We start from the raw sequence: 113,730 nt of genomic DNA, 5'->3' as shown, positions 1-113,730 counted from the left end.
GAAATGGCCGCCGCCGAAGAAGACCAGGGTGCCGTCGACGACGTCGCCGCTGAAGTCGAACGCCTGCGCGCCGCCCTGGAAAAACTCGAATTCCGGCGGATGTTCAGCGGCGAGATGGACGCGAACAACGCCTACCTGGATATCCAGGCCGGTTCCGGCGGCACCGAAGCCCAGGACTGGGCCAACATCCTGCTGCGCATGTACCTGCGCTGGGCCGACAAGCGCGGTTTCGACGCCACCATCATGGAACTGTCGGCCGGCGAAGTCGCCGGGATCAAGGGCGCCACCGTGCATATCAAGGGCGAGTACGCCTTCGGCTGGCTGCGCACCGAGATCGGCGTGCACCGCCTGGTGCGCAAGAGCCCGTTCGACTCGGGCAACCGTCGGCACACCTCGTTCTCGGCGGTATTCGTCTCGCCGGAAATCGACGACAACATCGAGATCGAAATCAACCCGGCAGACCTGCGGATCGACACCTATCGTTCCTCCGGTGCCGGTGGTCAGCACGTCAACACCACCGACTCGGCGGTACGGATCACCCACGTACCGACCAACACCGTGGTCAGCTGCCAGAACGAACGCTCCCAGCACGCGAACAAAGACACCGCGATGAAAATGTTGCGGGCGCGCTTGTACGAACAGGAAGTGCAGAAGCGCAACGCCGCTTCCCAGGCCCTGGAAGACACCAAGTCGGATATCGGCTGGGGTCACCAGATCCGCTCCTACGTACTCGACGCCTCGCGGATCAAGGATCTGCGCACCAACATCGAACGCAGCGACTGCGACAAGGTGCTGGACGGCGATATCGACGAATACCTGGAAGCCAGCCTCAAGCAAGGGCTGTAAGACACTACTCTGGGAGCCGGCTTGCTGGCGATCCCCGGCCGAAGGCCGGGGGCAACGAACCTGTGATGGAAAATCTAAAGACATGAGCGACCAACAACTCGACCCGCAAGCCCTGCAACAGGAAGAAAACACCCTGATCGCCCTGCGCAAGGAAAAGCTGGCTGCCGAGCGCGCCAAGGGGCAGGCCTTCCCCAACGACTTCCGTCGCGACGCCTACTGCGAAGACTTGCAGAAACAGTACGCGGACAAGACCAAGGAAGAGCTGGCTGAGGCAGCGATCCCGGTCAAGGTTGCCGGTCGCATCATGCTCAACCGTGGCTCGTTCATGGTGATCCAGGACATGTCCGGGCGTATCCAGGTCTACGTCAACCGCAAGACCCTCTCGGAAGAGACCCTGGCCGCGGTGAAAACCTGGGACCTCGGTGACATCATCGCCGCCGAAGGCACCCTGGCCCGTTCCGGCAAGGGCGACCTGTACGTCGAGATGACCCAGGTGCGCCTGCTGACCAAGTCGCTGCGCCCGCTGCCGGACAAGCACCACGGCCTGACCGACACCGAAACCCGCTATCGCCAGCGCTACGTCGACCTGATCGTCAACGAAGAAGTGCGCCAGACCTTCCGCGTGCGTTCGCAGGTCATCGCGCATATCCGCAACTTCATGATGCAGCGCGATTTCATGGAAGTGGAAACGCCGATGCTGCAGACCATCCCCGGTGGCGCCGCGGCCAAGCCGTTCGAAACCCACCACAACGCGCTGGACATGGGCATGTACCTGCGCATCGCGCCGGAGCTGTACCTCAAACGCCTGGTGGTCGGTGGCTTCGAGCGGGTATTCGAGATCAACCGCAACTTCCGTAACGAAGGCGTGTCGACCCGGCACAACCCCGAGTTCACCATGTTGGAGTTCTACCAGGCGTACGCCGACTACGAAGACAACATGGACCTGACCGAAGAGCTGTTCCGTGAGCTGGCCCAGGCCGTGCTCGGCAGCACCGACGTACCTTACGGCGACAAGGTCTTCCACTTCGGCGAGCCGTTCGTGCGCCTGTCGGTGTTCGACTCGATCCTCAAGTACAACCCGGAGCTGACCGCCGCCGACCTGCAGGATGTCGACAAGGCCCGCGCCATCGCCAAGAAGGCCGGCGCCAAGGTGCTCGGCTTCGAAGGTCTGGGCAAGCTGCAGGTGATGATTTTCGAAGAGTTGGTCGAGCACAAGCTGGAACAGCCGCACTTCATTACCGAGTACCCGTTCGAAGTCTCGCCGTTGGCCCGCCGCAATGACGAGAACCCGAACGTCACCGACCGTTTCGAGCTGTTTATCGGCGGCCGTGAAATCGCCAACGCCTATTCCGAGTTGAACGACGCGGAAGACCAGGCCGAGCGCTTCCAGGCCCAGGTGGCCGAGAAGGACGCCGGTGACGACGAGGCCATGCACTACGATGCCGACTTCGTCCGCGCCCTGGAGTACGGCATGCCGCCAACGGCAGGCGAAGGTATCGGTATCGACCGCCTGGTGATGTTGCTCACCAACGCACCGTCGATTCGCGATGTGATCCTGTTCCCGCACATGCGGCCGCAAGCGTAAACCCGTTGTTGAAAAAGCCGCCCTTGCAAGGCGGCTTTTTTATTGTCTGTTGGTACTGATGTTTCAAATTATTACAAGAGAGGAAGACCAGTAGTGGAGCGTGCAATGGCGCAAAAGGGAGCAGCTGGCGTCGCTACGGCGGTGGCTGAAAGCGTTCAGTATCAAGGGCGCAAGGCCAGTCGACAGGGAAGCGAGCAGCGCCGACAGGCGATTCTTGACGCCGCCATGCGCATTGTCGTGCGCGACGGCGTGCGCGGGGTGCGGCACCGCGCGGTGGCCGCGGAGGCTGATGTGCCGTTGTCGGCCACCACCTATTACTTCAAGGATATCGATGACCTGCTCACCGATACCTTTGCCCAGTATGTCGAGCGCAGCGCGGCCTTCATGGCCAAGCTCTGGGGAAACACCGAGGGCATATTGCGGGAAATGGTCGCCTACGGTGACGGCAGTGCAGCCTCACGGGCGCAAGTGGCCGACGATATCGCCCACATGATTGTCGACTACATCCAGCGGCAACTGCTCAACCGTCGCGAGTACCTGATGGCTGAGCAGGCGTTTCGTCAGGAAGCGCTGCTCAATCCTCGCCTGGCGGTATTGGTGCGCTCGCACCAGCAGATTCTCCTGCAGGGTGCCTACCAGTTTGTCCAGGTACTGGGAACCAAACAGCCACAGCAGGATGCCAAAGTGTTGACGGCGATTATCGGACGGATGGAATATCAGGGCCTGCTCAACGACGCCGAGGTCCAGTCCGAACAGGACATGCTGGGGATCCTCTCGCGTTACATGCACCTGGTGCTGGCCTCGGTCTAGGCTCTGTGCATGGCTATTCACCGGCCTCACTTTCAGGAGTCACCCTTGGACGATTACCAGCAGACGATACGCAGCCTTTCCGATCGCATTGTGCTGGCGCAGACACCGATTCGCGTGCTCGACGCGGTGAAGTGGGACGAGAACATCCGCAAGGGTTTTCTCAAGGCCAAGGGCAAGGAAATGCCGGCGGTGGATCGCGACTATTACACCGCGCGGCCGCTGTCGTTCGATTCCAGTGCGGTGAAGCTGGAGTTCCAGAATATCGAGCGCGATATCACCCGGCGGCTCGGTCAGTTCAACCCGGTCGGGCAGATCATGCGCCGTATGTGCCGCGAGTACCGGCAGGTGGTGCGGATGCTCGAAGCCCGCGGCACCGCGGATTTCGGGCTGATTTCCCAGGAGTTGTACGGTGCCGCGTCGGACGCTTTCCACGCCGGTGATCCGACCCTGGCCGACCTGGGCTTGATGCTGTCGGATTACCTGAACAATATCGACGTGCGTGGCGACCTCAAGGACGAACCCAAGACCCTCACCGCCAAGGACGCGGTCGACCTGTTGCAAAGCCGCTTGAACAAGGTGTTCGGCGAGGCCGAGGGGACCATCCGGGTGTTCGAGTCCGATGGTATCGTTGCCGACGCGGCGGCCGGCGCCGACTACATCAAGATCCGCGCCGATGCGATGTTCAACTCGCGGGATGTGCGGGCGCTGGAGGTGCACGAAGGCCTGGTGCATGTCGGCACCACCCTCAACGGCTTGAACCAGCCGATCTGCACCTTCCTGTCCAAGGGGCCGCCCTCGTCCACCGTGACCCAGGAAGGCCTGGCGATCCTGATGGAAGTGATTGCCTTCGCCTCCTACCCGACTCGCTTGCGCAAGCTGACCAACCGGACCCGCGCCATCGACATGGTGGAGCAGGGCGCGGATTTCCTCCAGGTGTTCGAGTTCTTCCGCGAGCAGGGGTTCGAGATGGCGGAAAGCTACGGCAATGCCAGTCGGATCTTCCGGGGCTCGACCCCCACGGGGCTGCCATTTACCAAAGACTTGTCCTACCTCAAAGGCTTTATCATGGTTTACAACTATATTCAGTTGGCCGTGCGCAAGGGCAAGCTCGAACAGGTGCCGTTGCTGTTTTGCGGCAAGACCACGCTGGAGGATATGCGTACGTTGCGCCAGTTGGTGGATGAGGGCCTGGTGGTGCCGCCCAAGTACCTGCCGGAGCAGTTCCGCGACATGAATGCGCTGTCGGCCTGGATGTGTTTCAGCAACTTCCTGAACCATTTGAGCCTGGATCGGATCGAAGCGGATTACTCTAATATCCTCTGACCACTGCCCGGACCTTGCAGGAGCAAGCTTGCTCGCTCCTGCAAGGGGGGGCTGCGCACTTATCTAGCGAGGCTTCGAACGGATGAGAATCCTCGGCATGCTGTGCCTGCTGCTGACCCTGGGCGGTTGCAGTTCCCTGCTGTTCTATCCCGATCCCGGCCTGCCGTTCACCCCGGACAAGGCGCACCTCGAATACCGCGATGTCACCCTGACCAGCGCCGATGGCTTGCGCTTGCGTGCCTGGTGGCTGCCGGTCAAGGCCGGCGTGGCGGTCAAGGGCACGGTGCTGCACCTGCATGGCAACGGCGGCAACCTGTCCGGGCATCTGGGCGGTAGCTGGTGGTTGCCGGAGCAGGGTTACCAGGTGCTGATGCTCGACTATCGCGGTTACGGCGTATCCGAAGGCGAGCCGAGCCTGCCGGCGGTTTACCAGGATATCGATGCGGCGTTCGACTGGCTGCAAAAGGCCCCGGAAGTCCAGGGCAAACCCCTGGTGGTCCTGGGGCAGAGCCTGGGCGGGGCGCTGGTGGTGCATTACCTGGTGGAACGCCATCCCGAGTACCAGTCACGGCTCAAGGCCCTGGTGCTCGATGGCGTGCCGGCCAGCTACCGTTTGGTGGGGCGTGATGCCCTGGCGTCGTCCTGGCTGACCTGGCCCCTGCAAATCCCGCTGTCCTGGCTGCTCCCGGACGGCGACAGCGCGATCAAGGCCATGCCGCGCCTGAACGGTGTGCCGAAACTGATTTTCCACAGCCTCGACGACCCAATCGTGCCACTGGCCAATGGCATCCTGCTGTATCAGGCGGCACCGCCGCCGCGGGTGTTGCAACTGACCCGCGGCGGTCATGTGCAGACCTTCGGCGATCCGACCTGGCGCCGGGTAATGCTGCGTTATCTCGACGACCCGCAGCACTTCAACGGCCTGCGCCGCCTGGGCGAGATCCCGAATTACCCGTCTGTCCCGAATTCGAATGTTGAACCAGAGAGCCCGCAATGACTGAAGAACGTAATGCCATTCCCCTGATCATCACCGGTATCGCCAGCATCATCGGTACGGTGGCCTGCCTCTGGTACTACGGCTACCTGCATTTCGCCAAGCCGGAGGATGCGCTGCTGCTGAGCGAATTCACCATGCTCAAGACCGTGCCCGGGGAAGACTACAAAGTCTCGCTGGAGCCGGCGGCGCAAACCGCGCAGTGCGTCGATGGTGTGCTCGTGCTGTTCGACACCGAGCAGAAGGGCCTGACCGGTGTGCTGGTGAACAGCAAGAGGCAGGCAGTGCGCTGCATGGGACAGGAGACGCCGACGCTTGTGCAGTAACCTTTTTCCGGTGGCCGCACGTGAAAAAACCGCCTGATCCAATCAGGCGGTTTTTTTTCGCCGATCAGTTATTGCGGCTGATGGACGAGCGCGGTGCCACGGGCTGGTTGTCGTTGGAAATGGTTACTTCCACGCGACGGTTCATGGCGCGGCCGGAAACGCTGCCGTTATCCGCCACCGGGTACTCCTGGCCATAGCCCTGGGTCACGATACGCGACGGGTCCACGCCCATCTTGATCAGTGCCACCTGCACCGAGGTGGCGCGGCGTTCGGACAGGCTCTGGTTGTAACCCGAGGCGCCGGTGCTGTCGGTGTAACCCTCGATGATCACCTTGCGATCGGGGTTTTCCTGGAGGAACTGCGCCAGTTTGTTGATGTTGAGCAGGCCGGAGGATTTCAGCTCGGCCTTGTTGGTGGCGAACAGCACGTCACCGAAGGTCACCAGGGTACCGCGCTCGGTCTGCTTGGCGTTCAGGCTTTCCTGCAACTGCTTGATCTGCTGGTCGCGGGCATCCAGGCGCGCCTGGGCGCGCTGGGCGGCAGCATTTTTCAGGTTGGCTTCGGCGGTGCGCAGGGCGATGGTCTGCTTCGCCACTTCAACCCGCTGGTTGGTCAAGTAAGCCAGCTGGTCGACGGTCTCGACCTTTTCACGGTTCTGGTAGGCCTTGTCGGCCTTGTCCAGGTAGTCGCTGGCATCCTTGGTTTCCAGGGCCGCGACCTTGCTCGCCTGCGGGTTGGCTTGCAGCCCGGAGAAGTTGGTCCGGGCCTGCTCCAGATTGCTGTTGGGCTGCGACGAGCAGGCGGCCAGGCCGACGCCGAGGGCCAGGAGGGCTGGGATCATCACTTGTTTGCGTATCATGGTTGTCATCCTTTATGAGGTTCAAGCTTCAGGGAGTGCAGGGGCTGAGCCTGCCGGTGCTTACTGCACCGGTTGCGCGGAGCGTTGGCTCTCCTGGCGCAATTCCTGAACACCTTTCTGTGAGTCCTTCACGGCCAGCTCGGCCTTGGTCGCCTGGGCCTTGCGTTCGGCGACGCGGGCATCCCATTCGGCCTGCTCGGCCAGGCGGCGGGCTTCGTCATACTTCTTGTCGTGCATGGCCAGCTCGGCTTGTTTGAGCTTGTCCTGGGCCGACTTCATTTCCACGGCGGCGTATTCGGTACCGCCGGCACTGACGGCGCTGTTGACCGCCGATTGGGTGACGGCGTACTGCTCACTCGGCGGGTTACCGGCGCAACCGGCCAGGAGCAGGCTGCCGCCGAACACCAGCGCGGCCAGTTTCAACCCGTGCAGGGCGGTAAACGAGGATTGGACAGTGTGGGTCTTCATGATCTTCAACTCCATTGGATAGCTCCTGAATAACGACATCGTCCATCACGGTTCCGGGAGATGGTGGCGCCGTGTCCAGCGGGTGGGCCGGTGCATGTTCACTGCATCTGCTCCGGTGATGGCTACTGGCTGTGACTCGCGGCTTTTTTGAATAGTTCAGGAAAAGATGGCCCTTCGCCGGAAAAAATACTGACCGAGCGGTCAGTGCAAAAAGTCTGAACTTTCACGGTGTGCAGGGGTATCGGAGGGCGGTGGTAGTGGCGGGCGAACGGTCTTTTGGACACGCAACGAAACCTGTGGGAGCCGGCTTGCCGGCTCCTACATTGACCGCGCCGACTGACGTCGTAGGGGCAGTGTCGGCAGGGCGTCGTGTCAGGATCTAGTGTTTCGGTTTGTCCTGGGATGCCAGGTCATGCAGATGTCGTCGCGACAGCGAGAGGAAGCGCGGCGTCGGCCCGACATCCTCATAAAGCGGATCACCTTCCTCGTCGGTGGCCACTACCTGTGAGCCCCGGACGTAGGGGAAACTGGCTTCCAGTTCCTCCAGCGCCGCGCCGATCAGCTCGCCGAGCAGCTCTTCCGGGGAGCGTTTGGGGTACATGTCGATCACCGCCGCCAGTCGCGCCGCAGCTTCCACATCCAGATGAATGGCATAGCCGGTGTCGGTCAACCGACCCTTGGCGTTTTCTTCCCAGTGCTGGGCAAGCTCGCGGATTTTCATATCGACCTCAATTCGCACCCGTTGATGGCGGGCATTGATGAGTGACCGGTCTGCACCGGCGATAAGGCCCTCGTGGGACCTATCTATCAGACTAGCTCCTGGTCACGAGGTTCAGCGCGGATTTTTGCCGGGCAGCAATTATTCGCTCGACTTGTAAGCATTCGTCGCCGTGGTGCACTCTTGGGCCTGTGAGCCATCTCAGCGTCCCCTGGAGAGTCTGTCGATGTCCGATATTGATGTGCGTTTGCGTGAAGACGTCCACCTGCTGGGTGAACTGCTGGGCAATACCATCCGTGACCAGCACGGTGACGAGTTCCTCGACAAGATCGAGCGTATCCGCAAGGGCGCCAAGGCCGACCGCAGCGGTTCGGCGAATGCCGAGCTCAGTGCCAGCCTGGACAGCCTGGGCGACGACGAGCTGCTGCCGGTGGCCCGGGCCTTCAACCAGTTCCTCAACCTGGCCAACATCGCCGAGCAGTATCAGTTGATTCACCGTCGCGATGCGTCGCAGCCGGCACCCTTCGAGGCGCGGGTGCTGCCGGAGTTGCTGGCCCGGCTGCTCGCCGAAGGCCACGGCGCCGAATCCCTGGCGCGGCAATTGGGCCGCCTGGAGATCGAACTGGTACTTACCGCGCACCCCACTGAAGTGACGCGGCGTACGCTGATCCAGAAATACGATGCCATTGCCGCGCAATTGGCCCAGCAGGACCATCGGGACCTCACTGGCGCCGAGCGTGAGCAGATCCGCCAGCGCTTGCAGCGCCTGATCGCCGAAGCCTGGCACACCGAGGAAATCCGCCGCACCCGGCCGACCCCGGTGGACGAGGCGAAGTGGGGCTTCGCGGTGATCGAACATTCCCTCTGGCAGGCCATTCCCAATTACCTGCGCCGCGCCGACCAGGCGCTGTTCGCCGCCACTGGCCTGCACCTGCCCCTGGAGGCCGCGCCGATCCGTTTCGCGTCCTGGATGGGCGGCGACCGCGATGGCAACCCGAATGTCACGGCCACGGTCACCCGTGAAGTCCTGTTGCTGGCCCGTTGGATGGCGGCGGACCTCTATCTGCGTGATGTCGATTACCTGGCCGCCGAGTTGTCGATGCAGCAGGCCAGCGGGGCCCTGCGCGCCCGTGCCGGCGAGAGCGCCGAACCTTACCGTGCCGTGCTCAAGCAATTGCGTGAGCGGCTGCGGGCCACCCGCAACTGGGCCCAGGCCTCCCTCGCCACGACGCAAGCGGCGTCGGACGAGGTGCTGCAGAACAACCGCGAACTGCTCGAGCCGCTGCAACTGTGCTACCAGTCCCTGCACGAGTGCGGCATGGGGGTGATTGCCGATGGCCCGTTGCTCGATTGCCTGCGCCGGGCGGTGACCTTCGGCCTGTTCCTGGTGCGCCTGGATGTGCGCCAGGACTCCTCCCGCCACGCCGCCGCCATGACCGAGATCACCGACTACCTGGGGCTGGGACGTTACGAAGACTGGAAGGAGGAAGACCGCCTGACCTTCCTGATGCGCGAGCTGGCCAATCGTCGCCCGCTGCTGCCAGCCTGGTTCAAGCCTTCCGCGGACACCGCCGAAGTGCTGGCGACCTGCCGCGAAATCGCCGCAGCGCCGGCGGCGTCCCTGGGCTCCTATGTGATCTCCATGGCTGGTGCCGCCTCCGATGTGCTGGCGGTGCAGTTGCTCCTCAAGGAGTCCGGCGTGCTGCGGCCGATGCGCGTGGTGCCGTTGTTCGAAACCCTGGCCGACCTGGATAACGCCGGGCCGGTGATGCAGCGGCTGTTGCTGCTGCCCGGTTATCGCGCACGCCTGCAAGGCCCCCAGGAAGTGATGATCGGTTACTCCGATTCGGCCAAGGACGCCGGTACCACGGCGGCAGCCTGGGCGCAGTATCGGGCCCAGGAGCGGCTGGTGGAGATCTGCCGTGAGCAGCAGGTCGAACTGTTGCTGTTCCATGGTCGCGGCGGCACCGTTGGTCGCGGTGGCGGTCCGGCCCACGCAGCCATTCTGTCGCAACCGCCGGGCTCGGTGGCGGGACGTTTCCGCACTACCGAGCAGGGTGAAATGATTCGCTTCAAGTTCGGCCTGCCAGACATCGCCGAGCAAAACCTCAACCTCTACCTGGCCGCCGTGCTCGAAGCCACCTTGCTGCCGCCACCGCCACCACAGCCGGCCTGGCGCACGCTGATGGACGAATTGGCCGCGGACGGCGTCAGCGCCTACCGCGCCGAGGTGCGGGATAATCCGCAGTTCGTCGAGTACTTCCGGCAGTCCACCCCGGAACAGGAACTCGGGCGCCTGCCGCTGGGCAGTCGTCCGGCCAAGCGCCGGGCCGGCGGTATCGAAAGCCTGCGGGCGATCCCGTGGATTTTCGGCTGGACCCAGACGCGCCTGATGCTGCCGGCCTGGCTCGGCTGGGAAGCCGCGTTGAGCAAGGCCCTGGCACGGGGCGAGGGCGCGCTGTTGGCGCAGATGCGCGAGCAATGGCCGTTCTTCCGTACCCGTATCGACATGCTGGAAATGGTCCTGGCCAAGGCCGACGGCGATATCGCCCGTTCCTATGACGAACGCCTGGTGGATGCCGAATTGCTGCCGTTGGGTGTGCACTTACGCGACCTATTGTCGCAGGCCTGCGCGGTAGTACTGGGTTTGACCGGGCAGTCACAACTGCTCGCCCACAGTCCCGAGACCCTGGAATTCATTCGCCTGCGCAACACCTACCTGGATCCGTTGCATCGCTTGCAGGCCGAGTTGCTGGCCCGTTCGCGGCGCCAGGAAACAGCCCAGGACAGCCCTCTGGAACAGGCTTTGCTGGTGTCTGTGGCGGGGATTGCCGCCGGGCTGCGCAATACTGGCTAAGGTATGCAGGAAGGTTCTCTGTGTGCGACAGGACAAAAGCGACCGCCCAGTCAGGGGCGGTCGTTTTTGTCTGGCGACACTTTATTGTCGGGGGGCGACCTGGCGTAGCAGGTTTCACCGCTTGTGCAGGCATGGGTTGCTGCTACTTTCGGCGGCTTGTGTGGGTACGGTCGGCTGTGTATCTTGATCAGCCTTTGGCCGTTTTGCGGCCATGATCCTATTTTTGAGATTGGCCCCACGAGGCGAATCCGAGCGTTTCTAAATAAAAAATTGAGGAGCACATCGATGCGCGTCATTCTGCTGGGAGCTCCCGGGGCCGGTAAAGGTACTCAGGCTAAGTTCATCACCGAAAAATTCGGTATCCCGCAAATTTCCACTGGCGACATGCTGCGCGCCGCGGTCAAGGCCGGCACTGAGCTGGGCCTCAAGGCCAAGGGCATCATGGACGCCGGCGGCCTGGTCTCCGATGACCTGATCATCGCGCTGGTCAAGGACCGTATCGCCCAGGCCGACTGCGCCAAGGGTTTCCTCTTCGACGGCTTCCCGCGCACCATTCCCCAGGCCGAAGCCCTGGTGGAAGCCGGCGTCGAGCTGGACTACGTGGTCGAGATCGCCGTCGATGACGAAGAGATCGTCCAGCGCATTGCCGGCCGTCGTGTGCACGAGGCTTCCGGGCGCGTCTACCACACCGTCTACAACCCGCCGAAAGTCGAAGGCAAGGACGACCTGACCGGTGAAGACCTGGTCCAGCGCAAGGACGACACCGAAGAAACCGTGCGTCATCGCCTGTCGGTCTACCATTCCCAGACCAAGCCGCTGGTGGATTTCTACCAGAAGCTCTCGGCCGCCCAGGGCAAGCCGAAGTACAGCCATATCGCCGGTGTCGGCTCGGTGGAGTCGATCACCGGCAAGGTGCTTGAAGCCCTTAGCTGATCGCTGTAGTCGTTGCCTCTTCAACAGCCCGCTTGCGGGCTGTTGTTGTTTATACTGTCGCACTTTTTTCCTTTCGACCTGACGGATACATCGATGAGCACCTTGCTGGCCCTGGACACCGCGACTGAAGCCTGCTCCGTCGCCCTGCTGCATGACGGCAAGGTGACGAGCCACTACGAGGTGATTCCGCGCCTGCACGCGCAAAAGCTCTTGCCGATGATCCAGCAGTTGCTGGCGGACGCCGGTATCAGCCTGTCGGCCGTGGATGCGATTGCCTTCGGCCGTGGTCCCGGGGCCTTTACCGGGGTGCGGATTGCCATCGGTGTGGTCCAGGGGCTGGCGTTCGCCCTGGAGCGGCCGGTGTTGCCGGTGTCGAACCTGGCGGTCCTGGCGCAACGGGCCTTTCGCGAGCACGGCGTGCGCCAGGTGGCCGCGGCCATCGATGCGCGGATGGACGAGGTGTATTGGGGCTGCTACCGCGAGGAAGCGGGGGAAATGCGCCTGGCCGGCGTCGAGGCGGTGCTGGCACCGCAAGTGGCGGCTTTGCCGGACGATGCCAGTGGCGAGTGGTTCGGCGCTGGCACCGGCTGGGGTTACGGCGAGCGGATCAACGTTGCGCTGAGCGGCCAGGATGCCAGCCTGCTGCCCCACGCCGAAGATCTGTTGAGCCTGGCGCGCTTCGCCTGGGCGCGCGGCGAGGCCATCCCGGCCGACGACGCCCAGCCCGTCTACTTGCGCGATAAAGTGGCAACGCCCAAGGCTCGTTGAGTCTGCAAGGCCGAACACGGCTCCTTGTAGCCTGGCTTGCCAGCGATGGCGCAAATGCAGGGTCACTGGCCTTATCGCCGGCAAGCCGGCTCCCACAAGGTTGCGCGGCAACCCATAAAATCCAGGCTAAACTGAGCGTTAAGCCGATCATTCGACGAATCGCCCGGATTGGTCAAAAATGTGCCGTTCGTCATGTTTTGCCCACCCGGGCCTTGGGCTGTGAAAACCTTTTCCAGGTTCTGTGGTCCAGTTATCACTCGGGCAATAGCTAAGTGCGGTGCGTGCTGCTAAATTGCCATCATCGACACCGAGCATACTCCAATGCGTATAGACGGCGTTTCCTCACAGTCCTACCCCATCAAGCGCAAACCGCGCAAAGGCAGCGTCGTGCTCGACGACGACGCCGATGTGTCGAGTGGCGATAGCGAGGACCTCTCCGAGGTGGCCGCGCGTGCCGAAGCGGCCGGTAGCCGCCTGGCCAATCTGCCGGCCCGGCCGCAGGACATGATCTTCCATCGCGCCATGAGCAAAAGTGTCGCCAATGCATTGGCCAGCTACCTGACCACCGCCGGTTTCGTCGAGTGGGACATGGAAGTGTTGGGGCTCGACCTGCATATCTGATTTAATCGGGTCAATGACTGACCCTGTCCTGCTGCCTTATTACCTCGGTTGCCCTTCCTGGAGCGAAAACGCCTGGCGCGAGTATCTGTACCCGCCCACCGCGCGTGCCGGCGACTTTCTCGACCTGTACGCCCGGGTATTCAACGCCGTTGAGGGCAACACCACCTTCTATGCGCGACCCGCGCCAGCCACGGTGCAACGCTGGGCGCAGACCTTGCCTGAGCATTTTCGCTTTACCGCCAAGTTTCCCCGGGATATCAGCCATGGCGGCGACCTGCGGGATCAAGCGCAGGCTGCCGAAGACTTCCTGCAACTGCTCAAGCCGCTGGGCCCGCGGGTGGCGCCGTTGTGGCTGCAATTGCCGGCCAGTTTTGCGCCGCAGCGCCTGGCCGAGCTGGCCGGGTTTATCGACGCACTGCAACGCCCGTTGGCGATTGAAGTCCGTCATCGCGACTTTTTCGCCAAGGGCGACGCCGAGCGGATGCTCAATCGCCTGCTGCTGGACCGGGGTGTCGAACGGATCTGCCTCGATCCGCGAGCGCTGTTCAGTTGCACCTCCAGCGATCCCTCGGTGCTCCACGCCCAGTCGAAAAAGCCCAAGGTGCCACCCCGGCCGGCGGCGTTCACACTGTTCCCGCAGGTGCGTTTTATCGGGCACCCGGAACTGGAGGCGAATGAGCCGTTCCTGACCCCCTGGATCGAAAAGGTCGCCGGCTGGATCGAGGAGGGGCGCACGCCCTATGTGTTTCTGCATACCGCCGACAACCGCCTCGCAGCGGCGCTGGCGCAACGTTTTCACGCCCGGCTGAGGGCGCGTCTGCCTGGCTTGCCGGCGCTGCCTGAGCTATACAGAGGGCCGGCCACGGAGCAACTCGGGTTACTCTGACGGCGCCATTTTCTCTTTGCCAGGAGTCGCCCCATGGATGCGCAAACCCTTCGAGCCCAGACATTCAAGGCCCTGCACCAGCGTGCCGAGGCCTTTGTGATTCCCAACCCCTGGGATGCCGGTTCGGCGAAAATGCTCGCCGCGCTGGGCTTCGAGGCGTTGGCGACCACCAGCGCGGGCTTGGCGTTTTCCCTTGGCCGCCCGGATGCGGAGGGGGCCAACTCGCTGGGCGATACACTGGAAAACGCTCGCGCTATTGTCCTGGCGACTTCGCTGCCGGTGGCGGCGGATCTGGAAAATGGCTTTGGCCATAGCCCCGCCGGTTGCGCCGAGGCAATTTTGCGGGCGGCTGAGGCTGGACTGGTCGGCGGCTCGATCGAAGATGCCAGCGGCCATGCCGACGACCCCATCTATGCATTCAATCACGCGGTCGAGCGGGTTGAGGCGGCGGTGGCGGCGGCCCGCAGCCTGGCGTTCCCGTTCATGCTCACGGCGCGGGCGGAGAACCTGTTGCACGGGCGCCAGGACCTGGCCGATACCATTCGGCGTTTGCAGGCGTTCGCCGAGGCCGGCGCCGACGTGCTGTATGCGCCGGGCCTGCGTAGCCCCGAGGAGATCCTGGCGGTGGTCAGGGCCGTGGCTCCGAAGCCGGTGAATGTGTTGATGTCGGGTGGGATCAATCTGTCGGTGAGCGAGTTGAGCGAACTGGGGGTCAAGCGCATCAGTGTCGGTTCGGCATTAGCCCGGGCGGCGTACGGCGCCTTCTATCGGGCGGCCGAGGAAATTCGCGGGCAGGGCACCTTTACCGCGTTGGATCAGGCGATGCCCTTTGCGCGGATCAACCAGATGTTCAAGGTCTAGGGTGCTTTGCGCTCGAGCACGAAACCAACTGCGGCCTCGTACTTGCAGGGGCAGGGCTTGCCCGTGAAGCTTTTTGGCGTCCTTGAAGACGCCTTCGCGGGCAAGCCCAGCTCCTGCAGAGTCTCGCTGTGTTTTTCAGCCCAGGTTCAGGCTCAGGCCGCCAGGCGCAGGTTCTGCGCCACCAGCGGGCGGGCCCAGTGCAGGTCGTAATCCATGGCTTTCTGCTGCTTGGCCAGGGTTTCTTCGTCGAATGGTACGTGCGGTTCCAGCAGATCCAGTTCGAACTCGGCGATCGGCAGGTGCAGCGGACGCGGTTGTGGTGCCGGCCCCGGGGCGGGCAGCGGCTGACCGGCGGTCAGAACGATAGGGCGTACCCAGCCGCTTTCGAAGTCCTGCTGCTTCTGCTGGGCGACAACTTCTTCCGGCGGATAGGGGACGGGGCGTTTCAGCAGGTCCAGGTCGAACTCGGCAATCGGCAGGAACAGCGGCTCGGGGGGGCGGACCGGCTTTTCCTGGACGTCACACTGGCGCTGGTCGACGATCTGCGCCAGCAACTCGGCGCCGGCGGTAGGCTCCACCGGGCCATCGACCGGCAGCTGCGCCGGGACATTCTGTGCATCCGATGCGTCCCCGACCTGTTCGGCCAGCGCCCGGGCAAAGAAATCTTGCCACAAGTGACTGACACCGCTCAGTGCCTGGGAATTGCGCAGGCCATAATCACCGACGGGTGATAGATAACCTATGGATGTATTGCGAATGTCTGACATGGCTCTCGAGTGACGCTCAGGTCTGGCAAAATGCTGGATAATGTTTTTATCGGCAGCTTTTGCCGATCATTAAATTTTTGAGCGTGTTTTTCATGAGTGAGCAGCAAGCGCCGGTGCGTATCAGAGTCGAGGCCCTGGCCGAAGGGCTGCAATCCCGGGCCGAAGAGTGGGCCGAACGCCTCGGTCTGCCGTTGCAGGAGCCCACGGCGGAGTTTGCTTTGCAGGTCTCGGAGCAGGGCTTGCAGTTGCAGCAACTGGGGCCGGAGGCGCCCGGGCCGGTTCGCGTGGACTTTGTCGAAGGCGGCGCGGCACATCGGCGCCTGTACGGTGGTGGCAGCGGGCAGATGATCGCCAAGGCCGTGGGCATCCAGCCAGGCGTACGGCCGCGGGTGCTGGATGCCACGGCGGGCCTGGGCAAGGATGCATTCGTGTTGGCCAGCCTGGGCTGCGAGATGAGCCTGATCGAGCGCCAGCCGCTGATTGGCGCCTTGCTCGAAGACGGCCTGGCCCGTGGGCTGGAGGATTTCGAGGTGGCACCGATTGTTTCACGCATGCGCCTGCTCAAGGGCAACTCGATCGAGGTGATGCGCAATTGGCAGGGGGAGGCGCCGCAGGTGATCTATCTGGACCCGATGTTTCCCCATCGCGAGAAAACCGCCCTGGTGAAGAAGGAAATGCGCCTGTTCCGTCCGTTGGTGGGTGATGACCCGGACGCGCCGGCGTTGCTCGCGGCGGCGTTGGCCCTGGCGACCCATCGGGTGGTGGTCAAGCGCCCGCGCAAGGCCCCGTGCATTGACGGGCCGAAGCCGAGCCATGGCCTGGACGGCAAGTCGAGCCGCTACGATATCTACCCGAAGAAAGCCCTGAAGCCTTGATGCGAGCGGGCTCTCAAGGCCGGTAGGCGCGCATGAACAAGCCCACCACCTCGCGCACATGGGCCTCACCCTCGGCTTCGCTCAGCGGCTCGCCGCAGCCGTAGAGCAGGCGGAAGTTCCCCGCGCCCTTGAGCAGGCAGAAGAAGTGCTCGGCGGCGTTGTGCGGTTTGTCGATCGCCAGGGCGCCGCTCTGGTGGATCCGGCTCAGCAGCCGCTCCATCTCCGTGAGCATGCGCTGCGGCCCGGCCTCGAAGAAGATCTGCGAGAGTTTCGGGTCCTGGCTACCCAGGGCCATGATCAGCCGATGCAGGTTCACCGACTCGTCGCTGTTGATCAGATGATGAAAGCCGCGGGCGATGTTCAGCAGCACGCTTTCCACCGGCACGCCTTCGGGCAGGGCGAAGAACAGCTCGGGTAGCTGCTCCTCGCATTTGGCCACCACGGCAGCGGAGAACAGTGTCTCCTTGTCGTTGAAATGGCTATACACCGTCAGCTTCGAAACACCTGCTGCTGCAGCGACTGCGTCCATGCTGGTGCTGGCGTATCCATTACTCAGGAACAGATCTTTCGCCGCGTTCAGAATGGCCTGGCGTTTTGCCAGATCCTTGGGGCGGCCGGGGCCGCTGGGCACTGAAAGATTGTCGGACATTTTCTTACTTAATACTGGACTGGTCGGTTTGGTATTAATACCATACTGGCGAGTATAAATATTCTGAGCACCACTAGCGAAAGGTCCCACACCATGTTCCGCTACGTCTTGCCCCTTGCTTTGCCCGCCAGTCTAGCCCTTTTCCTCCTCGGTTGTGGTCATGAAGATCCGGCCCAGGTCAGCGTGCGCCCTGCCATGGTGGTTCAGCCACAGCCTTCGGCCCAGGCCATGGACAGCTATCCTGGCGAAGTGCGGGCGCGTTTCGAGCCCGACCTGGCCTTTCGCATCGCGGGCAAGGTAAGCCGTCGACTGGTGGAAGAGGGGGAACGGGTCAAGGCCAACCAGCCCCTGGCGGAGCTCGACCCACAGGATGTGCGCCTGCAACTGGAAGCGACCCGCGCCCAGGTCGCGGCCGCCGAGGCCAACCTGAACCTGGTGCGCTCCGAGCGGGATCGCTACAAGACCTTGCTGGACCGGCAGATGGTCAGCCGCTCGCAGTATGACAATGCGGAAAACCTCTACCGTTCCGGTGAGGCGCGGCTCAAGCAGATCAAGGCTGAGTTTGACGTGTCCAGCAACCAGGCCGGTTATGCCGTGTTGCGCGCGCCCCAGGATGGTGTGGTTGCCAAGCGCCTGGTGGAAGTCGGCCAGGTGGTTGCCGCCGGCCAGACAGTCTTCACCCTGGCCGCCGATGGCGAGCGCGAAGTGCTGATCAGTTTCCCGGAACAGGCCTTCGGGCGCTTCAAAATCGGCCAGGATGTCTCGGTGGAGCTTTGGTCGCAACCGGATCAACGCTTCAACGGGCGGATCCGCGAATTGTCGCCGGCCGCCGATCCCAAGTCGCGGACCTTCGCCGCGCGGATCGCCTTCAGCGCCGGCAAGGTCCCGGCCGAGCTGGGCCAGAGCGCCCGGGTGTATATCCAGGCCGTCGGCGTGGTGCCGTTGTCGGTGCCGCTGTCGGCGTTGACCGCGGAAAACGGTGCGACCTATGTCTGGCGGGTCCAGGCCGACAATACCCTCAAGCTGACCCCGGTGCGGGTCGGCGCCTTTGGCGAAAAGACCGTGCCGGTGTTCGAAGGCCTGTCGGCCAGCGATTGGGTGGTGGCGGCCGGTGTGCATGTGCTGCATGACGGCGAGCTGATTCGTCCGGTGGATCGTTCCAACCGCGTGGTCAATCTGGCGGCCAACAAGGAGTAGTCCCCGATGGGTTTCAATCTTTCCGAATGGGCGTTGCGTAATCGCCAGATTGTCCTGTTCCTGATGATCCTGCTGGCAGTGGTCGGCGCCTTGTCCTACACCAAGCTGGGGCAGAGCGAAGACCCGCCGTTCACCTTCAAGGCCATGGTCATCAAGACCAACTGGCCGGGGGCCACGGCCCAGGAAGTTTCCCGGCAGGTCACCGAACGCATCGAAAAGAAGCTGATGGAGACCGGCGAGTATGAACGGATCGTGTCCTTCTCCCGGCCGGGGGAGTCCCAGGTGACCTTCATGGCTCGGGACTCGATGCACTCCTCGGAGATTCCCGACCTCTGGTACCAGGTACGGAAGAAGATCGGCGATATCCGCCAGACCTTGCCGCCGGATATCCAGGGACCGTTTTTCAACGATGAGTTCGGCACCACCTTCGGCAATATCTACGCCCTGACCGGAGATGGTTTCGACTACGCCGTGCTCAAGGACTACGCCGACCGGATCCAGATCCAGCTGCAGCGGGTCAAGGATGTGGGTAAGGTCGACCTGCTCGGGTTGCAGGATGAAAAGGTCTGGATCGAACTGTCCAACGTCAAGCTGGCGACCCTTGGGCTGCCGTTGACTGCCGTGCAACAGGCCTTGCAAGAGCAGAATGCGGTGTCCACCGCCGGTTTCTTCGAGACCCCGACCGAACGCGTGCAGCTGCGGGTCAGCGGTAACTTCAAGACGGTCGACGAGATCAAGAACTTCCCGATCCGCGTTGGCGATCGCACTTTCCGGATCAGCGATGTCGCTGACGTACACCGTGGCTTCAACGATCCACCGGCCCCGCGCATGCGTTTCATGGGCGAGGACGCGATCGGCCTGGCGGTGGCGATGAACGACGGCGGTGACATCCTGGTACTCGGCAAGGCCCTGGAAAGCGAGTTCGCGCGTATCCAGAAAAGCCTGCCGGCGGGGATGAAACTGAGCAAGGTCTCCGACCAGCCAGCGGCGGTGAAGACCGGTGTCGGCGAGTTTGTCCAGGTGCTGGTGGAGGCCCTGGTCATCGTGCTGCTGGTGAGCTTCTTCTCCCTGGGCGTGCGCACCGGGATGGTGGTGGCCCTGGCGATTCCGCTGGTGCTGGCGATGACCTTCGCGGCCATGTACTACCTGGGCATCGGCCTGCACAAGATTTCCCTTGGCGCGTTGGTGCTGGCCCTTGGCTTGCTGGTGGACGACGCGATCATTGCCGTGGAGATGATGGCGATCAAGATGGAGCAGGGCTTCGATCGCCTCAAGGCGGCAAGCTTCGCCTGGACCAGTACGGCGTTCCCGATGCTTACCGGCACCCTGATCACCGCCGCCGGCTTCCTGCCGATTGCCACCGCGCAGTCGGGTACGGGCGAGTACACCCGCTCGATTTTCCAAGTGGTGACCCTGGCGCTGTTGGCGTCATGGATCGCGGCGGTGGTGTTCGTACCCTATCTAGGGGAAAAACTGCTGCCGGATCTGGCCAAGATCCACGCCGCCAAGCACGGTGGCGAGCAACCGGACCCCTATGGCACGCCGTTCTACCAGCGGGTCAGGCGCACGGTGGAGTGGTGTGTGCGTCGGCGCAAAACCGTGATTGTACTGACTGTCGCCCTGTTTATCGGCTCGGTGTTGTTGTTCCGCTTTGTGCCGCAGCAGTTCTTCCCGGCCTCCGGGCGACTGGAACTGATGGTCGACCTGAAGCTGGCCGAAGGTGCGTCCCTGAACAACACCACCGAACAGGTTGCGCGTCTGGAGGCCTTGCTCAAGGACCACCCCGGCATCGATAACTATGTGGCGTATGTCGGCACCGGTTCGCCGCGTTTCTACCTGCCGCTGGACCAGCAATTGCCGGCCACCAGCTTTGCCCAGTTCGTCGTGCTGGCCAAGAGCATCGAGGAGCGGGAAGCACTGCGCAGCTGGCTGATCAAGGTGCTTGATGAACAGTTTGCCGATGTGCGGGCGCGGGTGACGCGCCTGGAGAACGGGCCGCCGGTGGGTTACCCGGTGCAGTTCCGGGTGACCGGCGAGCATATCGAGGTGGTCCGTGCCCTGGCGCGCAAGGTGGCGGCCAAGGTCCGTGAGAACCCGCACGTGACCAATGTGCACCTGGACTGGGAAGAGCCGAGCAAGGTGGTCTATCTGAACGTCGATCAGGACCGTGCCCGGGCACTGGGGGTCAGTACCGCCAACCTGTCGCGCTTCCTGCAACTGTCGCTGACCGGCTCGACCGTCAGCCAGTACCGCGAGGACAACGAGTTGATCGAAATCCTTATGCGCGGCACTGTCCAGGAGCGCAACGAGCTGTCGGCGCTGCCGAGCCTGGCGGTACCGACGGACAACGGCACCAGCGTGGCGCTGTCGCAGATCGCGACCCTGGAGTACGGTTTCGAGGAAGGCATCATCTGGCATCGCAACCGCTTGCCGAACGTGACCATCCGCGCCGATATCTACGGCCAGGAGCAGCCGCTGAGCCTGGTCAAGCAGATCATGCCGACCCTGGACCCGATTCGCGCCGAATTGCCCGATGGTTACCTGCTGGATGTCGGCGGCACCGTGGAGGATTCGGAACGCGGCCAGGCCTCGGTGAATGCTGGCGTGCCGCTGTTCATCGTGGTGGTGCTGACCTTGTTGATGCTGCAACTGCGCAGCTTCTCGCGGGTGGCGCTGGTATTTCTCACCGCGCCGCTCGGCTTGATCGGGGTGACCTTGTTCCTGCTGGTGTTCCGCCAGCCGTTCGGGTTTGTCGCGATGCTCGGGACCATTGCCCTGTCGGGGATGATCATGCGCAACTCGGTGATCCTGGTGGACCAGATCGAGCAGGATATCCGTGCGGGCATGTCGCAATGGCAGGCGATCATCGAGGCGACGGTGCGACGCTTCCGGCCCATCGTGCTCACCGCCCTGGCGGCGGTGCTGGCGATGATCCCGCTGTCGCGCAGCGTGTTCTACGGACCGATGGCGGTGGCGATCATGGGGGGGCTGATCGTGGCGACGGCCTTGACCCTGCTGTTCCTGCCGGCGTTGTATGCGGGCTGGTTCAGGGTGAAGAAGACCACGCCATAAAGCGCCAGATAACCTGTGGGAGCGGTGCTTGTCGGATCGCCGCACCGCCGCGAAGCTTTTGGCGGCCTCCAGGGCCCCTTCGCGGATAAATCCGGCTCCCACAAGGTATGGGCTCAGGCTTGAGTGAACAGATCAGTTCCCACAAGCTGGTGGCTCAGGCTTGAGTGAACAAATCGGCTCCTGCAGCGTGCGTTGCGTCAAAGTGCGCCAAACACCTTCTTCGCCAGGCTGGTGGCCGCTGCCGCCGGGTTGGCGCGGATGTCTTCTTCCTTCTGCGCGATCATCTTGAACAGGCCGTCCAGGGCTTTTTCCGTTACGTAGCCTTCAACGTTGGCACTCTTGGCGTCGAGTACGCCGAGGGTCGCCGCCTGCCCGGCGAACGAGTTGTACTGCTTGGCCAGGCCCACCTGGTCGGTGGCCTGCTTGACGATCGGCAGGAACTTGGCGCGGATCTGTTCGCGGCTGCTCTTGTCCAGGTACTGGGTGGCCGAATCCTTGCCGCCGGTGAGGATGCCCTTGGCATCGGTCACGGTCATCTTCTTCACCGCGTCCACCAGCAGCGCCTGGGCCTGCGGCATGGCCGCTTCCGCCGCCTTGTTCATGCTGGCTTCCAACTGGTCGACCTGGGCGCCCATGCCGAACTGTTTCATTTTGCTGGCGACCTTGCCGAGGCTGCCCGGCAGTTCGATCTTCACCGCGGGGTTGTTGCTGAAACCACCCGGTTTGCCGAGGTTGGTCACGGCGGCGACGGCGCCCTGGGCCAATGCGTCCTTGAGGCCGCCGGACGCCTGGTCCTGGGTAAGACTGCCGAGGGACAGGGCCAGGGCGTTGACGGAAATCAGCAGGCCCGCGCAGAAGCCGGCCAGACGAAGGGAGGGACGGAGCATGGAAGCTTCCTTGTTGAGTCAGTGGGGAAATCCGTGGCGCCAGAAGAAACCTGGCGCCAGCCAGTAAGAATCTAACGGATTTATCGGCAAACGCCAGTCTTTGAAAGACGCCGCAGGCTGTTTAAGCGCTGAGGATCAGGCTTTGCGGTTTTTCTTTCAGCAATACGACAGTGCGTGGAATGGGTTTCATGGTGAACTTGCGCCGACTGCCGAAGGTGCCCTGGGTCTCGTAGATCTGGCCCGGCTTGACCTTGTTCACGTCGTAGCGCAGGTAGCGTGGAATGGAACCCTTGAAGAAGGTGATTTCCTCGCTGAGGACATGCACCGGAATGCCCGGTTCGGTCTGGGCGACCAGCCTCAGGGTGGCCAGGGTATTGTCCTGCGTGCCGATCATCGGCACCAGCGCCGCGCTGAGATACAGGTAGCCCGGCGGGCTCAGGTGAAAGGTTTCTTCCTGGTTGTCCCGGCGCCAGCGGAAGCTGTACTTGATGTCCGGCAGCAGCGAGGTGCCGGCGACGCTCAGGTCGATGTCGATCTCGACCTTGCAGTTACGCTTGAGGTCCGCCGGCAGTTCGAAGCTAAAGCGCCAGGGCGACTGGTCGGGCAGTTGCGCACTGGTCCAGGTCCCCAGCAGGGTGTCGCTGCAGCGGTTGCGCAGGGTGATACGGGTTTCGGCCTTGGCCGGGATCCTGTAATCCGGGGGGAAGTGGAAAACAGCGGTCACGACGTTTTTTGCGGTCATCTCGATGTCCTTATCGAACGCGTCAAAGGCAACGCAAGATTGAGTCTACACGCGCCTTTGCGCTTGAAAACCGGCCGAGAAGCATCCTTGCTGCTTTACCGAATGCTCTGACAAGGGTGGTTCGCCTTATCCCGCGTCAGGAGCTGAATCGGGGCTTTGCTCGGCGGCATCTTCGCTGCGATGCAGGGCGACCTGGCGAATCGACAGGCGGATTTCCGCCGGTAGTACCCGTTTGGCCGCGCCCTCGGCCAACTCGCCGAGCAGTTCGTGATAACCCAGTTTGCCGGCGGCGTCGCGCCGCAGCACATCGAGGTCGAGCAGGGTCTGGATAAAGTGGCGGAACAGGCTCTTGTCGAAAAACTCCGGGGCGTTCAGGCCATGGAGAATCGACAGGCGTTGGGCCATGACCGTACAGAGGTCTTCCAGCTCCTCGGCGCTGATGCTGTGCTGGCCGCTGTTGAGCAGCAGCGAGATAGCCATGTAGAAGCGTTGCAGGGTCTGGGCGATGCTCCGCGACAGCAGGGTCAACAGCACGAAGTGCCGCGAACTCGGCGCCGGGCGCTGGTAGACGTCGTTCTCCAGGCGCAACAGGCCCTGTTCGACAAAGGCCTGCAGCCACTGGTCGATCACCGCGTCCAGTTCGTCCAGTGACCAGCGGATGAACAGTTCCGCCTGCAGGTACGGATAAAGTGCGCGGCTGTAGCGCAGGATCTGCTCGCGGCTCATGCGCGAGGCGCTCTGGAAGAAGCTCGCGAGCAATGAGGGCAGGGCGAAGATATGCAGCACGTTGTTGCGGTAATAGGTCATCAGGACGGCGTTCTGCTCGTCCAGGTAGAGGATCTTGCCGAGGGCGTCGCTTTGTTCGGCCAGCAGGTCCATGTCCTTGACGTGCTGGATCAGCGCGCGGCCATCGCCTTCCGGCAGGGTGGTGTGTGGCGAGTAGGGCACGCGGCGCAACAACGCCAGGTAGAGGTCGAGGACCCGGGCCATGGCACGGTCATCGAGGGCCAGGCGCGTGGTCGAGAGCAGCGCCAGGGCCACCAGGTTCACCGGGTTGATCGCCGCTGCTTCGTTCAGGTGCCGGGCCACGCGCTCGCCCAGGCGGTGGGTGGTGTCATTTAGCCAGGCCGGGCGGAATTGCGGCCCCAGTTCCTGGGCACGCCAGTCCGGTTGTTCCTGGTCGAGGAATTCGGCCAGCTTGATCGGCTCGCCGAAGTTGACCGCGACCTGGCCGAAACGCTGCTTGAGCGCACCGATGACCTTGAAGATGTCGAAGATCGATTCTTTCTTCTTGCTCGCTCCACGCAGTTCGCCCAGGTAGGTGCGACCTTCCAGCACCCGCTCGTAGCCGATATACACCGGGATGAAGACGATCGGCATGCGCGAGGAGCGCAGGAAGCTGCGCAGGGTGATGGCCAGCATGCCGGTCTTCGGCCGCAGCATGCGCCCGGTGCGCGAGCGGCCGCCTTCGACGAAGTACTCCACCGGGAACCCCTTGGTGAACAGGGTGTGCAGGTACTCGTTGAACACCGAGGTGTAGAGCGGGTTGCCCTTGAAGGTGCGGCGCATGAAGAACGCGCCGCCGCGGCGCAGCAGGCTGCCGATCACCGGCATGTTCAGGTTGATCCCGGCGGCGATGTGCGGCGGGGTCAGGCCGTTGCGAAACAGCAGGTAGGACAGCAGCAGGTAGTCGATATGGCTGCGGTGGCAAGGCACATAGATGATTTCATGGCCCTGGGCCACGGCCTGTACGCCCTCGATATGGTTGACCTTGATACCGTCATAGATCTTGTTCCAGAACCAGCTCAACACCACTTCGAGGAAGCGGATCGCGGTGTAGGTGTAGTCCGAGGCGATCTCGTTGCCGTAGCGCAGGGCCTGGGCCTGGGCTTTTTCCACGGAGATGTTTTCGCGCTGGGCTTCTTCGAGGATCGCCTGGCGCACCATCGGTTCGTTGACCAGGCCCTTGACCAGGTTGCGCCGGTGCGAGATGTCCGGGCCGATCACCGCGGCCTTGAGGTTGCGCAGGTGCACCCGCAGGATCCGCTGGGCCATGCGCACGGTGCGTTCATGACCCTTGTTGTGTTCGATCAGGCCACGCAGGTGGATCGGCGCGGAGAACTGCACGCGGGTCTTGCGCCCGAGAATCAGGATGCTCAGCAGGCGGCGCAGACGGCCGGTGACCGCCCAGCTGTCGGCGAACAGCAGTTTCCAGGGGCTCGATTCGCTGTCCGGCGACTGGCCCCAGAACACACTCACCGGGATGATCAGCGCGTCTTCGCTGGGGTTCTGCGTCAGGGCGCTGACCAGTCGGGTCAGGGTCGGTGGCGCGCCGCGCTTGTCCTGGCGGCCGAGCCAGTCGGGCTCGGGGGTCAGGTAGAAGAACGCCGCCGGCTCCAGCAGCGTGCCGACCGACACCGGCAGCACCGGGCGCGGCAGGCCGGCCTTGGTGCATTCGCGGTCGACCACGGCCAGGTCGGTCAGCGACGGCGATTGCAGGACATAGAACACCGGCCGGCTACGGTCGAGGTCGAGGGTCAGCGACGATTGGTTGATCGTCTCCGAGCGCACCCACAGGTACAGGAGGCGGCGCAAGGTGCCAAACACGAGACGGCGGAACGGGGAACGGGTCATACGGCTTCTGCAGGCAAATGGATTGAACCGAGCGTTTGCTCGGCGGCTAGTGTGCCGTATTCGTCGAAGATCGGCAAAAACGCGGCGAACTAATATTGATTGAGAGTTTATTGACCTGTCTTATACTCGGACGTTCGCCGTGAACGGTAGGATTAATCCGCATAGCACGACGTTCTGGCGACGCTGCTTGAAGGGCTCGTCGAGCCGGGCCCATTCCACAATAACAAGACGGAGTACGGATTCATGGCAACTCGCGAGACAGGCAATGTGAAGTGGTTCAACGATGCCAAGGGCTACGGCTTTATTCAGCGCGAAGACGGGGCGGATGTGTTTGTGCACTACCGCGCGATTCGTGGCGAAGGCCACCGCTCCCTGGCGGAAGGGCAGCAGGTGGAGTACGCGGTGGTGGAAGGCCAGAAAGGCCTGCAGGCCGAGGATGTGGTTGGGCTCTAACCGCCGGTGTGATGCTGTTGAGGGGCCCGTTGTGGCGAGCGGGCTTGCCCGCGCTGGGCTGCGAAGCAGCCCCCAAACCGGCTGACGCGGACTTTCAGGTGTACTGCGTCAGCCGATTTACGACTGCTTCGCAGCCGAGCGCGGGCAAGCCCGCTCGCCACAGGGGCACGCTCGGCACACAGACTCCGTGCCCGCAGTCAGCATCAGGCGGTACGCCAGGTGATCTCTTCTTCGCCATCGGCGCTGATGCGGATCCAGCGATCAGCCGTCTCCTCGCCTTCTTCCTCGACCCAACTGCCCGGGGCGCAACGCACTTCCACGTTCAGCGCGGCAAAGGCGGCGCGGGCGCAGGCGATATCGTCGTCCCATGGGGTCTGGTCGCTTTCCAGGTACAGGCTGTTCCATTTGCCCACGGCCTTGGGCAGCCAGGTCACGGGCACGTTGCCGGCCTTGCACTTCCAGGTCTGGCCTTTCTGGGTCCAGTCGCTGCAAGGGCCCAACGCGGCGCCGAGCCAGGTGGCAATGGCCTTGTGGTCGACGTCGTCGTCCTTGAGGTAAATCTCGATATCGGGCTGGCGCATGGAAGTCCTCGCTGCGGCTGTTCGAAAAATCCATTCGCGGATTTTGTCGGCCTTGAATCGCTGTTCAAGGCCATGAAAAGTGGGGTTATTGTAAAACGAAGTAATCGTAGCGCATCGACACGCTGACCTCGAACGGTTCGGGCTGCTCGATGACCTGCGCTCGGCGCTCGGCGCTGGCGCGCCAGCCGTGGGGCGTCATGGCCAGCAGGTTCGCCCGGTCCTGGGCACTGGCCAGGCTCAGCTTGAATTCCAGCACTTCGCTGTGTTGCAGCGCCATGCCCGCCGGCACCAGGGCCAGGTGCTTGTCGTCGGTGTATTCGCGCACTTCATCGTACAGGCGCTCGCGCAGTTCCATCAGGTGGCCGCTGGTCGGTCCGACTTTCATCAGGCCGCCACCCGGGCTCAGCAGGCGTTTGGCTTCCTGCCAGTCCAACGGGCTGAACACGCTGGCGATGAACTGGCAGCTGGCGTCGGCCAATGGCACCCGCGCCATGCTGGCGATCAACCAGGTCAGTTGCGGGTTGCGTCGACAGGCGCGTTTGACCGCCTCGCGGGAAATATCCAGCGCATAGCCGTCAGCCGTGGGCAGTGCCTCGGCTAACTGCGCAGTGTAGTAGCCCTCGCCACAGCCGATATCGACCCAACGCCCTGGCGCCCGTTCGGCAGCCAGTTGCGCCAGGCGGCGGGCCACCGGTGCGTAGTGGCCGGCGTTGAGGAAATCACGCCGGGCTTCGACCATGGCCAGGTTGTCGCCCGGGTCGCGGCTGTTCTTGTGCTGCACTGGCAACAGGTTCAGGTAACCCTGGCGTGCCCGGTCGAAACGATGTCCGAGGGCACAGGCCACGCCGTTGTCGACCGCACCCAGGGGCGCGGAGCAGAGAGGGCAGATGAGCATCAGGCAAGCAACTTGATCAGGGTCTGGTAGTAGATTTCGGTCAGTACGTCGAGGTCGCTGGCCAGGACCCGCTCATTGACCTGGTGAATGGTCGCGTTGACCGGGCCCAGTTCGACCACCTGGGTGCCGAGGGTGGCGATAAAGCGCCCGTCGGAGGTGCCGCCGCTGGTGGAGGCCTTGGTCTCGCGTCCGGTGACGCTCTTGATGCTCGCCGACACGGCATCGAGCAGCGCGCCCGGTTCGGTCAGGAACGGCAGGCCGGACAGTGCCCATTCCACATGCCAGTCCAGGCCGTGTTTGTCGAGGATCGCCGCGACCCGCTGTTGCAGGCCTTCGACCGTGGACTCGGTGGAGAAGCGGAAGTTGAACAACGCCACCAGCTCGCCGGCAATCACGTTGGTCGCGCCGGTCCCCGAGTTGAGGTTGGAGATCTGGAAACTGGTCGGTGGGAAAAAGGCGTTGCCGTCGTCCCAGTGCTCGGCGGCCAGTTCGGCCAGGGCCGGGGCGGCCAGGTGGATCGGGTTCTTCGCCAGGTGCGGATAGGCCACGTGGCCTTGCACTCCGCGCACGGTGAGGCGGGCGCCGAGGGAACCGCGACGGCCGTTTTTCACCACGTCACCGACCAGGGTGGTGCTCGACGGTTCGCCGACGATACACCAGTCCAGGCGCTCTTTACGCGCGGCCAGGCGCTCGACCACGGCCTTGGTGCCATGGTGGGCCGGGCCTTCTTCGTCGCTGGTGATCAGGAAGGCGACTGAACCGCGATGATCCGGGTAGTCGCCGACAAAACGCTCGGCGGCCACCAGCATCGCGGCCAGGCTGCCTTTCATGTCGGCCGCGCCGCGCCCGCAGAGCATGCCGTGCTCGTCGATCAGGGCAGCGAACGGATCGTTCTGCCAGGCCTGCACGGGACCGGTGGGCACCACGTCGGTATGACCGGCGAAGCACAGCACCGGGCCTTCGTGCTTGCCATGGGAGGCCCAGAAGTTGTCGACGTCTTCGATACGCATCGGCTCGAGCTTGAAACCGGCATCGCCCAGGCGCTGCATCATCAGCTTCTGGCAGTCGGCATCGACCGGGGTCACGGAAGGGCGGCGAATCAGTTCGCAAGCGAGTTGCAGGGTCGGCGAAAGGTCGGCGTGGGCCGTCATGGGAAAGCTCCGAAGCTTTTTGTAGAAGCCGGCTTGCCGGCTCCTACACGGGTAGGGGCGCGCAAAGGGTGGATATCTTAAAGCAAAACGGCGGCCCGCAGGCCGCCGTTTGGTGTCGTGCATCGCGTTTATGCGACCGCCGCCGGCTCCGGCTCGCCGGCCGGTTTCGGCAGCGAGGAGACGAACGCCATGATCAGCGCCGCCAGGTACGGCAGCGACTGCACCAGCAACATCACCACCCAGAAGCGCATGTCGTTGCTCGGCAAGCCCTGCACCAGGAAGATCCCCAGTGCCGCGGCCCACAGCAGCAGCATGATGAACATCTCTTCCCGGGCTTCCGAAATCGCCACCCAGAAGCCGTGGTTGTCGGCGTTTTTCGGCGTGCGGAAGAATGGGATGCTACTGGTGAAGAAGCCATACAGCACCGCTTTGGCGATGGTGTGGGACAAGGCTAGCCCGGCCAGTGCCGCGGCGAAGGCATCCTTCATGTTGACCCCGACCGCGCGACGGTAGAGGAACAGGATCTTGCCGACCTTGAACACGAACAGCGCCAATGGCGGGATCGCGAAGATCAACAGCGGCGGATCGACCCGTTGCGGCACGATGATCATCGCCGCCGACCAGAGCAGGGCCCCGACGGTGAAGAAGATGTTCATGCCGTCGGCGACCCACGGCAACCAGCCCGCGAGGAAGTGGTAGCGCTGGCCGCGGGTCAGCTCGGTGTCCTTGCCGCGCAGCAGGCTGGCGGTGTGCCGCTTGATGATCTGGATCGCCCCGTAGGCCCAGCGGAACCGCTGTTTCTTGAAGTCGATAAAGGTATCGGGCATCAGGCCCTTGCCGTAACTGTTGTGGTGATAAGCCGCCGACAGACCTTTTTCGAAGACCCGCAGGCCCAGCTCGGCGTCTTCGCAGATGCACCAGTCGGCCCAGCCCAGTTCTTCCAGGACCGAGCGTCGGGTCATGGTCATGGTGCCGTGCTGGATGATCGCGTCACGGTCGTTGCGGGTGACCATACCGATATGGAAGAAACCCTTGTATTCCGAGTAGCAGAGTTTCTTGAAGGTGCTTTCGTTCTGGTCGCGGTAGTCCTGCGGCGATTGCACGATGGCGATCTTCGGATCGGCGAAGTGCGGCACCATGTGCTTGAGCCAGTTGCGGTCGACGCAGTAGTCCGAGTCGATCACCGCGATGACTTCGGCGTCCTTGGCGGTGTGCGGGATCAGGTAGTTCAGCGCCCCGCCCTTGAACCCGGCCAGCGGCGCGACGTGGAAGAAGCGAAAGCGCGGGCCGAGGGTTTCGCAGTAGGCCTGCACTGGTTCCCAGACCGCCGGGTCCTTGGTGTTGTTGTCGATGATCAGGACTTCGTAGTCCGGGTAATCGAGGGCCGCCAGGGCGTCGAGGGTCTGTTTGACCATCTCCGGCGGCTCGTTGTAGCACGGCACGTGGATCGAGACCTTCGGCCGGTAGTCCGAGTCGCCTTCCACCGGCAGGAATTCACGCCGGCGTTTGTGTGTCCAGACCGCCTCGGCCAGTTCGTGGGCTTCGGTCAAGAGGACGATAAACACGCCCAGGGCACCGATGGCCAGCAGGAAGCCCACCGTCAGGCTGAACCAGGTGCTGTATTGCTGGCTGTAGTCGTAGCCGATCCACACCAGCACCGAACCGCAGAGGAACGCGGTAAAGGTCAGGAAGGTCCGCCCGCGCTGGCGCAGGGCCGAGCCGTCGATCATCAGCAAGGTCAGCGAGAGCAGCGCCAGCACCACCGAGCCGATGGCCAGCACGCGCCATTGCGGGATCGCCACCACCGGGCCTTCGAAGTTGAACTTCTGCTGGCGCGCGGCGTTGAACACGCCCCAGTAGGCGCCCACCGAACCTTCGTCGCTGGCCTTCCACGGCTGGTCGAAGGCTTCGATCACGAAGTAGTTGAAGCCCTGGCGGTTAAGCTTGTTGACCAGCGTCCGCAGGTAAATCGCCTGGTCGGCCTGGGTCGCATCGGCACCGCCACGCATGCGGCCGTTGCTCGGCCAGCCGACTTCCGAGAGCAGCAGCGGCTTTTTCGGGAACATGCGCTTGAGCTCGCGGGCGCGGTCCAGCACGTACTGGCCGGCCTTGTCCATCGGGATAGATTCCCAATAGGGCAGGATGTGCGCGGCGATCAGGTCGACGTGCTTGACCAGTTCCGGGTTGTGTTCCCAGATATGCCACTGTTCCGAGGTGGTCACCGGCACCTTGACGGCGGCGCGCACGCGGTCGAGCAGCACGGCCAGTTCCTTGGCGGTGATTTCCTTGCGGAAGATCGCTTCGTTGCCGACCACCACGCGCACGACACTGCGGCTGGTGTTGGCCAGTTCGATGGCGCGGGTGATTTCGCGCTCGTTGCGTTCCTGGTCCGGGCTGATCCAGATCCCCAGGGTTACCCGTAGGCCGAACTCTTCGGCGAGCTTGGGAATATCCTGAAGGGTGCCGTCGACCGAGTAGATACGGATGTTATCCGTCAGCTTGCTCATGATCTCCAAGTCGCGACGCATATCATCGTCGGTCGGATACTGCTCTTTCTGTGGGAATTGTCCCTGCTGGAAAGGCGAGTAGGAGAAGCCGGCGATCTGCTCGGGCCAGTCAGGCGCTGAAACCGGGCGGTTGATCAGCGCCCAGAAACCGGTGAATAGTGCGGCGATTGCCAGCACCACGACCAGGTTGAGTCCAAATTTACGCGATGGCATAGGTATTTCGGGTTCCGAAAAGGGCTAGAACAAGGAACAGAGCGGCGCGCATCCTACACTTGCTATCCGTCGACCGTACAGCACCGTGGAGTGCGCGCGGACATTGGGCAATGACGCGAGACTTAAGTTCTTTCCGAATTCTTTGTAGCTCTATTCTCGTCAAAGCGTTGTGATTTAACACTCATGGACCGCCATTCATAGGCTAAAGCTGCCCTCGGCTTGCGCCCGGCCCTATAATGCGCGCCGGTTTTTGGGGTAATGGTCATGAGTGCAGAAGATCCGCGGTTTGCCGGCGTCGCCCGGTTGTATGGCATTGAAGGCCTGGAACGGCTGAAGGCCGCCCATGTGGCAATCGTCGGCGTTGGCGGTGTCGGTTCCTGGGCGGCCGAAGCCATTGCCCGTTGCGGGGTCGGCGAGATCTCGCTGTTCGACCTGGATGATGTCTGCGTCAGCAACAGCAACCGTCAGTTGCATGCTTTGGACAGCACCGTCGGCCGGGCCAAGGTCGAAGTGATGGCCGAGCGCCTGCAGGGCATCAACTCGGACTGCCGGGTCCACGCGGTGACGGATTTTGTGACCCGCGAAACCATGGCCGAGTACATCACCCCGGACATCGACTGTGTGATCGACTGCATCGACAGCGTCAACGCCAAGGCCGCGCTGATCGCCTGGTGCAAGCGGCGCAAGATCCAGATCATCACCACGGGTGGTGCCGGCGGGCAGATTGATCCGACGTTGATCCAGGTCTGTGACCTGAACCGTACCTTCAATGATCCGCTGGCCTCGAAAGTGCGTTCGACCTTGCGCCGTGACTACGGTTTTTCCCGCACGGTGACCCGCCATTACAGTGTGCCTTGTGTGTTTTCCACCGAGCAGCTGCGTTATCCCAAGCCCGATGGCAGCATTTGTTTGCAGAAGAGTTTTGTTGGCGATGGGGTGAAGCTGGACTGTGCCGGTGGTTTTGGCGCGGTGATGATGGTCACGGCGACGTTCGGCATGGTGGCGGCGACCAAGGCAGTGGACAAGATCGTCGCCGGCATGCGCCGACCGGCGGATCGGATCAAGCCTGAGTAGCAGATGGACTCCTTTGTGGCGAGTGGGCTTGTCGGAACGCCGCACCGCCGCGCTCAGCTGCGCAGCAGTCGCAAAATCGGGCACCTCGGTGTACCTGATGCACCGGGCTCGCCGGTTTTGGGGCCGCTTCGCGACCCAGCGCGGGCAAGCCCGCTCGTCACACACATCCGTTCAATCATGCGCTGTGCGCCAGCTTCTGCATCCGCTGCAGCACTGCACTCAGGCCGTTGCTGCGCGACGGCGACAATTGTCGGGACAGGCCAAGCTGGTTGAACCAGTCCGGCAGGTCGACCTGCCGCAATTCGTCGGCGCTCAGGCCATTGACCCTCACCAGCAGCAACGCCACCAGTCCGCGAATCATTCGCGCGTCGCTGCTTGCGGCAAACTGCCACTGATCGTCATGCAGCCGGCCGGTCAACCACACCTGGCTTTCGCAGCCATGCACGCGGTTGGCTTCGGTCTTGTCGGCGTCGCTCAAGGGCGGCAAGCGCTCGCCCCATTGCATCAGCAGGCGCGCCCGTTGTTCCCAACCCGCCAGGTGCTGGAAGTTTTCCAGCACCAACTGCGCCTCGGCGGGCAGGCTCATCGCAACAACTCCAGGGCCTGATCGAGCGCCTCGAAAAACCGTTCGAGGTCTTCGGAGTCGTTGTACAGCCCCAGCGAGACGCGGATCGCGCCCGCCAGCCCGAGCTGTTTCATCAGCGGCATTGCGCAGTGATGGCCGGCGCGCACGGCAATCCCTTGCTCGGTCAGCAGGTGCGCCAGGTCGGCGTTGTGCACGCCGTCGACGACGAAGCTGGCCAACGCCAGTTGCGGCTCTCCCAGCAGACGGATGCCCTTGCGCACCTTCAGGCCTTGCAACAGGTGAGCGTGCAGTGCTGCTTCGTGGGCCGAGACGGCCGCCTGGTCGAGGCCGGCCAGGTAGTCGAGGCTCGCGCCCAGGCCGATGACGCCGGCAATCGGCGGTGTTCCGGCCTCGAAGCCCAATGGGGCCGGACGGAAGCTGGCCTGCTGATAGTCCGCGTCCAGTACCATCTCGCCGCCGAACTGCCAGTGACGCAGTTGGCTCAGGGCTTCGTGGCGGCCATAGAGCACACCGACGCCATCGGGGCCGTAGAGCTTGTGGCTGGAAAATACATAGAAATCGCAGCCCAGCGCCTGGACGTCGTGACGACCGTGGACCACGCCCTGGGCACCGTCGATCACGCTCAGCGCGTTGACCGAACGGGCCAGGCTCAACAATTGCGCTAACGGTTGCCAGGCGCCGAGCACGTTGGACAGTTGGCTGACCGCCAGCAGTCGGGTCCGCGGGCCGATCAACGAGCGGGCGGCGTCCAGGTCGATCAGGCCGCTGTCGCTGATCGGCAGGACCACCAGCCGCAGCCCCCGACGTTGTGCCAGTTGCTGCCAGGGCAGCAGGTTGGCGTGATGCTCCAGGGCGCTGATAACGATCTCGTCGCCGGGTTGGAACAGCGCCTCCAGACCATAGGCGAGGAGATTCAGCGCCGAGGTGGCACCGTGGGTGAAGACGATCTGGCCGCTGTTGCCGGCATTGAGCCACTGGCCCGTCTTGCTCCGACTGTCCTCGAAAGCCTGGGTAGCGTGGGCACCGGGCAGGTGTTGGGCACGGTGCACATTGGCCGCGCCGTTGCTGTAATAGTGCGCCAGGGCATCGATCAGCGCCTGGGGCTTCTGGGTGGTGGCGGCGCTGTCCAGGTACACCTGGTCTTGCCGTTGCAGGGCGGCGATGGCCGGGAAATCGGCGCGCCAGGGAGAAGCTATCAGCATGGTGTTCGGCCCTGGTGTTGGGAGCAGAGCTTGTCAGCGAGATTTGTAGCAGCCTTGAGGGCCTCTTCGCGGGCAAGCTCCGCTCCCACAAAAGATTTGTGCCGTGCACAAAAAACTGCGCTCAACGTCCTACTGTGGGAGCGGAGCTTGCCCGCGAAGACGGCCTTTCAGGCGCCATCGCCGGCAAGGGGGGGTGCCGCAAGGCCTGCGGCAATCCTGCTCAGTTATGTGCGTGCAGGGCTTCGTTCAGCGCGATGGCCGACTTGTGGCTCTTGCATTCCACCGCACCGGTTTCCGAGTTGCGACGGAACAGCAGGTCCGGCAGGCCGGCCAGGTCACGGGCCTTGAGCACCTTGACCAACTGGTTGTTTTCGTCGAGCAGCGCGACCTTGGTCCCGGCGGTCACATACAGGCCCGACTCCACGGTGTTGCGGTCGCCCAGCGGAATGCCGATACCGGCGTTGGCGCCGATCAGGCAGCCTTCGCCAACCTTGATGACGATATTGCCGCCACCGGACAGGGTGCCCATGGTCGAGCAACCGCCGCCCAGGTCCGAACCCTTGCCGACGAAGACACCCGCGGAAACGCGACCTTCGATCATGCCGGGGCCTTCGGTACCGGCGTTGAAGTTGACGAAACCTTCGTGCATCACGGTGGTACCTTCGCCGATGTAGGCGCCCAGGCGGATCCGCGCGCTGTCAGCGATACGCACGCCGCTCGGGACCACGTAGTCGGTCATTTTCGGGAACTTGTCCACCGAGAACACTTCCAGCAGCTCGCCACGCAGGCGTGCTTCCAGTTGATGCGCGGCCAGCTCCGACAGGTCGATGGCGCCCTGGCTGGTCCAGGCCACGTTCGGCAGCAACGGGAACACACCCGCCAGGCTCAGGCCGTGAGGTTTGACCAGGCGGTGGGAGAGCAGGTGCAGCTTGAGGTAGGCCTCAGGGGTGGAAGTCAGTTGGGCGTCTTCCGCCAACACGGTGGCGACCAACGGCTTGTGGCTTTCCGCCAGGCGGGTCAGCAGGGCGGCCTGGGCGGCGTCGATGCCTTTCAGCGCCTCGGCCAGTTGCGAGGCCTGGGCGGTGCTGAAGGTGATCGCCTGGTTGCCGCCGGTGTAACCGAGGATCGGCGCGATTGCGGCGACCAGCTCGGCTGAGGGCTGGATCATGGGTTGGGCGTAGAAAACTTCCAGCCAGGCACCTTGACGATTCTGGGTGCCAACGCCGAAGCCCAGGCTGAACAGAGTAGTGGACATGCAGTTACCTCTTGCAAAATGAGTGGGGGCCTTGAGCGCTCTGGCTCAGTTGAGGGCCGCCGCATAGCTATCTGGCTTGAAGCCAATCAGGGTTCGGTCACCGAGATCAAGCACCGGGCGCTTGATCATCGAGGGTTGTGCCAGCATCAGTTCAATCGCTTTCGCCTGGTCGAGATCGGCTTTACGTTCGTCGTCGAGTTTGCGAAAGGTGGTGCCGGCGCGGTTCAGCACCACTTGCCAGCCATGCTCGTTGCACCACTGGGTCAGGTGTTCGCGGTCGATGCCGGCGGTCTTGTAGTCATGGAACTCGTAGGGCACGGCCTGCTCGTCGAGCCAGGTACGGGCCTTTTTCATGGTATCGCACGCTTTGATTCCGAAAAGGTGCAACGTTTTGCTCGAAGCGGTCACAGCGTTTGCCTCCCCTTTGGAGATGCGAGGAATGAAAGGTTGAAGATTATGCCATGACCGGGCCGCTTAGGCGCCTTAGTCGTGTACGGTTACATCTTCCCTGGCCGGCTGCGACTTTCGTGCAGCGTCCGGGCGGCAGCTTAAGCGGCTAATATGGCACTTCGACGGCAACTGCTTGCCAGGGATGTGTTGTTGAACGATCGGGAATGCCTTTTATGCAGACTGCCTACACCGTCCTGATTTTGCTGATGCTGGTCGGCGTCTCGCGTTTGCTCTGGCGGGTGATCCCGCTGCCGCTGCCCTTGGTGCAGATTGCCGCGGGGGCCTTGCTGGCCTGGCCGACCCTGGGCCTGCATGTGGCGCTGGACCCGGAGCTGTTTCTGTTCCTGTTTCTGCCGCCGTTGCTGTTTTCCGATGGTTGGCGCATGCCCAAGCGCGAACTGTGGCGCCTGCGCGGGCCGATCCTGACCCTGGCCGTGGGTTTGGTGCTGTTCACTGTGGTCGGTGCCGGTTACTTCATCCACTGGCTGTTGCCGGCCATCCCCTTGCCGGTGGCGTTCGCCCTGGCCGCCGTGTTGTCGCCGACCGACGCCGTGGCGGTGTCCGCCATCGCCCAGAACCGCCTGCCGACGCCGCTGATGCATATGCTCCAGGGCGAGGCGTTGATGAATGACGCGTCGGGCCTGGTGACCTTCAAGTTCGCCCTGGCGGCGGCCGTGACCGGTGCCTTCTCCCTGGCCACTGCGAGCCTGACCTTTGTCCTGGTGGCGGTCGGTGGCCTGGCCGTCGGCGTGGCGCTGAGCTGGCTGGTGGGGCGTTTTCGGGTGTGGATGATCGCCCGTGGTTGGGACGATCCGGCGACTCATGTGGTGTTCATGTTGCTGTTGCCGTTTGCCGCCTATGTGCTGGCCGAGCGCCTGGGGGTGTCGGGGATCCTCTCGGCGGTGGCGGCGGGGATGATGCAGAGCTGGCTCGACCTGTTGCCGCGCCAGACCAGTACCCGGCTGCTCAACCGCAGTGTCTGGTCGCTGCTGGAGTTCGCCTTCAATGGGCTGATCTTCCTGCTGCTGGGCTTACAGTTGCCGGATATCGTCAAGGCGGTGGCCAGTCATGAGACCTCGTTGTGGCCGACCCTGGCCTATCGCTGCCTGGAGGTGCTGGCGATCTTCCTGGCGCTGCTGGCGTTGCGCTTTATCTGGGTGCACAGCATCTGGCGCCTGTCGGAACTGCTGCGCGGCTGGCGTGGTAAAAGCCAACTGTCGGGGATGGCCAAGGGGCGCTCCTGCTGGTTGCTGACGGTGGGGGGCGTGCGCGGGGCCGTGACGCTGGCGGGCGTGATGTCGGTGCCATTGCTGATCGCCCCGGGGGTGGATTTTCCCGAGCGTGATTTGCTGTTTTTCATTGCCGCCGGGGTGATCCTGCTGTCGTTGGCGACGGCCAGCATTGCCCTGCCGTTGTTGTTGCGTGATTTGCCCAGGAGCCAGGATGACCAGCATCGCGGCGAAGTGCGCGAAGCCTGGAAGAAGACCGCCGAAGCGGCGATCCATGTGCTGGAGGCCGAGGAGTTGGGGGCAGTGCAGGACACGACCCGGGATGCGCTCCAGGATGCGACCCAGGCCGCGTTGGCGACCGAATTGAAAGCGCGGTTGATGGCCGAATACCGGCATCAGTTGGAGGTGTTCAACGACTCCGCCGAAGCCCAGGCGCTGGCGTTCCAGATGGACCAGTTGGATCGCCGCTTGCGCTTGAAAGCGCTACGGGCGCAGCGTCTGGAGTTGTACCGACTGAGTCGCCAGCACCAGATCGGCGACGATGTGTTGCGCGAGGTGTTGGCGGAGCTGGATCTGAGCGAGGCGAACCTGGGGGCGGTGAAATAGCGGGGAGGGGGGTAGGGTACTGAGGGGACAGACCAAACTCTGCTCCCGCAAGGACCGGATATTTGAAGTCGAACGCGGTCTTGTGGCGAGCGGGCTTGCCCGCGCTGGGGCGCGAAGCGGACCTAAAATCAGCTACTTCATTGTGTCAGGCGGAATGCAAGCTCAGGTTTTTGCGGCTGCTTCGCAGCCGAACGCGGGCAAGCCCGCTCGCCACAGTTGAGAGTGTTATTGGCTGTAACTACTTGCGGCGCTGGATGAACGCGCGAATCCGCTCGGCGGCCTCGACACACTCGGCCAGCGGGGCAACCAGGGCCATGCGCACGCGCCCGGCTCCCGGATTGACGCCGTCCACTTCGCGGGACAGGTAGGAACCCGGCACCACCGTTACATGCTCCTCGGCAAACAGATCACGGCAGAACGCCGCATCGTCGCCCTGCACATTCGGCCACAGGTAGAAGCTGCCATCCGGGCGCCGCACATCCAGCACCGGGGCGAGGATCTCCAGCACCGCGTCGAATTTCTCCCGGTACAGCGCACGGTTGGCCCGTACATGCACTTCGTCGTTCCAGGCCGCCACGCTGGCCAGTTGGGTCTGCACCGGCATCGCGCAGCCGTGGTAGGTGCGATACAGCAGGAAGGCCTTGAGAATATCCGCGTCCCCGGCGACAAAACCCGAACGCAGCCCCGGCAGGTTGGAACGCTTGGACAGGCTATGGAACACCACGCAACGCTTGAAGTCCTGGCGGCCCAGGGCCACGCAGGCGCTGAGCAGGCCCGGCGGCGGGGTCTGCTCGTCGAAGTACAGTTCGCTGTAGCACTCGTCGGCGGCGATCACGAAATCATGCTCGTCGGCCAGGGCGATCAGCTTTTTCAAGGTCTCCAGCGGAATCAGCGCGCCGGTCGGGTTGCCTGGCGAACACAGGAAGAGGATCTGGCAACGCTGCCAGATCTCCGTCGGCACGGCCTCGAAGTCCGGATTGAAACCGTTCTCGTCCAGGCATGGCAGGTAGTGCGGCTTGGCCCCGGCGAGGAAGGCCGCGCCTTCGTAGATCTGATAGAACGGGTTGGGGCTGACCACCAGGGCATCGTCGCCACGGTTGACCACGGTCTGGGTAAAGGCGAACAGCGCCTCGCGGGTGCCATTGACCGGCAGGATATTGCGCGCCGGGTCGATCCAGCCGCTCGGCACGCCGAAGCGCCACTCGCACCAGCCACCGATGGCTTCACGCAGGGCCGGTACGCCGAGGGTGGTCGGGTACACGGCCATCTGTTCCAGGTTGGCGCTCAGGGCCTCGGCGACGAATGTCGGCGAGCGGTGCTTCGGTTCGCCGATGGACAGGGCGATCGGCCGCTTGTCCGCGTTCGGCGTCACGCTGCCGAGCAGGGCGCGGAGTTTCTCGAACGGGTAGGGCTGCAGCTGGTTCAGGGCATTGTTCATGGACAGTCTCGTTCAATTCGGTTGTAGGCATGCGGCCTGCCGGGCGCGGGTAGATCAAGTGTCGGAGCGGCCTGCCCGCGATGACGCTGTGTCAGTCGCCAGCAAGGTGTTTGGGCTGACGTATCGCGAGCAATCGCGCGTCGACCGGCCGCTCCCACAGGGAAGCATTTATCAGATACTCAGGCGCATCGTTTCAAGGGGCGGTTCGGCGTTGACGCTCAACTGTTCGACGATGGCGTCCTGCAATCGGCTGCACAGTTGCGGGTCGGACAGCGGTTGGTTATCGGCGTCGGTAATGAAGAACACGTCTTCGACCCGCTCGCCGAGGGTGGCGATCTTGGCGTTCTGCAGCGACAGGTCGAATTCCAGGAAGATCTTGCCGATCCGCGCCAGCAGCCCGGGACGGTCCGGCGCGCTCAGCTCCAGCACCGTGACCGGGCGCTGGGCGTCGTTGTGGATGGTCACCTGGGGCGCGAAGGCGAAGTGCTTGAGCTGGCGCGGGACCCGGCGCTGGATGATGGTCGGGTAGTCGTCCGGGTTGCGCAGGGCTTCGGTCAGGCCGTCGCGGATCTGCTTGATGCGCTTCGGGTTGTCGCCGATGGAACCGCCGTCGTTGTCCAGCACGATGTAGGTGTCGAGGGTGAACTGGCTGCTCGAGGTGATGACCCGGGCGTCATGGATGTTCAGGTTGAGCTGGTCCATCGCGGCCACGGTCACGGCGAAGAAGTCGTGCTGGTCCGGGGCGTAGATGAAGATCTGCGTGCCGCCTTCGAATTCGCGCTGGGTGGTTTCCTTGATTAGCACCAGCGGGCCGCCATCGGCCGGCTGCTGCAGGATCGCGTCGCTGTGCCAGGCGACGTCGCCGGCGGTGTGGCGCAGGAAGTAGTCATCGCCCAGTTGCGACCAGAGCTGCTCGACATCGTCCGGGTCGGTGCCGGCGCGCACCAGGATATCCAGGGCGGCGCTCTGGGTCTGGCGAATCTGCTCTTCGCGGTCCACCGGGTTTTCCAGGCCGCGGCGCAGGGCGCGCTTGGTCTCGGTGTAGAGCTGGCGCAACAGGCTGGCGCGCCAGGAGTTCCACAGGCTCGGGTTGGTCGCGTTGATGTCGGCGACGGTCAGCACGTACAGGTAGTCCAGGCGTACCTGGTCGCCGACGCTCTGGGCGAAGTCATGGATGACCTGCGGGTCGGACAGGTCCTTGCGCTGGGCGGTGGTGGACATCACCAGGTGGTTCTGCACCAGCCAGACGATCAGGCGGCTGTCCCACTGCGGCAACTGGTGACGCGCGCAGAAGGCCGCGGCATCCACCGCGCCGAGTTCCGAATGGTCGCCGTGGCGGCCCTTGCCGATGTCATGGTAGAGCCCGGCCATGTAGATCAGCTCGGGCTTGGGCAGCTTGGCCATGAGCTTGGCGGCCAGCGGGAATTTCTCCGAGACCTGGGTGTACTGCAGTTTGCGCAGGTGCTTGATCAGGTTCAGGGTGTGGGCGTCGACTGTATAGATATGGAACAGGTCGTGCTGCATCTGCCCGACGATATCGCCGAACTCCGGCAGGTAGCGCCCGAGGATGCCGTAGCGGTTCATCCGGCGCAGGTTGCGGTGGATGCCGATCTTGCACTTGAACAGCTCGATGAACAGGCTGGTGTTGCGGATATCGTTGCGGAAGTCGTCGTCGATCAGATGACGGTTTTCTCGCAGCAGGCGGATGGTGTCGGCGCGCACGCCCTTGATTTCCGGCTGCTGGGCCATCAGCACGAAGATTTCCAGCATGGCGAACGGGGTGCGGCGGAAGACGTTGGGATTGCTCGCCTCGATGTAGCCGTCGTGCAACTGGAAGCGTGAGTTCAACGGCTGCGGCGGCGCTTCGTCTTCCGGGGCGAGGATGATTTCCTCGAAGTGCTGGATGATCAGGTCGCTGAGCTGGGCAATGCTCATGACCACCCGGTAGTACTGCTGCATGAAGTTTTCGATGGCCTGTTTCGCATCGTCGCCCTTGAAGCCCAGCAGCCCGGCGATGCTGCGCTGGTGGTCGAACAGCAGGCGGTCCTCGGCGCGCCCGGCAAGCATGTGCAGGGCATAGCGGACTTTCCAGAGGAATTCCTGGGAGGAGGCCAGCACGGCGTTTTCGCTTTCCACCAGAAAGCCTTCGCCGGCCAGGGCCCGCAGGTTCAGGGTGCCGTACTGGCGGCGGGCGACCCAGAGGATCGTCTGGATATCCCGCAGGCCGCCGGGCGAGCCCTTGACGTTGGGCTCCAGGTTGTATTCGGTGTCGTTGTACTTGTGGTGGCGGGCCTTCTGCTCGGCGCGCTTGGCCAGGAAGAAGTCCTTGCTCGGCCACATGTGCGCCGTGCTGGTGACGTCGAGCATGCGCTGGCGCAGGCGTTCGGGGCCGGCGATGGTGCGGCTTTCCATCAGGTTGGTGATCACCGTCAGGTCGGCCCGGGCCTCTTCGGCGCACTCGTCGACCGAACGCACGCTCTGGCCGACTTCCAGGCCGATGTCCCAGAGCAGGGTGAGGAAACGCTCGATGGAGTCGCGAAAGATCTCGTGGTCGGCGCTGTCGAGCAGGATCAGCAGATCGATGTCCGAGTAGGGGTGCAGCTCGCCACGACCGTAGCCGCCGACCGCCACCAGGGCGATGTCGGCGTCTTCGCTCCAACTGAACTGGTCCCAGGCCTTTTGCAGGATGTTGTCGACGAACCAGGCGCGGTCTTCGATCAGGCGGCGGATGTCACGGCCGGCGCGAAAACGCTCGTCGAGCACCTCGCGGGCCTGGCGGATGGCCTTCTTGAAGGCGGCGATTGGGCTGGCCTTCAGTGCCAGTTCCGCCTGGAACTGGCCGCGGTCGAAGAGTTCGGGGTCCACCTGCGGCATCGATTGGCTTTCCTTGGGTTGCATAGGCGTTCTATATGAGGCGGCAGGCGCGAACGATCAAGCCGAGACGCGCGGGATGGTTTCATCGCTGCGCAGGGTGAAGATCTCGTAGCCGCTGTCGGTGACCAGCAGGGTGTGCTCCCACTGGGCCGAGAGCTTGCGGTCCTTGGTGATCGCGGTCCAGCCATCGCCCAGCACCTTGGTGTCGGCCTTGCCCTGGTTGATCATCGGCTCGATGGTGAAGGTCATGCCAGCCTTGAGTTCCATGCCGGTGCCGGCGCGGCCGTAGTGGAGGATCTGCGGCTCTTCGTGGAACACCTTGCCGATGCCATGACCACAGAACTCACGCACCACCGAGAAGCCGTTCTTTTCCGCGTGCTTCTGGATGATTTCGCCGATGTCACCCAGGCGGCAGCCGGGCTTGACGATCTCGATGGCCTTGTACATGCATTCCTGGGTGATCTGCGACAGGCGCTCGGCCCAGACCGGCACGCTGCCGACGTGGAACATCTTGCTGGTGTCGCCGTGGTAGCCGTCCTTGATCACGGTCACGTCGATGTTCAGCGTATCGCCATCCTTGAGCGGCTTGTCGCCCGGGATGCCGTGGCAGACCACGTGGTTGACCGAGGTGCAGATCGACTTCGGGAAGCCCTTGTAGTTGAGCGGGGCGGGAATGGCCTGCTGCACATTGACGATGTAGTCGTGGCAGATACGGTCGAGTTCCTCGGTGGTGACGCCGGGCTTGACGTATTCACCGATCATTTCCAGTACATCGGCAGCCAGGCGGCCAGCGACACGCATTTTCGCGATGTCCTCGGGGGTTTTGAGGGTGACGGTCATACAGGCTCTCTTCTACGCGCCGGGCGCGGATAAACACGGAATGGGGCGCAAACGCCGGGGCCGCGATGGCTGGCCCGGGGTTTCGGTACCCTTAAAGGCATGATTCTACCAGACGCAAGGGCTGAACCATGAGCGTCCGGCCATCGCTTCTCTCTATAAGCTGGGGGCATTCTGGCCTGAATCCAGGGCGCGCGCAAAAGCCCGGGGTGGGAAATGTGAATGCGGGTTTCGTTTTGGTCGTTGTTGTGGTATAAAATGCGCCGCTTTCCGGGGATAGCCCCGCGAAGCTTAAATCCACACACGTGTCGACACGATGACCTGGGTGCCTTCAGCTGATGCTGCTGGTTGGTCATTGGGATACGTGGAGGCCAAACCCGACTTATCAAGGAACTATCATGTCCCAAGTCAACATGCGCGATATGCTGAAGGCCGGTGTGCACTTCGGTCACCAGACCCGTTACTGGAACCCGAAAATGGGCAAGTACATTTTCGGCGCGCGTAACAAGATCCACATCATCAACCTTGAAAAAACCCTGCCAATGTTCAACGAAGCGCTGACTTTCGTAGAGCGCCTGGCCCAGGGCAAAAACAAGATTCTGTTCGTCGGCACCAAGCGTTCCGCTGGCAAGATCGTTGCTGAAGAAGCAGCACGTTGCGGTTCGCCGTACGTCGATCATCGCTGGTTGGGCGGCATGCTGACCAACTTCAAAACCATCCGTGCTTCGATCAAGCGTCTGCGTGATCTGGAAATCCAGGCCGAAGACGGTACTTTCGCCAAGCTGACCAAGAAAGAGGCGCTGATGCGCACTCGCGACCTGGAAAAGCTCGATCGTTCCCTGGGTGGTATCAAGGACATGGGCGGTCTGCCTGACGCACTGTTCGTGATCGACGTTGACCACGAGCGCATCGCGATCACCGAAGCCAACAAGCTGGGCATCCCGGTTATCGGCGTAGTCGATACCAACAGCAGCCCGGAAGGCGTTGACTACATCATCCCAGGCAACGATGACGCCATCCGCGCCATCCAGCTGTACATGGGTTCGATGGCTGACGCTGTGATCCGCGGTCGCAACAACGTCAACGGTGGCACCGTCGAGTTCGCTGCTGAAGAAGCTCCGGTCGCCGCAGCTGAGTAACACGCCCTGGCGTTGACTCAGTAAGCAAAAAGGGGGCTTGGCCCCCTTTTTGCCACCTCGAAAACCGTTGGTCGGCGGTGCCGCTACAGCCTTTGTAATGTGTAGTCGCTACAACGGGGTCGGGAAGAATTGAACGCCCGTTCGATCGGGTGGAATGGTTGATAACCTATCCAAGAGGAATTTTGAAATGGCAGAGATTACTGCAGCGTTGGTCAAAGAACTGCGCGAGCGTACCGGCGAAGGCATGATGGACTGCAAGAAGGCCTTGACCAAGGCTGGCGGCGACATCGAAAAAGCCATTGATGACATGCGCGCTTCGGGCGCCATCAAGGCTGCCAAGAAAGCTGGCAACATTGCCGCTGAAGGCGCCATCGCAATCAAGGGCGACGGCAAGGCTGCCGTGATCCTGGAAGTGAACTCGCAGACCGACTTCCTGGCTCTGCAGGACGACTTCAAGGCCTTCGTCGCTGCCAGCGTTGAAAAAGCCTTCGCTGACAAACTGACCGACGCAGCTCCGCTGATCGCCGCTCAGGAATCGGCACGTGAAGCACTGGTTGCCAAAGTCGGCGAAAACGTCAACATCCGTCGCCTGGCGCGTATCGAAGGCGATGTGGTCGGCGCTTACCTGCACGGCAACAAGATCGGTGTGGTTGTGGCCCTCAAAGGCGGCAACGAAGACCTGGCCAAGGACGTTGCCATGCACGTTGCGGCAACCAACCCTGAGTTCCTGCTGCCATCGCAGGTCTCCGCTGAGGCTATCGAGCGCGAAAAAGGCGTTTTCCTGACCCTCAACGAAGACAAGATCAAAGGCAAGCCAGCTGAAATCGTTGAAAAAATGGTCGGCGGCCGTATCAGCAAGTTCCTGGCCGAAGCCAGCCTGGTTGAACAAGCTTTCGTCAAGAACCCGGAAGTCACCGTCGGTGCCCTGGTCAAGAAAGCCGGCGCTGAAATCGTTTCCTTCACTTACTTCAAGGTAGGTGATGGCATCGAGAAGCCAGTGGACAACTTCGCTGAAGAAGTTGCTGCTCAGCTGGCTGCCAACAAGTAAAAGACGGTTTTCAACTGTCGACCCAAGAGGCTGCCCGCTTACGCGCGCAGCCTCTTTTCAAATGGGAGGAGAGGTTTCTCTTTTTCCATTCGGAACCGTCTTACAGAGATGTGTTCTGATGGCGCTGTAGCAGCGCCAAGCTAGAGTAAGCGCAGGCTGCAAACAGCTCGCAAGTTTTTTTTAAACGCCGCAGGAGAGATTCGCAATGGCTCAGCAGGGCAGTGGCTATCAAGCTCGCTATAAACGCATTCTACTCAAACTTAGCGGCGAGGCCCTGATGGGCTCGGAAGAGTTCGGGATCGACCCGAAAGTCCTGGATCGCATGGCGCTGGAAGTCGGCCAGTTGGTGGGCATCGGCGTTCAGGTCGGCCTGGTGATCGGTGGTGGCAACCTGTTCCGCGGTGCCGCCTTGAGTGCCGCCGGGATGGACCGCGTCACCGGCGACCACATGGGCATGCTGGCCACGGTGATGAACGCACTGGCGATGCGCGACGCGCTGGAACGTGCGAATATCTCGGCCATCGTGATGTCGGCTATTTCCATGGTCGGCGTGACCGATCACTATGATCGCCGCAAGGCCATGCGTCATCTCAATGCCAAGGAAGTGGTGATCTTCGCGGCCGGTACCGGCAATCCGTTCTTCACCACGGATTCGGCGGCCTGCCTGCGCGCGATCGAAATCGACGCCGATGTGGTGCTCAAGGCCACCAAGGTCGATGGCGTTTACACCGCGGACCCATTCAAAGACCCGCATGCCGAGAAGTTCGATCATCTGACCTACGATGAAGTGCTGGATCGCAAGCTGGGTGTCATGGACCTCACCGCTATCTGCCTGTGCCGCGATCACAAGATGCCGCTGCGCGTATTTAACATGAACAAGCCTGGCGCCCTGCTGAACATCGTGCATGGTGGCGCTGAAGGAACCCTGATCGAGGAAGGCCAACAATGATCAACGAAATCAAGAAAGACGCTCAAGAGCGCATGAAGAAGTCCCTGGAATCCCTGGCCCACGCGTTTGGCCGGATCCGTACCGGGCAGGCTCACCCAAGCATCCTGGAAGGCGTGATGGTGCCTTACTACGGTACCGACACCCCGATCAAGCAGGTCGCCAACATCACCGTCAAGGACGCGCGCACCCTGCAGGTCGTGGCGTTCGAGCGCAACATGCTCGGTGCCGTGGACAAGGCGATCGGCAGTGCCGGCCTGAACCTCAATCCGACCAACCTCGGCGAGCTGCTGCTGATCTCGATGCCGGCACTGACCGAGGAAACTCGTCGTGGTTTCACCAAACAGGCCCGTGAAGAGGCGGAAAACGCCCGCGTTGCCGTGCGCAATATCCGTCGTGACGTGCTGGGCGACCTGAAGGACCTGGTCAAGGAAAAAGAGATCAGCGAAGACGAAGAACGTCGTGCAGCTGACGATATCCAGAAGCTGACCGACAAGTTCGTGGCGGAAATCGAAGTGGCCGTGAAGCAAAAAGAAGCGGACCTGATGGCCGTATAAGGGTCAGGACGTTTCCATGGAAAAGACCAAGCAGGTTGTGCCGTCCTCGGTGCCGCGCCATGTTGCAATCATCATGGACGGCAATAACCGTTGGGCAAAGAAACGCTTTTTGCCCGGGGTTGCCGGGCACAAGGCTGGTGTCGACGCGGTGCGCGCCGTCATTGAAGTGTGTGCCGAGGCCGGGGTCGAGGTATTGACCCTGTTCGCGTTCTCCAGCGAGAACTGGCAGCGCCCCGCCGATGAAGTCAGTGCCTTGATGGACCTGTTCTTCAAGGCTTTGCGCCGCGAGGCCAAGCGTCTCAATGAGAACAATATCAGCCTGCGGATCATTGGCGACCGCTCGCGCTTTCACCCCGAGTTGCAGGCGGCGATGCGCGAGGCGGAAGCGGCGACGGCCGGCAGCGATCGTTTCATCCTGCAGATCGCCGCCAACTATGGTGGGCAGTGGGATATCGCGCAGGCGGCCCAGCGCCTGGCCCGTGAGGTGCAGGCCGGGCATTTGCGTCCGGACGACATTACGCCGGAACTGCTGCAGACCTGCCTGGCGACCGGCGACCTGCCGTTGCCGGACCTGTGTATCCGTACCGGTGGCGAGCATCGCATCAGCAATTTCCTGCTGTGGCAGCTGGCGTATGCCGAGCTGTATTTCTCCGACCTGTTCTGGCCGGACTTCAAACACGAGGCCATGCGCACCGCGCTGGCTGATTTTGCTTCCCGCCAGCGTCGTTTCGGTAAAACGAGCGAACAGGTCGAAGCCGGGGCGCGGGTTTAATGCTCAAGCAACGCATCATCACGGCACTCATTCTCCTGCCTATCGCCCTGTGCGGGTTCTTCCTGCTCGAAGGCGCCGGCTTTGCGCTGTTCATTGGCCTGGTCGTCACCCTTGGCGCCTGGGAGTGGGCACGCCTGGCGGGGTTCGAGGCGCAGCCGGCCCGCGTGGCCTATGCGGCGCTGGTCGCGGTGCTGCTGTTCTTCCTCTACATACTGCCCAACCTGGCGCCCTGGGTGTTGGGGGCGGCGGTATTGTGGTGGGGCCTGGCGGCGTTCCTGGTGCTGACCTATCCGCGCACCAGCGCTCATTGGTCGACGACCGCCAGCAAGCTGGTGATTGGTTTCCTTATCCTCTTGCCGGCCTGGCAGGGCTTGATCCTGATCAAGCAGGAGCCCTTGGGCAACTGGTTGATCATGGCGGTGATGATCCTGGTCTGGGGTGCCGATATCGGTGCCTACTTCTCCGGCAAGGCCTTCGGCAAGCGCAAGCTGGCGCCGTCGGTCAGTCCGGGCAAAAGCTGGGAAGGCGTCTACGGTGGCCTGGCCTTGAGCCTGGTGATCACCGCGGTGGTCGGGGTCGTACGCGGCTGGGGCGCCGGACAGATGATTGCCAGCCTGCTGGGGGCGGCGCTGATCGTGGTGATCTCGGTGGTCGGTGATTTGACTGAAAGCATGTTCAAGCGCCAGTCGGGGGTCAAGGACAGCAGCAACCTGTTGCCCGGGCATGGCGGCATCCTCGATCGGATCGACAGCCTGACGGCGGCGATCCCGACCTTCGCGGTACTCCTGTGGATCGCCGCATCGTGAGCCGCCCACAGCAAATTACCGTGCTGGGCGCCACCGGTTCCATCGGCCTGAGCACCCTCGATGTCATCGCTCGCCACCCGCAGCGTTACCAGGCCTTTGCCCTGAGCGGTTTCAGCCGCCTGGCCGAGCTGTTTGCCTTGTGCGTGCGGCATCGTCCGCGTTATGCGGTGGTGCCCGAGGCGTCTGCCGCGCGCGGCCTGCAGGAGCAACTGCGGGCTGCCGGCCTGGCGACTGAAGTGCTGGTCGGAGAGGCGGGCCTGTGCCAGGTCGCGGCCGCTCCCGAGGTCGATGCGGTGATGGCGGCAATCGTCGGTGCGGCCGGCTTGCGTCCGACCCTGGCGGCAGTCGAGGCGGGCAAGAAGATCCTGCTGGCGAACAAGGAGGCGCTGGTAATGACCGGCGCGCTCTTTATGCAGGCGGTGCGCAGCAGCGGTTCGGTGCTGCTGCCGATCGATAGCGAACACAATGCGATTTTCCAGTGCCTGCCCCAGGATCACGCCCGTGGCCTGGCGGCGGTGGGGGTGCGACGGATCCTGCTGACCGCTTCGGGGGGGCCCTTCCGGCAAACGCCGTTGGCCGAACTGGCCGATGTCACCCCTGAGCAGGCGTGCGCCCATCCCACCTGGTCGATGGGGCGCAAGATCTCGGTCGACTCGGCGAGTATGATGAACAAGGGCCTGGAACTGATCGAGGCCTGCTGGCTGTTCGATGCCAAGCCGTCCCAGGTCGAGGTGGTGATCCATCCGCAGAGTGTGATCCACTCGTTGGTCGATTACGTTGATGGCTCGGTGCTTGCGCAGTTGGGTAACCCGGATATGCGCACGCCGATCGCCAATGCCCTGGCCTGGCCTGAGCGTATCGACTCCGGGGCGGCGCCGTTGGACCTGTTTGCCGTGGCGCGCCTGGACTTCCAGGCCCCGGACGAGCAGCGCTTTCCTTGCCTGCGCCTGGCTCGTGAGGCCGCCGAGGCGGGAGGCAGTGCTCCGGCGATGTTGAATGCGGCAAATGAAGTGGCGGTGGCGGCATTTCTCGAACGGCGCATCCGCTACCTCGAGATCGCGCGTATCATCGAGGACGTTTTGAACCTGGAGCCGGTGGTCGCGGTCAACGAGCTCGATGTGGTATTCGCGGCGGACGCCAAGGCCAGGGCCCTGGCCGAGCAATGGCTGAGTCGCCACGGCCGATGAATCTGGCGTAGCCTTCGGGGCTGTCGGCACCTGGGATTGCGGAGAAAGTAAATGAGCGCGCTCTATATGATAGTCGGCACCCTGGTGGCCCTGGGTGTGCTGGTGACCTTCCACGAATTCGGGCACTTCTGGGTGGCCCGTCGTTGCGGCGTCAAGGTCCTGCGTTTTTCCGTGGGTTTCGGCATGCCGCTGCTGCGTTGGCATGATCGCCAGGGCACCGAGTTCGTGGTCGCCGCCATTCCATTGGGCGGCTACGTGAAAATGCTCGATGAGCGCGAGGCTGAAGTTCCGCCACATCTGCTCGACCAGGCCTTCAACCGCAAGTCGGTGCGCCAGCGTATCGCGATCGTGGCAGCCGGCCCGATTGCCAACTTTCTCCTGGCGATCGTGTTTTTCTGGGTCCTGGCGATGCTCGGCAGCCAGCAGGTGCGTCCGGTCATCGGTACCGTGGAAAGCGGCAGCCTGGCGCAGAAAGCCGGGTTGAACAGCGGTCAGGAAATTGTCGCCATCGACGGCGAACCGACCACCGGTTGGGGCGCAGTCAATCTTCAACTGGTGCGCCGCCTGGGTGAGAGTGGCACCCTGCAGTTGCGGGTCCGCGAGCCTGGCTCGAGCAGTGACTCGCCACGCGAACTGACGCTGGACCACTGGCTGAAGGGCGCCGATGAGCCCGATCCGATCAAGTCCCTGGGGATTCGCCCATGGCGCCCGGCGTTGGCGCCGGTGCTGGCCGAACTCGATCCGAAGGGCCCGGCCCAGGCTGCCGGCCTCAAGACCGGTGATCGCCTGCTGGCGGTGAACGACCAGCCGCTGAATGATTGGCAGCAGGTGGTGGATTGGGTCCGTGTACGTCCTGATACCAAAATTGTGCTGCGCATCGAGCGTGATGGTGCTCAAATCGACGTCCCGCTGACCCTGGCCAGCCGTGGCGAAGGCAAGGCGGCGAGCGGTTATCTGGGGGCGGGGGTCAAGGCGGTGGACTGGCCGCCGGAGATGGTCAGGGAGGTCAGTTATGGTCCGCTGGCCGCCATCGGCGAGGGGGCTCGACGCACTTGGACCATGAGTGTCCTGACCCTGGACTCGCTGAAGAAAATGTTGTTCGGCGAGCTCTCGGTAAAAAACTTGAGTGGACCGATAACCATTGCTAAAGTGGCGGGCGCTTCGGCCCAGTCGGGCGTCGCTGATTTCCTGAATTTCCTGGCTTATCTGAGTATCAGCCTGGGTGTTCTGAATTTGTTGCCCATCCCGGTACTGGATGGGGGGCATTTGCTGTTTTATCTGATCGAGTGGGCGCGTGGTCGTCCCTTGTCGGATCGGGTGCAAGGTTGGGGGATTCAGATCGGTATCAGTTTGGTGGTCGGGGTCATGTTGCTTGCCCTGGTCAACGATCTGGGTCGACTGTAACGCTTCGCGAAAATTGCGAATCTGCCGCATTGTGCGGCAGTTTGTTTATTGCCAGTTGGAATAAGAAAGGACTTCATGAAACGTCTGCTGCTAACTGCGGTTCTCACCGTATTGATGATCGCCGAAGTTCACGCCGAGTCCTTCACTATCTCCGATATTCGTGTCAACGGCCTCCAGCGGGTATCCGCTGGTAGCGTGTTTGGCGCGTTACCGTTGAATGTCGGGGAGCAAGCGGATGACCGTCGCCTGGTGGAATCCACTCGTGCGCTGTTCAAAACCGGTTTCTTCCAGGATATCCAACTGGGGCGCGAAGGTAACGTCCTGGTCATCACGGTGGTTGAACGACCCTCGGTGGCCAGTATCGATATCGAAGGCAACAAGGCGATCTCGACTGACGACCTGATGAAGGGCCTGAAGCAGTCCGGCCTGGCCGAGGGTGAAATCTTCCAGCGTGCGACCCTCGAGGGCGTACGTAACGAACTCCAGCGTCAGTATGTGGCCCAAGGCCGTTACTCGGCCGAGGTCGAGACCGAAGTCGTTCCGCAACCACGTAACCGCGTTGGCTTGAAGATCAAGATCAATGAAGGCACCGTCGCCGCGATCCAGCACATCAACGTGGTGGGTAACTCGGTATTCAAGGACGAGGACCTGATCGACCTGTTCGAACTCAAGACCACCAACTGGCTGTCGTTCTTCAAGAACGATGACAAGTACGCCCGTGAAAAGCTCTCCGGTGACCTGGAACGCCTGCGTTCCTACTACCTGGACCGTGGCTATATCAACATGGATATCGCCTCGACCCAGGTGTCGATCACCCCGGACAAGAAAAGCGTCTATATCACTGTCAACGTCACCGAAGGCCAGAAGTACAAGGTCCGTGACGTGAAGCTCAGTGGTGACCTGAAAGTGCCTGAGGACCAGGTCAAGTCCCTGCTGCTGGTAGAGAAGGGCCAGGTGTTCTCGCGCAAGCTGATGACCACCACCTCGGAACTGATCACCCGCCGCCTGGGTAACGACGGCTACACCTTCGCCAACGTCAACGGCGTACCGACGCCGCACGAGGACGATCACACCGTCGACATCACTTTCGTGGTCGACCCCGGCAAGCGTGCCTACGTCAACCGTATCAACTTCCGTGGCAACACCAAGTCCGCGGACGAAGTGCTGCGTCGTGAAATGCGCCAGATGGAAGGCGGTTGGGCTTCCACCTACCTGATCGACCAGTCCAAGACCCGTCTTGAGCGCCTGGGCTTCTTTAAAGAAGTCAACGTCGAAACCCCGGCGGTTCCGGGTGTCGATGACCAGGTTGATGTGAACTACGCCGTGGAAGAGCAGGCTTCGGGTTCGATTACCGCCAGCGTCGGTTTTGCCCAGAGTGCCGGTCTGATCCTCGGTGGTTCGATCACCCAGAACAACTTCCTCGGTACCGGTAACAAGGTCAGCATCGGCCTGACCCGCAGCCAGTACCAGAGCCGCTATAACTTCGGTTATGTCGACCCCTACTGGACCCCGGACGGTGTCAGCCTGGGCTACAACGTGTTCTACCGCACCACTGACTACGCCCAGCTCGATGTCAGCGTTGCCAGCTATGCCGTGGACAGCCTGGGTGCCGGTGTCAGCGTCGGTTACCCGATCAACGAGACCTCGCGCCTGACCTTCGGCCTGACGGCCCAGCAGGACAAGATCCAGACCGGCCTGTACACCGTCGACGAAATCTTCAACTTCGTTAACAACCAGGGCGACAGCTTCCTGAACTACAAGGCCTCGGCCGGCTGGTCGGAATCGACCTTGAACAAAGGTGTCCTGGCGACCCGTGGTCATTCCCAGAGCCTGACCCTGGAAAGCACCATCCCAGGCAGCGACCTGTTGTTCTTCAAGCTCGACTATCGTGGCCAGGTGTTCCAGCCGTTGAGCGACACCTACACCATGCGTTTCCACACCGAATTGGGTTATGGCGACGGCTACGGTTCGACCAACGGCCTGCCGTTCTATGAGAACTACTACGCCGGTGGTTTCAACTCGGTACGTGGCTTCAAGGACAGCACCCTGGGGCCTCGCGGTACGCCGAGTCGTGGCGTCGATGTGACCGGTAACGTCGGTACGGTTGCCGATAGCAGCACAAGCGCCTTGCCGTTCGGTGGTAACGTGTTGATTCAAGGTGGTGCGGAGCTGTTGTTCCCGCTGCCATTCGTGAAAGACCAGCGTTCGCTGCGTACCTCGCTGTTCTGGGACGTGGGTAACGTGTTCGACTCCAAGTGCGAACAGGTCAGGAACACCAATGGCACGTTGTCGCAGACTCAGTGCAATGACATCAGCTTCAGCAACATGGCCAGTTCCGTGGGTGTTGGCGTGACCTGGGTGACAGCCCTGGGGCCGTTGAGTTTCGCTCTGGCAATGCCGATCAAAGAGCCGAATAACGCTGAAACCCAGGTTTTCCAATTCTCCCTCGGTCAGACCTTCTAACGGCCTGACCCTAGATAACGACAACGGATTTTGTAGGAGTTTATTGTGCGTAAGTTGACTCAACTGGTTCTGCTGGCCACTGTCCTGGTAGCGACCCCGGCTTTTGCCGAAATGAAAATTGCGGTCCTGAACTATCAGATGGCCCTGCTGGAATCCGACGCAGCCAAGAAGTACGCCGTCGATGCCGAGAAGAAGTTCGGTCCGCAACTGACCAAGCTCAAGGCCCTGGAAAGCAGCGCCAAGGGTATCCAGGATCGTCTGGTGGCAGGTGGCGACAAGATGCAGCAAGGCGAGCGCGAGCGTCTGGAGCTGGAATTCAAGCAAAAGGCCCGTGACTTCCAGTTCCAGTCCAAGGAACTGAACGAGCAAAAAGCCGTTGCTGACCGTGAAATGCTCAAGCAGCTCAAGCCAAAGCTGGATAGCGCCGTGGAAGAAGTCATCAAGAAAGGTGCCTTTGACCTGGTGTTCGAGCGCGGTGCCGTGATCGATGTCAAACCGCAGTACGACATCACCCGCCAGGTGATCGAGCGCATGAACCAGCTGAAGTAATCCATGACAGCGACCATCAAGCTCGGCCAATTGGCCGAGATCCTCGGCGCCACCCTACGTGGCAACGAGGAGAAACAAATCACTGGGCTAGCCACCTTGCAGGAGGCTGGCCCAGCTCAGTTGAGCTTTCTGGCAAATCCCCAGTACCGCAAGTACCTGGCTGACAGCCAGGCCGGTGCGGTGTTGCTCAAGGCAGCCGATGCCGAAGGTTATGCCGGCGATGCGCTGGTGGTGGCCGACCCTTACCTCGCCTATGCGCGTATTTCGCACCTGTTCGATCCCAAGCCCAAGGCGCCTGCCGGGATTCACCCGAGCGCGCTGGTGGCTGCCGATGCACAGGTCGATCCGAGCGCCAGTATCGGTGCCTTTGCGGTGATCGAGAGCGGCGCGCGGATTGCTGCCGGGGTGACCATCGGCGCCCAGTGTTTTGTCGGTGCCCGCTGTGAAATCGGCGAAGGCGGCTGGCTGGCGCCTCGGGTCACGCTTTACCACGATGTGCGCATCGGCAAGCGTGTGGTCATCCAGTCCGGTGCGGTGCTTGGTGGTGAAGGCTTCGGCTTTGCCAACGAAAAGGGTGTCTGGCAGAAAATTGCCCAGATTGGCGGCGTGACCATCGGTGATGACGTGGAGATTGGCGTCAATACCGCCATCGATCGCGGAGCCTTGGCCGACACGATCATCGGTAATGGCGTCAAGCTCGACAACCAGATTCAGATCGCCCACAACGTTCAGGTCGGCGATCACACGGCCATGGCCGCCTGCTGCGGGATTTCCGGCAGTACCAGGATCGGCAAGCACTGCATGCTCGCCGGTGGCGTCGGCCTGGTGGGGCATATCGAGATCTGCGATAACGTCTTCCTCACCGGGATGACCATGGTGACCCACTCGATTACCGAGCCGGGTGCCTATTCTTCCGGCACGGCGATGCAGCCGGCCGCCGAATGGCGCAAGAGTGCGGCGCGTATTCGCCAGCTCGACGACATGGCCCGGCGCTTGCGCCAGCTGGAAAAGCGGGTAGGCGACGTGACCCCGGACGCCAATGCTTCATCAGATGGCTGATACCATTTTCCATATCAAGTAGCCGCCTGAGTCTGTACGCCAGCTGCCTTCTTGATTTGCTAGAGGAGCCGCGCGTGGCGCGCTCCCACTCTTTACTACAGGCTTCCCCACGAAATGATGGACATCAAAGAGATTCGCGAATACCTGCCTCACCGTTACCCGTTCCTGCTGGTGGACCGGGTGGTGGAACTGGATGTCGAGGCCCAGCGCATTCGTGCCTACAAGAATGTCAGCATCAACGAGCCTTTCTTCAATGGCCACTTCCCGGCGCATCCGATCATGCCGGGCGTGCTGATCATCGAAGCCATGGCTCAGGCTGCCGGCATCCTCGGTTTCAAGATGCTCGACGTGAAGCCTTCCGACGGCACCCTGTATTACTTCGTCGGTTCCGACAAGCTGCGCTTCCGCCAGCCGGTACTGCCGGGTGACCAGTTGATCCTCGAAGCCAAGTTCATCAGCTGCAAGCGCAAGATCTGGAAGTTCGAATGCCAGGCCTCGGTTGACGGCAAGCCGGTCTGCTCGGCCGAGATTATCTGTGCGGAACAGAAAGTATGAGTTTGATTGACCCTCGTGCAATCATCGATCCGACGGCCGTATTGGCCGAGGGCGTTGAAGTCGGCCCCTGGTCGATCGTCGGCGCAGGTGTGGAAATCGGCGAGGGGACAGTGATCGGGCCGCATGTGATTCTCAAGGGCCCGACCCGGATCGGCAAACACAACCGCATCTACCAGTTTTCCTCGGTAGGCGAAGACACGCCCGATCTCAAGTACAAAGGCGAAGAGACGCGCCTGGTCATGGGTGACCACAACATCATCCGCGAAGGGGTGACCATCCACCGTGGCACGGTGCAGGATCGCTCGGAAACTACCCTGGGCGACCATAACCTGATCATGGCCTACGCGCATATCGGTCACGACAGCGTGATCGGCAACCACTGCATCCTGGTCAACAACACCGCGTTGGCCGGGCATGTGCACATGGGTGATTGGGCCATCCTGTCGGGCTTCACCCTGGTCCATCAGTTCTGCCATATCGGTGCCCACAGCTTTTCCGGCATGGGCACCGCCATCGGCAAGGATGTTCCCGCCTACGTCACGGTTTTCGGCAACCCCGCCGAAGCTCGCAGCATGAACTTCGAAGGCATGCGCCGTCGCGGCTTCAGCGAGGAAGTGATCCATGCCCTGCGCCGGGCCTACAAGGTGGTTTACCGCCAGGGCCTGACGGTGGAACAAGCCATTGCCGAGTTGGCCGAACCCGCCGCGCAGTACCCGGAAGTGGCGGTGTTCCTCGAGTCGATCCAGTCCTCGACCCGCGGCATTACCCGCTGATCATGGCGACTTTGCGAATTGCGCTGGTCGCCGGGGAAGCCTCCGGCGACATTCTCGGCTCAGGTCTGATGCGGGCGCTCAAGGCTCGGCATCCCGAAGTCGAGTTCATCGGGGTCGGTGGTCCGCTGATGCAGGCCGAAGGCCTGGTTTCCTATTTCCCCATGGAGCGGCTGTCGGTGATGGGCCTGGTGGAGGTGCTCGGGCGTCTGCCTGAGCTGCTCAAGCGCCGCAAGCTGCTGGTCCAGACGCTGATTGCCGAACGGCCCGATGTGTTCATTGGCATCGATGCGCCGGACTTCACCCTGAATATCGAACTGAAGCTGCGCCGTGCCGGGATCAAGACTGTGCATTACGTCAGTCCGTCGGTCTGGGCCTGGCGGCAGAAGCGGGTGTTGAAGATCCGCGAAGGTTGCGACCTGATGCTGACGCTGTTCCCGTTCGAAGCGCGGTTCTATGAAGAGAAGGGCGTGCCGGTGCGGTTTGTCGGGCATTCCCTGGCCGACGCTATCCCCTTGCAGGCCGATCGTGCCGAAGCGCGGGCTGAACTCGGTTTACCGGACGGCCCCTTGGTGGCGCTGATGCCGGGCAGTCGCGGTGGCGAAGTCGGGCGCCTGGGCGGCTTGTTTCTCGATGCCGCGCAACGCCTGCGCGAGATGCACCCGGCTGTTCGTTTTATCATGCCTTGCGCCAGTCCGCAGCGGCGTAGCCAGATCGAGGCCTTGCTGGTGGGGCGCGACCTGCCGTTGACCCTGCTCGACGGCCAGTCCCACAAGGCCCTGGCTGCCTGCGACGCGGTGTTGATCGCCTCCGGTACGGCGACGCTGGAAGCCTTGTTGTACAAGCGTCCGATGGTGGTCGCCTATCGCCTGGCGCCGCTGACCTTCTGGATTCTCAAGCGGCTGGTAAAAAGCCCCTACATCTCGCTGCCCAACCTGCTGGCCCAGCGTCTGCTGGTGCCCGAGTTGCTGCAGGACGATGCAACCCCTGAAATCCTGGCGCGGACCTTGTCACCGCTGATCGAAGGCGGCGAAGAGCAGACCCGGGGCTTCGACGAAATTCATCGCACCTTGCGCCTGGACGCCTCGAACCAGGCTGCCGACGCGGTGTTGAAACTGATCGGCAAAACCGTATGAGTAACGTGAAAATGCAGATGGGCCTGGACTTCACCCTGGTGGCCGATGCTGAAGAGCTGGTGGCCGGTGTCGATGAAGTCGGGCGTGGCCCGCTCTGCGGCGCGGTGGTGACCGCGGCGGTGATCCTCGATCCCCAGCGCCCGATCCTCGGTCTGAACGACTCGAAGAAACTCACCGAGGCGCGGCGCGAAAAGCTCTACGACGAAATCCGCGAAAAGGCCCTGAGTTGGTGTATCGCTCGCGCCGAAGTCGAGGAAATCGACGAGCTGAACATTTTGCATGCCACCATGCTGGCGATGCAGCGGGCGGTCGAAGGCCTGCATATCCAGCCCAAGCTGGCGATGATCGACGGCAACCGCTGTCCGAAACTGTCGATGCCGGCCGAAGCGGTGGTCAAGGGCGACAGCAAGGTGCCGGCGATCGCGGCGGCGTCGATCCTGGCCAAGGTCAGTCGCGATCGTGAAATGGCGGCTGTCGAATTGATCTACCCGGGCTACGGCATCGGCGGGCATAAAGGCTATCCGACTCCCGTGCACCTCGAAGCCTTGCAGCGGCTGGGGCCGACCCCGATTCACCGGCGTTCGTTCGCACCGGTACGCTTGGCCTATGAGAGTCACGGGCGCTCCGGCGAACTTTAACGCTGCTGATGTTTTAGCCAAGGCCCGGTACAATCCGGGCCTTGTTGTTTCTACAGATTAGACAGGATCACTATGCCGGCTTCATTCGTTCATCTACGCCTGCACACTGAGTACTCCCTGGTCGACGGCCTGGTTCGGATCAAGCCGCTGGTCAAGGCCCTGAACGGCCTGAACATGCCCGCCGTGGCGGTGACCGACCAGAGCAACATGTGTTCCCTGGTCAAGTTCTACAAGGCCGCCATGGGCGCCGGGATCAAGCCGATCTGCGGCGCCGACCTGTGGCTGTCGAACAAGGATCCCGATGCCCCGCTGAGCCGCATCAGCCTGCTGGCAATGAACGCCGTCGGCTACCGCAACATCACCGAACTGATTTCCCGTGGCTATATCGATGGCCAGCGCAACGGCATGGTGATCATCGAGCGCGAGTGGGTGGCCGAGGCCAGCGAAGGCGTGATCATGCTCTCGGCGGCCAAGGAGGGCGAGATCGGCATGGCCCTGCTCGGCGACAACGCCGCCGAAGCCGAAGCCCTGGCCCGTGAATGGATGGCGGTGTTCCCCGACCGTTTCTACCTGGAAGTCCAGCGCACCAACCGCCCCAATGACGAAGAGCAGTTGCACGGTGCCGTGGCCCTGGCCGACAAGCTCGGCGCGCCGCTGGTGGCGACTAATGATGTGCGCTTCATCAAGCAGGAAGATTTCGAGGCCCACGAAACCCGCGTCTGTATCGGTGAAGGTCGGGCCCTCGACGATCCGCGGCGCTCGAAGAACTACAGCGACCAGCAATACCTCAAAAGCGCCGAGGAGATGGCTGAGCTGTTCAGCGACCTGCCCGATGCCCTGGAAAACAGCGTCGAGATTGCCAAGCGCTGCAATATCGAAGTGAAGCTGGGCAAGCATTTCCTGCCCAATTTCCCGATCCCCGATGGCATGACCATCGACGAGTATTTCCGCAAGGTGTCCTTCGACGGCCTCGAAGAGCGCCTGGCGGTACTGCTGCCCCGGGATACCACCGAAGACTATGAAGCCAAGCGCCAGGTCTATGTCGACCGGCTGAATTTCGAACTGGATATCATTATCCAGATGGGCTTCCCCGGTTACTTCCTGATCGTGATGGACTTTATCCAGTGGGCCAAGAGCAATGGCGTGCCCGTGGGACCAGGCCGGGGCTCGGGTGCCGGTTCCCTGGTGGCCTACGTACAGAAGATCACTGACCTCGACCCGCTGGAATACGACCTGCTGTTCGAACGTTTCCTCAACCCGGAACGGGTTTCCATGCCCGACTTCGACGTCGACTTCTGCATGGACGGCCGCGACCGGGTGATCGACTACGTGGCCGAGAAGTACGGCCGCAACGCGGTGAGCCAGATCATCACCTTCGGTTCCATGGCCGCCAAGGCGGTGGTGCGTGACGTCGCGCGGGTCCAGGGCAAGTCCTATGGCCTGGCGGATCGTCTGTCGAAGATGATTCCCTTTGAAGTCGGCATGACCCTGGAAAAGGCCTACGAGCAGGAAGAGATCCTCCGTGACTTCATCAAGGTCGATGAAGAAGCGGCGGAAATCTGGGAGATGGCGCGCAAGCTTGAAGGGGTGGTGCGTAACGTCGGTAAACACGCCGGTGGCGTGGTGATCGCGCCGACCAAGCTGACCGACTTCTCGCCGATCTATTGCGATGAAGAGGGCGACGGCCTGGTCACCCAGTTCGACAAGGACGACGTGGAGGCGGCCGGCCTGGTGAAGTTCGACTTCCTCGGCCTGCGGACCCTGACGATCATTGACTGGGCGCTGAAGACCATCAACCGTGACCGCGCCAAGGTCAACGAACCGCCACTGGACATCGCCTTTATCCCGCTGGACGACAAGCCGACCTACAGCCTGCTGCAGAAGGCCGAGACCACCGCGGTGTTCCAGTTGGAGTCGCGCGGCATGAAAGAGCTGATCAAGAAGCTCAAGCCCGACTGCCTGGAGGACCTGATCGCCCTGGTCGCCCTGTTCCGTCCGGGGCCGCTGCAGTCCGGCATGGTCGACGACTTCATCAACCGCAAGCACGGCCGCGCCGAGCTGGCATACCCGCACTCCGATTACCAGTACGAAGGCCTCAAACCGGTGCTGGCGCCGACCTACGGCATCATCCTGTATCAGGAACAGGTGATGCAGATTGCCCAGGTCATGGCCGGCTACACCCTCGGTGGCGCGGACATGCTGCGTCGCGCCATGGGTAAGAAAAAGCCCGAGGAAATGGCCAAGCAGCGCGGCGGTTTCATCGAAGGTTGCGCGACCAATAATATTGATGCGGATCTGGCGGGGAACATCTTCGACCTGGTAGAGAAGTTCGCCGGTTATGGCTTCAACAAGTCCCACTCCGCCGCCTATGGCCTGGTCTCCTACCAGACTGCCTGGCTGAAGGCCCACTACCCGGCGCCGTTCATGGCCGCGGTGCTGTCCGCGGATATGCACAACACCGACAAGGTCGTGACCTTGATCGAGGAAGTGCGGACCATGAAGCTGCGCCTCGACGCGCCGGACGTGAACGCCTCGGAGTTCAAGTTCACGGTGAACGACGAAGGCCGGATCATCTATGGCCTTGGTGCGATCAAGGGCGTCGGCGAAGGCCCGGTGGAAGCGATTACCGAAGCGCGCCAGGACGGTCCGTTCAAGGACCTGTTCGATTTCTGCGCCCGGGTCGACCTCAAGCGGATCAACAAGCGCACCCTTGACGGTTTGATCCGCAGCGGCGCGCTGGATCGCCTTGGCCCGTATTTCCATGACGAGAGCAAGGCCTACCAGGCTAATATCGACCGTAACCGCGCGGTGCTGCTGGCGGCGATGGAAGAGGCGATCAAGGCTGCCGAGCAGACCGCGCGGACCCACGACAGCGGCCATGCCGACCTGTTTGGCGGGCTGTTCGTCGAAGAAGACGCCGATGTCTACGCCAATCACCGCAAGGCCAAGGAGCTGACCCTCAAGGAGCGCTTGAAAGGTGAGAAGGATACCCTCGGCCTGTACCTCACCGGTCACCCGATCGACGAGTACGAGGGCGAGATCCGCCGCTTCGCCCGTCAGCGCATCATCGACCTGAAGCCGGCCCGGGATACCCAGACAGTCGCCGGGATGATCATCAACCTGCGGGTGATGAAAAACAAAAAAGGCGACAAGATGGGCTTCATTACCCTCGACGACCGTTCGGCGCGGATCGAGGCCTCGTTGTTCGCCGATGCCTTCATGTCGGCCCAGTCGCTGTTGCAGACCGACGCCATGGTGGTGGTCGAGGGCGAGGTCAGTAACGACGACTTCTCCGGCGGCCTGCGCCTGCGGGTCAAGCGGGTGATGAGCATGGAAGATGCCCGCACCAACCTGGCCGAGAGCCTGCGCCTGAAGCTGCAAAGTGCCGCGCTCAAGGGCGATCAACTGCGTTGGCTGGGGGAGTTGCTCGGCAAGCACCGCGGTGCCTGCCCGATCACCCTGGAGTACACCGGCAGCGACGCCAAGGCCTTGCTGCAGTTCGGCGAGAGCTGGCGGATCGATCCGGCGGACAGTCTGATTCAGGCATTGCGTGACCAGTTCGGGCGAGACAACGTCTTCCTCCAATACCGTTAGGACGGTGGCGCACTCGGTGCGCGCCGACCTTGACCCTATTTTTAATCTCGACCTGAGCGCGCCATATCCCGTAAGGTAGGGCGCGATACAGATCAATCGGCCGGCCAGGCTGTGTAAAAACTACTGTGCTCGACCCAAGACGGATGCTTATGAACCCGAATTTTCTTGATTTCGAACAGCCGATCGCTGACCTGCAAGCCAAGATCGAAGAGCTGCGCTTGGTCGGTAACGACAATTCGCTGAACATCGGCGATGAGATTTCCCGCCTGCAGGACAAGAGCAACACGCTGACCGAAGATATTTTTGGCAAGCTGACCAGCTGGCAGATCGCGCGTTTGGCGCGTCACCCGCGTCGTCCTTATACCCTGGACTACATCGATCATATCTTTACCGAGTTCGATGAATTGCACGGCGATCGGCATTTCTCCGATGACGCGGCGATTGTCGGCGGCATTGCCCGCCTGGACGACCAGCCGGTGATGGTCATCGGGCACCAGAAAGGCCGCGAAGTACGCGAGAAAGTCCGTCGCAACTTCGGCATGCCACGTCCGGAAGGCTACCGCAAGGCCTGCCGCCTGATGGAAATGGCCGAACGCTTCAAGATGCCGATCCTGACCTTCATCGATACCCCGGGTGCCTACCCGGGCATCGACGCCGAAGAGCGCAACCAGAGCGAAGCGATTGCCTGGAACCTGCGGGTGATGGCGCGGCTGAAAACGCCGATCATCGCCACCGTGATCGGCGAGGGCGGTTCCGGCGGTGCCTTGGCCATCGGCGTGTGCGACCAGTTGAACATGCTGCAGTACTCGACCTATGCGGTGATTTCCCCGGAAGGTTGTGCCTCGATCCTCTGGAAAACCGCCGAGAAGGCCCCGGACGCCGCCGAAGCCATGGGCATCACCGCCGAGCGCCTCAAGGGCCTGGGAATTGTCGACAAGGTGATTGCCGAGCCCCTGGGTGGTGCGCATCGCGACCCGGCCACGGCGGCGGCATCGATTCGTGCCGAACTCAGCGCGCAGTTGGCTATGCTGAAGAAGTTCGACAACGATGCGCTGCTGGCTCGTCGTTACGAGCGCCTGATGAGCTACGGTCTCTGATAGCGCGCGTTATCGTTCGTCAGCCAGCGCGGGGGGCAACCCATGCGTCAGCCTGATATCGACCTGCCTTCCAGGCTGCTCGAAGCCCTTTCGCCCTGGCGCAATGCCCAGACCTGGCGGATCGGCTTCTCCGGCGGCCTGGACTCCACGGTGCTGCTGCACCTGCTCGCCACCCTGGCGAAAACCCGGCTCCTGCCCAGGATTGCCGCCTTGCACGTCCATCATGGGCTGCAGGCGGCGGCCGACGGCTGGCCGGCCCATTGCCAGGCGGTCTGCGATGAGCTGGGAGTGCCGCTGCAGGTGATCCGGGTCAGCGTCCAGCTGGGCGCCAGCCTTGAGCGCGCCGCCCGCGATGCGCGCTACCTGGCCTTTGCCGGTGTCACCCAGTTGCACGATGTGCTGCTCAGCGCCCAGCATCGCGAGGACCAGGCCGAAACCCTGCTCTTTCGCCTGTTGCGCGGTGCCGGGGTGCGCGGCCTGGCCGCCATGCCGGCGCAGCGCGAGGTCGGTGGCGGCTATCTGCTGCGCCCGTTGCTCGATGTCTCCCGCGCCGAGCTCGAGCGTTATGCCCGTGAGCACGACCTGCGCTGGATCGAAGACCCATCCAACAGCGACCAGCAGTTCTCGCGCAACTTCCTGCGCCATCGGGTTTTTCCCGGGCTGACCGAGCGTTGGCCGCAAGCGGTGAGCAGCATGGTGCGCAGCGCCGCGCACCTGAGCGAGGCCCAGGAACTGCTCGACGAACTGGCCGAAGTCGACCTCGACGATGCCTTGGCGCATTCCCGGCACGTCTGGCTGGGCATGCCCTCGCTGGCCCTCGATGCCCTGATCGACCTGTCCCCGGCCCGCCAGCGCAACGCCCTGCGGCATTGGCTGGCACCGCTGACCCGGCTGCCGGACAGCGACCACTGGGCCGGTTGGGACGATCTGCGCGATGCCGCCCATGACGCCCGGCCGAAATGGCGCCTGGCCGAGGGTGAGTTGCACCGGGCCGACGAGCACCTGTGGTGGTTGAGCGGTTCGTGGTTGCGCCAGCCGTTGGCGGATATCGCCTGGAGCTGTCCGGATCGTCCGCTGGAGCTACCGGACAACGGCGAACTGCTGGTGGTCGGCGAGGCGCCATCCGGTCCCTTGCAGGTTCGCTATCGTCAGGGCGGCGAGGTGCTGCACCTGCCGGACCGCGGACACCGTGATCTGAAGCGCCTGCTTAACGAAAGTGGCGTGCCCTGGTTTATCCGCGGCCGATTGCCGCTGCTCTTTCGCGGCGACGAATTGCTCGCCGTGGCGAACCTGCCGGGCCTGGACGGCGGGGCGTTGGGCGACTGGCATTTGCATTGGCAGCCACCTTCGAGCGATCAAGGTTTGAGCTGAAAGGTGCTTTCCGGTAGACTACGCTCCCTTCTTGATACAACTTCTGTGGATTGCCAGCAATTGCAGGAGTTGCCGATTACCAGGCTGTCTTTGCCGGGCGATTCCAAAAAATGTGTAGCGCGCACCGTACCGCGGGTTTGTCCCTGCGGACCGTCTCAACGCAGCAGTTTTTCGAAAGGTGCACTGTGATGATCGCAGGTAATCGGGGGCTTCGGCCTTCCTTCGCTTTCCCCGGCGGCTCGGACCGCTTTAACGCAGACTTCTAGGGTTTTTCATGACGCGCTACATATTCGTCACGGGCGGTGTTGTTTCTTCATTGGGGAAAGGCATTGCCTCGGCTTCATTGGCGGCCATCCTGGAGGCGCGGGGGCTGAAAGTCACCATGCTCAAACTGGACCCGTACATCAACGTCGATCCGGGCACCATGAGCCCGTTCCAGCACGGTGAAGTCTTCGTCACCCACGACGGTGCCGAGACCGACCTGGACCTGGGGCACTACGAGCGGTTCATCCGCACGACCATGACCCAGAACAACAACTTCACCACCGGCCGTGTCTACGAGCACGTGCTGCGCAAGGAGCGTCGCGGTGATTACCTGGGCGCGACCATCCAGGTGATCCCGCACATCACCGACGAGATCAAGCGCCGCATCATCAAGGGTGCCGGCGATGCCGACGTGGCCCTGGTGGAAATCGGCGGCACGGTCGGCGACATCGAGTCGCAACCGTTCCTCGAGGCCATCCGCCAATTGCGTTTCGAAGTCGGTGCCAAGCGCGCGATGCTGATGCACCTGACCCTGGTGCCGTACATCGCCACGGCCGGCGAGACCAAGACCAAGCCGACCCAGCATTCGGTCAAGGAACTGCGTTCCATCGGCCTGCAGCCGGACGTGCTGGTGTGCCGTTCCGACCACCCGATCGATATCTCCTCGCGGCGCAAGATCGCACAGTTCACCAACGTTGAAGAACGTGCGGTGATCGCGCTGGAAGACGCCGACACGATCTACAAGATCCCGGGCATCCTGCACTCCCAGGGCCTGGATGATTTCGTCGTCGAGCGCTTCGGCCTGCAATGCGGCGGTGCCGACCTGTCCGAGTGGGAAGCGGTGGTGGACGCCAAGCTGAACCCGGAACACGAAGTCACCATCGCCATGGTCGGCAAGTACATGGAGCTGCTGGACGCCTACAAGTCGCTGATCGAAGCGATGAGTCACGCCGGCATCACCAACCGGACCAAGGTCAACCTGCGTTATATCGACTCCGAAGACATCGAAAACCAGGGCACCGCGTTGCTGGAAGGCGTCGACGCCATCCTGGTCCCCGGCGGTTTCGGCCTGCGTGGCGTGGAAGGCAAGATCACCGCGGTGCAGTACGCTCGGGAAAACAAGGTGCCATACCTGGGTATCTGCCTGGGCATGCAAGTGGCGGTGATCGAGTTCGCCCGTAATGTGATGGGCTGGAAAGACGCCAACTCCACCGAGTTCGACCGCACCAGCGGTCACCCGGTGGTCGGCCTGATCACCGAGTGGGAAGACGCCACCGGCGCGGTCGAGACCCGTACCGAAACCTCCGACCTGGGTGGCACCATGCGCCTCGGCGCCCAGGACTGCCTGCTCGAAGCCGGCTCCCTGGTACACGACTGCTATGCCAAGGACGTGATCGTCGAGCGTCACCGTCACCGCTATGAAGTGAACAACAAGCTGCTGCCGCAGATCATCGAAGCCGGCCTGAAGATTTCCGGGCGCTCCGGTGACGGCGCGCTGGTGGAAGTGGTCGAGGCCCCGGATCATCCATGGTTCGTCGCTTGCCAGTTCCACCCCGAGTTCACCTCGACCCCGCGCGACGGCCATCCGCTGTTCAGCGGTTTCGTCAAGGCAGCCTTGGCTCAACACCAGAAGAACGCGTGATCTCGGAGAGATAGAAGCATGGCCCAAAAGATCATCCGCGTAGGCGACATCGAGATTGCCAACGACAAGCCGATGGTGCTGTTCGGCGGCATGAACGTACTGGAAAGCCGGGACATGGCGATGCAGGTCTGTGAGGAATACGTGAAGGTTACCGAGAAATTGGGTATTCCTTACGTGTTCAAGGCCAGCTTCGACAAGGCCAACCGTTCGTCCGTCACCTCCTACCGTGGCCCCGGCCTGGAAGAAGGGATGCGGATTTTCCAGGACCTCAAGCAGGCGTTCGGCGTACCGATCATTACCGACGTCCATGAGCCGGCCCAGGCCGCCGTGGTCGCCGAGGTCTGCGAGATCATCCAGTTGCCGGCCTTCCTGTCGCGGCAGACTGACCTGGTGGTGGCCATGGCCAAGACCGGCGCGGTAATCAACATCAAGAAGGCCCAGTTCCTCGCGCCCCAGGAAATGAAGCACATCCTGAGCAAGTGCGTGGAAGCGGGCAACGACCAGTTGATCCTCTGCGAACGCGGTTCGAGCTTCGGCTACAACAACCTGGTGGTCGACATGCTCGGCTTCGGCATCATGAAGCAGTTCGAGTACCCGGTGTTCTTCGACGTGACCCACGCCCTGCAGATGCCCGGCGGGCGCTCGGATTCCGCCGGTGGGCGGCGGGCCCAGGTCACCGACCTGGCCAAGGCCGGCATGAGTCAGGGCCTGGCCGGGTTGTTCCTGGAAGCGCATCCGGACCCGGACAACGCCAAGTGCGACGGGCCTTGTGCCTTGCGCCTGGACAAGCTGGAACCGTTCCTGGCCCAACTCAAGGCTTTGGACACGCTGGTGAAGAGTTTTCCGACGGTAGAAACCGCGTAATCCTCAAATCTCCGGTAAAGTACCGCACGATTCAAGGCTCTGAACCCGGGTTCAGAGCCTTTTCGTCTGCAAGGCTGCCCATTTTTCATCCGCTTGCCGACGATAAAAGATTTCCTTCAGCTGCGTCGTTTTCGTCAACTTTGGAGTGTTTACAACAATGGCAAAAATCGTCGACATCAAAGGTCGTGAAGTTCTCGACTCCCGTGGCAACCCCACCGTGGAAGCGGACGTGCTTCTGGACAACGGCATCATCGGCAGCGCCTGCGCGCCGTCCGGTGCTTCCACCGGTTCGCGTGAAGCGCTGGAACTGCGTGATGGCGACAAGAGCCGTTACCTGGGCAAGGGCGTGCTGAAGGCCGTCGGCAACATCAACGGCCCGATCCGTGAGCTGCTGCTGGGCAAGGATCCTTCCGACCAGAAGGCCCTGGACCACGCAATGATCGCGCTGGACGCTACCGAGAACAAGGCGACCCTGGGCGCCAACGCCATCCTCGCCGTGTCCCTGGCCGCCGCCAAGGCCGCTGCCCAGGACCAGGACCTGCCGCTGTACGCGCATATCGCCAACCTCAACGGCACGCCAGGCGTCTACTCCATGCCGGTGCCGATGATGAACATCATCAACGGCGGCGAGCATGCCGACAACAACGTCGACATCCAGGAATTCATGGTCCAGCCGGTGGGCGCCAAGACCTTCTCCGAAGGCCTGCGCATGGGCACCGAGATTTTCCATCACCTCAAAGCCGTGCTGAAGGCCCGTGGCCTGAGCACCGCCGTGGGTGACGAAGGTGGTTTCGCGCCGAACCTGGCCTCCAACGAAGACGCCTTGAAAGTGATCGCCGAAGCCGTGGCCAATGCCGGTTACAAGTTGGGCACCGACGTGACCCTGGCCCTGGACTGCGCGGCCAGCGAATTCTACGAAGACGGCAAGTACAACCTGTCCGGCGAAGGCCAGGTGTTCAGCGCCGAAGGTTTCGCCGACTACCTGAAGGGCCTGACCGAGCGTTACCCGATCATCTCCATCGAAGATGGCCTGGACGAGTCCGACTGGGCTGGCTGGAAAATCCTCACCGACAAGATCGGCGAGAAGACCCAGCTGGTGGGCGACGACCTGTTCGTCACCAACACCAAGATCCTGAAAGAAGGCATCGACAAGAAGATCGCCAACTCGATCCTGATCAAGTTCAACCAGATCGGCACCCTGACCGAAACCCTGGAAGCCATCCAGATGGCCAAGGCCGCCGGCTACACCGCGGTGATCTCGCACCGATCCGGTGAAACCGAGGATTCGACCATTGCCGACCTGGCCGTGGGCACCGCTGCGGGCCAGATCAAGACCGGTTCGTTGTGCCGTTCCGACCGCGTTTCCAAGTACAACCAACTGCTGCGTATCGAAGAACAACTGGCTGGCAAGGCCAAGTACAACGGTCGCTCCGAGTTTCGCGGTTAAGCCGTAGATGGTAAAAAGACACCGGATTGTCTCGAAAAAGTCGCTAGCGCGGGTTTTTTGGCACTAATCTGATGCTTTGAGAGCACAAGCCTGGATCTTCCAGGCTTCGTGCTATCAGTCGGTTCGAAATGGTTGGCAAGGCTGTCTTTTCCACTGGATAACTGAAATTCGATGCGCAGTCCCTATTGGTTGTTCCTCGTTCTGCTCTTGCTGCTGGCTGGCCTGCAGTATCGCCTTTGGGTGGGCAATGGGAGCCTGGCGCAGGTAGCCGACCTGACACAGCAGATTGCCGACCAGCATGCCGAAAACGAGCGTCTGCTGGAGCGCAATCGTGTGCTTGACGCGGAAGTTCTTGAACTGAAGAAAGGCATGGAGACCGTTGAAGAACGCGCTCGCCATGAACTGGGCATGGTCAAGGACGGTGAAACCCTTTATCAGCTGGCGCAATGACTGAATTCTCTCTCCCGGCCTTCTGGGCCGTGATTCCTGCCGCGGGCGTCGGTGCCCGTATGGCCGCGGACCGTCCCAAGCAGTATCTGTCCCTGGGCGGACGCACGATTCTCGAACACAGCCTCGGCTGTTTTCTCGATCATCCGGGCTTGAAGGGCCTGGTGATTGCCCTTGCCCCGCACGACCCCTACTGGCCGAGCCTGGCCTGTGCCACGGACCCGCGGATCCAGCGGGTCGACGGTGGCGGCGAGCGCGCGGACTCGGTACTCAATGCCTTGCTGCACCTGCATACCCTGGGGGCGACGGAGGACGACTGGGTGCTGGTCCACGATGCGGCGCGGCCCAATTTGTCCCGCGGCGACCTCGATACCTTGCTCGCTGAGTTGGCGGATGACCCGGTGGGGGGGCTGCTGGCCGTGCCGGCGCGGGATACGCTCAAGCGTGTCGACAAACACGGGCGGGTGCTGGAGACCATCGATCGCAGCTTGATCTGGCAGGCCTATACGCCGCAGATGTTCCGCCTCGGTGCCTTGCATCGGGCCCTGGCCGACAGCCTGGTGGCCGATGCGATCATCACCGATGAAGCCTCGGCGATGGAATGGGCGGGGCAAGCGCCGCGCCTGATCGAGGGGCGTTCGGACAATATCAAGGTCACCCGGCCTGAAGACCTGGAGTGGCTGCGCCTGCGTTGGGCCAACCGGCGCTGAAGTTTGGGCCTCGACGCATTTCTCGATGGAGCGCGGACTCATGTAGGAGCTGGCTTGTCGGCGATGGCGTCCGCACGATCGAAGCAAGACTCTCTGCCCTCTTCGCCGGCAAGCCGGCTTCCACAGTGACGGCATTGATCTCAAGAGGGGATCTACAGGCGTCGATCAAACGGCGTACTCGGGCCGTTTGGCCAACCCCTCCTTGAGATAGTCCACCAGCTTGCGCACCTTCGGCGACAGGTGCCGCTGTTGCGGATACAGCGCCCACACCGCCGTATTCGGTGGTTGATGGGCTGCAAGCAAGGAAATCAGCGTGCCGTTGTGCAAATGTTCGAGCACGTAATAATCCGGCAACTGACACAACCCGACCCCCTGCAACGCCGCATCCAGCACTGCCTGCCCACTGTTGCAGCGCCAATTGCCCTGGACTCGCTGGGAAAACTCCCGCCCGTCCTGCGCCAATTGCCAGATATCCGAGCTGCCGATCAGGCAGTTATGCCGGCTTAATTCCGACAGGCTATGCGGGCGACCGTAACGTTCAAGGTAGGACGGTGACGCGCACAGATACATCCGTCGTGGCGCCAGTCGCGTCGCCACCAGCCGGGAATCCTGCAGGCGTCCCAGGCGGATCGCCAGGTCCAGCCCTTCATGCACCAGGTCCAGGGTGCGATTGCTCAGCTCGATATCCACCCGCAGTTGTGGATGCAGGCCCATGAAACTGGTCACCAATGGCACGATAAAACGTTCGCCATAGGCCACGGCACAGGTCATGCGCAACATGCCCTTGGGTTCGCTGGTCAGGTCGCCCACCGCGCGCAGGGCTTCCTCGCGTCCATCCTGCAGGCGCTGGCAATGCTGCAGAAAGGTCTGGCCGGCCTCGGTCAGGGTCACGCGCCGGGTACTGCGATAGAGCAGGCGGGTTTGCAGGCGCTCCTCCAAGCGGGCGACCTGCCGGCTGATATGGGAGGACGATACCCCGAGGCGCTCCGCCGCCGCGGTGAACTGGCTGCATTCGGCCACCGCGACGAACTCGTCGATACCCTCCCAGCGGTTGTCATTCATCAGATTATCCCTGGGCAGCAATAATGTTTTGCTTTTGATCGGATTATTAATCAATCGAGGCTGATTTACACTCAGGTTTTCGTTGTTCACTTTTCAGGAGTTGCTGGATGATCAAGTCACGTGCTGCCGTTGCCTTCGAGGCCAAGAAACCCCTCGAGATCGTCGAAGTCGATGTCGCCCTGCCCAAAGCCGGCGAAGTGCTGTTGCGTGTCGTGGCCTCCGGCGTTTGCCATACCGATGCCTACACCCTGTCCGGCGCGGATCCCGAGGGTATCTTCCCGTCGATCCTCGGCCATGAAGGCGGCGCGATTGTCGAAGCGATCGGCGAAGGCGTGACCTCGGTGGCGGTGGGCGACCACGTTATCCCGCTCTACACCCCGGAATGCGGCAAGTGCAAATTCTGCCTGTCGGGCAAGACCAACCTCTGCCAGGCCATTCGCGCCACCCAGGGCAAAGGCCTGATGCCGGACGGCACTTCGCGTTTCTCCTACAAGGGCGAGACGATTTTCCACTACATGGGCACCTCTACGTTCTCCGAGTACACCGTACTGCCGGAAATTTCCGTGGCCAAGATCTCGAAAGACGCGCCGCTGGAGAAGGTCTGCCTGCTCGGCTGTGGCGTCACCACCGGGATCGGCGCGGTGATCAACACCGCCAAGGTCAAGCCGGGCGACACCGTGGCGATCTTCGGCCTCGGCGGCATCGGCCTGTCGGCGGTGATCGGCGCGGTCAAGGCCAAGGCGGCGCGGATCATCGCCATCGACATCAACCCGGCCAAGTTCGAAATCGCCCGGCAACTGGGCGCCACCGATTGCGTCAACCCGAAGGACTTCGATCGGCCGATCCAGGAAGTGATTGTCGATATGACCGATGGCGGCGTGGACTTTTCCTTCGAGTGCATCGGCAATGTGCAATTGATGCGTGCGGCCCTGGAGTGCTGCCACAAGGGCTGGGGCGAGTCGGTGATCATCGGCGTGGCCGGGGCCGGCCAGGAAATTTCCACCCGTCCGTTCCAACTGGTGACCGGGCGCGTCTGGCGCGGTTCGGCCTTCGGTGGCGTGCGCGGGCGCAGCGAGTTGCCGAGCTACGTGGAGATGGCGCAGAAGGGCGAGATCCCGCTGGATACCTTCATCACCCACACCATGGGCCTGGAAGATATCAACAAGGCGTTCGACCTGATGCATGAAGGCAAGAGCATTCGCACCGTCATCCATTTCTGAGGTCGCCCATGAGCCTGGAAAACCTCTCCTGCCAGAAAAGCTTCGGCGGCTGGCACAAACGCTACAAGCATCATTCCGAAGTCCTCGGCTGCGACATGGTGTTTGCCGTCTATCTGCCGCCACAGGCCGAGCAGGGCGGCAAGTTGCCGGTACTGTACTGGCTGTCCGGCCTGACCTGCACCGACGAGAATTTCATGCACAAGGCCGGCGCCCAGCGCCTGGCCGCCGAACTGGGGTTGATCATCGTCGCGCCGGATACCAGTCCGCGCGGTGCCGATGTACCCGGTGACCCGGACAAGGCCTGGGACTTCGGTCTCGGCGCCGGCTTCTATCTGAACGCGACCCAGCAACCCTGGGCCCAGCACTACCGGATGCACGACTACGTGGTGCATGAGTTGCCGGCACTGGTCGAGGCGCATTTCCCGGCTTCGGCCAAGCGTGGTATCAGCGGTCATTCCATGGGCGGGCATGGCGCGCTGGTCTGCGCCTTGCGCAACCCTGGGCGTTATCAGTCGCTGTCGGCCTTCGCGCCGATCAGCAACCCGATGGATTGTCCCTGGGGGCAAAAAGCCTTTTCCCGTTATCTGGGCGAAGAACGCTCGCGCTGGCGCGAATGGGATGCCTGCGCGCTGATCGCCGAAGCGTCTGAAAAGCTGCCGATCCTGGTGGATCAGGGCGATCGTGACGATTTCCTGGCCAACCAGCTCAAGCCCGAGGCGCTGCAGCAGGCGGCGAAGCTGGCACAACATCCGCTGACATTGCGCTTGCAGCCGGGCTACGACCATAGCTATTTCTTCATCGCCAGTTTCATTGACGATCACCTGCGACATCACAGTGAAGCTCTTAGCGGTTAATCTGCCGCAAAATAGGTAGAATCACGCCCTGACTTACATCGGGGCGTTTTTTTATGCGTATTGGCCACGGCTATGATGTGCACCGTTTCGCCGAAGGCGACTTCATCACCTTGGGCGGCGTACGGATTGCGCATCACCACGGGTTGCTGGCTCATTCCGACGGCGACGTGCTGCTGCATGCCTTGAGCGATGCGCTGCTGGGGGCCGCTGCCCTGGGCGATATCGGCAAGCATTTCCCGGACACCGACCCGACCTACAAGGGGGTCGACAGCCGGGTGCTGTTGCGTCATGTGCTGTCGTTGATCAAGGCCAAGGGCTGGAAAGTCGGCAACGTCGATAACACCATCGTTGCCCAGGCGCCGAAAATGGCGCCGCATATCGAATCGATGCGCGCACTGATTGCCGCGGATCTTGAAGTTGAGTTGGATCAAGTGAACGTCAAAGCCACCACCACTGAAAAGCTCGGTTTCACCGGCCGTGAAGAAGGTATCGCTGTGCATAGCGTCGCCTTGTTGCTACGCGCATGACCGAACTGGAACTGTTGGGCCCACGTGCCTACGGCAATGTCCTGGGCAGCGCGGTGCTCAAGGCCACGGCGGAAGATTTCCAGGTCGATGAAGTCCTCGATATCCCGTTGAGCGGCGACGGCGAGCACCTCTGGCTGTGGGTGGAGAAGCGTGGCTTGAATACCGAGGAGGCCGCCCGGCGTATCGCCAAGGCCGCCGGCGTGCCGTTGCGCACGGTCAGTTATGCCGGTCTCAAGGACCGCCAGGCCCTGACTCGCCAGTGGTTCAGCGTGCAACTGCCGGGCAAGGCCGATCCGGATCTGTCGGCGGCGCAGAACGACAGCCTGCTGATCCTCAAGAGCACCCGGCACAAGCGCAAGTTGCAACGCGGTGCCCATGCCGCCAACGGCTTCACCCTGCGCTTGACCGAATTGAATGCGGACAAGGACGGTTTGCAGCAACGCCTAGAGCGGATCGCCGCGCAAGGTATTCCGAATTATTTCGGCGCCCAGCGTTTCGGCCACCTCGGCGGCAACCTCGGCGAGGCCCGCGCCTATGCGGCGCGCCAGGCCTTGCCCGAGCAACGTAATGTGCGCTCGCGACTGCTGTCCACGGCCCGCAGCTACCTGTTCAACCAGGTGCTGGCGGCGCGTGTCGCCGACGGCAGCTGGAACCGGGCCCAGGTCGGCGACCTGCTGGCCTTCACCGACAGCCGCAGTTTCTTTCCCGCCGGCGAGGCCGAGTGCAGTGATCCGCGCCTGGCCATTCTCGACCTGCACCCCACCGGCCCGCAGTGGGGCGAGGGGCCATCACCGGCGACGGCGGCGACCTTCGCCCTGGAGCAAGCGGTTGCCGAACGCGAGGCCGAACTCTGCCAATGGCTGGTCAAGGCGGGCATGGAGCACGAACGTCGCATCCTGCGGCTGCCCATTGGCCGGTTGTCGTGGCATTATCCCTCGCTGGACATTCTGCAACTGGAATTCGTCCTGCCGGCCGGATGCTTCGCCACTGCTTTGGTGCGCGAACTCGTTGATCTGGTGCCGCCAGGACAGACGGACAGCTCATGCGTATTCTGATTTCGAACGACGATGGGGTTTTCGCCCCCGGTCTCGCCGCGCTTCATGCTGCGCTGGCAGATTATGCCGAGTGCACGGTGATTGCCCCGGACCAGGACAAAAGTGGCGCCAGCAGCTCGCTGACCCTGGACCGTCCGCTGCACCCGCATACATTGCCCAATGGCTTTATCAGTCTCAACGGCACACCTACCGACTGCGTGCACCTGGGGCTCAATGCCCTGCTGTCGCATCCGCAGGACATGGTGGTGTCCGGTATCAACCTGGGTGCCAACCTTGGGGATGACGTACTGTATTCCGGAACGGTGGCGGCGGCCCTGGAGGGGCGTTTCCTTGGCCGTCCTTCGTTCGCTTTCTCGCTGGTCTCGCGCCAGGTCGACAACCTGGCCACCGCCGCGCATTTCGCCCGCCTGCTGGTGCAGGCCCATCAAGGCCTGGAACTGCCGGTGCGCACCGTGCTCAACGTGAATATCCCCAACCTGCCCCTGGAACGCATTCGTGGTATCCAGCTCACCCGCCTGGGCCATCGTGCCCGGGCCGCGGCGCCGACGCAGGTGGTCGATCCGCGGGGCAAGGCCGGTTACTGGATCGCCGCCGCCGGCGACGCCGAAGACGGCGGCCCGGGCACCGACTTCCATGCCGTGATGCAAGGGTTTGTCTCGGTGACGCCGCTGCAGCTGGATCGCACGTTCAACAATGCCTTCCAGTCTCTGGGTGGTTGGTTGGAGGGGCTTGCCTGATGGGCCGTGAGCAAGACGACCTGATGCGACGCGGTATCGGCATGACCTCCCAGCGCACCCGCGAACGGCTGATTCAGCGGCTCTATGAGGAAGGGGTGAGCAACGCCCAGGTGCTGGAGGTGATCCGTCGTACCCCACGTCATCTGTTTGTCGACGAGGCGCTGGCCCATCGTGCCTACGAGGATACGGCGCTGCCGATCGGTCACAACCAGACCATTTCCCAGCCCTATATGGTGGCACGCATGAGCGAGCTGCTGCTGGAGGCCGGGCCGCTGGACAAGGTGATGGAGATCGGGACCGGCTCCGGCTACCAGACGGCGGTGCTCTCGCAGTTGGTGGAGCGGGTGTTTTCGGTGGAGCGGATCAAGGTCCTGCAGGACCGCGCCAAGGAGCGTCTGGTCGAGCTCAACCTGCGTAACGTGGTGTTCCGCTGGGGCGACGGCTGGGAAGGCTGGCCGGCGCTGGCGCCGTACAACGGCATTATCGTCACCGCCGTGGCCACGGATGTACCGCAGGCGCTGCTGGACCAGTTGGCCCCGGGCGGGCGCCTGGTGATTCCGGTGGGTGCCGGTGAAGTCCAGCAACTGATGCTGATCGTGCGCGAAGAGCAGGGTTTTTCCCGTCATGTATTAGGCGCGGTACGTTTCGTCCCGCTGCTTAACGGACCGTTGGCCTGAACATTTGTTGAACGGCAATGAATTCTGTTTAAGGTCGCAGGTCTTAGAGCGGGACCTGGTACGGCCCCCATGTTTAAAATGTGTCGGGTTTTGCGACATGGCTTTGTTGTCAGTGAAATTCCAACAGCCAGTTATACTTACGCCACATTATCGCCTGTACAGGCACTCTTATTTCAGCCACCACAAAGGGAGCGGCGGGTGAGTCTCACAGTCATTCGGCAGCGTATGGGTAAAGCAAGCGTTCAGCGCCTGATGATCGGCCTTGCCCTCAGTGCTTTACTGGCTGGTTGCTCCAGTGCTCCAAAAGGCGGCGTGCGCGTCGTCGATCGTAACGGCAACGCCAGCACCGCGAGTGCGGCGCCACAGAAGCCAATGACCACCACCGGCCAGCATGTGGTCGCCCGTGGCGATACCCTGTTTTCGATCGCCTTTCGCTATGGCTGGGACTGGAAAGCCCTGGCCGCGCGCAACAATATTCCCGAGCCCTACACCATTCATGTAGGTCAGGCGATTCGTTTCGACAGCCGTTCAAATTCAACACCGAGTGCCGTCGCCTCGACGTCGTCGACAGCGTCGACGACGACCTCGCCTTCGGGCAAGTTCACCATCGTCCGGCGACCGGCCAACTCGACGTCTGCCAGCACCACGGCCTCGCAACCCGCGGCCCAGACACCTGCGCCGGCCGCGCCGCCGCCGCCGGCCGGTCCCGCGCCGAAGGGTTGGGCGTGGCCTTCAAATGGAATTTTGATTGGAAAATTCTCTTCAAACGGTAGTTTGAATAAAGGTATTGATATCGCCGGGGATTTGGGACAGCCTGTTTTAGCCGCGTCTGATGGGTCAGTTGTTTACGCCGGGAGTGGTTTGCGGGGCTACGGCGAACTGGTCATCATCAAACACAGCGATACCTACGTCAGTGCTTACGGTCACAACCGTAGGCTGTTGGTTCGGGAGGGGCAGCAGGTCAAGGTCGGACAGACAATTGCCGAAATGGGGTCAACTGGTACAGACCGGGTGAAACTGCATTTTGAGATTCGCCGCCAGGGGAAACCCGTAGACCCACTGCAATTCCTGCCGCGTCGTTGATCCGTTTTCCAGCCTGTTCTCCTGATGTAGCGGGAACAGGTTCCAGCGTTGCCAAGGATAAAGGCGCCGCTTGAGCTTGAGGTCGAACTCACCAAAGGACTATAACAATGGCTCTCAGTAAAGAAGCGCCGGGGTTTGACATCGATGATGAGGTGCTCCTTATGGACTCCGACATCGTCATGGATATGATGCCGGAGGACGACAGTTCTCCACCCCCAGTTCGTGCCAAGGCCAAAAGTGCTGCTTCGCTCAAGCAGCATAAGTATATTGACTACACGCGGGCGCTGGATGCGACCCAGTTGTATCTCAATGAAATCGGTTTTTCCCCCTTGTTGTCCCCGGAAGAGGAAGTTCATTTTGCGCGCTTGTCGCAAAGTGGCGATCCCGCGGGCCGCAAGCGCATGATCGAAAGCAACCTGCGGCTGGTGGTGAAAATCGCCCGACGCTACGTCAACCGCGGTCTTTCCCTGCTGGACCTGATCGAAGAGGGCAACCTCGGCTTGATCCGGGCCGTCGAGAAATTCGACCCGGAACGTGGCTTTCGCTTCTCAACCTATGCCACCTGGTGGATCCGCCAGACGATTGAACGGGCGATCATGAATCAGACCCGGACCATTCGCCTGCCGATTCACGTGGTCAAGGAATTGAACGTCTATCTGCGCGCGGCACGGGAGCTGACGCAGAAGCTCGATCATGAGCCTTCCCCGGAAGAAATCGCCAACCTGCTGGAGAAACCTGTGGGTGAGGTCAAGCGGATGCTTGGCCTGAATGAGCGGGTGTCTTCGGTGGACGTGTCGCTGGGACCGGACTCGGACAAGACGCTGCTCGATACCCTGACCGACGATCGGCCTACCGATCCCTGCGAACTGCTCCAGGACGACGACCTGTCCCAGAGCATCGACCAGTGGTTATCGGAATTGACCGACAAGCAGCGAGAGGTGGTCGTACGGCGCTTCGGCCTGCGCGGGCATGAGAGCAGTACCCTGGAGGATGTCGGCCTGGAGATCGGCCTGACCCGCGAGCGTGTCCGCCAGATCCAGGTCGAGGGGCTCAAGCGCTTGCGCGAGATCCTTGAAAAGAACGGCCTGTCCAGCGAAGCGCTGTTCCAGTAGCACGGCCCCGCATCTGGCCAATGAAAATCCCCGATCAGATCGGGGATTTTTGTATTCGGGCCTCAGGCCCCGTGGCACTTCTTGAATTTCTTGTTGCTGCCGCACGGGCACGGATCGTTGCGACCTACGTCCTTCAGTGCGTTGCGTACCGGCTCCTGGTGAGCGTGACCACAGTTCGGGCCGTGGACATGGCCATGCTCGTGATCATGTTGCTCGTGCTCATGCTCGTGGTTGCAATCAGGGCCATGCACGTGGGGTTGCTGGGTCATGCTGGTGTCACTCCGGAATAATTTCGGCGGGAATTATCTCGCCTTTACGCTCCAGGTGCACGTCATGGCTGAGGAATAGTCCGGTTTCCAGTTCGCCCTCCAGTCGGTAGGGGATCGGATCATGGGGATGTTTCAGGCGTTTGTTCAGGTCGCGCAGGTGTTCCCAGAGGTTGGTCCTGACCAGAATCACCAGCGCCGCGTGGCTGTTGGGCTCCACGGTAAACCAGCCATTGGACGACTCGCCTTCGCTCAGCAGCCAGTCGTCGAGGTAGAGACGATAATGCAGGCTGCGCACGGTCAGGCTGTCGTCGTTGGGGTTGTCGACGCGAAAATGCAGGCGGAAACTCTGTTGCACCAGTCGGGCCTTGACCAGTTCGACGCGCACCAGGCGCACCTCGGGCTCGCGGGCCCCGCCATCGAACCAGGACGCGCAGCCGGAAAGCGTCAACAGCATAAGCAGGCCGAGCGTGCCAAGTGTCCGTGAGTGCATGAGGTTCCTCCCGCCGAGGCCCCAGCATAGCAAGCCTGTGACAGAAAAAGGCCATGGTTGTGGCGGTAAATCCACTGGGTGATACTGCCCATCATTCGCGCAATGGATCAGGCAGGCGCACAGGAGTGTGATCATGACGCTTTACGAGATTGTCTTCAGTGGCGAGTCGCTGCCCGGCACCTCGCCCGATCAGGTCAGGAGCAACCTGGCCCGGCTGTTCCAGGCCGATGCCCAGCGTATCGAGCTGCTGTTTTCCGGACGGCGCCTGGTGCTCAAGAGCAATCTCGATGCCGATGCCGCGGAAAAATATCGGGCCACCATCGAGCGTGCCGGGGCGCTGGTCGCGGTGGTCGAGATGCTCGTCGAGGAGATCGAGATGACGGCGCCGGCCCCAGAGTCAGGCCGTGCCCAGGTGGCACCACGGGATGCCTATATGGCGGCGTTCAGTGGGGTCGATGCACCGGACTTCGGGATTGCCGAGGTCGGCAGCGATATGCAGGACCCCAAGCCCGAGCCGGTCGCGCGGGCCCTGGATCTGTCGGCGTTCAGCGTTGCGCCGGTGGGGGCCGACATGGGCCAGCTGCCGGTCGCAACCGTCGCCACGGTGCCGGATATCTCACACCTGAGCCTCAGCTGAGCAGGTAGCCGGCACAGCACTTCTTGTATTTCTGCCCGCTGCCGCAGGGGCAGGCGTCATTGCGCCCGGCCTTGAGGGGCACGGTGGGGTCGATGAAATACCAGCGTCCGTCGGTTTGCACGAAGGACGACTTTTCCCGGTGGCTGTGTTCGCCGTTGCTATCGTGCCAGCGCGCGGTAAAGGTCACGAAGGCATGCTCGGGCTGGCCGCCGAAGATCTCCGAATTTTCCACCTCCAAGCCCAGCCAGGTGCTTTGCGCGCTCCACTCGCCGATGGCCTGGCGGTCGAGGCCGGGTTGTTGAATGGGCAGCGTGGTGTCCACCAGGTAGTCGACCAGTCCCAATACATAGGCGCAGTAGCGCGAGCGCATCAGCGCTTCGGCACAGGGGGCGGGATGGCCCGAGTGATAGTGGCCGCAGCAGGCCTCCAGCAGGTTGCCGCTACCACAGGGACAGATGGATGTGCTCACGGGAATCACCACCAGTACTTGCCGAAATTTTCCGGATTGGCCCAGAACTTGGCATTCAGCCAGTCCGGCACCTGTTTGTATTCCTTCAGATCATAGGTGAACAATGTCAGGACCTGCTCGTCGCGGGCAAAACGCTCGCTGCTTTGCAGGGCCAGGGCGAAGAAGTCACTGTCCTGCCAGCCGCTGGCGGTCATGTCCACCAGTACCGCGATGCGGCTGGCATTGAGGTTGCGAATGCCGCCGAGCAATTGCCGGCCGTCACGCTTGGGCAGGTGCTCGAGGCAGTCGACCACCAGCGCCAGGTCGAAACGCCGGGCGGCCAGTGCGGCGGGCAGGGCACCCGGCTCGGCGAAGGCCACCTGGGTCTCGGGATGGGCGGCCTGGAACGCCTCGAGTGCCGGAAAGCTGCCAGCCCCCACCAGCAGCAGGTTTTGCGGGGCATAACGGTCCAGCAGTGCTGCCAATGCCTGTTGGGGGGTGCGGGCGGAAAGGCTTTCTAGCATCGGGATTCCTCGGTCGGAGCGGCAAACACGGGCGAATTTTCAATGGCCACTGGCAAACTGCCCTGACTCGCCTTACTGTGCGCCAAAGAATAACTCATCAGGGGGGCGTATGAAGGTGCTTTGGGGGCTGGGGAAGGTGTTGACACTGATGTTCTGGCTGGTGGTGCTGGTCAATCTGGTGCTGCCGCTGATCAGCCCGTTCCGGGTCCTGGTGGATCTGGCGGGGAGCATGCTGTTGTTGACCCACTTGCTGGAAGTACTGCTGTTCAACGGCAGCCTGCGGGGCCGTGCCCATCCCTGGCGCGACCGCGCGCAGATCCTGCTGTTCGGCATGTTCCACCTGCAAATCCTGCCTTTGCCCACCCGTGAGGAGCGCCAACATGCGTAGCCTGTGTCTGCTGGCTGCCTTGTGCAGCCCCCTGGCGTTCGCCCAGGTCGTGAGCGTCGAAACCAATTCCATGCTGCGCCTGCCGGCCAACACCTCGGTGTTGCAACTGGAGCGCCTGGACGTAGCCGACTTCGGCACCTTGCTGGTCCCCGCCAGTGTCACGCAACTGAATATCGGTGAGTTGCACCTGGGCAAGGCGGCACGTATTGCCATTGTGCCGAGCGAGCAGGGCTTTGTCCTCAAGGCCACCCGCGCCGAGTTGGGGAGCGGTAGCCAGATCAGCGCGGTTGGCGCGCCGGGCACCTACCAGAGGGCCCCTTCGCCGGGACGTAACCTGGATCTGCGCATCGATGCGCTCAGCGGTCCCTTGCTGTCGGTGGATGCCCGGGGTGGTGCCGGCGTGCCGGGGTATGTCGGGCTCGATGGGGCCAATGGCGATGAGCCGGGCTGTACCTGGGGCGCGGCCGGGCAAGGTGCGGACGGCGACAATGGCGGCGACGGCCATCCCGGCGCGCCGGGGGCGCAGGTTCGCTTGCAGTTGCCGCGGGATTATCCGGCGGCGCAGATCCAGGTGCTGGTCGACGGTGGTAACGGCGGCATTGCCGGAGCAGCGGGACGTCCGGGCGCGGGCGGTAAGTCCAAGGGCTGCTTTGTCTACGACACCGATGGCGGCAAGCCGGGCCGTCCGGGCCATGCGGGCAAGCCGGGGCCGATTGGCCCGGCGGGCAGCGTGATGGTCCAGCGTCTGTAACACGCGCTCAAAAACACCGCGGACCTGTAGGAGCAGAGCTTGCTCGCGAAGGGGGCCTCGAGTCTTGCGTCGCTCTCGCGGTCGTCATCGCCGGCAAGCCGGGTTCCCAGATTGTTCGTGGGAAGCCTTGCGCCTGCGTTCAGTCAGTTCCAGTCAAAACATCGGCCGTGCCGCCGCAATGGCCACCAGCACCAAGCCGACCAGCAGGTTGATCCCCACCAGCCGGCGAATCCGTCCCAGCGCCGCCGCACCCGCCGGCCAGTCCTGGGCCGCCACCGCCTGGCGCAACTCCGGCAATTGCAACGACTGGATACGAATAAACAGTGCAACCATCACGATGTACAGGCCCATCATGACCTGCACATAACGCGGTGCGGTCTCGAAGCCGCTGAAGCGCAGTTGGATCAGGCCCACGCCGCTGATCGGCAGAAGCACCACCGCGACCCAGACCCAGACGAAGAAGCGCTGGAATACCTGGACCCACAGCTTCAGCCGGGCCGGTCCCTCCAGCGCGGCCATGGCCGCCGGGCGCAGGATCATCCAGGCGAAGAACATACCGCCAACCCAGACCAGGGCCGCCAGGACATGCAGGGTGTAGACAAGGGCAAAAACGGTCATTCGGGTACTCCGTGCGGCGCGCGAGGGTTTAGCGGGGTATGATAGCCGTCCATTCGAACCACTGAAAATTTATCCAGCGTTTCTTGCGCCTGAAGACTCATGATCAGCACCGAACTCAAAACCACGATCCAGGGCGCCTACTCGCGTTTTCTCGAAGCCAAGAGCCTCAAGCCGCGTTACGGCCAGCGCCTGATGATCGCCGAAGTGGCCAAGGTCCTCGGCGATATCGACACCGATGACGAGGGCCGGCGCAGCGGCGATCCGGCCGTGGTCGCGGTGGAAGCGGGGACCGGTACCGGGAAGACCGTGGCCTACAGCCTGGCGGCGATTCCCACCGCCAAGGCCGCCGGCAAGCGCCTGGTGATCGCCACCGCCACCGTCGCGCTGCAGGAGCAGATCGTCTACAAGGACCTGCCCGACCTGATGCGCAACAGCGGCTTGAACTTCAGCTTCGCCCTGGCCAAGGGCCGCGGGCGCTACATGTGCCTGTCCAAGCTCGACATGCTGTTGCAGGAAGGTCACGCGCAGACCGCCACCGCGCAGTTGTTCGAAGAGGAAGGCTTCCGCATCGAGGTCGACGAGGCCAGCCAGAAACTGTTCACCAGCATGATCGAGAAGCTCGCCGGGAATAAATGGGACGGCGACCGCGACAGCTGGCCCGCGGCCCTGGAAGATGCCGATTGGGCGCGCCTGACCACCGATCACAGCCAGTGCACCAACCGCCATTGCCCGAACTTCGGCCAGTGCGCCTTCTACAAGGCCCGCGAAGGCATGGGCAAGGTCGATGTGATCGTCACCAACCATGACATGGTCCTCGCCGACCTGGCCCTGGGCGGTGGCGCAGTGCTCCCCGACCCGCGCGACACCCTCTATGTGTTCGACGAAGGACACCACCTGCCGGACAAGGCCATCGGCCACTTCGCCCACTACACGCGCTTGCGCTCCACCGCCGACTGGCTGGAGCAGACCGCCAAGAACCTGACCAAGCTGCTGGCCCAGCATCCGCTGCCGGGCGACCTGGGCAAGCTGATCGAACAGGTGCCGGAACTGGCGCGGGAGATCAAGACCCACCAGCAGTTCATGTTCAGCGCCTGCGAGCAGTTGGCCGACTTCAAGACCGGCGAAGACACCGAGGGTCGCGAGCGACCGCGCCATCGCTTCGTCGGCGGGGTGATTCCGGAGCATATCCGTGAGATGGGCATCGAGCTGAAAAAAGGCTTCGCCCGCCTCAACGACCTCTTCACCCGCCTGACCGAGCTGCTCAAGGAAGGCATGGATGGCGAGGTCAATATCGGTATCGCCAGCCATCAGGCCGAAGAATGGTACCCGCTGTTCGGCAGCCTGCTGTCCCGCGCCCAGGGCAACTGGGAGCTGTGGACCGCCTTTACCGCCGAAGACCCGGAAGACAACCCGCCGATGGCGCGCTGGTTGAGCCTGGCCGAGAGCGGTGCGCTGTTTGATATCGAGGTCAATGCCAGCCCGATCCTGGCCGCGGAAATGCTCCGGCGCAATCTGTGGAACGTGGCCTATGGCGCCCTGGTGACCTCGGCGACCCTGACCGCTCTCGGTACCTTCGAGCGTTTCCGCATGCGCGCCGGCCTGCCGAAGAAAGCCGTGACGGCGGTGGTGCCAAGCCCCTTCCATCATGCCGATGCCGGTGTGCTGCGGGTGCCGAACCTCAACGCCGATCCCCGCGACGCCGTGGCGCATACCGCGGCGATCATTCGCGACCTGCCGGAACTGGTGGAAGGCTCCAAGGGCACCCTGGTGCTGTTTTCCTCGCGCAAGCAGATGCAGGACGTGTTCGACGGCCTGGATCGCGACTGGCGCAAGCAGGTGTTTATCCAGGGCAACCTGTCGAAGCAGGAGACCCTCAACAAGCACAAGGCCCGGGTCGACGGCGGGGACTCCAGCGTGCTGTTCGGCCTGGCGAGCTTCGCCGAAGGGGTGGACTTGCCCGGCGCCTACTGTGAGCACGTGGTGATCGCCAAGATTCCCTTCTCGGTCCCGGACGACCCGGTCGAGGCGGCGCTGGCCGAATGGATCGAAGCCCGGGGTGGCAATCCGTTCATGGAGATCTCCGTGCCGGATGCTTCCCTCAAGCTGGTCCAGGCCTGCGGTCGCCTGCTGCGCACCGAAGAGGACCGGGGCATCATCACCTTGCTCGACCGGCGTTTGGTCACCCAGCGCTACGGTAAAGCCATCCTCAATGCCTTGCCGCCGTTCCGGCGAGAAATTTCTTGATGTGATGTAGGTTAAATTACCAACTTTGTTGTCTACGGATGGCGCCGCTTGGCGCCACGCTGGCCTCCGACTGGCCGTAAGGGAGAGTTTGATTCATATGATTGGCCGTACGCTGCCCGCCGTTTTCGCCTTGTTGTTCGCCGCGCCGCTGTGGGCTGCGCCTGCCGGGCAACAGACGCTGTTCAACTTCGTTCGTCCCGCCGATGTGGTGCAGGTGGCAACCGTGGATGCCAGCTTGCCGCAATACAATGCGGAACAGACGGCCGAAGGCGAAGTGCTGCGGCGAGTCACCTTCAACCCGGCCGTCCAGCCGAGCCTGCGCCTGACGCCACAGACCGGAGCCTGGGACTGGTCGCAGGCGGGGGCCATGAGCCTGCGGATCCAGAGTGCCATGGATTGGGCATTGACCCTCAATGTGACGATCCAGAGCAGCGACGGCAAGACCCTCACCAGTCGCGTCGACTTGCCGGCCGGCCCGGCGCAGACCTTGCTGGTGCCGCTGCAGGCCAGCTCACCGTTGAGCCAGGGCATGCGTGCCGGTCCGCCGATGCCGATGACCGTTGATGGCCAGCGGGTGTTGCTGGCCAGCAGCCAGGGTGAACTGAATCGCCAGCAGGTGGTGTCGGTGACCTTGTCGATGGACGCACCCAAAGTGGCCCAGAACATCCTCCTGGAACGTTTCGGCGTGCAGAGCGGTGATGATGTGGTCAAGGCTGTCTATAGCTCGCTGGTGGACGGCTACGGCCAGTCCACCCGGGCCAAATGGCCGGAAAAAATCAGCAGCGACGATCAGCTCAAGGCCGCCGCGAGCAAGGAAAGCCAGCAACTCAAGACCTGGCTGGCCGAGCGCGAACGCAGTGCCCGGGACAGGTTCGGCGGTTCGCTCAAGGGGCCGCTATTTGACGCCACGGGTTTCTTCCGCACCGAAAAACACGACGGTCGCTGGTACCTGGTGACGCCGGAGGGGCATCCGTTCTACTCCCTGGGCGTGAATACCGTCAGCGCCCGCGACCAGCAGACCTATGTCGACGGTCGTGAAGGCATGTTCAGCGACCTGCCCAAGGACGGCGAACCCCTGGCCGCCTACTACGGCAAGGCCGACAACAGCATCAGCACCGGGGCCTCCCAGGGCCGGGTCTTCAAGTCCGGGCGCTGGTTCGATTTCTATGGTGCCAACCTGGAGCGCACCTATGGTTCGTCGTGTGCGCCCGCCGAGCCGGCGGCGCCCAAGGTGCCCTGCGCCCCGGGCCTGGATGCCCAGCGCTGGCAGAAACACACCCTGGACCGCCTGCAGGCCTGGGGTTTCAACACCATCGGCAACTGGAGCGATCCGGCCCTGGGCCTGAATGACCGTGTGCCTTACACCTTGCCGCTGTCGATTGTCGGCGACTACGCCAGCATCAGCACCGGTAGCGACTGGTGGGGCGGCATGCCCGATCCGTTCGATCCGCGTTTTGCCATGGCCACCGAGCGCGCGGTGGCGATTGCCACCCGCGATCATCGCGACGACCCTTGGCTGGTGGGCTATTTCGCCGATAACGAACTGGCCTGGGCCGGTCACGGCGACGATCCGAAATCCCGCTACGCCCTGGCCTACGGCACATTGCGCATGACCACCGACGTACCGGCCAAGCGCGCCTTCCTCAAGCAGTTGCGCGACAAATACCGCAACCAGCAGGGCCTGTCCAAGGCCTGGGGCGTGGAGATTCCGACCTGGGAGCAGATGGAAGACCCGGGCTTCGAGGCCCCATTGCCGAATCCCGCGTATCCGCAAATCGAGGCGGACCTGAAATATTTCCAGAAGGTGTTTGCCGACACCTACTTCAAGACCATTTCCGACTCGCTGAAATGGCATGCGCCGAACCACCTGCTGCTGGGCGGCCGTTTTGCTGTCAGTACGCCTGAGGCCGTGGCCTCCTGCGCCCAGTACTGCGACGTGCTGAGCTTCAACTTCTATACCCTCAAGCCCCAGGACGGTTACGACTTCGACCAGTTGGAGGCGTTGAACAAGCCGGTGCTGATCACCGAATTCAACTTCGGTTCGAGGGATCGCGGCCCGTTCTGGGGCGGCGTGACGGAACTGGCCCGGGAAGAAGATCGTGGCCCGGCTTATGCCGCGTTCCTCAAGCAGGCGGTGGCCGAGCCCTCGATTGTCGGCGTGCACTGGTTCCAGTACCTCGATCAGCCGGTGACGGGGCGCCTGCTGGACGGCGAAAACGGGCATTTCGGCCTGGTGGGCATGACCGATGTACCGTTTCAAGGCTTTGTCGAGAGCGTGCGCAAGAGCAACCTGCAGGCCCTGGCGTTGCTCAACAAGGAAGCCGAGAAAGCCAAGGTGGAGGCGCAGCAGAAAGCCGCCAAGGGCATCGGCCAGGATGACGTCGGCGCCAAGGGGCGTTCGGGCAGCGCGGGCGGGGAGGGTGCCGGGCATTCCGGCGGCCACTCCGGCAATGGCCAGTGATCGGAAATTCTGAATCGACACCGTTCCTGTAGGAGTCGACTTGCTGGCGATAGCGGCCGAACAGGCGATGCAAGGCTTATGGGCCCCATCGCCAGCAAGCTGGCTCCTACAAGGTTCTGCGGTGTTTGGGTCGTGCATTCCAATTCCTACGGTGCCCCGCGTAATGTCTGGCAATTCTTGCGAGGTGTTACGAATTGTCTGATTCGACTCTGTTCCCAAACCCCGCAATCGCTGGAACAATGCAGGCCATTTTGAAAGGTGTTGCGGCGGGAGATTCACGGGTGCAGATTCAGGGTCATTTCGAACTTCAATTCGAGGCGGTGCGCGAAGCCTTCGCGGCCCTTTTCGACGATCCCCAGGAGCGCGGCGCGGCGCTCTGTGTCCAGATCGGCGGTGAAACCGTGGTCGATCTCTGGGCCGGTACCGCCGACAAGGACGGCGCGGAGGCCTGGCACAGCGACACTATCGCCAACCTGTTTTCCTGCACCAAGACCTTTACCGCCGTTACTGCGCTGCAGCTGGTGGCCGAGGGCAAGTTGCAACTGGATGTTCCGGTTGCCCGGTACTGGCCTGAGTTCGCCGCCGCCGGCAAGAGTGCTATCACCCTGCGCCAGTTGCTTTGCCATCAGGCCGGTTTGCCAGCCTTGCGCCAGTTGCTGCCCGCCGAGGCGCTGTACAACTGGCAGACCATGGTCGATGCCCTGGCGGCTGAAACACCCTGGTGGACGCCTGGCGAGGGCCATGGCTATGCAGCGATCACCTATGGCTGGCTGGTCGGCGAGTTGCTCCGGCGCACCGACGGGCGCGGGCCGGGGGAGTCCATCGTGGCGCGGATTGCCCGGCCGCTGGGGCTGGACTTCCATGTCGGCCTGGCGGACGCAGAATTCCATCGCGTCGCCCATATCGCCCGGGGCAAGGGCAATCTCGGCGATGCGGCGGCCCAGCGCCTGCTGCAAGTGACCATGCGCGAACCCGAGGCGATGAGCACCCGGGCGTTTACCAACCCGCCGTCGATCATGACCAGTACCAACAAGCCGGAGTGGCGGCGCATGCAGCAGCCGGCCGCCAACGGGCATGGCAACGCGCGCAGCCTGGCGGGGTTCTACAGTGGGCTGCTCGACGGTCGCCTGCTGGAGGCCGATATGCTGGAGGAACTGACCCGCCAGCACAGCCTGGGCATGGACAAGACCCTGCTGACCCAGACCCGTTTCGGCCTGGGCTGCATGCTCGATCAGCCGGACGTGGCCAACGCCACCTTCGGCCTCGGGGCCAAGGCCTTCGGCCATCCGGGGGCCGGCGGCTCCGTCGGCTTTGCCGACCCCGAATACGATGTCGCCTTCGGCTTCGTCACCAATACCCTCGGCCCGTATGTATTGATGGACCCGCGGGCACAGAAGCTAGTACGGATTCTTGCCGGCTGTCTGTAGAATGCGCACATAAAGTCGTAGGCCGGAACCCTGTGACTTTTTTGCTTTCTAATACACTGTTCCATAGGGCCTGACGGCCCTTGTTTCTCTATCTCATTTTGTGGATATCCAATGTCATCGAACAAGTCTCTCGCCCTGGCCCTCTGCCTGACCGTGACCGGTTGCGCGCAAACTCCACAAAGTGCGGACAAGGACATTGCGCAAGCCCCGGCGACAGCTAGCGCCAGCACACCCGCCGCTCCCGCGGCCGCCGTAGCCGCGTCCAAGGATGCCGCCAAGCTTGCGGCCAAACCTGCCGCGTCCGCGCCAGCCGCCAAAGCCAGTGCTCCGCTGGCAGCCGCCGTGGCGCCCGCAGTTCCAAGCGTCGCCGCCGCGCCGGCAGCCAGTACGGATACCGGTAGCAGCTGGTGGTGGCCGTTCGGTTCGTCCGACAAGGCCGCTGTGAAAGATTCGGCCCAGGCCGCCACGCCGGCTGCCAAGCCACAGGACAAGCCCGTGCCACTGGCCACGGCGGTCGCTGCTGCGACCACCCCGGCGCCACAAGCGGACCCTGCCACCCATTGGTGGTGGCCGTTCGGCAGTTCGGACAAGGACAAGGCCAAGGCAACCGCTCAGCCGCCGGTCAAGGCAGTGCCGATGCCGGATCCGAAAATCACCCAGGCCTGGCTCGACGACTACGAGCCGCGTCTGCGTACCGCCATCCAGAACAGCGCCCTGAAACTGGAGCGGCGTGAGAACGTGCTGGTAGTGATTGCCCCGGTTGACGGTTTCTATAACCCCAAGCGTCCGGAAATGTTGATGCCGGTGACCCTCGGTCCCTTCACCCGAATCGCCAAGACCATCGAGGGTGACCCCAAGACCGCCGTGCTGATCCTCGGCCATGGCGACAACAGCAGCAGCGCCGAATCGACCCAGGCCTTGAGCCAGCAGCGGGCGCAGTCCGTTGCCGCGATTTTCGGCCTCAGCGGCCTGCATCGTGACCGCCTGATGCTGCGTGGCATGGGCGCGGACATGCCGCGTGCCGCCAACGACAGCAATGAGGGCCGTGCCCTGAACCGTCGCGTGGAAATCATCCTGACGCCGCAGAACACCATGGTTGCGCTGTTGAGCAAATACAGCATCCCGGTTCCGGCTCCGCTTCCAGCCACCCAGTTGGCGGCGGCGGATGTGAAGCCGGCGGTGGCCCCGGCACCTGCGGCGAAGAAAGCCACGACCAAGGGCAAGGCCGCAGCGAAGAAAGCCCCGGTCCACAAGAAGGCTCCGGTCAAGAAAGCCGCGACCAAGCCAGCAGCGGACAAGGCTGCGGCGCCGGCGAAGAAAGACGCCGGCAGCGACAGCTCGGCCAAGAACTGACCTGACCACCAAGAAGGAACGCGCCGTGACTCAAACCCTGGCGGATATGCGCCGCGACTACACCCGTGACGGTCTCACCGAGGCCCAGGCTCCGGCCGAACCGTTTGCGCTGTTCCACCAGTGGTTTGCCGAGGCGGTGAAGACCGAGCAGGCGCCCGTCGAAGCCAATGCCATGACCCTGGCGACGGTGGACGAGGAAGGGCGCCCGCATTGCCGCATCCTGTTGCTCAAGGGTTTGGACGAGGCGGGGTTTACCTTCTTCACCAACTACGAAAGCGACAAGGGCCGACAACTGGCGGCCCGTCCCTTTGCCGCGATGACGTTTTTCTGGCCGAGCCTTGAGCGCCAGGTGCGGATCGAGGGGCGGGTGGTCAAGGTTTCGGCGCGGGAGTCGGACGCCTACTTCCAGGTACGCCCGCTGGGCAGCCGGTTGGGGGCCTGGGCTTCGCCGCAAAGTCGGGTAATTGCCGACCGGGCGGAGCTTGAGGGCTTGCTCAGGAACACCGAGGCGCGCTTCAGCGATACACAACCTCATTGTCCCGAGCACTGGGGCGGTTATCGTTTGCTGCCGGAGCGCATCGAGTTCTGGCAGGGGCGCGCCAGCCGCCTGCATGACCGCCTCGACTACCGTCTGCTCGGCGCGGACTGGACGCGCCAGCGTCTCGCGCCTTAGCGTTTGCCCGAGCCGTCAGCGTTTCGATCCGGCGACGCTGAACCAGCGTTCGCCTGATCGCCGCCCGGCAAGTGTTGTTCCCGCTCTTGCAGCGGGTAGCTTGCAGCGGCGGCCTCAAGCCATTGTTGCAAGTCCCGGCGCTTGACCTTCTGCTCCCTGGCCGCGGCCAGGCGTTCCAGCATGAACTTTTTGTATAATTCGTTGTCTCCCGCTAGCGATAATGCCAGGTCGCGGTCTGTCCAGCGTCTGATCCTGAAGTACAGCCAGCCGTGGAAATACAGTCCGGCTGCTGTAGCGATTACGATGATCAAGTAGTCCATGTCGATTCTTTGCCAGTTGGGTCGTTGTCGTAACGATTCAGTTGTCGCTGATTGTTTCAACTGCTTGGCAGCCCGGGCAGGCGGATCGAAATCGCGCTACCCTGTGTCCCCGTTTATTTGGACGCCGAGGCTGTACTGGCGCTGAATGAAAGCATTTTATCCGTGCGCTGCCGTGACAGGGATCAAGCTGCGGAGTTTAATTAAAGTCATTTCCTTTGGAGTTGATCCTATGCGTAAGTCTGTTTTGTTGATTGCTTCCTTTTCCACAATGGCTATGTTGCTGGGTGGTTGCACCAACAGCCTGACTGGCGATTCCTATTCCCGTGATGAAGCGCGCCGCGTCCAGACCATTCGCATGGGCACCATCGAGTCGCTGCGTCCGGTGAAAATCGAAGGCAGCAACTCGCCTATCGGTGCCGGTGCCGGTGCAATTGTCGGCGGCGTCGGCGGCAGCGCCATCGGCGGTGGCCGTGGCAGTATCGTGACCGCGGTGATCGGTGCGGTCGCCGGTGGCGTGCTGGGCAACATGGCCGAAAAAGGTCTGACCAGCGCCCAGGGTGTTGAAATCACCGTGCGTGAAGACGACGGCAGCATGCGTGCCTATGTGCAGGAAGTTCAGCCGAACGAAATCTTCCGGGTTGGCGAGCGTGTGCGTATCTCCACTGTCGGTGGCACCAGTCGCGTTTCCCACTGATTTCGCAATCAGCCTTGAAAAGAAACCCCGGCCAGGCAACTGGTCGGGGTTTTCTTTTTCTGCTGCGCTGAAGATTGCCGCGAACCTTGCCGGTGTAGCGTCTTGATCCTGGCTTGCAACACCGCTCAACGCTACCCCGGCAGGAGCCGGCTTGCCGTAACGCCGCACCGCGGCGATGGAAGCCGGTCAGGCAGTACAAGGCTCACGGGCCTCATCGGCGGCCAGCCGGTATCTACAAGGGTACTGTGCTCGCAGGCTTGCGGCTGGCCACCGCCGTCACGGCATAGCCGATCAGCGCCGCGAGGATGGAGCCTGTCAGAATGCCCATGCGGTCCATGCCCACATAGTCGCTGTGACCCGGCATAAAGGCCAGGGAGCCAACGAACAGACTCATGGTGAAACCTATCCCGCAGAGGATCGCCACACCGAACAACTGCCCCCAGTTGGCGCCGTGAGGCAGCGCCGCGAGGCCGGCGCGGACCGCCAGCCAGGTCAGGCCGAAGACGCCGACCGTCTTGCCGATCAGCAGGCCGGCGGCGATGCCCATCGGCACATGGTGGGTAAAGCTCTCCAGGTTCACCCCCGCCAGGGACACGCCGGCGTTGGCAAAGGCGAACAGCGGCAGGATGCCGAACGCCACCCAGGGATGCAACGCGTGCTCCAGGCTCAACAGCGGCGAGGTTTCGGCGTGGCGGGTGCGCAGCGGGATGCAGAATGCCAGGGTCACACCGGCCAATGTGGCATGCACGCCGCTCTTGAGCACGCAGACCCAGAGAATCAGGCCGATCACCAGATACGGCCCGAGCTTGACCACGCCCAGGCGATTCATCGCGATCAGCGCCACCAGGCAGGCCCCGGCCAGCGCCAGCGACAGTGTCGACAGTTCATGGGAGTAGAAGATCGCGATGACGATGATCGCACCCAGGTCGTCGATGATCGCCAGGGTCATCAGGAACAGTTTCAGCGACACCGGCACCCGCTTGCCGAGCAAGGCCAGCACCCCGAGGGCGAAGGCGATATCGGTGGCCATGGGGATCGCCCAGCCGCCCAGCGCCGCCGGGTTGTCACGGTTGAGGAACCAGTAGATCAGCGCCGGCACCACCATGCCGCCGATGGCCGCGGCCCCCGGCAGTACCACCTGCGAAGGCTTGGACAGATGGCCTTCGAGGAGTTCGCGCTTGACCTCAAGGCCGATCAGCAGGAAGAACAGCGCCATCAGACCGTCGTTGATCCACAGCAGCAGCGGCTTGGCGATTTTCAGGGCGCCGACCTGGGCCACCACCGGCACGTCCAGCAGACCGGCGTAGAGGTGCGACAGCGGCGAGTTGTTGATGATCAGGGCCAGGGCCGCGGCGGCAATCAATAGCAGGCCGCTGGCAGCTTCCAACTGGAAGAAACGGGTGAAAGTGCTACGCAGAGGCAAGGTCGCTCTCCATCGATTAATTCAAAAGGTGGGACACCCTAACCCGTACTGTTAGTTGTTAAAACAAAAATTATATTCTTTTTTGTTATAAGCGGGTGCTTGAAGGGCTCATCGCAAAAAGCCTAGCAGTTGTGTGTCTAATTGCGTCTTCACTGTATCTGTGCGGTAGGTAGGAAACTTCCTATAGTTAACGGATTATCGCGGTGGGACCTGTCAGGGGGCCGATCGTTGTTTATCCTTTGGCGGTTTGCCCCTGAGCCAGTGGCGCAACCAGCCGGCCGTGCTTTCGAGCGCCGCCGTTCCAAGACGAGTAGCCATCATGAGCGACAACCGACAGTGGGCCCGGGAAGCCATCCGGATCATTGAAGCCGACTTCCAGCGCAGTGCCGACACCCACCTGATTCCTTTGCCGCTGCCGGGCCTGCCGGGCATCGAGTTGTACTTCAAGGACGAATCCAGCCATCCGACCGGCAGCCTCAAGCACCGCCTGGCCCGCTCGCTGTTCCTCTATGCGCTGTGCAATGGCTGGCTGCGCCCGGGCGCGCCGGTGATCGAGGCGTCCAGCGGTTCGACGGCGATCTCCGAAGCCTATTTCGCGCGCCTGCTGGGCTTGCCGTTTATCGCGGTGATGCCGGCCACCACCTCCCAGGAAAAGATCGCGCAGATCGCCTTCTACGGCGGCCAGAGCCACCTGGTGCAGGACCCGACGCAAATCTATGCCGAGTCCGAGCGCCTGGCCCGGGAGAGCGGCGGTCATTTCATGGACCAGTTCACCTACGCCGAACGGGCCACCGACTGGCGGGCGAACAACAACATTGCCGAGTCGATTTTCCAGCAACTGCGTTTTGAGCGTTACCCGGAACCGAGCTGGTTGATTTCCAGCCCCGGTACCGGCGGCACCACCGCGACCCTCGGTCGTTATGTGCGCTATCGCCAGCATTGCACCCGAGTGTTGTGCGCCGATGCCGAGCGTTCGGTGTTCTTCGACTTTTACCAGACGGGGGACGCCGGCCTGCGCCTGGACTGCGGTTCGCGCATCGAAGGGATCGGCCGTCCGCGGGTCGAGGCGTCGTTCCTGCCCAAGGTGATCGATGCCATGGTCAAGGTGCCGGATGCCTTGTCCCTGGCCGCCATGCATTACCTGGCGCAGCGTTTGGGTCGGCGGGTCGGCGGTTCCAGTGGTACCAACCTGATCGGTGCGCTGATGGCGGCACGGCAGATGGTCGAGGCGGGGGAGAGCGGTTCGATCGTGGCGATCCTCTGCGACGGCGGTGAGCGTTATGCCACCACCTACTACGATGCGCAGTGGCTGAAGGCCCAGGGCTATGAACTGGACGACCTGGTCGCGACCGTGGCAGCCAGCGTCGAACGCGGCGAGGCGTTGCCCGAGAGCGTGTTGCGGGCGGGGATCTGATTCGCTCAGGGTTTCCGGATCGATGAGATTTGTGGCGAGTGGGCTTGTCCCGGCAGTATCCAGTTAAGGACTTTTGAAGCCGGGCCCGATCTTGTGGCGAGCGGGCTTGCCCGCGCTGGGGGCGAAGCCCCCTGAAACCGGAGAACCAGGTGTGTCAGGTAGACCGCGATAGCTGGTTTTGGGGCCGCTCCGCGACCCAGCGTGGGCAAGCCCACTCACCACAAATCAGCGTCCGACCGTTCCTGGCGTTACAGGCTGAAGCCGCCATCCAGCGGGATGATATTGCCCGTCATATAAGCCCCGGCGGTGCTCGCCAGACTGATCGCCAGTGCCGCCATCTCTTCCTCGCGGCCCCAGCGTTTCATCGGAATCAACGCCGTGTCTTCGGCCAATGCCTGCTCATCGTTGCCTATATGTTGGGTCATCTTGCTCGGGAAACGCCCCGGCGCGATCACATTGACATTGATGTGCTGGCTGACCAGTTCCCGCGCCAGGATCCGTGACAACTGGTGCAAGGCGGCCTTGCTCGGACCGTAGGCATAGGCCTGTTCGCCGAACGAGGAAATCCCCGCGACCGAACCGATATTGATGATTCGCGCCGGGCTCTCCACCGAACCGGCCTTGCGCAACAACGGCAGGAATTGCTGGATGCAGTTGAAGACCGAGGTCACGTTCAGTTGCATGACCTTTTCCCAGCCTTTGATCGGGTAGCTTTCCAGCGGCGCACCCCAGGTGGTACCGGCGTTGTTGACGAGGATATCCAGCCGATCGATCTTTGCGGCCAGGCGTGTCGCCAACTCCGCCACGCCTTCCTCGGTCGCCAGGTTGGCGGCCAGCGCCTGGCAGTGACCCAGGGCGCCGAGTTCATCGGCGGTCTGCTGGCAGGCTTCGGCATCCCGCGCACAGATATAGACCTGGGCACCGGCCTCGACAAAGGCCTTGGCAATCATCTTGCCGATGCCGCGGGTACCGCCGGTCACCAGCGCGGTGCGGCCTTGCAGGGAGAAGTAAGGGTGCATGGCGATTCCTGAGTGCGAAAAGGTGTCGATACCCTAGCCGTCAGGAGTCAAAAGCGGAGCCACTATTGGGCGGCGCAATGATGCGCCATGCACGATGCCGCGGATCAGCCGCGAACGCGCAGGGTCAGGCCCTTGAGGAAGTTGCGCAGCAGCTGGTCGCCGCAGGGGCGGTAGTTGGTGTGACCGAACTTGCGGAACAGCGCGCTCAGCTCGGGCTTGGACACCGGGAACTCGGCGGCCTTGAGAATGGCGTGCATGTCGTCTTCCTTGAGTTCAAAGGCGACCCGCAGCTTCTTCAGGATGATGTTGTTGGTCACCGGCAGTTCGACCGGTAGCGGCGCACGGCTTTCGTCCTTACCCCGCTTGAAGATCACCAGGCCATCGAGAAAATGTGCCATGACCTCGTCCGGGCAATGCACGAAGCCTTCTTCCTCATCCTTTTTCAGGTAGGTGATGACATCGGCCTTGGCCACTTCGAAGCCGGTCAGCTTGATGATCTCGACGACCTTGTTGTCGCTGATGTCGAGCATGTAGCGCACGCTACGCAGTACGTCGTTGTGAATCATGGGAAGCATCCTGAGAGGTAGACGCCGCGCATCTGCGCGACGTTGAAAAGGCGATTAGAATTTTTCCTTGGTCGACAGATAACGCCATTGACCCACGGGCACCTTGCCGATGGAGACGCCGCCGATGCGGATCCGCCGGACGGATACGACCTTGAGCCCGACTGCCTGGCAAAACAGCGCGATCACCCCCGGTTGCGGGTTTTTCATCGCGAAACGCAGGCGATTTTCGTTCTGCCAGCTGGCTTTCACCGCGGGCAGCTCGCGGCCCTTGTAGGTCAGGCCATGGCTCAGGCGGTTGAGGCCGTGCTCGACGATGTCGCCGCTGACTTCCACCACATACTCCTGCTCGATCTTGGCGGTGTCGGCGGTGAGCTTGCGGAGGATCTTCCAGTCCTGGGTGAACACCACCAGGCCACTGGCGCCGGCTTGCAGATCGGCGCCGGCGGTCAGGCGCAGGAAATGCCCCTTGAGCGGGCGCTTGCCATAGCGGTGTTCCTCGGAGAGCGTTTCGGCGCGCAGCAGTTGCATGGCCGCGTCGAGGTCCAGGCCGGCTGGTTGGTGCAGCAGCAGGGTCACCGGCTCCGGAGCGGTGGCCTTGGCTTCGGGATCGAGTGCGACTTTCTGGTCCGCGACCTTGAACTGTGGTTCGTCGATGACTTCGCCGTCGACCGTGACCCAGCCGCCTTCGATGAACAGTTCGGCCTCCCGACGGGAGCAGCCGACCAGCTCGATCAGGCGTTTGGAAAGGCGAGTGGGTTCAGACATGACGGCGGCCGTAAAAAAGGGGGGCGGCTATTGTACCTGCCTGGCGCCGGTTAAGCCCGGCAACATTTGTCGCAGGGCTCGTGGAGGGCGCGAACCCTGTGGGGGAGGCTCGGGTTGATCAGCGTTTCAGACGCAGATGCAACAGAGGATAGGGCTGGCCCATGCCATCCTTTTCCGAGCGCCCGATCACTTCGAAGCCCTGCTTGAAGTAGAAGCCGACCGCCTGGGAGTTTTGTTCGTTGACGTCCAGTTCATCGGCATTCAGGTGTTCGATAGCGTAGCGCAGCAGCTGTTTGCCCAGGCCCGTGCCGCGTGCCTGCGGGGCGATAAACAACATTTCGACCTTGCCCGCCGCGACCCCGGCAAACCCGGTGATGCGCTGGCGCGAATCGCGGGTGCAGATCAACATGACCGCATCCAAGTAGTGGGTCAGCAGCATATTCTTCAGCAGTTCGATGTAGCTGTCCGGCAGGAAGTCATGGGTGGCGCGCACCGAGGCTTCCCAGAGTCGGGCCAGTTCCGGGTAGTCACCGGGCTTGGGGGTTTGGATCACCGGGAGCTGGCGCATGCAGCAGATTCCTTCCGTCACGGTTGTTCATGAGCCAGACTATAGCCGTAAAAAAGCCCCGCATCTCGTTGAAAGAGCGGGGCTTTTCAGTTTATTTACAGCTTAGATCGTTTCCGCCCAGAGGTCGTATTCGTCGGCGTCGGTGACGCGGCACCAGACCTTGTCGCCGGGCTTGAGATCGCCGGCACCTTCGATGAACACGTTGCCGTCGATTTCCGGGGCGTCGAAGAAGCAACGGCCGACCGCGCCTTGTTCGTCGACTTCGTCGATCAGTACCTCGATCTCGCGGCCGATGCGCAGTTGCAGGCGGGCGCTGCTGATGGCCTGTTGATGGGCCATGAAGCGCTCCCAGCGCTCCTGCTTGACCTCATCCGGGACCACGTCCAGGCCGAGGTCGTTGGCCGGCGCGCCTTCCACCGGTGAGTACTGGAAGCAGCCGACGCGGTCGAGCTGGGCTTCGGTCAGCCAGTCGAGCAGGTACTGGAAGTCTTCCTCGGTTTCGCCGGGGAAACCGACGATAAAGGTCGAACGGATGATCAGGTCCGGGCAGATTTCCCGCCAGCTCTTGATCCGCGCCAGGGTCTTGTCTTCGAACGCCGGGCGTTTCATCGACTTGAGCACTTTCGGGCTGGCGTGCTGGAACGGGATGTCCAGGTACGGCAGGATCTTGCCGGCCGCCATCAGCGGGATCAGTTCGTCGACATGCGGGTACGGGTAGACGTAGTGCAGGCGCACCCAAACCCCCAGCGTGCCGAGGGCTTCGCACAACTCGGTCATGCGGGTTTTCACCGGCGCGCCGTTCCAGAAACCGGTGCGGTACTTCACGTCGACGCCATAGGCGCTGGTGTCCTGTGAGATCACCAGCAGTTCCTTGACCCCGGACTTGACCAGGCGCTGGGCCTCGTCGAGGACGTCACCCACCGGACGGCTGACCAGCTTGCCGCGCATCGACGGGATGATGCAGAAGCTGCAGCTGTGGTTGCAGCCTTCGGAAATCTTCAGGTATGCGTAGTGGCGCGGGGTCAGCTTGATGCCTTGCGGCGGCACGAGGTCGATCAGCGGGTTGTGATCCTGGCGCGGCGGCACCACCTGGTGCACGGCATTGACCACCTGTTCGTACTGCTGCGGGCCGCTCACGGCCAGCACGCTGGGGTGGACCTTGCGGATGTTGCCTTCTTCGACGCCCATGCAGCCGGTGACGATCACCTTGCCGTTTTCCTTGATGGCTTCGCCGATCACTTCCAGGGACTCGGCCTTGGCGCTGTCGATAAAGCCGCAGGTGTTGACCACCACGACATCGGCGTCCTGGTAGGTGGACACCACGTCATAGCCTTCCATGCGCAATTGCGTAAGGATGCGCTCGGAGTCGACCAGTGCTTTCGGGCAACCCAGGGATACGAAGCCGACCTTGGGGTTGGCTGGCGCGGTAGGGGTGGACATGTCTAACCTCGGTAATAGGGTGTCGAGCCGCTTGGGACAAGGGCGTCGCGTGGGCGCTGTTGCGCCTCTGATCAAAAAGTGCGCAATTCTAGCGATGGCCGAGGCACTTGACCAGCTTTATGCAGGGAAATGCGACGAGTGCTGCGCTATGCTTCGCCCGATGCGAGTCGCTGTCATTTTTTGTTTCAAATAATCGATGACTTATAAATCGTCGGCAACTGTAAGAAAAACAGCGCATGCTGCACAAAAAAGCATAGTGCTTCTTGAAAGAAGCCTTAGTCCGGGGTGTAGGAGTAGTTGATGGGTGGTCAGGCAGTGAGTGAGGGGCAGGTCGGGCACTCGACGGCGAAGCCGTTGGGCATGCTGGTAGCGGCGGTAGGGGTGGTGTACGGCGACATCGGCACCAGCCCGTTATATACCCTCAAGGAGGTGTTCACTGGTGGTTACGGGGTGCAGGTCAACCAGGACGGTGTCTTCGGGATCCTGGCACTGATCTTCTGGTCGCTGATCTGGGTGGTGTCGATCAAGTACGTGTTGTTCATCCTGCGCGCCGACAACCAGGGTGAGGGTGGGATCATGGCCCTGACCGCGCTGGCGCGGCGGGCCTCGGCGTCCTACCCGAAATTGCAGTCGACGCTGGTGGTCCTCGGCTTGATCGGCGCGGCATTGTTCTATGGCGACAGCATGATTACCCCGGCCATTTCGGTGTTGTCAGCGGTCGAGGGCCTGGAGATTGCCTTCGATGGCCTGGAGCACTGGGTGGTACCACTGTCGTTGGTGGTGCTGGTGGCGTTGTTCCTGATCCAGAAACACGGTACCGCGAGTATTGGCAAGCTGTTCGGGCCGGTGATGGTGGCGTGGTTCGTCGTGCTGGGGATCATGGGCGGCTATGGTGTTGCTCGGCACCCTGAAGTGCTGAGCGCGTTGAACCCGATGTGGGGCGTGCGATTCTTTACCAATCATCCGGGCATGGGCGTGGCGATTCTCGGTGCCGTGGTGCTGGCGTTGACCGGTGCCGAAGCCTTGTACGCCGACATGGGGCACTTCGGTCGCAAGCCGATCGCCCGCGCCTGGTTCGCCCTGGTGCTGCCGGCGCTGGTGCTGAACTACTTCGGCCAGGGCGCCTTGCTGCTGGAAGCGCCGGACGCGGCGCGCAACCCCTTCTACCTGCTGGCGCCGGCCTGGGCGTTGGTGCCGCTGGTGGTGTTGTCGACCCTGGCGACGGTGATCGCTTCCCAGGCGGTGATCTCCGGGGCGTTCTCCCTGACCCGTCAGGCGATCCAGTTGGGCTACATCCCGCGCATGCATATCCAGCACACTTCGAGTGCCGAGCAGGGGCAGATCTACATCGGTGCGGTGAACTGGACCCTGATGATCGGCGTAATCCTGCTGGTCATCGGTTTCGGCTCGTCCAACGCCCTGGCCTCGGCTTATGGTGTGGCGGTGACCGGGACCATGCTGATCACCAGTATCCTGGTGGCGGCGGTGATGTTGCTGCTGTGGAAATGGTCGCCGATCCTGACCGTGCCGATCCTGGTGGGCTTCCTGCTGGTGGACGGGCTGTTCTTCGCCGCCAACGTGCCCAAGATCGTCCAGGGCGGTGCCTTTCCGGTGTTGGCGGGGATCGTGCTGTTTATCCTCATGACCACCTGGAAGCGCGGCAAGGAGCTGCTGATGGACCGCCTCGACGAGGGTGGCCTGCCGTTGCCGATCTTTATCGGCAGTATTCGCGTGCAGCCGCCCCATCGGGTGCAGGGTACGGCGGTGTTCCTCACCGCGCGGCCGGATGCGGTGCCTCATGCGTTGTTGCACAACTTGCTGCACAACCAGGTGCTGCATGAGCAGGTGGTGTTGCTGACGGTGGTCTATGAAGATATTCCACGGGTCCCGGCACAGCGGCGGTTTGAGGTCGACTCTTATGGAGAGGGGTTCTTCCGGGTCATCCTGCACTTCGGCTTTATCGATGAGCCGGATGTGCCGCAGGCGCTGAAACTGTGCCATCTGGACGATCTGGATTTCAGTCCGATGCGCACCACCTACTTCCTCAGCCGTGAGACGGTGATCGCGTCGAAGATCGTCGGCATGGCGCGCTGGCGGGAGAGCCTGTTCGCCTTCATGCTGAAGAATGCCAACGGTAACCTGCGCTTTTTCAAGCTGCCGGTGAACCGGGTGATCGAGCTGGGGACCCAGGTCGAGATCTGATAGTCGCGGATATGAAAAAGCCCCCGTTGCCTTGTGGCAGCGGGGGCTTTTTCTTGGGCGGCTTACGCTACCCCCTGTAGGAGAAGGGCTTGCCGGCGATGGGGCCCTTGAGATCGCTAAAAGCTTCGCTGCGATGCGGCGTCCCGGCTCCTACAGGGCTCGCATTACTCGCTTTTGACCTGGCGCTTCTGGATGGCATCCACCAACCGTTTGGCCAACGCCGGGTAGTTCTCATCGAAGTGATGACCCCCTGGTAGCTTGACGGGCTCTCCGACCGCAGTCGCGGTGGTGCAGCCACTCTCTTTCACTTCGTCCTGGCCATAAATACACAAGACCTTGGCCGCCGGCAGCTTGGCCATATCCGGACCAGTATCGAGCTCCATGCCGGCTTTGCCCAGCCAGCCGTCAACGTGGATCTCGAAGCTACCGCTACGGGCGAACGCCAGCAGGATGATTGCGTCGACCCGCTGCTGCTCGTTTTCCGGCAGGCGGTTGTAGATCGCCGGCAGGACGTCGGCACCGAAGGAATAACCGGCCAGGACGAAACGCTTGGCGCCCCATTTCTGCCGATAGTGCTGCATCAGTTCGGTCAGGTCGGCGGCCGTCTGTTCCGGGCTCTTGTGTTGCCAGTAGTAGCGCAGGGTATCGATGCCCACCACCGAGTAGCCCATCTTCGCCATATAGCCCGCCGCGTCGCGGTCCAGGTCACGCCAGCCACCGTCGCCGGAGAGGAACAGGGTCACGGTGTCGCTGGCTTTCTCCGCCGGGACTTCCACCACCGGAATGGCCAGGCCGCCGTTTTCCGTACCCACCAGCATCTTGCGCAGTTCGTTGTTCAGCACCTGGGGCAGGTGGATGTCGTAGTCGCTGATGCTGGTTTCGGCATTCGGCTGGTCGCGCACGAACGCCGCGCTCGGATCATCCGGTCCGTCGTTCCAGGCCACCAGCCAGTGGCCGTGGGCGGCGCTCTTCGGCACTGGGACAGTGCAATCCGGCTGATCGAGCACAAACCCCACCGAGATGGCCTGGGCCTTGTCACTGGCCTGGGATGCCAGCCAGTTCCAGGCCAGGGACGCGCCCGGGCCGATGCCGCTGACCAGGGTCGCCGGACCCTTCAATTGTTGCAGGGCGCCATCCAGGGCCTTTTGTTGCAGCGTGCAGTTGTCCTTGGGCAGGATCACCTGGACGATCAGCGCCGCGCCGCTACGGCTCAGGGCGGACAGTTGCGCGTCGCTCAGGGCGTCTTCGGCGAGGGTCGCAACCACCACCTGGGCCTTGGCCGTAGTGCCGGGGGTCAGGCGAGTCAGGGTCGAACCGTCGGCCTGGCTCAGGTGCTCGAGGGTGGATTCCGGCGGGGGGCGGTTCCAGAACCAGTAGCCACCTCCCGCGAGTGCCGCCAGGAGCAGCACGATTACCAGTAAAAACCGCCAGGAGCGTTGAATCATCAGCGTTTCACCAATCCAGTCAGGCCGCCCGCAATCAGGGCGGCGGTATCGGCCAATGCGACCAGCGGATCAAGTCCTGCCGGCACGGCCATGTAACGGGGTTCCCAGTCAGGCTGGAACTTGTCCTTGAAACGACGCAGGCCCTGGAAGTTGTAGAGCTGCTCGCCGCGCTGGAACACCATCGAGCCCAGGCGCTGGGTCAGTGGGGCGCCACGCCGCGGTTGCAGGCCCGACAACGGCACCATGCCCAGGCTGAAACGCGCGTATCCGTGAGCCTTATAATGCTGAATCAGGCCAACCATCAAGAACTCCATGGTCAGCTTCGGCGCTTCCGGGTGCGAACGCATCAGGTCGAGACTGGCCAGTTCATGGCTGTGGGTTTCGAGCAGGTTGGCGAAAGCCACCGGGCGCCCCTCGAAATGGATGATCGCGACGCGGAAGTGGTTGATGTACTCGGGGGCGAAGCGGCCCAGGGAGAAACCTTTCTCGCGTACGTTCTTGCCGGTGAGCCAGGCATCGGAGATGACCTTGAGTTCATCCAGCGGGGCCTGCCCCGGTTCGTAGATTTCCAGTGACAGGCCGTCACGGCTACCGCGGTTCCAGGTGTAGCGCAGGTCCTTCATCTCCTTGCCCTTGGACTCGAGGTCAAAGCGATGCAGGTCGACCCGGGCTTCTTCGCCGAGCTTGATGGCGGTCAGGCCGATGTCCATGTAGTACGGCAGGTTCTCCGCCCGCACCTGATAGAACACCGGACGGGCATGATGGGTGTCGCAGAGGTCGCGGAATTGCCAGATCAATTCGGCGCGCTGGCGTGTCGGCCCGATCGGATCGTACAGCGCCACCAGGCTGCGCCCACGGCGCGCGTACATCAGGAAGGCGGTGTCGGTGGGGTGGAACAGGAACGCCTTGTCACCGGTCAGGGCCAGGCCGCCGTCAGGCTGGTCGGAAGCCATCAGGATCTTGAACGCCCGCTCCATTTCATCGGCGGTGGGCTGGTGAATCACCGGACGCGCGGTGCGCAGCAACCAGGTCAGCGACACGGCGACCAATACCACGGCAGCTCCCAGCAGCGAACGCAGGCCGCGGGGGGCATCGCCATCCAGTGCGAACTGCCACCACAGCTCGTGGCTGTAGGGCACATCCTGGTAGGCGAACAACAGCAGCCAGACCGAAGCGCCGAGCACGCAGAGACTGGCGACCAGATAGAGTGGCGAGAACGGCAGTTCGGTGAGGCGGCTGGGTCGATAGAAGGAGCGGCGGAAAATCCCCAGCAGGCAGGCGGTGGCCGTCAGCATACTGGCTTCTTCCCAGTCGAAACCCTTGAGCAGCGAGAGCAGGGCGCCCACCAGCAGCAAGGTCATGGTCAGCATCCAGGCAGCGGACAGGCGCCGACGCAGGCCCTGGGCCAGCAGCAAGCACAACACGCCCACCAGGCTGGCGCCGAAGTGCGAGGCGTCGATCAGACGATCCGGAACCAGGAAGTCGATGCCTTCCAGGCGCGTGTCGATTTCCGGGGTTGCGCCGGAGAACAGCAGGACCACGCCGGAGAGGAACACCAGGACGGCGAGGATCGGCGCGGCGAAACCTGAAGCGACCCGCATGCTTTGCCGGGTAGTGATCAGGCGCTGGGCTTCTGTGCTCAGCAGTGCCAGGCAGGCCAGCAGCAGCGGCAACAGCACGTAGATCAGGCGATAGAGCAGCAGCGCGGCGGCCAGCGGTGCGGCGCCCAACTGATTGGCAAAGGCGGCCAGCAGAATGGCTTCGAACACGCCGACGCCGCCGGGCACATGGCTGAGCACGCCGGCAGCCAGGGCCAGCAGGTAAACCAGCAGGAAGGCGCCGAACGGTGGCGCCTCGGGTAACAGCAGATAGAGCACGGTCGCCGCGGCGGCCACATCCAGGGCGGTAATCACCAGTTGCAGCAAGGTCAGACGGGCACTGGGCAGGCGCAGGGTACGGCGTCCGGCCTTGACCAGCAGGTTGTCCTTGATCGGTTGTTCCGGCAGGCGCCGACGGTAGATGCCTGCCGCCAGCAGGGCCGCCAGGGCCAGCACGCCTACGGCGATGCCGCCGAGCAGGTAGGCGGGCAGGTGCAGGGCTTCGGACGCCGCGGGCAGGTTACTCAAGGTCGCCAGGGCGGCCAGCGGTGGCAGCGCGCAGCCCAGCGACAGGCTGGCAAACAGAGTCATCCGCGCGACTTCGGCGGCCCCCAGGCCGTGACGGGCGTAGAGCCGGTAGCGCACCGAACCGCCGGACAACAACGACAGGCCAATGGCATTGCCGATGGCGAAAGCGGTGAAGCCGCCCAGTACCAGGGTGCGCGTCGGCAATTTCACATCGGCGTAGCGACTGGCGGACCACTCATAGCCCAGCAGGATAATGAAGCCGATGGCGGTCGCCGCCAATGCGCCACCCAGGGCCGGTTTGGGCACACTGAGAATCGAATCGTGCAGGGCGTCGAGATCGAGCTCGATCAACAGGTGACGGCAGGCGATCAGGGCGATGGCGAACAGAAACAGGGTGACAGCCAGTCCGACGGACTGTCGGTACTTGCTCAACAGATCCAGCCAACGTAGACGGGTGGCGGTGATCGGGTGTGTCGCTGTAACAGTTTCGTGTGGTTCGGACGAGTTGGCGCGCATCAATCACCTCTAGGATTGTGCGCGACAGGATGGGGGTATCCAGCCAAGTTACCAATCCCTATGGACAAAATAATTGCAAATATTAACGTGTCTGGCCGTTGTACGGCGACCCACGCCCCGGGCTGTTGTAGAGGAAGTTTGTTGCGGATTCAGCTTAGCCTGTGCAGCCATTGACTGCGGTATCCGTCGAGGGTTCGATCCGTCCAGCCATGACTGGATGAAAGTTTTTTCGGCGGATACAAAAAAGGCCACTCTTTCGAGCAGCCTTTTCTGATATTTGGTTGCGGGAGCCGGATTTGAACCGACGACCTTCGGGTTATGAGCCCGACGAGCTACCAGACTGCTCCATCCCGCGTCTGTGTGGCGGCATTCTACAGCCGAACGCCGAGGTGTCAACCGTTAATCATCCGTTTGGTCAAAATAATGCGTAAAGCCTCGATTTGATCGGCTGCTTTCGGTAAGTGTCCGACAATCAAGGATTTTTCAGGCTGCCTGGCAAAAACAGGCGCGTACAAAAACGGTCGCTGTTTCGAGTGGCCTGTTTGATGTGGCGATTTTGTGACCGCGCCCTTGAGTCTTGCGCAATATATTCAGTTTAGCTGATAAGTTTTACTTTACAGTTTGTCTTCATATCTTCTATAACGGCTGACATGAACGATCAGCCCGAGAATTTCCAAGCCCTACGTACTGCTGCTCTCGCGCAGGACCTCCGAGCCCTGACGGGAAAGCTGAAGCGCCGACTGCGCGAGCAAGCTGGTGTTAACGACCTGACCCCTTCCCAGGTGTCTGTGCTGCTTCGCCTGGAGAAGGACGGTCCCGCCACGGCATCAAGCCTTGCCCGGGCGGAGGCGATGCGTCCGCAATCGATGGGCTCGGTCGTCGCCGCGCTGGAGAGCGCAGGCCTGGTGAGTGGCGGGCCAGACCCGACGGACGGGCGGCAGACCCTGCTCTCGCTCACGGACGCCTGTCGTAAATGGGTCAAGGAAGGTCGCGCGGCGCGCCAGGACTGGCTGACCCGAACTCTCCAGGCGCGTCTGTCGCCGGAGGAACAGAACAAGCTTGCGGAGGCCGTCGAGCTGCTCAAGCGGCTCATCGACGATTGACGGAAGTTCGTGGGGCTCACGCCCAATCCAACTCATCCGAAATTTCGAGGGGAGAATCCATGGCGCTGACTACGCTCGATCCGAATACCGCCCTGGTTGTCGTCGACCTGCAGAAAGGCATCGTCGGTCTTCCCGTCAGCCACCCGATTGGCGAAGTCATAGAGCGGGCCCGGACGCTCGCCGATGCTTTCCGCGAGCGTGGCCTGCCGGTGGTGCTCGTCAACGTGCTTTGAGGCTTTTTCAACATCACTATCGGCTATTTGCTCCTTTCTTGTGTCGGCGACTTTGCCTTGCGGAATACAGGCGACGTTGCCGCGTTCGGCGCGGGCGCGCTGCTGATCGCCGTTTTTTCCGCCCGGCACTTTGGCCGCTTCCATGGCGGTAATCATCCGGAGCAGCGGTGAAGCCTCCCTTTGCGAGCTTTTTCCGCTCCCTGCGAGGGTTCAACTATCGGCTCTGGGTGGGAGGGGCCTTCATCTCCAATGTCGGCACCTGGATGCAGCGGACGGCCCAGGACTGGCTGGTGTTCACCCAGCTCACCCATCACGATGCGTCGGCCGCCGGCTGGGTCATGGCGCTGCAATTCGGGCCGCAGCTCCTGTTGCTGCCATGGACTGGCTTTGCCGCCGACCATTTCAATCAGCGCAAGCTGCTGATCGCCACGCAGGCGAGCATGGGTGCCCTCGCTCTGGTGCTGGGGATTCTCACTGTCTCGGGTGTCATCCAGCTCTGGCACGTTTACATCTTCGCCTTCCTGTTTGGCTGCGCGGCGGCGTTCGATGCACCGGTGCGTCAGACCTTCGTCGCGGAATTGGTCGGCGATGAATGTCTGCACAATGCGGTGGCGCTCAACTCGACTTCGTTTAACATCGCGCGGATGATCGGCCCGGCCGTCTCAGGCGTGGTCATCGCGGCGATCGGAAGCGGCTGGGCCTTTCTGATCAACGGCGTCTCCTTCATTGCGGTGCTGATTTCCCTGACATTGCTGCGCGTCGCCGAGCTTCATCCGAACGCCAGGGCTCAACGCACCCGGGGAAGCTTTACCGCAGGGTTTCGCTATGTGTGGGCGCGGCCGGACCTCAGGTCAATCCTGGTCATGCTGTTCTTCATCGGCACCTTCGGCCTGAACTTCCCGATCTTCATTTCGGCGATGGCGGTCGGGGTTTTCCACGCCGATGCCCGCGGATATGGCCTGCTGTCGTCGGTCATGGCGATCGGCACGGTAGCCGGCGCGCTGCTAGGCGCCGGCCGCAACAAGCCCCGGTTCGGCTCGCTGCTGATCGGCGCGGCGGTATTCGGGTTCGGCTGTACGCTGGCCGCCCTTGCGCCGAGCTACTGGCTCTTCGCCGGGGCGCTGGTCATCATCGGTGTGGCCGCCCTGATGTTCACCAACACCACGAATAGCCTGATGCAGCTCTCGACGGAGCCGGCAATGCGCGGGCGGGTGATGGCGCTCCGCGTTGGCATCGCGCTTGGAGGCACGCCGATCGGAGCGCCGATAGTCGGATGGGTAGCCAATCATTGCGGGCCACGCTGGGCGCTCGGCATCGGCGCGGCCTCTGGCTTTGCCGCGGCCCTCGTGGCGACAGGCTTCCTCGCTCGGCAATTCCGTCGTCCTCAAACGCCTCGTACCGCTGAGCCAATCGGGCAAAGTTATGAGGGTGGATCCCAGGCGCCTGTGATCATTGTGCGCGAAGGCGACTCCAGGCGCTGAGCAATACCCGATCCGTGCGCAATGGAGCCGGCTACCCGGAAAATTCGGAATCACCAGTATCGTTGGTTGCAGGAGCCGGAAAAGCCTCGATTTAACCGATCGCTTTCGGTAAGTGTCCGGCAAGCAGGTTTTTTCAGGCTTCCGGGCAAAACAGGCACGCACAAAAAAGGCCACTCTTTCGAGTAGCCTTTTCTGATGTTTGGTTGCGGGAGCCGGATTTGAACCGACGACCTTCGGGTTATGAGCCCGACGAGCTACCAGACTGCTCCATCCCGCGTCTGTGTGTCGGCATTCTACAGCGAAACGCCCGGCTGTCAAACCTTAATTGAGGAAAACCCCTTTATGGTTCAATTGGTTAGCGTTTGAAGCAGGGGTTGTGACGAGCCTCGGGGCTATGCCGGACAAGGCTTTCAGCTCTATCGGAGGATGCTTTTCGATTGAGAAAATAAATTCAATCGGGCTGTTTCCTACAGTTGAAGAGGAAGAATCAAACTACTGGTGCTATATACAGGTGTCAGTGAGATACTGCTGGCCTGTACTGTTTCCGCTCCCTGAATGAACCTGTGTTTTCATGACGCAACGCAAAATCATCCACGTCGACTGTGATTGCTTCTACGCCGCCATCGAGATGCGTGATAACCCGAGCCTGGTCGGTAAGCCCTTGGCGGTGGGCGGTTCAGCGGATCGGCGAGGGGTGATCGCCACCTGTAATTACGAGGCGCGTGCCTATGGCGTGCGTTCGGCGATGTCGTCGCGGCATGCCTTGAGCCTGTGTCCGGACCTGCTGATCGTCAAGCCACGGATGGATGCCTATAAGGAAGCGTCGAAGGATATCCAGGCGATCTTTCGCGACTACACCGATCTGATCGAACCCTTGTCCCTGGATGAAGCCTACCTGGATGTGTCCGACAGCCCGCACTTTGCCGGCAGCGCGACGCGGATTGCCCAGGACATCCGGCGCCGGGTCTCGAAGCAATTGCATATCACCGTCTCCGCCGGAGTGGCGCCGAACAAATTCCTGGCCAAGATTGCCAGCGACTGGAAAAAGCCCAATGGGTTGTTTGTGATCACCCCGGACCAGGTGGAGGATTTCGTTGCCGGCTTGCCGGTCAACAAATTGCACGGGGTCGGCAAGGTCACGGCGGACAAGCTCGGGCGGCTGGGGATCGTCGATTGCCTGCAATTGCGCGAGTGGGGCAAGTTGGCTCTGGTTCGCGAGTTCGGTAGTTTTGGTGAGCGCCTCTGGGGGCTGGCCCGGGGGGTCGATGAGCGGCTGGTGCATAACGACAGCCGACGCCAGTCGGTCAGCGTCGAAAACACCTACGATGCCGACCTGCCGGATCTTGCCAGTTGCCTGGAAAAACTCCCTGAATTGATGGAAACCCTCGCCGGGCGCATTGCCCGACTCGACAGCAGCTATCGACCGGGCAAGCCCTTCGTAAAAGTGAAGTTCCATGACTTTACCCAGACCACCCTGGAGCAGGCCGGGGCCGGGCGGGATCTGGAGAGTTATCGGCAGTTGCTGAGCCAGGCCTTTGCCCGGGGAGAGCGGCCGGTGCGGTTGTTGGGGATTGGTGTGCGCCTGCAGGATCTGCGCGCTGGGCATGAGCAACTGGAGTTGTTCAATAGCTGAGGCGCTGTCTGGGTGGGGTGTACATTGAGGGCAACGCAAAACCTGTAGGAGCAGAGCTTGCTCGCGAAGCTTTTAGCGTCCTCAAGGACGCCTTCGCGAGCAAGCTCTGCTCCTGCAAGGGGGGCGTCAGGAAAATGGGTGTCGGGATCTCAGTTGGCCCCGGGATCCGCCACCAGTCGCCCGGCCTTCTTGGTCAGGGTCTGGAGAAACTCATGCTGCAACTCGGGATCGTTGCGGGTCAGTTCGATCAGGCTCTGTTCCAGTTCACTGGCCTCGTCTTCCAGTCCCAGCTCCGACAAGCGCTTGACCCGGTGCACCCATTGGTTGACGTCGTCACCCTCCAGGTCGTTGTAGATCAGGTCGTGGGCCTCCAGCAGCTTGCCGCGCAGCTTGCTGCTGATGGACAGGCTCGAGTCCGAGTGGATTTGACCCTGGGCATCTTCCACGCGGATCTGCAGATTGCCGATGCGATACAGGTCCTGCTCGGCGAACGGGCTGTCGAGCAGGTTGAGGCGCAATACGCCATTGCGGTCGGTGGTCAATTCCGCGCTCTGCTTGCCGGCGAGTACTTCCACCGGCCGTTCGGACCACGGCAGGCTTGAGTGTTCCATGCGCTTGTCGCGCTGGACTTCCTCGACCCCGGCCAGGTTCTGCTGGGCGCGTCCGCCGGACTCGACGTTGACGAACGGATTGAGGCCGTCGATACCGTCCTTGAGCCAGCCATGGGTAATGCTGTCGGGCAGGTGGCCGAGGGCGAAGATATTCGCCACGTTGGCGCCAATACCACCGACCAGTGCCACGGCTCCCAGTGGGATTTCATAGACCTTGCGCCAGCCCTGGTAGGGTGTGTAGCGGTCATAGCGACGGGTGACGTCGAACTCGGTGACTTCGAAGGTCTTCTGCTCGTGAATCCGCACGCGACGTTGCGGCAGTTCGAGGACCTTGGGATCACCGACATCGATCTGCAGATTGTGTTCGAGCAGTTTGCGCTCGACGCGCTCTTCGTGCTCGGTACGTTGTGACATCTGGTTGGCGCAGCCGCTGACCAGCAGGGCGCCGCACAAGGCGGCGCCCCCGAGGGCTAAGGCACTTCGATTGAACATGGGCGCTCTATCTGGACTCAGCGACGGATACGGGCCTGAAGGAACGACAGCACCTCGGCGACTGGCAGGGCTTGCGCCTCGGCCTCGGTGCGGCTCTTGTATTCCAGGTTGCCTTCGGCCAGGCCGCGGTCACTGACCACGATCCGATGGGGAATGCCGATCAGTTCCATGTCCGCGAACTTGATGCCCGGGCTGGTTTTCTTGTCCCGGTCATCCAGCAGCACCTCGAAGCCGGCGGCCGTCAGTTCGGCGTAAAGCTTGTCGGTGGCTTCGCGAACCTGCTCGGTTTCATAGCGCAGCGGTACCAGGGCGATCTGGAACGGCGCCAGGGAGTCGCTCCAGATGATGCCGTTGGCGTCGTTGTTCTGTTCGATGGCGGCGGCGACCACGCGGGAAACGCCGATACCGTAGCAGCCCATGGTCAGGGTCACCGGCTTGCCGTTTTCGCCCAGCACCTGGCACTTCATCGCTTCGCTGTACTTGGTGCCCAGCTGGAAGATGTGGCCGACTTCGATGCCGCGCTTGATCTCCAGGGTGCCCTTGCCGTCCGGGCTCGGATCGCCGGCCACGACGTTGCGCAGGTCGGCCACGGTCGGGACCGGCAGGTCGCGTTCCCAGTTGACGCCGAAGTAGTGTTTGTCGTCGATGTTGGCGCCGATGCCGAAGTCGCTCATCAGCTCGACCGAACGGTCGATGATGATCGGCAGCGGCAGGTTCAGCGGGCCGAGGGAACCGGCACCGGCACCGATGGCGTCCCGCAGTTCGGCGTCGGAAGCCATGACCAGCGGGCTGGCAACGCCAGGCTGGTTGGCGGCCTTGATTTCGTTCAGTTCGTGATCGCCACGGACGATCAGTGCAATCAGCTTGCCTTCTTCTTCGGCGTGGACGATCAGGGTCTTGACGGTCTTTTCGATTGCCAGGTTGTAGCCTTCGACCAACTGCGCGATGGTTTTCGCGTCAGGGGTATCGACCAGGCGCAGGGCTTCGGTTGGCGCGGGGCGTGAGGTTTCGCGCGGCACGGCTTCGGCTTTCTCGATGTTCGCGGCGTACTCGGAGCCGTTGCTGAAGACGATGTCGTCTTCGCCGGACTCGGCCAGTACGTGGAACTCATGGGAGCCGGCGCCACCGATGGAGCCGTTGTCGGCTTCCACTGGGCGGAATTTCAGGCCCAGGCGGGTAAAGACGTTGCAGTACGCCTGGTGCATGCGGTCATAGGTGACCTGCAGCGAAGCCTGGTCGACGTGGAAGGAATAGGCGTCCTTCATGATGAATTCGCGGCCGCGCATCAGGCCGAAGCGTGGACGGATTTCGTCACGGAATTTGGTCTGGATCTGATACAGGTTGATCGGCAGCTGCTTGTAGCTGCTCAGCTCGTTGCGGCACAGATCGGTGATCACTTCTTCGTGGGTGGGGCCTGCGCAGAAGTCGCGGTCATGGCGATCTTTCAGGCGCAGCAGCTCGGGGCCGTATTGTTCCCAGCGACCGGATTCCTGCCACAGTTCAGCCGGCTGGATCCCGGGCATCAGCACTTCCAGGGCGCCGGCCGCGTTCATTTCCTCGCGCACGATGGCTTCGACCTTGCGCATCACACGCAGGCCCATGGGCAGCCAGGTGTACAGGCCGGAAGCGAGTTTGCGGATCATCCCGGCGCGCAGCATCAACTGATGACTGATCACGACCGCGTCGGAAGGCGTTTCTTTCTGTGTGGCGAGCAAATATTGACTGGTGCGCATGGTTGGCCGTTGTCGCTTGCTGATGACTGAAAATGACTGGGCATTGTACGGGTGTGATCCGGCGACGTACAGGCGTGTCGCCGCGCCGCCTCGGGGGAGGGCGGCGGGGACCAGTGTTTACGGGGTTTCTTCGCCGACGGTGGCGGGTATCGCGCCTTCGCCACGACTGGACTGATACCAGTGCAGGGCGATCAGGATCAGGGTCGGGATGCCCATCACGGCGGTAATGATGAAGAACTTGTGGTAACCGAATTTTTCCACCATTACCCCGGAATAACCGCCGATCAGGCGCGGCAGCAGGAGCATGATCGAGCTGAGCAGGGCGTATTGGGTGGCGGAGAACTTCAGGTTGGTCAGGCTCGACAGGTAGGCGACGAAAGCCGAGGTCGCCAGGCCCGAGCTGAAGTTGTCCAGGGAGATGGTGACGATCAGCATCTTCAGGTTCGGGCCCATGTCGGCCAGCAACATGAACAGCAGGTTGGTCGCCGCCGAGGCTGCGCCGCCGATGAACAGGATCGGCAGGATGCCGAAGCGCACGATCAGCAGGCCGCCCATGCCGGCGCCCAGCAGGGTCATGATCAGGCCGAAGATCTTGCTGACCCCGGCGATCTGATCCTTGGTAAAGCCCTGGTCGATATAGAACACGTTGGCCATTACGCCCATCACCGTGTCCGACATCCGATAGGTGGCGATCAGCCCCAGCAGCAGCAGGGCCTGCCAGCGATAACGGACGATAAAGTCATTGACCGGCGTCAGCACCGGCGCCAGGCCGCGACGCCCCATGCTCGACAGGCAGAGAGTGGTGAGGAGGGTATAGAGGATCGCGCGCAGGAAGGCGCGGTCTTCCAGCAGCAGGTCGAGCATGCTCCGGCCCTGGAACAGCACGCTGGCGAAATCGGTGTTGTAGAGCTGGGTGAACATCGCCGGGACCGAGACCAGCAGGACAATCAGCACGAAGACCGAAGACAATTGGTGCACGAAACTGTAGCGTCCGGCGGAGAGCTGGGTGCGCAGCGGTACTGGCGGTTCACGCATGAAGAAGGTGGTGAGCAGCGCCGGAATCATCAGCAGGCCGAACAGCACGTAGGTGCCGGTCCAGGCCGAGTGTTTGTAGCTGAAACCGGTGGAGCCGAAGCCTTCTGCGATAAACAGCGCGCCGGCGGTGGCCAGCAGGGCGGCGACCCGATAGCCCGACATATAGCTGGCGGCCAGGGCGGCCTGCTGGCTGTCGTTGGCGATTTCCAGGCGATAGGCGTCCACCGCGATGTCCTGGGTCGCGGAGGCAAAGGCCACGACCACGGCAATGGCAATCAGCCAGGACAGGTGTTTCTGGGGATCGCAGAAACCCATGCCGATCAATCCGAGGACGATCAGGATCTGTGCCAGCACCAGCCAGGAACGGCGGCGTCCGAGCTTGCCGAGCAACGGCAGGCGCCATTGGTCGAGCAGCGGCGACCAGACCCATTTGAAGGCGTAGGCCAGGCCTATCAGGCTGGCATAACCGATGGTTTCACGGGCCACACCGGCTTCACGCAGCCAGACGGAAAGCGTGGAAAACACCAACATATAAGGCAGGCCGGCGGCGAAACCGAGCAGCAAGAGCACGAGTGTCGAGGGGCTGGCATAAGCGGCGAGCGCGGCGCGCCAGGTTTTACGGGGCATGGGCTGGAATCTGCCTCAGGTTAACGGAAACAAAGCGCGCACTCTAACCGCTGTGCTCTATCGGGCGCCAGCCATGGCGCTGCATATCGACACGATTGTTTAGCACGCTCAGGCCTTCGGTCCGCAGCCGGGCGCGCTGTTCGTCGCCGGAGGGGCTGCCGGCGGGCAGACTGATCCGAC

General features: G+C 62.5%; 101 protein-coding genes, 2 tRNA genes and 1 pseudogene (2 of these 104 running past the window's edge). 64 read left to right on the top strand and 40 right to left on the bottom strand.

From position 1 onward, the window contains the following. From prfB to M5B96_RS01065, 6 genes are all read left to right on the top strand, one after another. The gene (prfB, locus tag M5B96_RS01090) for a peptide chain release factor 2 (RefSeq protein ID WP_248794669.1) occupies positions 1–846 on the top strand (it extends 250 nt beyond the left edge of the window). Within the gene, positions 1–846 belong to an annotated coding region that runs on past the window's edge; the region does not span the whole gene. Between the two features lie 82 nt (positions 847–928). Then, positions 929–2,431, top strand: coding sequence for a lysine--tRNA ligase (gene lysS, locus M5B96_RS01085; protein ID WP_248794668.1), 1,503 nt, complete (start codon positions 929–931; stop codon positions 2,429–2,431). Between the two features lie 105 nt (positions 2,432–2,536). Beyond that, the gene (locus M5B96_RS01080) at positions 2,537–3,241 is read left to right on the top strand and encodes a TetR/AcrR family transcriptional regulator (RefSeq protein ID WP_248794667.1); all 705 of its coding nucleotides are present in this window, start codon (positions 2,537–2,539) and stop codon (positions 3,239–3,241) included. A 9-nt stretch (positions 3,242–3,250) separates the two neighbouring features. Then, on the top strand, positions 3,251–4,564 hold the full coding sequence (locus M5B96_RS01075) for a flavohemoglobin expression-modulating QEGLA motif protein (RefSeq protein ID WP_248794666.1): 1,314 nt from the start codon (positions 3,251–3,253) through the stop codon (positions 4,562–4,564). Positions 4,565–4,646: 82 nt separating this feature from the next. Continuing rightward, positions 4,647–5,561 (top strand): alpha/beta hydrolase, encoded by a 915-nt coding sequence (locus M5B96_RS01070; RefSeq protein ID WP_248794665.1) that lies wholly within the window; start codon positions 4,647–4,649, stop codon positions 5,559–5,561. Beyond that, positions 5,558–5,884, top strand: a complete 327-nt coding sequence (locus M5B96_RS01065) for a hypothetical protein (RefSeq protein WP_248794664.1) — start codon at positions 5,558–5,560, stop codon at positions 5,882–5,884. Before M5B96_RS01070 ends, M5B96_RS01065 begins: the two co-directional genes overlap by 4 nt. A gap of 64 nt (positions 5,885–5,948) precedes the next feature. On the opposite strand, the gene M5B96_RS01060 is transcribed toward M5B96_RS01065, so the two are convergent. The 3 genes from M5B96_RS01060 to M5B96_RS01050 all read right to left on the bottom strand — a co-directional run bounded on the left by M5B96_RS01060 (position 5,949) and on the right by M5B96_RS01050 (position 7,932). Continuing rightward, positions 5,949–6,740: an OmpA family protein gene (locus M5B96_RS01060; RefSeq protein WP_248794956.1), complete on the bottom strand. Its 792-nt coding sequence runs from the start codon at positions 6,738–6,740 to the stop codon at positions 5,949–5,951. 63 nt (positions 6,741–6,803) lie between these two features. After that, positions 6,804–7,226, bottom strand: a complete 423-nt coding sequence (locus M5B96_RS01055) for a DUF4398 domain-containing protein (protein ID WP_248794663.1) — start codon at positions 7,224–7,226, stop codon at positions 6,804–6,806. 364 nt (positions 7,227–7,590) lie between these two features. After that, positions 7,591–7,932 (bottom strand): pilin assembly protein, encoded by a 342-nt coding sequence (locus M5B96_RS01050; protein ID WP_248794662.1) that lies wholly within the window; start codon positions 7,930–7,932, stop codon positions 7,591–7,593. Between the two features lie 223 nt (positions 7,933–8,155). On the opposite strand from M5B96_RS01050, the gene ppc reads away from it, so the two are divergent. The 6 genes from ppc (at position 8,156) to M5B96_RS01020 (ending at position 14,855) form a co-directional block, all read left to right on the top strand. After that, a complete protein-coding gene (gene ppc / locus M5B96_RS01045) occupies positions 8,156–10,786 on the top strand; it encodes a phosphoenolpyruvate carboxylase (protein ID WP_248794661.1) in 2,631 nt (876 codons plus the stop codon). A gap of 285 nt (positions 10,787–11,071) precedes the next feature. Further along, positions 11,072–11,719, top strand: a complete 648-nt coding sequence (gene adk / locus M5B96_RS01040) for an adenylate kinase (protein ID WP_248794660.1) — start codon at positions 11,072–11,074, stop codon at positions 11,717–11,719. Positions 11,720–11,812: 93 nt separating this feature from the next. Further along, positions 11,813–12,487, top strand: coding sequence for a tRNA (adenosine(37)-N6)-threonylcarbamoyltransferase complex dimerization subunit type 1 TsaB (gene tsaB / locus M5B96_RS01035; RefSeq protein WP_248794659.1), 675 nt, complete (start codon positions 11,813–11,815; stop codon positions 12,485–12,487). A gap of 321 nt (positions 12,488–12,808) precedes the next feature. Beyond that, positions 12,809–13,108, top strand: coding sequence for a hypothetical protein (locus tag M5B96_RS01030; RefSeq protein ID WP_248794658.1), 300 nt, complete (start codon positions 12,809–12,811; stop codon positions 13,106–13,108). Positions 13,109–13,121: 13 nt separating this feature from the next. Continuing rightward, the gene (locus tag M5B96_RS01025) at positions 13,122–13,994 is read left to right on the top strand and encodes a DUF72 domain-containing protein (RefSeq protein WP_248794657.1); all 873 of its coding nucleotides are present in this window, start codon (positions 13,122–13,124) and stop codon (positions 13,992–13,994) included. 33 nt (positions 13,995–14,027) lie between these two features. Continuing rightward, positions 14,028–14,855 carry an isocitrate lyase/PEP mutase family protein gene (locus M5B96_RS01020; RefSeq protein WP_248794656.1) on the top strand — a complete coding sequence of 276 codons (828 nt, stop codon included), beginning with the start codon at positions 14,028–14,030 and terminating at the stop codon, positions 14,853–14,855. 152 nt (positions 14,856–15,007) lie between these two features. On the opposite strand, the gene M5B96_RS01015 is transcribed toward M5B96_RS01020, so the two are convergent. Beyond that, complete coding sequence (locus M5B96_RS01015) at positions 15,008–15,622, bottom strand: energy transducer TonB (RefSeq protein ID WP_248794655.1); 615 nt, start codon at positions 15,620–15,622, stop codon at positions 15,008–15,010. A gap of 92 nt (positions 15,623–15,714) precedes the next feature. On the opposite strand from M5B96_RS01015, the gene M5B96_RS01010 reads away from it, so the two are divergent. Further along, positions 15,715–16,497: a class I SAM-dependent methyltransferase gene (locus M5B96_RS01010; RefSeq protein ID WP_248794654.1), complete on the top strand. Its 783-nt coding sequence runs from the start codon at positions 15,715–15,717 to the stop codon at positions 16,495–16,497. A gap of 13 nt (positions 16,498–16,510) precedes the next feature. On the opposite strand, the gene M5B96_RS01005 is transcribed toward M5B96_RS01010, so the two are convergent. After that, a complete protein-coding gene (locus M5B96_RS01005) occupies positions 16,511–17,146 on the bottom strand; it encodes a TetR/AcrR family transcriptional regulator (RefSeq protein WP_248794653.1) in 636 nt (211 codons plus the stop codon). A 93-nt stretch (positions 17,147–17,239) separates the two neighbouring features. Here M5B96_RS01005 and M5B96_RS01000 point away from each other — a divergent pair, with 93 nt between their 5' ends. After that, positions 17,240–18,343 carry an efflux RND transporter periplasmic adaptor subunit gene (locus M5B96_RS01000; RefSeq protein ID WP_248794652.1) on the top strand — a complete coding sequence of 368 codons (1,104 nt, stop codon included), beginning with the start codon at positions 17,240–17,242 and terminating at the stop codon, positions 18,341–18,343. 6 nt (positions 18,344–18,349) lie between these two features. Beyond that, the gene (locus tag M5B96_RS00995) at positions 18,350–21,415 is read left to right on the top strand and encodes an efflux RND transporter permease subunit (protein ID WP_248794651.1); all 3,066 of its coding nucleotides are present in this window, start codon (positions 18,350–18,352) and stop codon (positions 21,413–21,415) included. Between the two features lie 197 nt (positions 21,416–21,612). On the opposite strand, the gene M5B96_RS00990 is transcribed toward M5B96_RS00995, so the two are convergent. From M5B96_RS00990 to plsB, 3 genes are all read right to left on the bottom strand, one after another. Beyond that, complete coding sequence (locus tag M5B96_RS00990; RefSeq protein ID WP_248794650.1) at positions 21,613–22,302, bottom strand: DUF4197 domain-containing protein; 690 nt, start codon at positions 22,300–22,302, stop codon at positions 21,613–21,615. Between the two features lie 121 nt (positions 22,303–22,423). Beyond that, positions 22,424–23,044: a hypothetical protein gene (locus M5B96_RS00985; protein ID WP_248794649.1), complete on the bottom strand. Its 621-nt coding sequence runs from the start codon at positions 23,042–23,044 to the stop codon at positions 22,424–22,426. A 126-nt stretch (positions 23,045–23,170) separates the two neighbouring features. Next, positions 23,171–25,678, bottom strand: coding sequence for a glycerol-3-phosphate 1-O-acyltransferase PlsB (plsB, locus tag M5B96_RS00980; RefSeq protein ID WP_248794648.1), 2,508 nt, complete (start codon positions 25,676–25,678; stop codon positions 23,171–23,173). 243 nt (positions 25,679–25,921) lie between these two features. Here plsB and M5B96_RS00975 point away from each other — a divergent pair, with 243 nt between their 5' ends. Further along, positions 25,922–26,131 carry a cold shock domain-containing protein gene (locus M5B96_RS00975; protein ID WP_017127105.1) on the top strand — a complete coding sequence of 70 codons (210 nt, stop codon included), beginning with the start codon at positions 25,922–25,924 and terminating at the stop codon, positions 26,129–26,131. 203 nt (positions 26,132–26,334) lie between these two features. Here M5B96_RS00975 and M5B96_RS00970 read toward each other — a convergent pair whose 3' ends face one another. From M5B96_RS00970 to M5B96_RS00955, 4 genes are all read right to left on the bottom strand, one after another. Continuing rightward, positions 26,335–26,712, bottom strand: a complete 378-nt coding sequence (locus M5B96_RS00970; RefSeq protein WP_248794647.1) for a hypothetical protein — start codon at positions 26,710–26,712, stop codon at positions 26,335–26,337. An 85-nt stretch (positions 26,713–26,797) separates the two neighbouring features. After that, positions 26,798–27,607, bottom strand: coding sequence for a putative RNA methyltransferase (locus M5B96_RS00965; protein WP_248794646.1), 810 nt, complete (start codon positions 27,605–27,607; stop codon positions 26,798–26,800). After that, on the bottom strand, positions 27,607–28,758 hold the full coding sequence (dapE, locus tag M5B96_RS00960) for a succinyl-diaminopimelate desuccinylase (RefSeq protein WP_248794645.1): 1,152 nt from the start codon (positions 28,756–28,758) through the stop codon (positions 27,607–27,609). Before dapE ends, M5B96_RS00965 begins: the two co-directional genes overlap by 1 nt. 128 nt (positions 28,759–28,886) lie before the next feature. After that, positions 28,887–31,478, bottom strand: coding sequence for a glycosyltransferase (locus tag M5B96_RS00955; protein ID WP_248794644.1), 2,592 nt, complete (start codon positions 31,476–31,478; stop codon positions 28,887–28,889). Positions 31,479–31,742: 264 nt separating this feature from the next. On the opposite strand from M5B96_RS00955, the gene tcdA reads away from it, so the two are divergent. Further along, entirely contained in the window at positions 31,743–32,552 is an 810-nt protein-coding gene (gene tcdA / locus M5B96_RS00950) for a tRNA cyclic N6-threonylcarbamoyladenosine(37) synthase TcdA (protein ID WP_412548570.1), read from the top strand. Positions 32,553–32,727: 175 nt separating this feature from the next. On the opposite strand, the gene M5B96_RS00945 is transcribed toward tcdA, so the two are convergent. From M5B96_RS00945 to M5B96_RS00930, 4 genes are all read right to left on the bottom strand, one after another. Next, positions 32,728–33,138 (bottom strand): SufE family protein, encoded by a 411-nt coding sequence (locus M5B96_RS00945; RefSeq protein ID WP_248794642.1) that lies wholly within the window; start codon positions 33,136–33,138, stop codon positions 32,728–32,730. Then, positions 33,135–34,340, bottom strand: coding sequence for an aminotransferase class V-fold PLP-dependent enzyme (locus M5B96_RS00940; RefSeq protein ID WP_248794641.1), 1,206 nt, complete (start codon positions 34,338–34,340; stop codon positions 33,135–33,137). Before M5B96_RS00940 ends, M5B96_RS00945 begins: the two co-directional genes overlap by 4 nt. Before the next feature lie 220 nt (positions 34,341–34,560). Then, positions 34,561–35,595 carry a 2,3,4,5-tetrahydropyridine-2,6-dicarboxylate N-succinyltransferase gene (gene dapD, locus M5B96_RS00935; protein ID WP_248794640.1) on the bottom strand — a complete coding sequence of 345 codons (1,035 nt, stop codon included), beginning with the start codon at positions 35,593–35,595 and terminating at the stop codon, positions 34,561–34,563. Positions 35,596–35,640: 45 nt separating this feature from the next. Then, positions 35,641–36,003 carry an ArsC family reductase gene (locus M5B96_RS00930; RefSeq protein WP_318654819.1) on the bottom strand — a complete coding sequence of 121 codons (363 nt, stop codon included), beginning with the start codon at positions 36,001–36,003 and terminating at the stop codon, positions 35,641–35,643. Positions 36,004–36,218: 215 nt separating this feature from the next. Between M5B96_RS00930 and M5B96_RS00925 the strand changes: the two genes are divergently transcribed. After that, the gene (locus M5B96_RS00925) at positions 36,219–37,880 is read left to right on the top strand and encodes a Na+/H+ antiporter (RefSeq protein WP_248794638.1); all 1,662 of its coding nucleotides are present in this window, start codon (positions 36,219–36,221) and stop codon (positions 37,878–37,880) included. A gap of 238 nt (positions 37,881–38,118) precedes the next feature. On the opposite strand, the gene dapC is transcribed toward M5B96_RS00925, so the two are convergent. The 3 genes from dapC to map all read right to left on the bottom strand — a co-directional run bounded on the left by dapC (position 38,119) and on the right by map (position 43,032). Then, positions 38,119–39,318, bottom strand: a complete 1,200-nt coding sequence (dapC, locus tag M5B96_RS00920; protein ID WP_248794637.1) for a succinyldiaminopimelate transaminase — start codon at positions 39,316–39,318, stop codon at positions 38,119–38,121. A gap of 171 nt (positions 39,319–39,489) precedes the next feature. Next, a complete protein-coding gene (locus tag M5B96_RS00915; RefSeq protein ID WP_248794955.1) occupies positions 39,490–42,192 on the bottom strand; it encodes a [protein-PII] uridylyltransferase in 2,703 nt (900 codons plus the stop codon). Positions 42,193–42,249: 57 nt separating this feature from the next. Continuing rightward, complete coding sequence (gene map, locus M5B96_RS00910) at positions 42,250–43,032, bottom strand: type I methionyl aminopeptidase (protein WP_248794636.1); 783 nt, start codon at positions 43,030–43,032, stop codon at positions 42,250–42,252. A gap of 395 nt (positions 43,033–43,427) precedes the next feature. Here map and rpsB point away from each other — a divergent pair, with 395 nt between their 5' ends. The 23 genes from rpsB to ispD all read left to right on the top strand — a co-directional run bounded on the left by rpsB (position 43,428) and on the right by ispD (position 69,494). Further along, positions 43,428–44,168, top strand: a complete 741-nt coding sequence (rpsB, locus tag M5B96_RS00905; protein WP_248794635.1) for a 30S ribosomal protein S2 — start codon at positions 43,428–43,430, stop codon at positions 44,166–44,168. 187 nt (positions 44,169–44,355) lie between these two features. Further along, positions 44,356–45,216, top strand: a complete 861-nt coding sequence (gene tsf, locus M5B96_RS00900) for a translation elongation factor Ts (RefSeq protein WP_248794634.1) — start codon at positions 44,356–44,358, stop codon at positions 45,214–45,216. Positions 45,217–45,421: 205 nt separating this feature from the next. After that, the gene (pyrH, locus tag M5B96_RS00895; RefSeq protein ID WP_003172271.1) at positions 45,422–46,165 is read left to right on the top strand and encodes a UMP kinase; all 744 of its coding nucleotides are present in this window, start codon (positions 45,422–45,424) and stop codon (positions 46,163–46,165) included. Then, positions 46,162–46,719, top strand: a complete 558-nt coding sequence (gene frr / locus M5B96_RS00890; protein WP_248794633.1) for a ribosome recycling factor — start codon at positions 46,162–46,164, stop codon at positions 46,717–46,719. Before pyrH ends, frr begins: the two co-directional genes overlap by 4 nt. Positions 46,720–46,735: 16 nt before the next feature. Next, positions 46,736–47,491 (top strand): polyprenyl diphosphate synthase, encoded by a 756-nt coding sequence (gene uppS / locus M5B96_RS00885; RefSeq protein WP_248794632.1) that lies wholly within the window; start codon positions 46,736–46,738, stop codon positions 47,489–47,491. Continuing rightward, entirely contained in the window at positions 47,491–48,297 is an 807-nt protein-coding gene (locus tag M5B96_RS00880; RefSeq protein WP_248794631.1) for a phosphatidate cytidylyltransferase, read from the top strand. The genes uppS and M5B96_RS00880 overlap by 1 nt, the downstream gene beginning before the upstream one ends. Further along, positions 48,294–49,484: a 1-deoxy-D-xylulose-5-phosphate reductoisomerase gene (ispC, locus tag M5B96_RS00875; RefSeq protein WP_248794630.1), complete on the top strand. Its 1,191-nt coding sequence runs from the start codon at positions 48,294–48,296 to the stop codon at positions 49,482–49,484. The genes M5B96_RS00880 and ispC overlap by 4 nt, the downstream gene beginning before the upstream one ends. A 51-nt stretch (positions 49,485–49,535) precedes the next feature. Next, positions 49,536–50,888, top strand: coding sequence for a sigma E protease regulator RseP (gene rseP / locus M5B96_RS00870; protein WP_248794629.1), 1,353 nt, complete (start codon positions 49,536–49,538; stop codon positions 50,886–50,888). A 75-nt stretch (positions 50,889–50,963) separates the two neighbouring features. Then, complete coding sequence (gene bamA / locus M5B96_RS00865; protein ID WP_248794628.1) at positions 50,964–53,351, top strand: outer membrane protein assembly factor BamA; 2,388 nt, start codon at positions 50,964–50,966, stop codon at positions 53,349–53,351. A gap of 45 nt (positions 53,352–53,396) precedes the next feature. Continuing rightward, positions 53,397–53,900, top strand: coding sequence for an OmpH family outer membrane protein (locus tag M5B96_RS00860; protein ID WP_248794627.1), 504 nt, complete (start codon positions 53,397–53,399; stop codon positions 53,898–53,900). Positions 53,901–53,903: 3 nt separating this feature from the next. Next, entirely contained in the window at positions 53,904–54,959 is a 1,056-nt protein-coding gene (lpxD, locus tag M5B96_RS00855; RefSeq protein WP_248794626.1) for a UDP-3-O-(3-hydroxymyristoyl)glucosamine N-acyltransferase, read from the top strand. A gap of 114 nt (positions 54,960–55,073) precedes the next feature. After that, positions 55,074–55,514, top strand: coding sequence for a 3-hydroxyacyl-ACP dehydratase FabZ (fabZ, locus tag M5B96_RS00850; RefSeq protein WP_040064770.1), 441 nt, complete (start codon positions 55,074–55,076; stop codon positions 55,512–55,514). After that, positions 55,511–56,287, top strand: a complete 777-nt coding sequence (gene lpxA, locus M5B96_RS00845; protein ID WP_248794625.1) for an acyl-ACP--UDP-N-acetylglucosamine O-acyltransferase — start codon at positions 55,511–55,513, stop codon at positions 56,285–56,287. Before fabZ ends, lpxA begins: the two co-directional genes overlap by 4 nt. A 2-nt stretch (positions 56,288–56,289) precedes the next feature. Beyond that, complete coding sequence (gene lpxB, locus M5B96_RS00840; protein WP_248794624.1) at positions 56,290–57,420, top strand: lipid-A-disaccharide synthase; 1,131 nt, start codon at positions 56,290–56,292, stop codon at positions 57,418–57,420. An 11-nt stretch (positions 57,421–57,431) separates the two neighbouring features. Continuing rightward, on the top strand, positions 57,432–58,058 hold the full coding sequence (rnhB, locus tag M5B96_RS00835; RefSeq protein WP_248794954.1) for a ribonuclease HII: 627 nt from the start codon (positions 57,432–57,434) through the stop codon (positions 58,056–58,058). A gap of 72 nt (positions 58,059–58,130) precedes the next feature. Then, positions 58,131–61,652 carry a DNA polymerase III subunit alpha gene (gene dnaE, locus M5B96_RS00830; RefSeq protein ID WP_248794623.1) on the top strand — a complete coding sequence of 1,174 codons (3,522 nt, stop codon included), beginning with the start codon at positions 58,131–58,133 and terminating at the stop codon, positions 61,650–61,652. A 149-nt stretch (positions 61,653–61,801) separates the two neighbouring features. After that, entirely contained in the window at positions 61,802–62,749 is a 948-nt protein-coding gene (locus M5B96_RS00825) for an acetyl-CoA carboxylase carboxyltransferase subunit alpha (RefSeq protein WP_248794622.1), read from the top strand. Between the two features lie 42 nt (positions 62,750–62,791). Beyond that, the gene (gene tilS / locus M5B96_RS00820; protein ID WP_248794621.1) at positions 62,792–64,120 is read left to right on the top strand and encodes a tRNA lysidine(34) synthetase TilS; all 1,329 of its coding nucleotides are present in this window, start codon (positions 62,792–62,794) and stop codon (positions 64,118–64,120) included. Positions 64,121–64,394: 274 nt separating this feature from the next. Beyond that, positions 64,395–66,026, top strand: a complete 1,632-nt coding sequence (locus M5B96_RS00815) for a CTP synthase (protein WP_177144057.1) — start codon at positions 64,395–64,397, stop codon at positions 66,024–66,026. An 18-nt stretch (positions 66,027–66,044) separates the two neighbouring features. Next, the gene (gene kdsA / locus M5B96_RS00810) at positions 66,045–66,890 is read left to right on the top strand and encodes a 3-deoxy-8-phosphooctulonate synthase (RefSeq protein ID WP_248794620.1); all 846 of its coding nucleotides are present in this window, start codon (positions 66,045–66,047) and stop codon (positions 66,888–66,890) included. Between the two features lie 157 nt (positions 66,891–67,047). Then, complete coding sequence (eno, locus tag M5B96_RS00805) at positions 67,048–68,337, top strand: phosphopyruvate hydratase (RefSeq protein ID WP_248794619.1); 1,290 nt, start codon at positions 67,048–67,050, stop codon at positions 68,335–68,337. Between the two features lie 171 nt (positions 68,338–68,508). Beyond that, a complete protein-coding gene (gene ftsB / locus M5B96_RS00800; RefSeq protein ID WP_191485433.1) occupies positions 68,509–68,787 on the top strand; it encodes a cell division protein FtsB in 279 nt (92 codons plus the stop codon). Beyond that, positions 68,784–69,494, top strand: a complete 711-nt coding sequence (gene ispD / locus M5B96_RS00795; protein WP_248794618.1) for a 2-C-methyl-D-erythritol 4-phosphate cytidylyltransferase — start codon at positions 68,784–68,786, stop codon at positions 69,492–69,494. Before ftsB ends, ispD begins: the two co-directional genes overlap by 4 nt. 165 nt (positions 69,495–69,659) lie before the next feature. Here the strand turns inward: ispD and M5B96_RS00790 are convergent, their stop codons facing one another. After that, positions 69,660–70,556 (bottom strand): LysR substrate-binding domain-containing protein, encoded by an 897-nt coding sequence (locus M5B96_RS00790; RefSeq protein WP_248794617.1) that lies wholly within the window; start codon positions 70,554–70,556, stop codon positions 69,660–69,662. Positions 70,557–70,663: 107 nt separating this feature from the next. Between M5B96_RS00790 and M5B96_RS00785 the strand changes: the two genes are divergently transcribed. The 8 genes from M5B96_RS00785 to rpoS all read left to right on the top strand — a co-directional run bounded on the left by M5B96_RS00785 (position 70,664) and on the right by rpoS (position 77,821). Further along, on the top strand, positions 70,664–71,776 hold the full coding sequence (locus tag M5B96_RS00785) for an S-(hydroxymethyl)glutathione dehydrogenase/class III alcohol dehydrogenase (protein WP_248794616.1): 1,113 nt from the start codon (positions 70,664–70,666) through the stop codon (positions 71,774–71,776). A gap of 8 nt (positions 71,777–71,784) precedes the next feature. Continuing rightward, positions 71,785–72,630 (top strand): S-formylglutathione hydrolase, encoded by an 846-nt coding sequence (fghA, locus tag M5B96_RS00780; RefSeq protein WP_248794615.1) that lies wholly within the window; start codon positions 71,785–71,787, stop codon positions 72,628–72,630. Between the two features lie 53 nt (positions 72,631–72,683). After that, on the top strand, positions 72,684–73,157 hold the full coding sequence (ispF, locus tag M5B96_RS00775; protein WP_248794614.1) for a 2-C-methyl-D-erythritol 2,4-cyclodiphosphate synthase: 474 nt from the start codon (positions 72,684–72,686) through the stop codon (positions 73,155–73,157). After that, a complete protein-coding gene (gene truD / locus M5B96_RS00770) occupies positions 73,154–74,212 on the top strand; it encodes a tRNA pseudouridine(13) synthase TruD (RefSeq protein ID WP_248794613.1) in 1,059 nt (352 codons plus the stop codon). Before ispF ends, truD begins: the two co-directional genes overlap by 4 nt. Beyond that, the gene (gene surE / locus M5B96_RS00765) at positions 74,200–74,949 is read left to right on the top strand and encodes a 5'/3'-nucleotidase SurE (protein ID WP_248794612.1); all 750 of its coding nucleotides are present in this window, start codon (positions 74,200–74,202) and stop codon (positions 74,947–74,949) included. The genes truD and surE overlap by 13 nt, the downstream gene beginning before the upstream one ends. Before the next feature lie 41 nt (positions 74,950–74,990). Continuing rightward, positions 74,991–75,626 (top strand): protein-L-isoaspartate(D-aspartate) O-methyltransferase, encoded by a 636-nt coding sequence (locus tag M5B96_RS00760; protein ID WP_248794953.1) that lies wholly within the window; start codon positions 74,991–74,993, stop codon positions 75,624–75,626. Between the two features lie 198 nt (positions 75,627–75,824). After that, positions 75,825–76,709, top strand: a complete 885-nt coding sequence (locus M5B96_RS00755) for a peptidoglycan DD-metalloendopeptidase family protein (RefSeq protein ID WP_248794611.1) — start codon at positions 75,825–75,827, stop codon at positions 76,707–76,709. A gap of 107 nt (positions 76,710–76,816) precedes the next feature. Further along, positions 76,817–77,821 carry an RNA polymerase sigma factor RpoS gene (gene rpoS, locus M5B96_RS00750; RefSeq protein ID WP_248794610.1) on the top strand — a complete coding sequence of 335 codons (1,005 nt, stop codon included), beginning with the start codon at positions 76,817–76,819 and terminating at the stop codon, positions 77,819–77,821. Between the two features lie 62 nt (positions 77,822–77,883). On the opposite strand, the gene M5B96_RS00745 is transcribed toward rpoS, so the two are convergent. Beyond that, positions 77,884–78,090, bottom strand: coding sequence for an SEC-C metal-binding domain-containing protein (locus tag M5B96_RS00745; protein ID WP_248794609.1), 207 nt, complete (start codon positions 78,088–78,090; stop codon positions 77,884–77,886). 7 nt (positions 78,091–78,097) lie between these two features. Next, the gene (locus M5B96_RS00740; protein ID WP_248794608.1) at positions 78,098–78,580 is read right to left on the bottom strand and encodes an LEA type 2 family protein; all 483 of its coding nucleotides are present in this window, start codon (positions 78,578–78,580) and stop codon (positions 78,098–78,100) included. Between the two features lie 133 nt (positions 78,581–78,713). Here M5B96_RS00740 and M5B96_RS00735 point away from each other — a divergent pair, with 133 nt between their 5' ends. Next, a complete protein-coding gene (locus M5B96_RS00735) occupies positions 78,714–79,217 on the top strand; it encodes a hypothetical protein (protein WP_248794607.1) in 504 nt (167 codons plus the stop codon). Here the strand turns inward: M5B96_RS00735 and M5B96_RS00730 are convergent. Then, complete coding sequence (locus tag M5B96_RS00730; protein ID WP_248794606.1) at positions 79,210–79,686, bottom strand: YchJ family protein; 477 nt, start codon at positions 79,684–79,686, stop codon at positions 79,210–79,212. The genes M5B96_RS00735 and M5B96_RS00730 overlap by 8 nt on opposite strands. Before the next feature lie 5 nt (positions 79,687–79,691). Continuing rightward, positions 79,692–80,189, bottom strand: coding sequence for a DUF6231 family protein (locus tag M5B96_RS00725; RefSeq protein ID WP_248794605.1), 498 nt, complete (start codon positions 80,187–80,189; stop codon positions 79,692–79,694). Positions 80,190–80,298: 109 nt separating this feature from the next. On the opposite strand from M5B96_RS00725, the gene M5B96_RS00720 reads away from it, so the two are divergent. Further along, positions 80,299–80,577 (top strand): DUF1145 domain-containing protein, encoded by a 279-nt coding sequence (locus M5B96_RS00720; protein WP_248794604.1) that lies wholly within the window; start codon positions 80,299–80,301, stop codon positions 80,575–80,577. After that, the gene (locus M5B96_RS00715) at positions 80,570–81,328 is read left to right on the top strand and encodes a collagen-like protein (RefSeq protein WP_248794603.1); all 759 of its coding nucleotides are present in this window, start codon (positions 80,570–80,572) and stop codon (positions 81,326–81,328) included. The genes M5B96_RS00720 and M5B96_RS00715 overlap by 8 nt, the downstream gene beginning before the upstream one ends. Before the next feature lie 153 nt (positions 81,329–81,481). Here M5B96_RS00715 and M5B96_RS00710 read toward each other — a convergent pair whose 3' ends face one another. Continuing rightward, entirely contained in the window at positions 81,482–81,946 is a 465-nt protein-coding gene (locus M5B96_RS00710) for a CopD family protein (RefSeq protein ID WP_248794602.1), read from the bottom strand. 99 nt (positions 81,947–82,045) lie between these two features. On the opposite strand from M5B96_RS00710, the gene dinG reads away from it, so the two are divergent. The 5 genes from dinG to pdxH all read left to right on the top strand — a co-directional run bounded on the left by dinG (position 82,046) and on the right by pdxH (position 90,104). Next, a complete protein-coding gene (gene dinG, locus M5B96_RS00705; protein ID WP_248794601.1) occupies positions 82,046–84,190 on the top strand; it encodes an ATP-dependent DNA helicase DinG in 2,145 nt (714 codons plus the stop codon). 97 nt (positions 84,191–84,287) lie between these two features. Continuing rightward, positions 84,288–86,651 (top strand): beta-galactosidase, encoded by a 2,364-nt coding sequence (locus tag M5B96_RS00700; protein ID WP_248794600.1) that lies wholly within the window; start codon positions 84,288–84,290, stop codon positions 86,649–86,651. A gap of 281 nt (positions 86,652–86,932) precedes the next feature. After that, positions 86,933–88,078 carry a serine hydrolase domain-containing protein gene (locus M5B96_RS00695; protein WP_248794599.1) on the top strand — a complete coding sequence of 382 codons (1,146 nt, stop codon included), beginning with the start codon at positions 86,933–86,935 and terminating at the stop codon, positions 88,076–88,078. A 111-nt stretch (positions 88,079–88,189) separates the two neighbouring features. Next, positions 88,190–89,431, top strand: coding sequence for an OmpA family protein (locus tag M5B96_RS00690; protein WP_248794598.1), 1,242 nt, complete (start codon positions 88,190–88,192; stop codon positions 89,429–89,431). 25 nt (positions 89,432–89,456) lie between these two features. Beyond that, the gene (gene pdxH, locus M5B96_RS00685; RefSeq protein WP_248794597.1) at positions 89,457–90,104 is read left to right on the top strand and encodes a pyridoxamine 5'-phosphate oxidase; all 648 of its coding nucleotides are present in this window, start codon (positions 89,457–89,459) and stop codon (positions 90,102–90,104) included. A gap of 92 nt (positions 90,105–90,196) precedes the next feature. Here the strand turns inward: pdxH and M5B96_RS00680 are convergent. After that, positions 90,197–90,424: pseudogene (locus M5B96_RS00680) on the bottom strand (hypothetical protein); the annotation flags it as partial. Positions 90,425–90,653: 229 nt separating this feature from the next. Between M5B96_RS00680 and M5B96_RS00675 the strand changes: the two are divergent. Beyond that, positions 90,654–91,118: a glycine zipper 2TM domain-containing protein gene (locus M5B96_RS00675; protein WP_103496413.1), complete on the top strand. Its 465-nt coding sequence runs from the start codon at positions 90,654–90,656 to the stop codon at positions 91,116–91,118. Between the two features lie 232 nt (positions 91,119–91,350). Here the strand turns inward: M5B96_RS00675 and nhaA are convergent, their stop codons facing one another. Further along, a complete protein-coding gene (gene nhaA, locus M5B96_RS00670) occupies positions 91,351–92,541 on the bottom strand; it encodes a Na+/H+ antiporter NhaA (RefSeq protein WP_248794596.1) in 1,191 nt (396 codons plus the stop codon). A 316-nt stretch (positions 92,542–92,857) separates the two neighbouring features. Here nhaA and M5B96_RS00665 point away from each other — a divergent pair, with 316 nt between their 5' ends. Next, the gene (locus M5B96_RS00665) at positions 92,858–93,955 is read left to right on the top strand and encodes a PLP-dependent cysteine synthase family protein (RefSeq protein ID WP_248794952.1); all 1,098 of its coding nucleotides are present in this window, start codon (positions 92,858–92,860) and stop codon (positions 93,953–93,955) included. Between the two features lie 248 nt (positions 93,956–94,203). Here M5B96_RS00665 and M5B96_RS00660 read toward each other — a convergent pair whose 3' ends face one another. The 5 genes from M5B96_RS00660 to rimO form a co-directional block, all read right to left on the bottom strand. Continuing rightward, positions 94,204–94,974: an SDR family oxidoreductase gene (locus tag M5B96_RS00660; RefSeq protein ID WP_248794595.1), complete on the bottom strand. Its 771-nt coding sequence runs from the start codon at positions 94,972–94,974 to the stop codon at positions 94,204–94,206. A 104-nt stretch (positions 94,975–95,078) separates the two neighbouring features. Next, positions 95,079–95,540 (bottom strand): DUF1456 family protein, encoded by a 462-nt coding sequence (locus tag M5B96_RS00655; RefSeq protein ID WP_248794594.1) that lies wholly within the window; start codon positions 95,538–95,540, stop codon positions 95,079–95,081. A gap of 54 nt (positions 95,541–95,594) precedes the next feature. Continuing rightward, on the bottom strand, positions 95,595–96,305 hold the full coding sequence (locus M5B96_RS00650; RefSeq protein ID WP_248794593.1) for an rRNA pseudouridine synthase: 711 nt from the start codon (positions 96,303–96,305) through the stop codon (positions 95,595–95,597). A gap of 118 nt (positions 96,306–96,423) precedes the next feature. Next, on the bottom strand, positions 96,424–96,873 hold the full coding sequence (locus tag M5B96_RS00645; protein ID WP_248794592.1) for a GNAT family N-acetyltransferase: 450 nt from the start codon (positions 96,871–96,873) through the stop codon (positions 96,424–96,426). Positions 96,874–96,975: 102 nt separating this feature from the next. Continuing rightward, entirely contained in the window at positions 96,976–98,313 is a 1,338-nt protein-coding gene (gene rimO / locus M5B96_RS00640) for a 30S ribosomal protein S12 methylthiotransferase RimO (protein WP_248794591.1), read from the bottom strand. 300 nt (positions 98,314–98,613) lie between these two features. Between rimO and M5B96_RS00635 the strand changes: the two genes are divergently transcribed. After that, complete coding sequence (locus M5B96_RS00635; RefSeq protein WP_248794590.1) at positions 98,614–100,515, top strand: potassium transporter Kup; 1,902 nt, start codon at positions 98,614–98,616, stop codon at positions 100,513–100,515. A gap of 164 nt (positions 100,516–100,679) precedes the next feature. Here the strand turns inward: M5B96_RS00635 and M5B96_RS00630 are convergent, their stop codons facing one another. From M5B96_RS00630 to M5B96_RS00620, 3 genes are all read right to left on the bottom strand, one after another. Further along, a complete protein-coding gene (locus M5B96_RS00630; RefSeq protein ID WP_248794589.1) occupies positions 100,680–101,960 on the bottom strand; it encodes a virulence factor family protein in 1,281 nt (426 codons plus the stop codon). Continuing rightward, positions 101,960–104,602, bottom strand: coding sequence for a bifunctional lysylphosphatidylglycerol flippase/synthetase MprF (mprF, locus tag M5B96_RS00625; RefSeq protein ID WP_248794588.1), 2,643 nt, complete (start codon positions 104,600–104,602; stop codon positions 101,960–101,962). Before mprF ends, M5B96_RS00630 begins: the two co-directional genes overlap by 1 nt. A 278-nt stretch (positions 104,603–104,880) precedes the next feature. Continuing rightward, positions 104,881–104,957: transfer RNA gene (locus tag M5B96_RS00620), tRNA-Met, on the bottom strand. Between the two features lie 295 nt (positions 104,958–105,252). Here M5B96_RS00620 and M5B96_RS00615 point away from each other — a divergent pair. The 3 genes from M5B96_RS00615 (at position 105,253) to M5B96_RS00605 (ending at position 107,419) form a co-directional block, all read left to right on the top strand. Next, positions 105,253–105,705: a MarR family winged helix-turn-helix transcriptional regulator gene (locus M5B96_RS00615; RefSeq protein ID WP_248794587.1), complete on the top strand. Its 453-nt coding sequence runs from the start codon at positions 105,253–105,255 to the stop codon at positions 105,703–105,705. Between the two features lie 59 nt (positions 105,706–105,764). Beyond that, a complete protein-coding gene (locus M5B96_RS00610) occupies positions 105,765–105,938 on the top strand; it encodes an isochorismatase family protein (protein WP_248794586.1) in 174 nt (57 codons plus the stop codon). A 167-nt stretch (positions 105,939–106,105) separates the two neighbouring features. Beyond that, on the top strand, positions 106,106–107,419 hold the full coding sequence (locus tag M5B96_RS00605) for an MFS transporter (RefSeq protein ID WP_248794585.1): 1,314 nt from the start codon (positions 106,106–106,108) through the stop codon (positions 107,417–107,419). A gap of 200 nt (positions 107,420–107,619) precedes the next feature. Here the strand turns inward: M5B96_RS00605 and M5B96_RS00600 are convergent. Continuing rightward, positions 107,620–107,696 (bottom strand) — tRNA-Met (locus M5B96_RS00600). A gap of 294 nt (positions 107,697–107,990) precedes the next feature. On the opposite strand from M5B96_RS00600, the gene dinB reads away from it, so the two are divergent. Continuing rightward, complete coding sequence (dinB, locus tag M5B96_RS00595) at positions 107,991–109,052, top strand: DNA polymerase IV (protein WP_248794584.1); 1,062 nt, start codon at positions 107,991–107,993, stop codon at positions 109,050–109,052. A gap of 149 nt (positions 109,053–109,201) precedes the next feature. Here dinB and M5B96_RS00590 read toward each other — a convergent pair whose 3' ends face one another. From M5B96_RS00590 to M5B96_RS00575, 4 genes are all read right to left on the bottom strand, one after another. Further along, the gene (locus M5B96_RS00590) at positions 109,202–110,155 is read right to left on the bottom strand and encodes a hypothetical protein (protein ID WP_248794583.1); all 954 of its coding nucleotides are present in this window, start codon (positions 110,153–110,155) and stop codon (positions 109,202–109,204) included. Between the two features lie 17 nt (positions 110,156–110,172). Continuing rightward, positions 110,173–111,888, bottom strand: a complete 1,716-nt coding sequence (locus M5B96_RS00585) for a proline--tRNA ligase (protein ID WP_248794582.1) — start codon at positions 111,886–111,888, stop codon at positions 110,173–110,175. Between the two features lie 117 nt (positions 111,889–112,005). Next, positions 112,006–113,550, bottom strand: a complete 1,545-nt coding sequence (locus M5B96_RS00580) for an AmpG family muropeptide MFS transporter (protein ID WP_248794581.1) — start codon at positions 113,548–113,550, stop codon at positions 112,006–112,008. 43 nt (positions 113,551–113,593) lie between these two features. After that, on the bottom strand, positions 113,594–113,730 hold the 3' portion of the coding sequence (locus tag M5B96_RS00575; protein ID WP_248794580.1) for an MGMT family protein. It continues 214 nt past the right edge of the window; only the last 137 of its 351 coding nucleotides appear in the window; its start codon lies off the right edge, out of view; it ends in the stop codon at positions 113,594–113,596.

Origin of the sequence: Pseudomonas sp. MWU13-2105 (assembly GCF_023242315.1) — a bacterium.
GTDB lineage: Bacteria > Pseudomonadota > Gammaproteobacteria > Pseudomonadales > Pseudomonadaceae > Aquipseudomonas.
The sequence above is the reverse complement of the archived record's forward strand: the minus strand, read 5'-3'. Positions and strand labels throughout refer to the sequence as shown.

Excerpts from the sequence above, each read along its gene's own strand:
- M5B96_RS00990 (WP_248794650.1), bottom strand. The coding sequence starts at position 22,302 with ATGCTCCGTCCCTCCCTTCGTCTGGCCGGCTTCTGCGCGGGCCTGCTG.
- dapD (WP_248794640.1), bottom strand. The coding sequence starts at position 35,595 with ATGTCCACTACTCTGTTCAGCCTGGGCTTCGGCGTTGGCACCCAGAAT.
- M5B96_RS01050 (WP_248794662.1), bottom strand. The coding sequence starts at position 7,932 with ATGAAAATCCGCGAGCTTGCCCAGCACTGGGAAGAAAACGCCAAGGGT.
- M5B96_RS00790 (WP_248794617.1), bottom strand. The coding sequence starts at position 70,556 with ATGAATGACAACCGCTGGGAGGGTATCGACGAGTTCGTCGCGGTGGCC.
- M5B96_RS00940 (WP_248794641.1), bottom strand. The coding sequence starts at position 34,340 with ATGCTGATAGCTTCTCCCTGGCGCGCCGATTTCCCGGCCATCGCCGCC.
- dnaE (WP_248794623.1), top strand. The coding sequence starts at position 58,131 with ATGCCGGCTTCATTCGTTCATCTACGCCTGCACACTGAGTACTCCCTG.
- M5B96_RS00655 (WP_248794594.1), bottom strand. The coding sequence starts at position 95,540 with ATGATTCACAACGACGTACTGCGTAGCGTGCGCTACATGCTCGACATC.
- M5B96_RS00735 (WP_248794607.1), top strand. The coding sequence starts at position 78,714 with ATGACGCTTTACGAGATTGTCTTCAGTGGCGAGTCGCTGCCCGGCACC.
- rimO (WP_248794591.1), bottom strand. The coding sequence starts at position 98,313 with ATGTCCACCCCTACCGCGCCAGCCAACCCCAAGGTCGGCTTCGTATCC.
- M5B96_RS00610 (WP_248794586.1), top strand. The coding sequence starts at position 105,765 with ATGGCGCTGACTACGCTCGATCCGAATACCGCCCTGGTTGTCGTCGAC.
- frr (WP_248794633.1), top strand. The coding sequence starts at position 46,162 with ATGATCAACGAAATCAAGAAAGACGCTCAAGAGCGCATGAAGAAGTCC.
- M5B96_RS00995 (WP_248794651.1), top strand. The coding sequence starts at position 18,350 with ATGGGTTTCAATCTTTCCGAATGGGCGTTGCGTAATCGCCAGATTGTC.
- bamA (WP_248794628.1), top strand. The coding sequence starts at position 50,964 with ATGAAACGTCTGCTGCTAACTGCGGTTCTCACCGTATTGATGATCGCC.
- M5B96_RS00590 (WP_248794583.1), bottom strand. The coding sequence starts at position 110,155 with ATGTTCAATCGAAGTGCCTTAGCCCTCGGGGGCGCCGCCTTGTGCGGC.
- uppS (WP_248794632.1), top strand. The coding sequence starts at position 46,736 with ATGGAAAAGACCAAGCAGGTTGTGCCGTCCTCGGTGCCGCGCCATGTT.
- fghA (WP_248794615.1), top strand. The coding sequence starts at position 71,785 with ATGAGCCTGGAAAACCTCTCCTGCCAGAAAAGCTTCGGCGGCTGGCAC.
- M5B96_RS00880 (WP_248794631.1), top strand. The coding sequence starts at position 47,491 with ATGCTCAAGCAACGCATCATCACGGCACTCATTCTCCTGCCTATCGCC.
- lysS (WP_248794668.1), top strand. The coding sequence starts at position 929 with ATGAGCGACCAACAACTCGACCCGCAAGCCCTGCAACAGGAAGAAAAC.
- M5B96_RS01000 (WP_248794652.1), top strand. The coding sequence starts at position 17,240 with ATGTTCCGCTACGTCTTGCCCCTTGCTTTGCCCGCCAGTCTAGCCCTT.
- dinG (WP_248794601.1), top strand. The coding sequence starts at position 82,046 with ATGATCAGCACCGAACTCAAAACCACGATCCAGGGCGCCTACTCGCGT.
- M5B96_RS01015 (WP_248794655.1), bottom strand. The coding sequence starts at position 15,622 with ATGTCAGACATTCGCAATACATCCATAGGTTATCTATCACCCGTCGGT.
- ispF (WP_248794614.1), top strand. The coding sequence starts at position 72,684 with ATGCGTATTGGCCACGGCTATGATGTGCACCGTTTCGCCGAAGGCGAC.
- fabZ (WP_040064770.1), top strand. The coding sequence starts at position 55,074 with ATGATGGACATCAAAGAGATTCGCGAATACCTGCCTCACCGTTACCCG.
- M5B96_RS00815 (WP_177144057.1), top strand. The coding sequence starts at position 64,395 with ATGACGCGCTACATATTCGTCACGGGCGGTGTTGTTTCTTCATTGGGG.
- M5B96_RS00925 (WP_248794638.1), top strand. The coding sequence starts at position 36,219 with ATGCAGACTGCCTACACCGTCCTGATTTTGCTGATGCTGGTCGGCGTC.
- M5B96_RS00985 (WP_248794649.1), bottom strand. The coding sequence starts at position 23,044 with ATGACCGCAAAAAACGTCGTGACCGCTGTTTTCCACTTCCCCCCGGAT.
- M5B96_RS00970 (WP_248794647.1), bottom strand. The coding sequence starts at position 26,712 with ATGCGCCAGCCCGATATCGAGATTTACCTCAAGGACGACGACGTCGAC.
- M5B96_RS00745 (WP_248794609.1), bottom strand. The coding sequence starts at position 78,090 with ATGACCCAGCAACCCCACGTGCATGGCCCTGATTGCAACCACGAGCAT.
- lpxD (WP_248794626.1), top strand. The coding sequence starts at position 53,904 with ATGACAGCGACCATCAAGCTCGGCCAATTGGCCGAGATCCTCGGCGCC.
- kdsA (WP_248794620.1), top strand. The coding sequence starts at position 66,045 with ATGGCCCAAAAGATCATCCGCGTAGGCGACATCGAGATTGCCAACGAC.
- ispD (WP_248794618.1), top strand. The coding sequence starts at position 68,784 with ATGACTGAATTCTCTCTCCCGGCCTTCTGGGCCGTGATTCCTGCCGCG.
- M5B96_RS01020 (WP_248794656.1), top strand. The coding sequence starts at position 14,028 with ATGGATGCGCAAACCCTTCGAGCCCAGACATTCAAGGCCCTGCACCAG.
- truD (WP_248794613.1), top strand. The coding sequence starts at position 73,154 with ATGACCGAACTGGAACTGTTGGGCCCACGTGCCTACGGCAATGTCCTG.
- pyrH (WP_003172271.1), top strand. The coding sequence starts at position 45,422 with ATGGCTCAGCAGGGCAGTGGCTATCAAGCTCGCTATAAACGCATTCTA.
- M5B96_RS00580 (WP_248794581.1), bottom strand. The coding sequence starts at position 113,550 with ATGCCCCGTAAAACCTGGCGCGCCGCGCTCGCCGCTTATGCCAGCCCC.
- M5B96_RS00690 (WP_248794598.1), top strand. The coding sequence starts at position 88,190 with ATGTCATCGAACAAGTCTCTCGCCCTGGCCCTCTGCCTGACCGTGACC.
- M5B96_RS00715 (WP_248794603.1), top strand. The coding sequence starts at position 80,570 with ATGCGTAGCCTGTGTCTGCTGGCTGCCTTGTGCAGCCCCCTGGCGTTC.
- plsB (WP_248794648.1), bottom strand. The coding sequence starts at position 25,678 with ATGACCCGTTCCCCGTTCCGCCGTCTCGTGTTTGGCACCTTGCGCCGC.
- M5B96_RS00660 (WP_248794595.1), bottom strand. The coding sequence starts at position 94,974 with ATGCACCCTTACTTCTCCCTGCAAGGCCGCACCGCGCTGGTGACCGGC.
- M5B96_RS00760 (WP_248794953.1), top strand. The coding sequence starts at position 74,991 with ATGACCTCCCAGCGCACCCGCGAACGGCTGATTCAGCGGCTCTATGAG.
- M5B96_RS00710 (WP_248794602.1), bottom strand. The coding sequence starts at position 81,946 with ATGACCGTTTTTGCCCTTGTCTACACCCTGCATGTCCTGGCGGCCCTG.
- M5B96_RS01005 (WP_248794653.1), bottom strand. The coding sequence starts at position 17,146 with ATGTCCGACAATCTTTCAGTGCCCAGCGGCCCCGGCCGCCCCAAGGAT.
- ppc (WP_248794661.1), top strand. The coding sequence starts at position 8,156 with ATGTCCGATATTGATGTGCGTTTGCGTGAAGACGTCCACCTGCTGGGT.
- eno (WP_248794619.1), top strand. The coding sequence starts at position 67,048 with ATGGCAAAAATCGTCGACATCAAAGGTCGTGAAGTTCTCGACTCCCGT.
- surE (WP_248794612.1), top strand. The coding sequence starts at position 74,200 with ATGCGTATTCTGATTTCGAACGACGATGGGGTTTTCGCCCCCGGTCTC.
- map (WP_248794636.1), bottom strand. The coding sequence starts at position 43,032 with ATGACCGTCACCCTCAAAACCCCCGAGGACATCGCGAAAATGCGTGTC.
- M5B96_RS00975 (WP_017127105.1), top strand. The coding sequence starts at position 25,922 with ATGGCAACTCGCGAGACAGGCAATGTGAAGTGGTTCAACGATGCCAAG.
- rpsB (WP_248794635.1), top strand. The coding sequence starts at position 43,428 with ATGTCCCAAGTCAACATGCGCGATATGCTGAAGGCCGGTGTGCACTTC.
- tcdA (WP_412548570.1), top strand. The coding sequence starts at position 31,743 with ATGAGTGCAGAAGATCCGCGGTTTGCCGGCGTCGCCCGGTTGTATGGC.
- M5B96_RS01075 (WP_248794666.1), top strand. The coding sequence starts at position 3,251 with ATGGCTATTCACCGGCCTCACTTTCAGGAGTCACCCTTGGACGATTAC.
- M5B96_RS00615 (WP_248794587.1), top strand. The coding sequence starts at position 105,253 with ATGAACGATCAGCCCGAGAATTTCCAAGCCCTACGTACTGCTGCTCTC.
- M5B96_RS01055 (WP_248794663.1), bottom strand. The coding sequence starts at position 7,226 with ATGGAGTTGAAGATCATGAAGACCCACACTGTCCAATCCTCGTTTACC.
- M5B96_RS00945 (WP_248794642.1), bottom strand. The coding sequence starts at position 33,138 with ATGAGCCTGCCCGCCGAGGCGCAGTTGGTGCTGGAAAACTTCCAGCAC.
- lpxB (WP_248794624.1), top strand. The coding sequence starts at position 56,290 with ATGGCGACTTTGCGAATTGCGCTGGTCGCCGGGGAAGCCTCCGGCGAC.
- rnhB (WP_248794954.1), top strand. The coding sequence starts at position 57,432 with ATGCAGATGGGCCTGGACTTCACCCTGGTGGCCGATGCTGAAGAGCTG.
- M5B96_RS00915 (WP_248794955.1), bottom strand. The coding sequence starts at position 42,192 with ATGCCGCAGGTGGACCCCGAACTCTTCGACCGCGGCCAGTTCCAGGCG.
- adk (WP_248794660.1), top strand. The coding sequence starts at position 11,072 with ATGCGCGTCATTCTGCTGGGAGCTCCCGGGGCCGGTAAAGGTACTCAG.
- tsf (WP_248794634.1), top strand. The coding sequence starts at position 44,356 with ATGGCAGAGATTACTGCAGCGTTGGTCAAAGAACTGCGCGAGCGTACC.
- dapC (WP_248794637.1), bottom strand. The coding sequence starts at position 39,318 with ATGAACAATGCCCTGAACCAGCTGCAGCCCTACCCGTTCGAGAAACTC.
- rpoS (WP_248794610.1), top strand. The coding sequence starts at position 76,817 with ATGGCTCTCAGTAAAGAAGCGCCGGGGTTTGACATCGATGATGAGGTG.
- M5B96_RS00645 (WP_248794592.1), bottom strand. The coding sequence starts at position 96,873 with ATGCGCCAGCTCCCGGTGATCCAAACCCCCAAGCCCGGTGACTACCCG.
- M5B96_RS01065 (WP_248794664.1), top strand. The coding sequence starts at position 5,558 with ATGACTGAAGAACGTAATGCCATTCCCCTGATCATCACCGGTATCGCC.
- tilS (WP_248794621.1), top strand. The coding sequence starts at position 62,792 with ATGCGTCAGCCTGATATCGACCTGCCTTCCAGGCTGCTCGAAGCCCTT.
- M5B96_RS00630 (WP_248794589.1), bottom strand. The coding sequence starts at position 101,960 with ATGATTCAACGCTCCTGGCGGTTTTTACTGGTAATCGTGCTGCTCCTG.
- M5B96_RS00650 (WP_248794593.1), bottom strand. The coding sequence starts at position 96,305 with ATGTCTGAACCCACTCGCCTTTCCAAACGCCTGATCGAGCTGGTCGGC.
- M5B96_RS00675 (WP_103496413.1), top strand. The coding sequence starts at position 90,654 with ATGCGTAAGTCTGTTTTGTTGATTGCTTCCTTTTCCACAATGGCTATG.
- rseP (WP_248794629.1), top strand. The coding sequence starts at position 49,536 with ATGAGCGCGCTCTATATGATAGTCGGCACCCTGGTGGCCCTGGGTGTG.
- M5B96_RS00720 (WP_248794604.1), top strand. The coding sequence starts at position 80,299 with ATGAAGGTGCTTTGGGGGCTGGGGAAGGTGTTGACACTGATGTTCTGG.
- M5B96_RS00965 (WP_248794646.1), bottom strand. The coding sequence starts at position 27,607 with ATGCTCATCTGCCCTCTCTGCTCCGCGCCCCTGGGTGCGGTCGACAAC.
- M5B96_RS00725 (WP_248794605.1), bottom strand. The coding sequence starts at position 80,189 with ATGCTAGAAAGCCTTTCCGCCCGCACCCCCCAACAGGCATTGGCAGCA.
- M5B96_RS00700 (WP_248794600.1), top strand. The coding sequence starts at position 84,288 with ATGATTGGCCGTACGCTGCCCGCCGTTTTCGCCTTGTTGTTCGCCGCG.
- M5B96_RS01025 (WP_248794657.1), top strand. The coding sequence starts at position 13,122 with ATGACTGACCCTGTCCTGCTGCCTTATTACCTCGGTTGCCCTTCCTGG.
- M5B96_RS00585 (WP_248794582.1), bottom strand. The coding sequence starts at position 111,888 with ATGCGCACCAGTCAATATTTGCTCGCCACACAGAAAGAAACGCCTTCC.
- M5B96_RS01030 (WP_248794658.1), top strand. The coding sequence starts at position 12,809 with ATGCGTATAGACGGCGTTTCCTCACAGTCCTACCCCATCAAGCGCAAA.
- M5B96_RS01010 (WP_248794654.1), top strand. The coding sequence starts at position 15,715 with ATGAGTGAGCAGCAAGCGCCGGTGCGTATCAGAGTCGAGGCCCTGGCC.
- lpxA (WP_248794625.1), top strand. The coding sequence starts at position 55,511 with ATGAGTTTGATTGACCCTCGTGCAATCATCGATCCGACGGCCGTATTG.
- dinB (WP_248794584.1), top strand. The coding sequence starts at position 107,991 with ATGACGCAACGCAAAATCATCCACGTCGACTGTGATTGCTTCTACGCC.
- M5B96_RS00785 (WP_248794616.1), top strand. The coding sequence starts at position 70,664 with ATGATCAAGTCACGTGCTGCCGTTGCCTTCGAGGCCAAGAAACCCCTC.
- M5B96_RS00825 (WP_248794622.1), top strand. The coding sequence starts at position 61,802 with ATGAACCCGAATTTTCTTGATTTCGAACAGCCGATCGCTGACCTGCAA.
- M5B96_RS01080 (WP_248794667.1), top strand. The coding sequence starts at position 2,537 with ATGGCGCAAAAGGGAGCAGCTGGCGTCGCTACGGCGGTGGCTGAAAGC.
- ftsB (WP_191485433.1), top strand. The coding sequence starts at position 68,509 with ATGCGCAGTCCCTATTGGTTGTTCCTCGTTCTGCTCTTGCTGCTGGCT.
- M5B96_RS00635 (WP_248794590.1), top strand. The coding sequence starts at position 98,614 with ATGGGTGGTCAGGCAGTGAGTGAGGGGCAGGTCGGGCACTCGACGGCG.
- M5B96_RS01070 (WP_248794665.1), top strand. The coding sequence starts at position 4,647 with ATGAGAATCCTCGGCATGCTGTGCCTGCTGCTGACCCTGGGCGGTTGC.
- M5B96_RS00955 (WP_248794644.1), bottom strand. The coding sequence starts at position 31,478 with ATGCCATCGCGTAAATTTGGACTCAACCTGGTCGTGGTGCTGGCAATC.
- M5B96_RS00740 (WP_248794608.1), bottom strand. The coding sequence starts at position 78,580 with ATGCACTCACGGACACTTGGCACGCTCGGCCTGCTTATGCTGTTGACG.
- dapE (WP_248794645.1), bottom strand. The coding sequence starts at position 28,758 with ATGACGGCCCACGCCGACCTTTCGCCGACCCTGCAACTCGCTTGCGAA.
- tsaB (WP_248794659.1), top strand. The coding sequence starts at position 11,813 with ATGAGCACCTTGCTGGCCCTGGACACCGCGACTGAAGCCTGCTCCGTC.
- mprF (WP_248794588.1), bottom strand. The coding sequence starts at position 104,602 with ATGCGCGCCAACTCGTCCGAACCACACGAAACTGTTACAGCGACACAC.